This is a genomic window from Streptomyces sp. NPDC004667 (assembly GCF_040609475.1).
Taxonomy (GTDB): domain Bacteria; phylum Actinomycetota; class Actinomycetes; order Streptomycetales; family Streptomycetaceae; genus Streptomyces.
The window spans coordinates 1-114153 of record NZ_JBEXKC010000016.1 but is presented as its reverse complement, the minus strand read 5'-3'; the positions used below and the strand labels follow the sequence as shown (position 1 = coordinate 114153).

The window sequence follows — 114153 nt, the reverse complement described above, 5'->3', positions numbered from 1 at the left end:
GGGGAGTCGCTCGCCGGGGTAGCCGTCGACGGTGCCGAAGCGGTCGGAGGCGTTCTCCCATTCCTCCCGTGCCAGGGCGATGTCTTGGTGGCTGCGGCCGATGAAGTTCCACCACATGACGATGTCCTCTTCGAAGGGCGGGCCGCCGAGGAGGATGGTGCGGGCCGGGTGGTCGGAGTCGTTGGTGAGGGTGAGGGTGGTGCGGCCGGGGGCGGTGTAGCCGAGTTCCGCGGGGCGCAGGGGGGTTCCGTCGAGGCGGACGTCGCCCTCGTCGACGAGGAGGCCGTGCTCGAAGCCGGGGTCGACGTCGAGGGTGACGGTGGCGCCGGCGTCGATCAGGACCTCGGCGCCGAGGAGCGGGGTGAAGGTGTGGACGGGGGAGGTGTCGTCGGCGAGGGTGCCCAGGAAGACCCGCAGCTGTGCGCCGTCGATGCGCAGCGGTACGGGTGCGTGGTGCTGGAACTCGCGGGGGGCGTGGCGGTGTTCGTCGGGGAGGGCCACCCAGAGCTGGACGCCGTGCAGGACGGTGGTGGCGGGGGTGGAGACCTCGGTGTGGCTGATGCCGTGGCCGCCGGTCATGAGGTTGATCTCGCCGGGCCGTACGAAGGCGTGGGTGCCCAGGCTGTCCCGGTGCTCGATCTCCCCACTGAAGAGCCAGCTGACGGTCTGGAGCCCGGTGTGGGGGTGGGGTGCGACGTCCATGCCGCCGGAGTCGGCGACCCGGTCGGGGCCGTAGTGGTCGGCGAAGCACCAGGCCCCGATCAGGGTCCGGGACCGCTGCGGCAGGGTGCGCCGTACGGTCATCGCCCGCGGTCCGCCGAGCGGGACGTCCCGGGCGGTGAGGACCTCGACCTCGACCTCGATCCCGACCTCCGTGTGATCCATATCAAGGCCCCTCTCCGACAAAGTAGTTTCGCTTTCAACAATCTTGGGTGATCATAGTCCCGAAGGCAACCCACGACAACAGGCAAAGGAGCACAGGGTGAGCGAGACGGCACAGACCACGGCGGATCCCCGGACCGACGGCCGGATCTACCTCGACAAGCAGAGCCCCGCCGCGTACCAGGCACTGGTCAAGACCGCCGACGCCGTCCGCGCGGCGGCCGCCGAGGCCGGCCTGGACCGGATCCTCGTCGAACTGGTCAACCTCCGGGTCTCCCAGCTCAACGGCTGCGCCTTCTGTCTCGACGTCCACACCCGGGCCGCCCTGCGCGCCGGGGAGACCACCCGGCGCCTCGGCGTGCTCGCCGCCTGGCGGGACACCGAGCTCTTCACCGCCCGCGAACGCGCGGCCCTCGCCCTGGCCGAGGCCACCACCCACCCCGCCGACGCCCTCGCCCAGGAGCGGGCCTACGCGCAGGCGCGGGGAGTGCTGGACGACGACCAGCTCTCCGCCGTGGTCTGGGCGGCGATCACGATCAACGCCTTCAACCGCGTCTCGATCCTCAGCAAGCACCCGGTGCGGGAGACTCCCACCCGCTGAACCGCCACGGGCCGCCGCCCATCCGGCCGCAAGGCCGGATCTCCACGAAGCACCCGTGAGCTGCGCCCGGTTGAAGTCGCCCGGCGCCCCGCTTGACCTCAAGTGCGCTTGGGTTTCTACGTTCTTGGTCATCGGTAACAACCCCCCAAGGAGGCAGTTCCCATGACCGCGACCACTGTTCCCGAGGCCTACCGCAACGCTGTCGTCGCCCACATCATGGTCGATGGCGCGAAGAACGCGATCGACTTCTACACCCGCGCATTCGGTGCCGACGAGCTGTTCCGCCTCGACGGCCCGGACGGACGCATCGTGCACGCCGAGGTCGGGATCCAAGGCTCCACCATCATGCTGGGCGACCCCGAGGGACCGCACTTCGGCGCACCGACGGCTCTCGGCGGCACCTCCGTGGGCCTGCACGTCTTCGTGGATGACGTCGACGCGCTGGCGGAGCGGGCCACCGAGGCCGGCGCCGAGCTCCTTCAGCCACCGGCCGACCAGTTCCACGGTGATCGTACGGCCATCGTGAAGGACCCCTACGGCCATGTGTGGGTCTTCCTCACGCACCTGGAGGACCTCGCGCCGGACGAGGTGGCCCGCCGAGCCCGGGACCTCTTCCTCTGAACGACGATCCGCCGGACAGGCCCCGGGGAACGGGCAGCATGAGCAGCGCGGTGAGTGACGACGGCAACGTCGACGGGGGCGTCAAGCCGCTCGCGGCCGGGGACCCGAGCCGGATCGGGCCTCCGCCCGGTCTCCCGGATCCGGACATGTTGTGCCCGGGGCTCGGTGTCGTCCGAGCCCCGGGCCGTGGCCACTTCTGACCAGCGGTCTTTGCGGTCGGCCCCGAGGGCGCGGGCTCCGGGCCCGGCCGGACGCCGCCGCGGAGTGGCTCAGAGGCGTTGTATCCGGTCGGGTCCGGCTGGGCTAGCGTCGCCCTCCGAACACCGATGGGGAGGTCTCGTGCGCGCTCTCGTCTATCAGGGTCCAGGCTCCGCCGAACTGCAGGAGCGGCCCACCGCGCGGCTCGTGAACGGTGATGACGTCGTCGTGGAGGTCGTCGGTACGGGGGTGTGCGGAACGGACCGCAAGATCCTGCTGGGGCGTTTCCCGGCCCGGCCGGGGGTGGTGCTCGGGCACGAGTCGGTGGGTGTGGTGCGGGAGGCCGGGCCGCAGGTGCGCTCGGTCGTGGTGGGGGAGCGCGTGGTGGTCAACCCCACCCTGTACTGCGGCTGGTGTGTTCCGTGCCGCCGGGGCGCGACCAACTTCTGCCGCCACAAGGCCGGCACCGAGGTCGGCGTCGACCGTGACGGTACCTATGCGGAGGCCGTGACCCTGCCGGAACGATTCGTAGAGCGGGTTCCCGCCGGGCTGTCCTTCCGGGGCGCGGTCCTGATCGAGCCGCTCGCGTGCGTCCTGAGCAACGTCCGCGCCGCTTCCCTCACCTTCGACGACACCGTGGTGGTGCTCGGCGCGGGCCCGATCGGGATACTGACCGCACTGGTCGCCGCCCGCCGGGCGCGCCGTGTCACGGTCGCGGAACCGGACGGCTACCGGCTGGAGCGGGCCCGCGAGCAGTTCGCGCACGTGGTGGACGTTGCCGGAAGGGACGCGGCCGAAGCCGTGGTGAAGGCCTCGGGCGGTGAGCGTCCCTCCGTCGTCTTCGACACCACGGGCACCGGCCTGGAGGCGGCGCTGCGCCTGATCGACGACGGGGGCCGGGTGGTGGTGATGGGCTTCGACGACACCTACACCGTGCCGCTGCGCCCGCTCCGGCTCACCAACCGCGGCATCCGGCTGATCGGCGCCGGGGACTACCGTGCCGACGTCTTCCCGGTCGCCGTGGACCTGGCCGCCGAACTGGCCGGCCCACAGGGCCCCGGCTCCGAACCGGTCCTGGAGCGGCTGGTGACGCACGAGTTCCCGCTCGAACGGTACGAGGAGGCCTTCGCGGCGCTCGGCGGGCCCACCCACGGCGACGCCGCGGACGGCGGCACCGCAGGGGCGCCCCGCTACGACGCGCTCAAGGTCGTCATCCGCTCGCACTCGGGCCCGGTCGGCGCCGACGGCTGGCCGGTGGGCGCGTGAGCGCGCCGCGGCTCGGGTCCATCGAGTCCGGCGGGACCAAGTTCGTCTGCCTGGTCGGCTCGGCCCCGGACCGGATCGAGGCCGAGATCCGCTTCCCGACCGGAGAACCGGGCCCCACCCTGAAACGGGCCATCACCTTCTTCCAGGAGACCGCCGCCGAGACCGGACCCCTGGACGCGGTCGGCATCGCCTCCTTCGGGCCCCTCGAACTGCGCCCGGGCCACGCGAGGTTCGGCCACCTCGCGGCCACCCCCAAACCCGGCTGGTCCGGAGTGGACGTCGCGGGTCCGGTCGCCGCCGCGCTCGGTGTGCCGGTGGGCATCGACACCGACGTCAACGGCGCGGCCCTCGGCGAGGGCCGCTGGGGTGCGGCGCGCGGCCTGGACACCTACGTCTACCTCACCGTCGGCACCGGCATCGGCGCCGGCGCGGTGATCGGCGGCAAGGTGGTCAGCGGGCTGGTCCACACCGAGATGGGCCACCTGGCCGTGCCCCGGATCGCGGGCGACGCCTTCCCCGGCTCCTGCCCCTTCCACGGCGACTGCTGGGAGGGGCTCGCGGGCGGCGAGGCGATGGGCGCCCGTTGGGGGACACCGGCCGAGGAGCTGACCGGCGGCGCCCTGCGTGAGGCACTGCGGCTGGAGGCGGCCTATCTGGCCGCGGGACTGCGCAACATCGTGTACACGACCGCGCCCCAGCGGATCGTGATCGGCGGCGGCGTCGCGGAACTCCCCGGGCTGTTCCCGCTGCTGCGCTCCGAGCTGACCACGGCACTGGGCGGATACCCCGGGCTGCCCGAGCACGCGGCCGGGGACTTCGTGGTCCCGGCGCGGCTCGGCCGGCTCGCCGGGCCGGCGGGCGGCCTGGTCCTGGCAGCAGAAGCGGCAGAGGCGGCAGAGGCAGCAGGGGCGGCGGAAGCCGCCGCCACAGTGCAGGGGCCACCTCACCCCGGTGCTGGGCCATCGGGGGGAACGGACGCATGAGGACGGCCCCGGGCCGGGCAGGCCGGTCGGTGTGACGCACCCCGATCCGGTGGGCCTCCTGGACCCCGCCACCCACGCCTGGCTGACCGGGCACGCCCTGCCCGGGGCACTCGTGCACGGGGTGGACCCGTTGCCCGGCGGGTTCACCAACGACATGACCCTGCTCACCGCCCAGCCCCCCGGCGCACCGGCCGCGGAGCGCTACGTACTGCGCCGCTACCGGCCCAGCGGCAGCCGGGTCCCGCGCAACACCTGTGCCGTGGAGCTCGCGGTACTCGGCCGGGCGGCGGCCCGTACCGTACCGGTGACCACGGTGGTCGCGGCCGATCCGTACGGCCGGGCCACCGGCCGCCCCACCCTGCTCTACCGGTTCGTCCACGGGACCCCGCTCAGCCAGGTACTCGCGGACGGCCCGGCGAGCGGGGAGGCCCGCGACCTGGGCCGGGCCGTCGGCGCGGTGCTGGCGAGGATCGGCCGGGTCAGGCTGCCGCGACCGGGAGTCTTCGATGACTCCTCCCTGGTCCCGGCCCCGAACGGCGGGGCCCCGCTGGGGGACCTGCCCGGGTTCGTCGACCGCTGTCTGTCCACCGCGCCCGCGGACGGTCCGCTGAGCGGGACGGATGCGGCCGTACTGTCCGCCCTGGCGCGCAGCGGGCCCCCGGCGCTCGCCGCCGTGGCAGGTGAACGCAGCCTGGTGCACTGCGACTTCAACCCGAAGAACCTCCTGGTGGAGCGGCGGGCCGGGGACTGGGCGGTGGCCGCCGTGCTCGACTGGGAGCTCGCCTTCAGCGGCTCCCCGCTCTTCGACGTCGGGAACATGCTGCGCTTCGCCCACGAGTACCCGCCCGCCTTCACCGCCGGCTTCGTCAAGGGCTTCCGGGGCGGGAGCGGGCGACTGCCCGGGGACTGGCTGCGGCTCAGCCGGACGCTGGACCTCTTCGCGCTCGCGGACATCCTCACGGCACCGCCCGACCCGGCCTACTTCGCCCGCGCCCGCACCGTACTGCACCGGGCGGCCGCCGGCGGGTGCTGAGCCCGGCAGGTGCCGACGGCAACCGGAGCCGACGACAGCCGGCGCCGACCGCGGTCGACGGAAGCGCATCACCCCGTCACTCCTTTTCCCATCCGTCCCGTGCGCCGCCGCATTCCCAGGAGGCGACTTCTGTTCGAGCGGATCACGGAAACCCGACATTATTCGCCGATTAAATGGCGAGTAGGTGACGCCTGACCGTCTTCTCAGTGCCGAGAAGGCGGGTTAGTCTGCCTGGACCGAAGCGAAAGATCCTTGAGCAAGGGAGAATTCCGCAGTGGTGAACGAAAGTCCGGAGAACGTCCTGAACGCGCTCACGCCGACCGTTCGCTGCAACGGGACACCGCCGACGCCGGCCCTGCGCGAAGGTCCGTACTACAAGCCCGACACTCCTTTCAGGACCAGTTTCCGAGGCGATGTGGAAGGGGGCGTCCCGATGCTGCTGCACGGAGCCGTGCGCACCCCCGAGGGCAAGCCGATCGGAGGCACTCTGCTCGACTTCTGGCAGGTCGGGGATGCCGGAGTCTACGACGACGACGGTTTTCGGCTGCGTGGTCACCAGTTCGCGGACGCCGAGGGGCAGTGGCGGCTGGAGACGGTGTTGCCCGCCGTGTATCCCGGGCGGACACGTCACGTGCACGTGAAGGTACAACCGCCCGGCGGAGCCGTGCTGACCACGATGCTGTATTTTCCGGGCGAGCGTCGAAATCACCTCGACAAATACTTTCGGCCGGAATGCCTGATGGACGTACGTGAGACCCCCGAGGGCTGGGACGCCGCGTTCACCTTCATCCTGGACCTGTGACTCCCGCCCCGCATTCCCTGACGGAATCTTAGATTCCGAAATCCGGAGACATCGATATCCGCCGTCCGCAACATCCGCGGGACGGAAGTCGACAGGAGTCACATGGCCGACCTGATGCGCGCCCAGCGCGACGCCCGCGACGTCCGCGGCGATGCCCTGAGCTACGCACAGAACCACATCTACTACCCGGTCAGCGCGTACGAGATGGACCACGGGGAGGGCGTCCACCTCTACGACACCGACGGCAACGAGTACCTCGACTGCGCGTCCGGCACCTTCAACCTGAGCCTCGGCTATGGCCACCCCGAAGTCGTCAAGGCCATGCGCGACCAGGCCGAGCGGCTGGTGCACACCACCTCGACCTTCCAGACCGCCCCCGTCAACGAGCTGGTCCGGCGGCTGGTCGAGGTCACCCCGCCGAACCTGACGAAAGTGCACCTCAAGGTGTCGGGCGGTTCCACCGCCAACGAGGGTGCGGTCAAGATGGCGCAGGTGGCCACCGGCCGCCGCGACGTCATCACCCTGTTCCGCAGTCACCACGGCCAGACCATGATGACGACCACCATGTCGGGCGAGTCCTTCCGCAAAGCTCCCTTCCCGCACCTGATGCCCGGCGTGCTCCAGGTCCCCGACCCCTACTGCCTGCGCTGCTTCTACCGCCAGGCCGGCCCCGACAGCTGCGGCATGCTCTGCGTCGAACGCATCAACGACTTCCTCGACCACGCCAGTTCCGGCAGCGTCGCGTGCGTCGTCGTCGAACCGGTCTCCGGCAGCGGCGGCAACATCGTGCCCCCCGACGGCTACCTGCCCGCCCTGCGCGCCCTCTGCGACGAACGGGGCATCGTCCTCGTCTTCGACGAGATCCAGACCGGCATAGGCCGCGTCGGCCGGATGTTCGCCGCGGAGCACTACGGGGTCCGGCCCGACATCCTGACCACCGCCAAGGGCCTCGGCGGCTCCGGTGCCCAGATCGCCGCCATCGTCGCGGACGAGCGGATGGCCGGGCTCAGCAGCGACCACCACTCCTTCACCTACGGCGGCAACGTACTCGCCGCCGCCGCGGCGGCCACCACCCTCGACGTGATCGGCCGCCCGGGCTTCCTGGAGAACGTCCGGGAGGTCGGCGCCCACGTCATGGAACGGCTGCGCGCCCTGGCCGCCCGGCACCCCGCCGTCGTGGACGTACGGGGACTCGGCCTGATGATCGGGATCGAGATCGGCGACGACCGGGGCCGCCCGCACAGCGAACGGGCCCAGGCGCTGGCCCGGCGCGGCATGGACCACGGTCTGATCCTGCGCACCTCCCGCTACGGCCGGGGCAACGTGATCAAGATCCGCCCGCCGCTCATCCTCACCCGCACGGAGGCCGACCTGCTCTGCGACCGGCTCGAAGCCCTCTTCGCCGCCGAGGCCGCCGCATGACCGGCACCGAGCCCGGCACCGAGCCCGGCACCGAGCCCGACACGGACCCCAGCACCGAGCCGGGCCGCTCTCCCGACACCGAGCCCGGCCGCCCTCCCGGGCCCGCCGCCGTGCGCCGGTACGTGACCGGCCTCGCCGACGCCGTCCGCGAGGCCGTACTGGCCGCCCAGAACCAGGCCGGCAGCCGCCTGGTCCGGGGCCACTCCCCGGGCGGGGACGCCCAGTTCGGCCTCGACGAGGTCGCGGAAGCCGCCGTCTGGAAGTACGTCGTCGGCCACGACATGCCCGTCGCCGTCTACTCCGAGGACCGCGGCCTCCAGTACCACGGCACGGACCCCGCCCATCTGCTGGTCGTCGACCCCATCGACGGCACCCGGCCCGCCGTCGCCGGCCTGGAGTCGGCCACCGTCTCGGTCGCCGTCGCCCGCATGTCGCAGCGCCCGCGCATCGCCGACGTCGAGCACGCGCTGCTGATGGAACTGCGCACGGGCGCCTACCTCTACGGGGACCTCGCCACGCCCGGCATCGCCGCGCACGGCTACGACCACCCCGTCCCCGCCCTGACCGGCACCACCGACCTCACGCGGATGTTCTGGTCGCTGGAGTTCAACGGCCACCCGGCCCGCCTGATGACCGAGGCCCACGGCCACCTCATCGACCTCTCGGCCAACACCGGCGGGGTCTTCGTCTTCAACAGCGCCACCTGGTCGATCTCCCGTCTGCTCACCGGTCAGCTCGACGCCTACGTGGACATCGGGAACCGGCTGCTGCGCGACGACCCGGCGCTGCTGCCCGAGTTCGAACGCGTCGGCAACGGCCGGGTCCTGCACCTGTTCCCGTACGACATCGCGGCGGCCGTCTTCCTCGCCGAGCGCGCCGGGGCGGTCATCACCGACGGATACGGACAGCCGCTCGGCGACACCGTCCTGACCGACCTGAGCATCACCAACCAGCGGTCCTGCGTGGCCGCGGCCACCCCCGAACTCCACCGGGCCCTGCTGTCGGCCGTCCGGTGGAAGAAATGACGCCCATGCGCCCCCTGGACACCCCGCCCGCCGCAGCGGTCGGCGCCACCACCGACGACGACACCGAGTTCAGGGCCCTGCTCGACCGGCTCTCGGACAAGGCCACCGCGGACTACTACAACCCCTTCACCACCTTCGACTGGCCGTCCACGATCCCCACCGACGGACTCTGGATGTCCCCCGAACTCCTCTCCGTCCACGGCACCGAGCTGATGGACGAACTGAGCCCCACCCGGCTGCGGGCACTGAGCCGCTGGGAGAGCGTCAACTTCTACAGCCTCAACGTGCACGGCATCCGCGAACTGCTCATCGAGGTCACCCGGCGCATCCACATGCCCGGCTTCGAGCTGCCCTCCGAGTTCTTCCACCACTTCATCGGTGAGGAGAACGACCACATGTGGTTCTTCGCCACCTTCTGCCTCAAGTACGCGGACAAGATCTACCCCGACAAGTCGGTGAAGCTGCCCGAACCCCCGCGCGATCCGAACATCGAGAACTTCCTCGTCTTCGCCCGGATCCTGATCTTCGAGCAGGTGGTCGACCACTACAACGTCCACCTGGCCGCCGACCGCCGACTGCACCCGACCATCCGCCACATCAACCGCCTGCACCACCAGGACGAGTCCCGGCACATCGCCTTCGGCCGCCGCCTGGTGCAGTTGCTGTGGGAGCGCCTGCACCACAGCGGCCTCGACGAGGAGGCCCGGCACGAACTGGGCCACTACCTCCGCCGCTACCTCACCACCAGCATGGAGTCCTTCTACAACCCGGCCGTCTACCGCGACGCGGGCCTTCCGGACGGCTTCGCGCTGCGCCGGCGGCTGCTCGCCCACCCCGCCCGGCAGGCCGCCCACGCCAAGGTCCTGCACAAGACCACCGACTTCCTCCACCGGATCGGGGTCTTCGATGCCCCTCACTGACCCCACGGCCACCGGGACCGCCTGGGCGGTCCGGGACGGACTGGCCACCCTCGACGAACCCGCCGTACTGCTGCGGGGCGCCCTGGACGAGGTGTTCACCCGGTGGGGAACAGAGGCCGGAGCCCGGCAGCGGAGCTACCCACCGCTGCTGCGGGCCGAGGACCTGCGGACCCTCGACTACTTCCGCAACTTCCCGCACCTGGGCAGCGCGGTCACCCGGATCCGCCCCGACCGGCTGGAGGCCCTCGCCGCGGACCGGCCCGCGGGCGCCGCACTGCCCGCGCCCGATCTGGCCGACGCCACCCACCTGCTGCCCTCCGCGGCCTGCTACGGCTGTTTCCTGCACCTCACCGGAACCAGAGCGGACACCCCCGTCCTGATCACCACCGTCGCGCAGTGCTTCCGCAACGAGGACCACCACGACGGGCTGCGCAGGCTCTGGGGATTCACCATGCGGGAGATCGTGTGCGTCGGCGCGGCCGAAACCGTACGCGCCCACCTCGACCGGCACCAGGAGCGGATCACCGCCTTCGGCGCGGCCCTCGGCCTCACACTGGACCGGCAGCCCGCCACCGACCCCTTCTTCCAGAAGGACGGCGCCCGCACCGTCATGCAACTGCTCGCCCCCGTCAAGGACGAGTACCTGCACACCGACGGCACCGCCGTCGCCTCCACCAACAACCACCGCAACTTCTTCGGCGAGCGCCGCGCCATCCACCACGCCGGCCGCCCGGCCTTCACCGGCTGCGTGGCCTTCGGCCTGGAACGCTGGGTGCACGCCCTGGGAGACCTCTACGAAGGGGACCTGGTCGCCGCGCACCGCGCGGTACGGCGGGCGGGGGAGCGCTCGTGACCCGGCTCGCCGCCCTCCTCGGGCTCGAACTCCCCCTGCTGCAGGCCGGGATGGGCGCCGTCGCCGGCCCCGCTCTGTGCGCCGCGGTGTCCCGAGCCGGAGCGGGCGGCACCCTCGCCCTGTACAAGGAACCGCCCGACCGGGCAGCCCGGCTGGTGCGGGAGGCGGCGGTCGCCACCGACCGGCCGTTCGGGGTGAACGTGGTCCCCGAGGTCACCGGCCCGGCGCGCTGCCTGGACCAGCTCCGGGCGGCCCTGCCCGAACTGCCCCCGGGCGGCTTCGTCACCAGCTTCGGGCTGCCCGACGCCGACGCCGCCCGGGCCGTGCACACCGCCGGACACCCGCTGGTGGTCCAGGTCGGCACCCCCGCGGACGCCGACAGCGCCCTCGGCCGGGGCGCGGCCGTCCTGGTCCTCCAGGGCACCGAGGCCGGCGGCCACCTGCTCGGCCGGCGGCCGGTGGACCTCCTGCTGGCCGCCGTCCGGGCGCGCCACCCGCACGCGGTCCTGGCCGTCGCGGGCGGGATCGCGACCGGGAAGGACCTCGCCGGCGCGGTGGCGCGCGGCGCGGACGGAGCCATGGCCGGCACCCTGTTCGTACCGGCAGCGGAATCCACGGCGCATCCGGAGTTCAAACGACGGGTGGTCGAGGCCGCGGCCGACGAAACCGTCGTCACCTCCCTCTTCGACATCGGCTGGCCGCACCGCCCGCACCGCGTCCTGCGCAACTGCCTCACCACCACCCCGGACCGCGCGCCGGCCGTCTTCATCGCCACCACCCGAGTGGACGGCCGCAGGTATCCGGTACCGCGCTACAGCGCGGCGGCTCCGGGCGAAGGCACCACCGGACGCATCGAGGAGATGGCCATGTACTGCGGCCGGTCCTGTGCCCGCGTCACCACCCGGCACCCGGCAGCCGCGACCGTCGCGCGGCTCCGCCGGGAGTACGAGAGCGAGCGGCGCGCGGCGCAAGGCACCGCCGGCGCCGCCACAGCGGGGCGCACGAGCGGATGCGAAGAACCGCACCGGATCCAGGAGAGGTGACCATGGACGAGGCGATCAAGCCGGTCGTGGACTGGCTGCTCGAACACAACCCCACCGTCGAGGAGATCCCCGAGGACCTCGACCTGATCGAGAACCGGCTGATCGACTCCCTCGGCTTCATGGAGTTCATCCTGTTGCTGGAGGACCTGATCGGCCGGGAACTGCATCTCGACCAGATCGACGTGAACCAGTTCCGCACCCTTCGCTCCCTGTCGGACCACTTCCTGAAGGGGTGAACCGCCCATGGCCGCGGCCCCACCGCCGCCCGGACCCGGCCGGGTCCTCTCCCTGCACCTCGCCGCGGGACCGGGCGAGCCCACCTTCCGCGTCGAACGGGCCCGAGCGGTGACCGGCCGCGGTCTGGCGGGGGACCGCAACTACTGGGCGGGCGAGGGCCCCCGGCCCCGGCGTCGGGGCACGGGCCGGGCGTCCGGGGTCTGCGACGTCACCCTCATCGAGGCCGAGTCCCTGGAGGCCCTGGCCCGCGAGCACGGCATCGCGCTCACCCCCGCCGAATGCCGCCGCAACCTCGTCTGCCGTGACATCCGGCTCAACCCGCTGGTGGACCACGAGTTCCGGATCGGCGCGGTGATCCTGCGCGGTCTCAAACTCAGCGAACCCTGCGCCCGCCTCGAACAGCTCGTGCGCCCCGGGCTGATCCGCGGCCTGCTGCACCGCGGCGGACTGCGGGCCGAGGTCGTCAGCGGCGGGACGATCCGGGTGGGCGACCGGATCGGCCCCCTCCAGCACCACGCACGGCCGCGCCTGCCGCCCGTTCCCGCAGACCTTTCCTGAGGCCGGCCGGGCCCGGCCCGGCCACCCGCCCCGACGTACCCCGCCCGCCGCCCGGCCCCCTGCCCCCACCGGCAGACCCGCCGGACGGTGGAAAGCCCGTCGACCAGTGCGCACGTCGTCTGGAACGGCTCCCGAACGTCCACGTCCACGTCCACGTCCACGTCCACGTCCGCAGGCCCGGACGGTCCGCCCGCGCACCGCGCGGAGGGCGGCCGTCCGGCCCCGCGGCCCAGCAGGCAGGAAGACAGCATGGCGATCGAAGGCGCCGCCCCCGGGCGGGAGAACGGCACGGCACCGGACTTCGGCGCGGACACCCCGTCGGCCAAGGCCGTGGAACGCGCGGAACGGGCGGGCGAGGAACTCGCCGCGGTGGGGGCGGCCGTCGCCGTCCGCCCGCTGGAGTGGGGCTTCATCCTCCGCCTCGACCAACGGTCCGTCGACCTCCTCGCACCCCCGGACGGCAGCGGGCCCGTCACCGGTTTCCCCGGCCTCGTGGAGGACGTGCTCGCCGGGGCCCTGCCCGCGGCCGTCGCCGAAGCCGTCGGGGCGCGGCTGGCCGGACGGGCCGAACGGATCCGGGCCGCCGTCCGGGGCACCGGGTGCGAGCTGCGCTCGCCGTGGGCCGCGCCCACCCTCCTCGCCCCGGTGGCCCTCGACGCACCGGCGAGCGGGACCGGCCTGTGGTTCAGCGTGTTCGAAACGGGCACCGGCTGGGGAGCCGACACACCCTTCACCGCCCGCTACGCCTCGGAAACCCCGGCCCTGGCCGTCTTCCGCGGCGACCTGTACTGCGTCCACCAGGGCCGGGGCGAAGACCCCGACCTGTGGTGGACGGCGCACCGCGCGGACGGCGGCTGGTCCGATGACCGGCCCCTGCCCGCCCACCACACCCTGGGCAGCCCGGCCCTGGCCGTGTTCCAGGACCGGCTGTACTGCGCGCACCGGGGCGGCTCGGGCGACTGGGGGATGGCCCTGACCTCGTACGACGGCAAGACCTGGAGCCCGGACCGGCCGGTCCCGAGCGCGGAGAGCGTCTACGGCCCGGCGCTGGCCGTCTTCCGCGACGCCCTCCACCTCGCCTACGCCGACGCCGGCCAGCGGATCATGGTCACCACCAGTCGGGACGGCTGGACCTGGACCCCTCCCGAGCCGGTCCCCGGCTGCGCCACCACCAGGTCCCCGGCCCTCGCCGCGTACGACGGCGCCCTGCACCTGCTGCACGGCAACCCCGGCGACGGCGCGATCCACTGGAGCCGGCTGCGCGGCGCCGACTGGACTTCCGAGGGGGCCCTGCCCGGGCTCCGCACCCGGAGCAACATCGGCCTCGCCGTCTTCGACGGCAGGCTGATGTGCGTCCACCGTGACCCCGCCGGCCAGCAACTGTGGTGGTCCGCCTACGACGGCACGGGGTGGAGCGCGGACGCCGCGATGGCGGGCCACAACAGCAAGTACGGTGCGGCACTGGCGGTGTACCGGGACCGGGCCGCCGTCCGGGACCAACTCCTGTGCGTCCACCGGGGCCACGCACAGCGGTTCGTCACGGCGGCGGGGGACGTGCTGACCGAAGTGGACCCGGCAGGGCTGCACGAACTCGACGATCCGGACTCCGTCGCCGACTGAGTCCGCCGCCCGCCGACCACGTCCGACGAGACGGCCCTCAGCCCCGCTGCCCGAGGGCCGCCTTGACCTCCCGCACCACGCGGGCCGCGTCCTCGGGGTTGTGCACCACGTCCGTGTGGTTCATGTCGATGACGAGGACCTCGCTGGCCGAGTAGTGCTTGTGCACCCAGTCGTCGTAGCCGGACCACAGCGTCCGGTAGTACTCGACGAGGCTCTCGTCCTGTTCGAAATCGCGGCCCCGCAGCCCGATGCGGTGCAGCACCGTCTCGAAGTCGGCCTTGAGGTACACCATGAGATCGGGTGCCTTGCGGTACGGCAGTCCGTCGATCTCGCGCATCATCTCGTTGAGCAGCCCCTCGTACACCCGCATTTCGAGGGAGCTGATCCGGCCCAGGTCGTGGTTGACCTTGGCGAAGTACCAGTCCTCGTAGATGGACCGGTCGAGGACGTTGTCGCCCTGCTTGTACGCCTCCTTGATCGCGGCGAACCGCGTCTGGAGGAAGTAGAGCTGGAGCAGGAAGGGGTAGCGGTTCGCCTGGATCTCCTCGGGGCTCGCCGTGTAGAAGAGCGGGAGGATCGGATTGTCTTCGACGCTCTCGTAGAAGACTTCGCTGCCCAGCTCCTTGGCGAGCAGTTCGGCGACACTCGTCTTGCCGATTCCGATCATGCCTCCGACGCAAAGCACCGGCATACCTCACTTCTCCCTGGGGGTCTTCTGTTCGTCGGCGGGTGGGCTGGGCGCCGCACGCCACCGGGACGCACTCCGGCGGTCACGCGATGCCCGGGATCCTCGTGATCGGCGTCATGCGCTCCCCGTCCGGACCGGGGTCCTGACGCGGGTGGCTCTCCTCGGCCGGCGGGTCCGACCGCTCCGTGGCCGCCGCGCGGGTGACGGGCCACAGCCCTACGGCCGAAACTGAATCTTAAATGACGATTCACCCCCGCCGACCGGGGCGCCGGACGGGCCGCCCCGCGCTGCCCTCGCAGTGGTCGAGCCGGTTCGGAAGGGGGCCCCTCACACGGCTGCGCGCACGACCCCCGGCCGGGCGGGCAGCGGAGTCAGGGAGGCGTACTCCAGTGGTGCGGACGGGTCGATGGACACGTTCAGCGGCGCCGGCTCCGCCCCGGAGCGGACCAGCAGATCCCCGACGGCCGCGATCATGGCGCCGTTGTCCGTGCACAGGGTCATGGGAGGAACGCGCAGTTCGATGCCCGCGGAGGCGCACCGCCGTTCCGCCAGGGCCCTGACCCGGGAGTTCGCGGCCACGCCGCCGACCACGACCAGCGTCTTCACGTCGTACGCGCGGCAGGCCGCGAGGGCCTTGCGGGTCAGCACGTCCGCGACCGCCTCCTGCAGCGCGGCGGCTCCGTCGGCGACCGGAGGCTCCTCACCGCGCTGCCGGTGCTTCTCGGCCCAGCGGGCCGCGGCCGTCTTCAGGCCGGAGAAGGAGAAGGCGTACGGTTCGTCCCCGGGCCGGGTCAGCGGGCGCGGGAAGGTCACGGCCTTCGGGTCGCCGTCGCGGGCGGCCCGGTCGATGGCCGGGCCGCCCGGATACGGCAGGCCCAGGATCCGGGCGACCTTGTCGAAGCACTCGCCGGCCGCGTCGTCGAGGGTGTCCCCGAGGTGCAGGATCGGCTCGCGGACCAGGTCCCGGACCAGCAGGAGCGAGGTGTGGCCGCCGGAGACGATCAGCACCACGCAGGGGTCGGGCAGCGGCCCGTGCTCCAGGGTGTCGGCGGCGACGTGCCCGGCCAGGTGGTGGACGCCGTACAGCGGTACTCCGGCCGCGTACGCCAGTGTCTTCGCCCCGGCGAGACCCACCTGCAGCGCGCCCGACAGTCCGGGCCCGGTGGTGACGGCGACCGCGTCGATCTGGCCCAGCCGCAGCCCGGCCTGGTCGAGGGCCTGCCGGACGACCGGGTTGAAGGCGTGCAGGTGCGCGCGGGCGGCGATCTCGGGCACGACGCCACCGAAGCGGGCGTGCTCGTCCATGCTCGACGCCACCACGTGCGCGAGCAGCTTGCCGTCCCGCACGATTCCCGCGCCGGTCTCGTCGCACGACGACTCGATCCCGAGCACCACCGGAGAGCCCACCACAGAACCCCTTATCTTGCATCTGTTGAGTTGTTGCACATAGCTCGCAACAAGGATAGGGCATGGAATGTCGGCGGCGGCAGAGACGTTTCCGCTGGTCAAAGCCTGACCTCTGCTTTACTGCGAAGTGATTGCAAGTGCTCCGGACATGCAGAAGAGTGCTGGCGAGGCCTGACCGCACCAGGCTGTACGAGGAAGGTCGTCCGCCCGTGGTCACCACGTCCGCCCCCCGGGGCCGCATCCGTCGCATCCGCCACTCCATGAGCCGCAAGGAATGGACGAGCCTGGGCGGGATGGCCGCCTTCATCCTGGCGCTCCACGTCATCGGCTGGTTCACGCTCGTCGCGATCGTGACCCCGGAGCACTACAGCATCGGCGCCCAGACCTTCGGCATCGGGATCGGCGTGACCGCGTACACCCTCGGGATGCGCCACGCCTTCGACGCCGACCACATCGCGGCCATCGACAACACCACCCGCAAGCTGATGAACGACGGACAGCGCCCGCTCTCGGTGGGCTTCTGGTTCTCCCTCGGCCACTCCACGATCGTCTTCGGCCTGGCCGTCCTGCTCTCCCTCGGGATCAAAGCGCTGGCCGGGCCGGTCCGCGACGACAACTCCGAGCTCCACGACGTCACCGGGCTCATCGGAACCAGCGTCTCGGCGACGTTCCTCTACGTGATCGCCGCGATCAACCTCGTCATCCTGGCCGGCATCTGGCAGGTCTTCCGGAAGATGCGCTCGGGCCGGTACGACGAGGCGACCCTGGAGAAGCACCTGGACAACCGCGGCTTCATGAACCGGCTCCTCGGCCGCACCATGAAGTCGATCACCAAGCCGTGGCAGATGTACCCGCTCGGACTCCTCTTCGGCCTCGGCTTCGACACCGCCACCGAGATCGCCCTGCTCGTCCTCGCCGGTTCCGGCGCCGCATCCGGACTGCCCTGGTACGCGATCCTCTGCCTGCCGGTCCTCTTCGCCGCGGGGATGTCCCTGCTCGACACCATCGACGGCTCGTTCATGAACTTCGCCTACGGCTGGGCCTTCTCCAAGCCGGTCCGCAAGGTCTACTACAACCTCACCATCACCGGGCTGTCGGTCGCCGTCGCCCTGATCATCGGCACCGTCGAGATCCTCGGCCTCCTCGCCGAGAAGCTCGACCTGCACGGCCCGTTCTGGGACTGGGCCGGCGGTCTCGACCTGAACACCATCGGCTTCGTCATCGTCGGCCTGTTCTTCGTCACCTGGATCCTCGCCCTGGTGACGTGGAAGTACGGCCGCATCGAAGAGAAGTGGACCGCCCACCTCCTGCCCGCCGGCGAGGCGGCCGGGCCGGGGGAAGCCGAGTAGGCAGGGTCCGGGCTCGCCTTGTTCCTTGAGCGTGGGGGCAGGGCAGGGCCGGGGCGGACACCCGACGGGTGTCCGCCCCGGACCCACCGGATCAGGAGCCGTCGGTCGTGAGATTCGCTCGGACCTCACGCGCGGCCGCGACGAGGTTCTCCAGGGAGGCGCGGGTTTCGGGCCAGCCGCGGGTCTTCAGGCCGCAGTCGGGGTTGACCCAGAGCCGTTCGGCCGGGATGGCCGCGAGTCCCTTGCGGAGCAGCGCGGCCGCCTCCTCGGCGCCGGGAACGCGCGGGGAGTGGATGTCCCAGACGCCGGGACCGGCCTCGCGGGGGTAGCCGTGCGCGGCCAGCTCGTCGGCGACCTGCATGTGGGAACGGGCGGCCTCCAGGCTGATGACGTCGGCGTCGAGGTCGTCGATGGCCTGGACGATGTCGCCGAACTCCGCGTAGCACATGTGGGTGTGGATCTGGGTGTCCGGCCGGACACCGCTGGTGGTGAGCCGGAAGGACTCGGTGGCCCAGGCGAGGTACTCCGCGTGGTCGGCGGCCCGCAGCGGGAGGGTCTCGCGCAGGGCCGGCTCGTCGACCTGGATGACGGAGGTGCCGATGGCCTCCAGGTCGTTCACCTCGTCGCGCAGGGCGAGGGCCACCTGGCGGGCGGTGTCCCCGAGGGGCTGGTCGTCGCGTACGAAGGACCAGGCGAGCATGGTGACCGGGCCGGTCAGCATGCCCTTGACCGGCTTGGCCGTCCGCGACTGGGCGTACGAGGTCCAGCGCACGGTCATCGGCGCGGGGCGGGAGACGTCCCCGGCCAGGACCGGCGGGCGGACGTAGCGGGTGCCGTAGGACTGCACCCAGCCGTGCCGGGTGGCGACGTAGCCGGTGAGCTGCTCGGCGAAGTACTGCACCATGTCGTTTCGTTCGGGTTCGCCGTGCACCAGGACGTCGATCCCGGCCGCCTCCTGGAAGGAGAGGACCCGGCGGATCTCGTCCTTGATCCGCTCCTCGTAGCCGGCCGTGTCGATCCGGCCGGCCCGCAGGTCGGCGCGGGCGAGGCGCAGCTCGTCGGTCTGCGGGAACGAGCCGATGGTGGTCGTCGGCAGGAGCGGCAGGCCCAGGTGGGCGCGCTGGGCGGCGGTGCGCTGCGCGTAGGGCTGTGCCCGGCGCGCGTCGGCGTCGCCGATGGCGGCGGTCCGGGCCCGGACGGAGGGGTCGTGGGTGAGGGCGGAGGCCGCGCGGGAAGCCAGGTCGGCCCGGTTCGCGGCGAGTTCGGCGGCGATCGTGTCGGTGCCCTGGGCGAGGCCGCGGGCGAGGGTGGTGATCTCGGCGGTCTTCTGCCGGGCGAAGGCGAGCCAGCGCCGGATCTGTGGGTCGATGTCACGCTCGGCCGAGGCGTCCAGCGGGACGTGCAGCAGCGAGCAGGAGGCGGCGACGTCGACCCGGCCGGCGAGGCCCAGCAGGGTCCCGAGGGTGGCCAGGGACTTCCGGTAGTCGTTGATCCAGATGTTGCGGCCGTTGACCACCCCCGCCACGAGCCGCTTGCCGGGCAGTCCGCCGACGGCCGCGAGGTCGGCGAGGTTCGCGGCGCCGGCGTCGGTGAAGTCCAGCGCGAGGCCCTCGACGGGGGCGGCGGCGAGCACCTGGAGGGCGCCGCCGAGCCGGCCGAAGTACGAGGCGACCAGCAGCTTCGGGCGGTCGATGGCCGCCCCCAGCTCGCGGTAGGCGCGGGCGGCGGCGTTCAGGTCGGCCGGGGTGCGGTCCTGGACCAGGGCCGGTTCGTCCAGCTGGACCCACTCGGCGCCGGCGGCGCGCAGATCGGCGAGGACCCGGGCGTAGACGGGCAGCAGCCGGTCGAGCAGGGTGATCGGCCGGAAGTCGGCGGCCACGCCCGGGGCGGGCTTGGCCAGCAGGAGGTAGGTGACGGGGCCGACGAGGACGGGGCGGGCCGTGTGTCCGAGCGTGAGGGCCTCCTTCAGCTCGGCGACCTGCTTCGTGGAGTCGGCGGTGAAGTCGGTGTCGGGGCCGAGCTCGGGGACCAGGTAGTGGTAGTTCGTGTCGAACCACTTGGTCATTTCGAGCGGGGCGACGTCCCGGGTGCCGCGGGCCATCGCGAAGAGGCCGTCGAGGGCGTCGGCGGCGACCGCCGTCCGGTGCCGCCCGGGGACGGCGCCGACCATCACACTGGTGTCCAGGACGTGGTCGTAGTACGAGAAATCGCCGGTCGGCACCTCGTGGATGCCTGCCTCGGTCAGCTGCCGCCAGTTCGTGCGGCGGAGGTCGGCCGCGGTCTGCCGGAGGGCGTCGGCGGTGACGCGGCCCTTCCAGTAGCCCTCGACGGCCTTCTTCAGTTCGCGGTTCTGACCCTGACGGGGGTAGCCGTACACGGTGGCTCGTGCTGCCGCTGCCGCGTGCTTCGCTGTCACGGAACTCTCCTTCGCGAGATGTGTCCAGAACATCCCGGAGACGGGACGCGGACGCGAAGGGACGACAGAACGCGCGGTACGCGTTGCGGGAAGAGAACACCGCACGCGCCGCTCGCCGTGTACGCCGACCCGCCCACGAGGTCACCGGGACATCCGCCCGCGGAATACGTCCGCGTGCGGGCAACGGGCAGGTCTTCGGACTCGCGGGCACGCCTGCCGGTCTCCCGGCGGGCACCTACTGGCCGTCGCTTCCCAGGACCGTTGTCCGGTCCCAGTGCGTATGACGGCGGTCGTTCCCGCTCACCGCTGCGGGGCAGTCCCGGATTCCCACCGGGTTCCCTCTTACGACGCATCCCGCCTGGCGGACGGGGCGAACCAGCTGCACCGGCCACCCTAGGACGGAAGATCGCCCAGCGGCGAGTCCCGTCCATCATCCGGATGGTGAAACGAGACACGGCGGGGCGCGAGCACGCCGATCGCGTGCGACATGCCGCCTTCGGCGCAATACCCGGTGCCGCGCCGTCGGCGGGCCATCCTGTGGGCCGTTGCACGGTCGTGTCAGGAGTCCGTGGGTGTACCGATCGCTTGAGCGGCGTGATGACCGGATCCGGCGCGAGCACCGGGCGGGCACCGGGGACGCGGGAAGAGCACCGGCTCGCGCGCATGCCGCCGCGGTGGCGTCCGGCGCCCGGTGCGGTGGGCGGGAGCAGACGTCCGTGTCCCGGTCCACCGGGCGATCGTGATGGCGGGCGGCAGGGAGTGGGAGCGGGCCGGGCGACCGCCCAAATCCGACCCGTTGCTGCGTCTGGAAGCCGAGCTGGGCCGGATCGAAGAGCGGCTGCAGGCCCTGGCCGCGGCGCGGGCCCGGATCGAGGGCCTGCTGGGCGCGGTGGTGGCCATCACCCGGGAGGTGGAGCTGCCGGCGGTGCTGAACCGCATCGTGACCACCGCCATGGAGCTGGTCGGCGCCCGCTTCGGGGCACTGGGCGTACTGGACGAATCAGGCGAGCGGCTGGCGCGGTTCATCGCAGTCGGCCTCTCCGAGGAGGAACGGGCGGTCCTGGCCGACGTCGGGTTCCCCCGTGGCCTGGGCGTACTCGGATACCTGATCCGCCACCCCGAGCCGCTGCGGGTGGACGACATCTCCGCCCATCCGTCCTCGGTCGGGTTCCCGCCCGGCCACCCACGGATGAGCACGCTCCTCGGCGTCGCCATCAGCGTCCGCGGCGAGACCTACGGAGACCTCTACCTGTCCGAGCGCAGTGACGGGCGGGCCTTCGACGCCCACGACGAGAACATGGTCGTCGCCCTCGCCGGCGCCGCCGGCATCGCGATCGACAACGTCCGCCTCCTCGAACGGGTCCGGGCCTCTTCCGAACAGTTCCAGCGGCTCCTGCTGCCCACGCTGCCCGACCTGGGACCCTTCACCGCCGCCGCCATCTACCGGCCCGCCGCCGAGCCCAACCCCCTCGGCGGGGACTGGTACGACGCCATCCCCCTGCCCGACGGCGCCGTGGCGCTCGTCATCGGCGACGTGGTCGGCCACGATCTGCACGCGGCCGCGGTCATGGCCTCCACCCGCAACATGCTGCGCTCCCTGCTGTTCGAACTGGGCGGTCCGCCCAGCGCGGTCCTCACCCAGCTCGACCGGACCCTGCAGGCCATCACCGACAACCCGGTCACCACCACCGGCCTGGCGCGCATCGAACCCGCGGGGGGCGGCTGGAGGATGCTCTGGAGCACCGCGGGCCATGTCCCCCCGCTGCTGATCACTCCCGGAGCCCGGCCCCGCTACCTCTTCGGCGAACCCGGACTGCCACTGAACGTCGACAGCGAGCAGCGGCGCCCGGACCACACCCACCCGCTGCCCCCCGGCACCACGGTGGTCCTGTTCACCGACGGCCTCGTCGAACACCCCGGCCGCCCCATCGACGAGAGCCTGGACGCACTGGCCGAGCTCGCCGCCGCGCACGCCTCCCTGCCCCTGCAGGACTTCGTACGGGCGCTGGCCGACGGGCATCCCAGTGACGGGCACGACGACATGGCCGTACTCGCCCTGCGCATCCCGGGCTGAAGCCGCCGGCGGGCATCGGGGACGCGTGCGGGTGGCCGCGTGGCGGAGCCCGCAGGGGTGCAAGATGGACAGATCAGCGAGGGACGAGAGCAGGGACAGAACTCCCGATGACCGACGCGTGGCGCCACAGGCTTCGGAGCGCCGGCGCGACGGCCCTGCAGAGCGGAGCCGTCGCCGCGCTGTACTACGCCGGGGGCGAGCTCGGGCTGCTCCAGCAGCTCGTGCGCGGTCAGGTGTCACCGCTGTGGCCCCCCACCGGGATCGCCCTGGCCGGTCTGCTCCTGCTCGGCCCCCGGATCTGGCCGGGTATCGCGCTCGGAGCGTTCCTGGTCAACCTCTCACCCGGGCCGTCGCTCACCGTCATCCTGGCCATCACGGCGGGTAACACCCTCGGATCCCTGTCCTCCTACGCGCTCCTTCGCCTCGTCGGCTTCCGCACCCGGATGAACCGATTGCGGGACGCGCTCGCCCTGGTCTTCCTCGGCGCGTTCGCCGGCATGCTCATCAGCGCGACCGTGGGGATCGGTACCCTGCACCTGGCCGGCGCACTGCCCATGGGCGGGTTCTGGCCCTCGTGGTGGGTCTGGTGGACCGGCGACGCGATGGGCGTCCTGCTGGTCACGCCGGTCCTGCTCGTCCTCAGCTCCGCGCGCCGGCCGAAGGGCGTGGCGCCGTCGCGGTGGGCGGAAGCCCTGCTGCTCGTGGCCGCCACGATCGCCGTCGGCGTCCTCGAAGCCTCTCCCGCACCTCTGCTCTTCCTCGCCTTCCCCCTGCTGACCTGGGCGGCCTTCCGCTTCCAGCTGGCCGGAGCCGCACCGTGCGCGCTGGCCGCGTCCACCTTCGCGATCTACGCCGCCACGCACCGGACCGGCCCCTTCGCGGGCCAGACCCTCCTCACCTCCATGGTCTCGCTGCAGGCGTTCAACGGCGCCGCCGCGCTGACCGCGCTGCTGCTCTCGGCGGTCGTCACCGAGCGGAACCAGACCCTGGAAAGGGTCGAACGGGCTTGCGGCCGGCTGGCCGAGATGGTCGCGAGGACCGCGCCGGACACCGACAGCCTGCCGACGGTCGCTCGCGAGCGTGGGCACGAGTACGGGTACGAGAACGACGACGAGGGAGAGGGCGACGGCGACGGCGGACGACGGTGACGCCCGCCGCACGTACTGGACGTACCGCTCGACACCGCGGAGCCGCGAGACGCCGAGCCGGAAGACCCGGAGCCCTGCCGCCCCGGACTTCCGGGGCGGCAGGGCTCTGGGGGTGGGTGCGGTACGCCGGTCAGCCGAGGGCCGACGCCGACTGCGGCGCCGCCGCCGCACCGGCGGGATCCGTGCGGTGGGCCAGGAGTCGCTGGGCGAGGACGCCGAAGACGATCCCGAACACCACCCACATCACGACCTGGACGGTCACCGACGCGACCCGGAAGTCCCACAGCAGGGCCGCGGGGAACTCCGGCTTCACGGCGTCCGTGTTGTCGGGGAGGACCAGGAAGGCCAGCGCGGTGGCGACGACGAAGCCCGCCCCGGCGGTCAGGGTGGCGTTCCAGTTGCCCAGGCGCGGCGCCAGGCGCCGTCCCGCGATGATCGCGCCGACGCCGAGCAGGACGCTGAGCAGGATCATCAGGAAGAACAGCGTGGTGCGCTGTCCGATGGTGTCCGGGTTGCCGACGGCCGGCGGGCTGGCCGGGTACTTCAGGAACGGCACCAGGTAGACCAGTGCGAACGCGCCCGCCGCGGTGAGGGCGGCGGTGGCCCGGGGGCTGAACCCGCCGACGCGGCCCAGGACGAAGGAGAACGCGAGGGAGGCGATGCCGCCCAGCGCGACCCCGTAGACCAGGACGCCGGTGGCGAGGCCGAAGGTGGACTGGACGGGCCGGCTGACGAGCTCTTCCTCCTCCTCGGCGGCGGGGGCCGCCTCGGCTCCGCCGTGACCGGCGTGGCCGGCGGCGTGGCCGGCCGCCGGAGCGGCTTCCTTGGCGGCCGAGGCCTCTTCGACGGCGATGGACCCCCGGACGGAGGGCTCACCGACCACGTAGGCGACGGCGAAGGCGAACAGACCGGCGATCAGGCCCGCGAGCATGCCGCGGACCAGCAGACCTCTGACAGTGGAGGCATACATGGTGCGTGTGCCTCTCAGTGGCAGGGGAAGCCGAGCAGGTGTCGGCCGTCGTGCACCCACTCGTGCACGCCCGCGCCGGAGAACACGGCGGTGGCGCCCTGCTCCGCGCCGACGAAGTACAGGGCCACGAGCATCAGGAGACCGACGAAGAGCGCCCAGGGCAGGACCGCGCGCACGGGCAGCGGAGCAGAGGGCGAGAGAGCGGGGGTGGGCATGGCAGCGGAAGCGACGGCCTGGGCCATGGTGGAACCTCCTCGGGGAACTACGCGTCCCATGTGGTGGTGCGGAACGACGGTCCGAGGGTCTGACTTGCCGCGGCCGACACCCCCGGGGGAGCGCGGACGCAGCACACAGTGGCGCGACCATGCCGGATTCACACCGGACTTCCGTCTCGCCGTCGTCGCTATGTGCAGATGTCGGCGTGACGCTACCGCCTGCGGCCGGTCCGGCCAAGCGGATGAGTTCCTGATCACAGCGGAGCCCCGCGCGCGGGACGGCGCGGCGGCCCCATCCGCCGTCCGGGGGAGGGCCGTCGGGCCGTCCCCGGACGGCGGATCGCGCTCAGCCGTGGGTGAAGTGCGGCGGGCGCTTGTCCACGAAGGCGGACATGCCCTCCTTCTGGTCGGCGGTGGCGAACACCGCGTGGAAGAGGCGGCGTTCGAAGCGGACGCCTTCGGCGAGGGTGGTCTCGAAGGCGCGGTTCACGGCCTCCTTGGCCATCATCGCGACCGGCTTGGACATCTCGGCGACGGTCGTGGCCACGGCCAGGGCCTCGTCGAGCAGTTCCCCGGCGGGGACGACCCGGGAGACCAGCCCGGCGCGTTCGGCCTCTTCGGCGCCCATGGTGCGCCCGGTCAGGCACAGTTCCATCGCCTTGGCCTTGCCGACGGCCCGGGTGAGGCGCTGGGAGCCGCCGATTCCGGGGATGACGCCCAGCCTGATCTCGGGCTGCCCGAACTTCGCGGTGTCGGCGGCGAGGAGGATGTCGCAGAGCATGGCCAGTTCGCAGCCCCCGCCCAGGGCGTATCCGGCGACCGCGGCGAGGGTGGGGGTGCGGACCTCGCCGAGCCGGTCCCAGGCCGTGAACCAGTCCGTGAGGTACATCTCCACGTAGCTCCGCGGGCGCATCTCCTTGATGTCGGCGCCCGCGGCGAAGGCCTTGGCGGAGCCGGTGAGGACGATGCAGCCGATGTCCGGGTCCCGGTCCAGTTCCTCCACGGCGGCCACGACCTCCGTCATCACCTGGAGGTTGAGCGCGTTGAGGGCCTCGGGCCGGTCGAGGGTGAGGACGGCGACGCGGCCCTTGCGTTCCAACAGGATGGTCTCGTAGGTCATGCGGGGGTTCCGTTCTGGGGTCGCAGGGAGCGGACGATGGCCGAGAAGTCCAGGCTGGCCCCGTCGCCCTCGGCGAACGCGGCGTACATTTCGGCGGCCTTGAGGCCCAGCGGCGCGTCCACTCCGCCGGCCCGCAGGGCGTTCGCGGCGAGCCCGAGGTCCTTGGCCATGAGGGGTGCGGCGAAGCCGGGGCGGTAGTCGCGGTTGGCCGGGCTGGTGGGCACCGGGCCGGGGACGGGGCAGTTGACGGTGAGGGCCCAGCACTGGCCGGAGGCGGTGGAGGAGACGTCGTAGAGGGCCTGGTGGTCCAGGCCGAGGCTCTCCGCGAGGACGAAGGCCTCGCTGACCCCGATCATGGAGATCGCGAGGATCATGTTGTTGCAGATCTTCGCGGCCTGCCCGGCGCCGGGCCCGCCGCAGTGCACGGCCTTCTTGCCCATGGCGTCGAGCAGCGGCCCGGCGGCGGCGAACTCCCGTGCTCCACCGCCCGCCATGAAGGTGAGCGTGGCCGCCTCGGCACCCACGACCCCGCCGGACACCGGGGCGTCCAGCGCCCGGTGACCGGCCGCGACGACGGCCTCGTGCGCGGCGCGGGCGTCGGCGACGTCGATGGTGGAGCAGTCGACGAACAGGGTGCCGGGCCGGGCGGCGGCGAGCAGGCCCTGTTCCCGGTAGAGGGAGAGGACATGACGCCCGGCGGGGAGCATGGTGATCACCACGTCGGCCGCGGCGGCGGCCTCCGCGGCGGTGGGCGCCGGCTCGACGCCGGTGGCGGCAGCGGTGGCCAGCAGCTCCGGTACGAGGTCGAAGCCGAGGACGCGGTGGCCGGCCCCGACGAGGTTGGCGGCCATCGGGCCGCCCATGTGTCCGAGCCCGATGAATGCGACGGTACTGCTCACCAGACGACCTCCTGCGCAGAAGCGGTCGCGACGAGCCCGAGCCCGTTCGCGTCGAGCGGGGCGAAGTACCGGTCCACGTCCGCCGGGGTGACGTCCTCCAGCGTGGCCGGGGACCAGCGCGGGTTCCGGTCCTTGTCGATGACCTGAGCGCGGATCCCCTCCACCAGATCGGGCGAGGACAGGGCCGCGCAGGAGATGCGGTACTCCTGCTCCAGCACCCGCTCCAGCGGGCCGAGCCGGCGGGCCCCGCGCAGCGCGGCCAGAGTGACCTTGACCGCCGTCGGCGACTTGGACAGCAGGGTGTCCGCCGCGTCCTTCGCGGCGGACGGGCCCGAGGCCAGGAGCCGGGCCACGATCTCCTCGGCGGTGTCGGCGGCATAGCAGTGGTCGATCCACTCGCCGCGCGCGGGGACGAGGGTCCCGGCGGGAGGCTCTTGCACGTGCCGCTGCAGCACTTCGTGTACGGAGTCCACGGCCAGCTCCCGGGACAGCGCGGGCAGCGCCCGTGCCGGGACGAAGTGGTCGGCGAGCCCGCACAGCAGCGCGTCCGCGGCGCCGACCGGGGCTCCGGTGAGTGCCAGGTGGGTGCCGAGCTCTCCCGGAGCCAGCGCGAGGAGGTAGGTCCCGCCGACGTCGGGGACGAAACCGATGCCGGTCTCGGGCATGGCGATCTTGGAGCGTTCGGTGACGATCCGGACGCTGCCGTGGGCGGAGATGCCGACTCCGCCGCCCATGACGATGCCGTCCATGAGGGCGACGTAGGGCTTCGGGTAGCGGGCGATCAGCGCGTTGAGGCGGTACTCGTCCCGCCAGAAGTCCGCCGAGGCGGTGCCGCCGGCGCGGGCGTCCTCGTGGATCGCCCGGATGTCACCGCCCGCGCACAGGCCCCGGCCGCCTGCGCCGTCGATGACCACCACTTCGACGCCGGGGTCCTCGGCCCAGGCGGTGAGGGCCTGCTCGATGCGGAGCACCATGGGGTGGCTGAGGGCGTTGAGTGCCTTGGGGCGGTTGAGGGTGATGTACGCGGCGTGGCCCTCGGTGCGCAGGAGGACGTGGTCGCGGTCTTCAGGGGCTTCGTGGCTCATCGCAGGGTCTCCGTGAGTCCGCGCGCGACGATGACGCGCATGACCTCGTTCGTGCCTTCCAGGATCTGGTGGACCCGCAGGTCGCGGACGATCTTCTCGATGCCGTACTCGCTGAGGTACCCGTATCCGCCGTGCAGCTGGAGGGCCGCGTCGGCCACCGCGTACCCGGTGTCGGTGGCGAACCGCTTGGCCATCGCGCACAGGCGCGGGGCCAGAGGGTCGCCGCTGTCCAGGGACTCGGCGGCCTGCCGCACCAGCGCCCGGGCGGCGGCGAGTTCGGTGGCCATGTCGGCCAGCCGGAACTGGAGCGCCTGAGCGTCCAGGAGTCGGCTGCCGAAGGCCTCGCGGTCGGCCAGGTAGGACAGCGAGCGGTCGAGGGCGCTCTGCGCCCCGCCGAGGGAACAGGCGGCGATGCCGAGCCGGCCGCCGTTGAGGCCGTTCATGGCGATGCGGAAGCCATCGCCTTCCGCGCCGAGCCGCCGGTCGGCAGGAATGCGAACACCGTCGAGGACCACCTGACGGGTCGGCTGGGCGTTCCAGCCCATCTTGCGCTCGTTGGGACCGAAGGAGACTCCCGGGTCCTCGCGCTCGACGACGAAGGCGGAGATCCCGCCCGGTCCGGGTTCGCCGGTCCGGGCCATGACCACGTAGACGTCCGAGGCGCCGGCACCGGAGATGAACTGCTTGACCCCGGTGAGCACGTAGTGGTCGCCGTGGCGTTCGGCGCGGGTGCGCAGCGCGGCGGCGTCCGAGCCCGCGCCCGGTTCGGTCAGGCAGTAGCTGCCCAGGGTCGCCGCGGAGCAGAGGCCGGGCAGCCGGCGGGTGCGCTGGGCGTCGTCTCCGTAGCGGTCGATCATCCAGGCGACCATGTTGTGGATGGAGAGGTAGCCCGCGATGGACGGACAGCCGGTCGCGAGGGTCTCGAAGACGAGGACGCCGTCGCTGCGGGAGAGGCCGGAGCCGCCGTGTTGCTCGCTTACGTACACGCCGGCGAGGCCGAGTGCGGCCGCCCGGCGGATGACGTCGACGGGGAAGTGCTTGTCCTGGTCCCAGGCCACGGCATGGGGGGCCAGCTGCTCCTGCGCGAAGTCGAGGGTGACCTCGGTCAGCGCGAGCTGGTCCTCGGTGAGGGTGGTGGTCACGGCGGTCACCCCATCGTGGGGATGGTGAAGCTCGCGCCTTCCTTGACCCCGGAGGGCCAGCGCGAGGTGACGGTCTTGGTACGGGTGTGGAAGCGGATCGAGTCCGGGCCGTGCTGGTTGAGGTCGCCGAAGCCGGAGCGCTTCCAGCCGCCGAAGGTGTGGTAGGCCACGGGCACCGGGATGGGGACGTTGACGCCGACCATGCCGGTGTTGACCCGCCGGGTGAACTCGCGGGCGGTGTCCCCGTCCCGGGTGAAGATCGCCACGCCGTTGCCGTACGGGTGCTCGCTCGGCAGGCGCAGTGCCTCCTCGAAGTCGGCGGCGCGGACCACCGTCAGGACGGGGCCGAAGATCTCCTCGCGGTAGACGCGCATCTGCGGGGAGACGCGGTCGAAGAGGGTGGCTCCGGCGAAGAAGCCGTTCTCGTGGCCGGGGAGGGTGAAGTCACGCCCGTCGACGACCAGTTCGGCCCCTTCGTTGACGCCGATGTCGACGTAGCGGCGGACCCGGTCGAGGGCGTCCTGGCTGACCAGAGGACCGAAGTCCGCGTCCGGGTCGTCGGAGCGCCCGATCTTCAAGGTGGCGATGCGGTCCTTGAGTGCGGCCACCAGGCGGTCCGCCGTCTCCTCGCCCACGGGCACGGCCACGGAGATCGCCATGCAGCGCTCGCCCGCCGAGCCGTAGCCCGCGCCGATCAGGGCGTCCACGGCCTGGTCGAGGTCCGCGTCGGGCATCACGATCATGTGGTTCTTGGCCCCGCCGAAGCACTGGGCGCGCTTGCCGTGCGCGGCGGCCGTGGCGTAGATGTGCGCGGCGATCGGCGTGGAGCCGACGAAGCCGAGCGCCTGGACGCGGGGGTCTTCCAGGAGGGTGTCGACGGCCTCCTTACCGCCGTTGACGACGTTCAGCACGCCCGGCGGCAGCCCCGCCTCCAGGAACAGCTCCGCCAGGCGCAGCGGTACGGACGGATCGCGCTCGGAGGGCTTGAGGATGAACGCGTTTCCGCAGGCCAGGGCCGGTGCGGCCTGCCAGAGCGGAATCATGGCGGGGAAGTTGAACGGGGTGATGCCCGCGACGACGCCGAGGGGGCTGCGCAGGGAGTGCACGTCGATGCCGGTGCCGGCGTTGTCGGTGAACTCGCCCTTGAGGAGGTGGGGGATCCCGGCGGCGAACTCGACCACTTCCAGGCCGCGTTGGAGGTCGCCGTGGGCGTCGGCGACGGTCTTGCCGTGCTCGGCGGACAACAGCCGTGCCAGATCGTCCCGTTCGCCCTCGACCAGCTGGAGGAAGCGCAGCAGGACGCGGGCGCGCCGCTGGGGGTTCCACTGACCCCAGGCGGCCTGCGCCTGCTCGGCGTCGGCGACGGCGGCCTCGGTGTCGGCGCGCCCGGCCAGCGGGACCCGGGCCTGGACGGCGCCGGTGTTGGGGTCGTACACGTCGGCGAAGAGCCCGGAGGTGCCGGTGGTGTGCTTTCCGCCGATGAAATGGGTGAGTTCGCGGACCATGGGTGCCTGCTCTCGTCAGGTGAGATCCGAGGGATGGCAGGGCCGACTCGCGGGCGGGCCCGATGGGGCACGCCGCGGGGAGGGCCGTGGGACTACGAGCGCGCCAGATCGGTGTGCGCGCGCTCCGCCGGATCACCAGGGTCGTGGGTACAAACCGGTGCCATGCGTGTCTGCTCCATCCTCGTGGACAACACGGAACATCCGCGGCCGGTATCCTGACTCCCGGATCCCCGCGCGCCGCCCGCCTTCCCGACAGACCTCGTCAGTGGCGTGTGGATGGCAGCACACTCCCCGGTCACAGTGGCGGGACCGTGCCGGATTCACACCGGCTTCCCTGCACCGCGGACCTTGTGCCACGAACATATAGTTGGACGTCCTAGTAAGTCCAGACCCACCGCTCGGGCGGCCCTGGAGTCACGCGCGGTCGCGGGCCACGGGGTACGGGACGAAGGTGCTGCTGTTCTCGTCGACCGCGAGCGTGCGGCCCAGGGGCGGGACGGCGCGCTGCGGGCAGTCGAGACGTTCGCACAGCCTGCAGCCCATGCCGATGGGAGTGGCGGCCGAGGCGTTGTCCAGGTCGAGGCCGTCGGAGTACACGAGCCGCGACGCGTGGCGGATCTCGCAGCCGAGGCCGATGGCGAAGGTCTTGCCGGGTTCGCCCCAGCCGCCGCGGTGGCGGGTGACGGCGCGCGCGGTCCACAGGTGGCGCTGCCCGTCGGGCATGGCGGCGATCTGTACGTGGATGCGGCCGGGGGCGGCGAAGGCCTCGTAGACGTTCCACAGCGGGCAGGTGCCGCCGGCCCGGGAGAAGTGGAACCCGGTGGCGGACTGCCGCTTGGACATGTTTCCGGCCCGGTCCACGCGGACGAAGGAGAACGGCACCCCGCGCAACCTGGCGCGCTGCAGGGTGCTCAGGCGGTGGCAGACGGTCTCGTAACCGATGCCGAAGTGGTCGGTGAGGCGTTCGATGTCGTAGCGGAATTCCTCGGCGGCGGTGTGGAAGGCGCGGTACGGGAGGACCAGGGCGGCCGCGAAGTAGTTGGCGATGCCGATCCGGGCCAGGGCGTGGGCGGGGGAGCCGGGCTCGAAGTCCTCGGCGGCCAGCCGGTCCAGCTCGTCGCCGTACTCCAGCAGGGCGAGCTGCGTGGCCATCCGGAACGCCTGCTGGCCGGGCCGGAGCCGGCCGGACAGGTGCAGGACGCGCGTGCGGGCGTCGAAGCGGTGGAGTCGGTCCGCGTCGGGGGCGGGGCGGGCCCCGTGCCGGTCGGCGTCGGGGGCGGGGCGGATCCCGTGCCGGTCGGCGTCGGGGGCGGGGCGGATCCCGTGCCGGTCCGCGTCGGGGGCGAGGCGGATCCCGTGCCGGTCGCCGAGGCGGTTCGAAAGCGCCCGGACGACCTCGCCGGTGCGGATGCCGACCTCCCGGGCCAGGTCCTCGGCGGCGAGGTCGGTGTCGTGCAGGTAGTTCCGGCGCCGGTAGAAGAACTCGCGGATCTCCTCGTGGGGTGAGCGCGGAGCGGCCGGGTCGCCGCCGCGTCCGTCCGCGGTGTCCGCGAGCCGCTCGGTCAGCAGCTGGGCGCGTCGGCCGAGGTCCAGCAGGACGGAGGCGACGGCGGGCATCCGGGTGGCGAGTTCGGCCAGGTCGGAGGGGGAGACGCGGGCCTCGGCGACCTCGCCCGCCAGGGCCTCGCGCAGATCGGCGACGAGGCGGCCCGTGTCGCGTTCCGAGAAGAAGCCGGGGTCCACGCCGAAGGCCTCGGTGAGCCGCAGCAGGACGGGCACGGTGAGCGGCCGGGAGTCGTGCTCCATCTGGTTCAGATAGCTCGGCGAGATGGCCAGTACCCGCGCCAGGTCCGCCTGGCTCATCCGGCGCTCCTCGCGCAGCCGCCGCAACCGCGCTCCCGCGTACGTCTTGCCCACCCCTGACCCCCCTCGGCCTCGTTCCGGGTTCAGCGTACGCACGGATCCGCCGTTGCAGACCCTTCGCAACCTTGGCAAAACCGCCGCCGAAGATTCGCAGAAATTGGCAGCCGTCCCTGATTGATGGCACTGCGTGCCGCTGTCAGAGTCTGTCCTGCGGCCGCCGGACCCCGGCAGCCGAGGCGGACACTCCGGGCCCGACTCGCGCCCTGACGTCGGAAATCCCGGCCGTCCGGACTCGGTTGACCTGCGGCATTGCTCAGATCCGCCCTCCGGGTCCGGCGGCCACGACCTCAGATCACGGCACAGAGTGCCAACAACCTGTCGCGAAGGACGGGCGCGTTGGCAGGCGAAGCGACACAGGGAGACGGTGACGGTCATGGCAGACACGAACACGACGACGGCGGCCGAGCGGCTGGAGCAGCGGTGGGCCACGGACCCGCGGTGGGCGGGCATCGAGCGCACGTACTCGGCGCGGGACGTGGTCCGGTTGTCCGGGAGCGTCCGCGAGGAGCACACCCTGGCACGACGCGGCGCCGAACGGCTCTGGCGCCAGCTGCACGAACTCGACTACGTCCACGCGCTCGGCGCCCTGACCGGCGGCCAGGCGGTCCAGCAGGTGCGGGCCGGCCTGCAGGCGATCTACCTGTCCGGATGGCAGGTGGCGGCCGATGCCAACCAGGCCGGGCACACCTACCCCGACCAGTCCCTGTACCCGGTCAACTCCGTTCCCCAGGTGGTGCGCCGGATCAACAACGCGCTGCTGCGCGCCGACCAGATCGCCACGGCCGAGGACGCCGGCGACACCACCGACTGGCTGGCCCCGATCGTCGCCGACGCCGAGGCCGGATTCGGCGGCCCGCTCAACGCCTTCGAGCTGACCAAGGCGATGATCGCGGCGGGCGCGGCGGGCATCCACTACGAGGACCAGCTGGCCTCGGAGAAGAAGTGCGGCCACCTCGGCGGCAAGGTCCTCGTCCCGACCGCGCAGCACGTCCGCACCCTGAACGCGGCCCGCCTGGCGGCCGACATCGCCGACACCCCGACCCTGATCATCGCCCGTACGGACGCCCTGGCCGCGACCCTGCTGACCAGCGACGTCGACGAGCGGGACGCGGAGTTCTGCACGGGTGAGCGCACCGCCGAGGGCTTCTACCACGTCCGCAACGGCATGGCCCCGGTCATCGCCCGCGGTCTCGCCTACGCCCCGTACGCCGACCTCATCTGGGTCGAGACCGGCACCCCCGACCTCGCCCAGGCCCGCGAGTTCGCCGAGGCGATCCACGCCCGGTACCCGGACCGGATGCTGGCCTACAACTGCTCGCCCTCCTTCAACTGGAAGGCCGCCCTGGACGACGACCAGATCGCCAAGTTCCAGCGCGAACTCGGCGCCATGGGCTACAGGTTCCAGTTCATCACCCTCGCCGGCTTCCACTCCCTCAACCACGGGATGTTCGACCTCGCCCGCGGCTACGCCGAGCACGGCATGACGGCCTACGTCGACCTCCAGGAGCGCGAGTTCGCCGCCCAGGAGCACGGCTTCACCGCCGTCAGGCACCAGCGCGAGGTCGGCACCGGCTACTTCGACCTGGTCTCCACCGCGGTCAACCCCGCGTCCTCCACCACCGCACTCACCGGCTCCACCGAGGAGGAGCAGTTCCACTGAGCCCGTCGGGCCCGGCCTCGTACGCGTCCCGGCCGCACGGGGCCGGGCGGTTCCTCCCCGCCCCCGTCTCCTCTCACAGCCCAGGAGTACCCCGATGACCATCAGTGCCCCTGCCCGCGCCGTGCGCGTCCTCGCGGCCCCGGGCGACCGCCACGACGAGATCCTCACCCCCGAGGCCCTGGACTTCCTGGCCGCGCTCGCCGGGGCCTTCGGCGACCGCCGCCAGGAGCTGCTCAAGGAGCGCCGCCGCCAGGCCGTCCGGCTGGCCTCCGGATCCCCGCTCGACTTCCCCGTGGCCACCTCGGCCGTCCGCGCCGACCGGACCTGGCGGGTCGCCCCGCCCGCTCCCGGTCTGGAGGACCGCCGGGTGGAGATCACCGGGCCGCCCGAGCGGCGCATGGCCGTCAACGCCCTCAACTCCGGTGCACAGGTGTGGATGGCGGACTTCGAGGACGCCACCTCGCCCACCTGGGACAACATCATCGGCGGCCAGCTCAGCCTCCTCGACGCCTGTCTGGGCCGGATCGATTTCACCACCCCCGAGGGCCGGGAGTACCGTCTCGGCGAGCGCCTGCCCACCCTCGTGGTGCGGCCCCGCGGCTGGCACCTGACGGAAGAGCACCTGGAGTTCGACGGCCGGCCCGTGCCCGCCCCGCTGGTCGACTTCGGCCTGTACTTCTTCCACTGCGCGCAGCACCGGATCGACGCCGGACACGGCCCGTACTTCTACCTCCCCAAGCTGGAGAACCGCTACGAGGCGCGGCTCTGGAACGACATCTTCGACTTCGCCCAGGACCTGCTCGGCATCCCCCACGGCACCGTCCGGGCCACCGTCCTCATCGAGACGGTCACGGCCGCGTTCGAGATGGAGGAGATCCTCTACGAGCTCCGCGCCCACAGCGCCGGTCTGAACGCGGGCCGCTGGGACTACCTGTTCAGCCTGATCAAGACCTTCGGGCACCGCACCGACTTCCAACTCCCCGACCGCGCCCGGGTCACCATGACCGCACCCTTCATGCGGGCCTACACCGAACTGCTCGTCCGCACCTGTCACCGGCGCGGCGCCCACGCCATCGGCGGCATGGCCGCCCACGTGCCCGGCAAGGACCCCGGGGCCGAGGCATCGGCCCTCGCGAAGGTGCGCCTCGACAAGGAGCGCGAGGCCGAGGACGGCTTCGACGGCTCCTGGGTCGCGCACCCCGCCCTGGTGCCCGTCTGCCGCGAGGTCTTCGACGGGGTCCTGGGCGGGCGCCCGCACCAGCTCGACCGCACCCGCGAGGACGTACGGGTGGAGGCCGCGGACCTGCTCTCCGTCCGGCGGATCAGCGGCCCGCCCACCGAACGGGGCGTGCGCACCAACATCGCGGTCGCACTGCGGTACTTCGACGCGTGGCTGCGCGGCCAGGGCGCGGTGGCCCTCGACGGGCTGATGGAGGACGCGGCCACCGCCGAGATCGCCCGGGTCCAGATCTGGCAGTGGCTGCGCCACGGGGTCCTGGAGCGCGGCGCGGTGCTGCGGGTGCTCGACGAGGAGCTCGCCGACCTCGGCGCCGCACACCCCTGGGCCGCCCTCGACGAGGTACGGGAGCTGTTCGAGCGGACCGCGCTCGCCACCGAACTCCCGCTCTTCTTCACCCCCGACGCCTACACCCGTCACCTCGTGCGCATCCCGGAGGCACGGTCATGAGCGCCGCCCTCCGCAGGGTCGGGATCGTCGGCGGCGGCCGGATGGGCGCCGGGATCGCCGAGGTGTGCGCCCGCGCCGGTCTGGACACGGTCGTCGGCGAAGCCGACGCCACCGCCGCCCTTGCGGCCCGTGAACGGGTCGCCGTCTCCCTCGAACGCGCCGTCCAGCGGGGCAAGCTCGACCGGATCTCCGCCGAGGACGCCCTCACCCGCCTCGTGTTCACTGCCGGACTCGACGACCTGGCCGACCGGCAGCTGGTCATCGAGGCCGTCACCGAGAACACCGACGTCAAGACCGAGACCTTCGCGGCCCTCGACAAGATCCTCGTCGATCCCGGGGCGATCCTCGCCACCAACACCTCCTCCCTCCCGGTCATGCGCCTGGGGATGGCCACCGGCCGTGCCGACCGGATGGTGGGACTGCACTTCTTCAACCCGGTGCCCGTCCTGCCCCTGGTGGAGGTGGTCCCCTCGCTGCACACCTCCCGGGAGACGGTGGAGACGGTGGAGGGCTTCGCCCGGGACGTCCTGGGCAAGACGGTGATCCGCTCGCAGGACCGGGCAGGCTTCGTCGTCAACGCGCTCCTCGTCCCGTACCTGCTCTCCGCCGTCCGGATGGCCGAGTCCGGGTTCGCCACCGCGGCCGACATCGACGCCGGCATGGAGCTCGGCTGCGCCCACCCCATGGGCCCGCTGCGGCTGGCCGACCTCATCGGCCTCGACACGGTCGCCGCCATCGCAGGGTCGCTCTACGACGAGTTCAAGGAACCCCTCTACGCCCCGCCGCCGCTGCTGATGCGGATGGTGCAGGCAGGGCTGCTGGGCCGCAAGACGGGCCGGGGGTTCCACACGTACGACCGGGACCGATGAGGGAACCGGTGCTGCCGCCGGGCTGAGGGGCCCGGCAGCGGGTGGTGGAAGGGGGTGCGGTGGAGTGGTGTCCGCCGCACCCCCTTTCGCGTCGCCCGGGAGCCCCCGCGCGAACGCCCCGGCGATCAGACCAGCGATGCCAGGGCCACGGACGGGGCGGACGCCGCGGTGCCCCGGTCTTCGTACGGAGTGAGGCCGGCCGTGGTGGCCGCGGGCGGTTCGGCGTCCGTCAGCAGGGCGATGAGCATCGTGCGCGCGCGGGCCACGCGGGAGCGGACCGTACCGATGGGGCACCCGACGGCGAGCGCGGCCTCGGCGTACGGCAGGCCGAGCAGCTGGGTGAGGACGAAGGCCTCGCGGCGCTCGGCCGGGATCGCGCCCAGGAGCTCCGCGAGGGCGACGCCGACCTCGAAACCGGGAAGGCCGTGGGGCTGGCTCTGTTCGGCGGCGGTCTGCCAGTCGTCGCGGTCCGACAGCCGGGGCCGGGCGGCGGCGTGACGCACGCTGTCGACGACGGTGCGCCGGGCGATGGACAGCAGCCAGGTGCGGGCGGAGGAGCGGCCCTCGAACCGGGGGAGCGCGGCGAGCGCCCGCAGGAACACCTCCTGGGTGAGGTCTTCGGCCGCCTGGGGATCCGCGCTGAGGTACGCCACGTACCGCCATACATCACGGTGCAGGGCCCGGACGAACCGGTCGGCCTTCGCGGGGTCGCCGTCGCGCGCGGCCAGCGCCAGGCGGGTCACCGCCGCATCGGAGTCCGGCGTGTGCCGGGCCGGCCTTTCGCGGACGGGACGGGGCAGGGTGGGCAGGGCAGGAGTCATCGCCACAGGTCCTTAAGGGCAAGGTGTCCGGCGCCGCGCACGGCGGAGCCGGTGAAGGGGTACGGCCGGCCGGAGGGCACGGCCGATGCCCGAGGGGCGACGGACGGGAGAAGAGCCGTCAGCGCACGCTCGGGGAACCGGCTGTCACAGGACAGCGGTTCCCGTCGGCGGACCCCGTGAGGTGATGGCGTGGACGAGGAACAGCCGCGGGAGCGCGCGGCGGCGCCGTACCCGGCGCACGCGGACGCGCGGCCGGACCGGGGCCGGGGCGAGGCCGATGAGCAGGCGCAGCGGCGTCCGGAGCCGGCCCGCGACGGCGCGCAGGACGCGGAAGGCGCCCTTCTCCCCGTGGGCCAGCCACAGGCCGCAGAGCAGCGCGGCCAGCAGGTGGGCGGCGAGCATTCCGGCCGGTGACATGCCGGCCATGTCGTGACCACCCGCCGGCCCGAAGGCGCCGGTGGCCCCGGACACCACGCCGGCCATGCCCGCCATGTCGTGCATACCGGCCATGTCGTGCATACCGTGGGCGGCGGCGCCCCGGAGGACGCTGCCCGGTGGCGGCTGCGACACCAGAGAGCCGAGTCCCGCGTCGCTCACGACCTTGAAGGCGTCCCGGGCGGACAGGCCCGACGCCGCGCCTTCCCCGCACATCAGGTACGCGGCCCATTGGCGGGCGAACGAGGTGCCGGACGGCAGGGAAGGGTGCAGGACCGACTGGGCCAGGGAGAAGCCCGAGTGGAGCGTGGCCTGGACGGCCACCGTCGCCGCGATGACGGCGAGCGGCCCCCGTTCACGGCCCGCGAGGGACCAGGCCGCCGCCGCCGTGCCCACGAACGCGGCGGACATCGCCCACCAGGGCACGGCCATACCGGACATGAGCACGTGGCCGACGGTCGCGAGCAGCACGCAGACGGCTGCGAACATCGCAGCCCGTCCCGCTCGGAAACAGTGACCTGGCGTCATGGCGGGTTCATCCTCGCACCGGCCTTCCGGGCTCCGCAGGGGGGTGCGCACTTCCTGACAAGTTCTCGACCACACCTGTGCCGGGCCCCGAACTCCCCCCGCCCGGTGTGGCCCAGGGCACACGAGGGAGCGGGAACCGTGGTGCCGGTCCGTCCGACTGCCTTCCCGGTCGGTCATGAGGTTCAACATCCGGGACGGGGATTTCTGTGGCGGCAGAGGGGACGACGGCAGCCACTGCACGGGCGCCGGGCACACGGGACGGGCGGGCCCGTCGCCTGACCGCGCTGCTCACCTGCGCCATGGCGTTCTCGATGCTGCAACTGTTCCTGCTCGGTGCGCTGGGACCCCGCCTGGTCGATGAACTGGGCATCTCCCCGGCGGTGTTGGGGCTGACGACCACGGTCGGATTCGGGACGGCCGCCGCGTTGTCCCCGGCCGGCGGCCGGATGGTGGACCGGGTCGGGCCCCGGCGCTCGCTCGTGCTCCTGCTCTTCGTCTCCGCGGTGGCCCTCGCCCTGATCGGCGCCGCCCCCGGCGCGGGGCTGCTGCTGGGCGCGGTCGCGCTGGGCGCGATACCGCAGGCCCTGGCCAACCCCGCGACCAACAAGGCGATCCTGGCCGCCGTCCCGCCGGACCGACGGGGGGCGGTGACCGGCCTCAAGCAGTCCGGCGTACAGCTGGGCGCGTTCGCCGCCGGGCTGCCGCTCGCCGCCCTCGCGGGCGGACTCGGCTGGCGGGGCGCGGTGTGGACCGCCTCCGGGGCGGCACTCCTCGCCGGGGCGTGGGCCCTGCGCGCGCTGCCCGCCGACCCGCCCGTGCGATCGGCCCCGCCCGTTCGCACGTCGTACGCACCGAGGGGGACGGTGGCCTGGCTCGCGGGATTCTCGCTGTTCCTGGGTGCCGGGATCGCCTCCGTCAACACCTATCTCGCCCTGTACGGGGCGCGCGCCCTGGGGATGGGCCCCACCCTCGCCGGCGGTCTGGTCGCCGCCCTCGGCGTCGCGGGCGTCCTCGGCCGGATCGGGTGGTCGAAGGCCGCCCGCCCGGGCCGGGCCGAGTGGCTGCCGGGCCTGCTGGCCTGCGGGGCCGTCGGCGCCGCGGCGCTCCTGGCCGGCGCGTCGCTCGTACCTCCGCTGGTATGGGCCGGCGCCGTCGCCGTCGGAGTGTTCGCGGTCTCCGGCAACGCCGTCTCGATGGTGCTGGTCATGCAGCGCGCCGCCGCGGGCCGGGCAGGACAGGACTCGGCGCTCGTCGCGGCCGGTTTCTTCGCCGGATTCGCGGTGGGCCCGCCGCTGTTCGGCCTGCTCGCGCAGAGCGGGCGGTACGGGGCCGGCTGGCTGCTGGTCGCGGTGGAGTTCGCGGCGGCGGGAGCGGTCGCGTTCCTGTGGGTCGTACGGGACCGGCGCGCGCGGTCGGGGAGGACGGCATGATCCCCGGGGACCGGGCCGGACGGGCGCTCGCAGCCGTCATCGACCGGGTGACGGTGACAGAGGCCGAGGTCGGCGCCCGCTTTCCGCTGTACGCGGACCCGGTCGACGGGCGGTGGAGGACGACCGGCCGAGGCTCCTGGACGGGCGGCTTCTGGGCCGGACTGCTGTGGCTGCGGGCCCGGTACACCGGGGACGCGGCACACCGGCGGGCCGCAGCGGACTGCACCGCCCGACTCGCGCCGTGGGCGGAATCCGACACCGCCACCCGGGGACTGATCTTCTGGTACGCGACGGCACCGGCCTTCGACGCACCCGGAGCCGTCGCACTGCGGGCGAAGGCGGCCCGGGCCTGTCTGGACTCCTACGACCCCGAGGCGGGCATCGTGCCCTGGGGCGCGGCCCTCGGCGGCCCCCGCCTCCTGGCCCGCGCGGACGCCGTACCGGGGCTGGTGCCCCTCCTGGCCGCGGCCGGACCCGAGGGGGTCGTCGTGGCCGCGGCCCACCTCCACCGGCACCTCGATCTCGCCCTCGGCCCGCAGGGCGCGGGAAGCGGCGACCACCGGCCGCGGCCCGCCTGGGAGTTCGACCCGGCGACTGGGTGGTCCCCCTGCGCGGATCCGGCACCGGGATGGAGCCGCGGAGAGGCGTGGCTGCTCCTGGCCGTGGCCGACGCACTCCTGCACCCGGACCCCGCCGGCCGGCGGACGGAGCGGCTCGCCCTCGCCGCCGAACAGCTGCTGGTGCGGACGCGGGCGCTGACCGGGCGGCTCGTCCCGCCCAACGAGGCGTCCCGGCCGCGGGGGCCCGTCGACACCTCGGCCGCGGCGATCACCGCCGTCGCGCTGCTCAAACTGTCGCGCGCGAGGGCCCCCCGGGCCCGGGCGTGTGAGCGCCGGGCCGTGGCGATCCTGGACAGACTGGCCGGGGCCCACCTCAGCGAACCGGGTTCGGGCCGTCCCCCGGGGATGTTGCTGGACGGCTGCTACGACGCCGCCAAGGGGCTGGCGGTGCGCCACGAAGTCATCTGGGGAGACTTCTTCCTGGCCCTCGGACTGGCCGCCCTGGCAGACCTCGTCGACATCACCCGCGTGTAGCTGCGCCCCGGCCGTAGCCGCGCAGCACGCGGCGGGCCACCGAGGTGATGTGCAGCTCGTCCGGGCCGTCGAGGATGCGGGCCGCGCGACCGCCGCGGAACAGGGACGGCAACGCCGTGTCCGGGCCGAGCCCGGCGGCGCCGTGGACCTGGATGGCGCTGTCGGTGACCTGCTGGAGCATCCGGGCGGCGGCGACCTTGGCCAGACCCACCTCGATGCGGGCGTCCTGCCCGGCCGCGATCAGCGCCACCGCCTCGTGGACCAGGGGCCGGGTGGTGCGCAGCGCGAGGAGGGCGTCGAAGACGTGCTGCTGGACCAGCTGGTGGTCGGCGAGCGGCCCGCGCGATCCGTGGCGGGTGGCGGCGCGTTCGGCCATGAGGTCGAAGGCGCGCCGGGCCTGGCCGAGCCAGCGCAGGCAGCGCAGCGTGCGGCCGAGTGCGAGCCGTTCGCCCGCGATGGCCAGGGCGTCGCCACCCGCGCCGAGGAGGTGGTCGGCGGGTACGCGGACCCGGTCGAGCTCGATCTCGTACTGGCCCGCCGCCCCCAGTACGGGCAGTTCGCGCACGACGCGGAAGCCGGGTGAGCCGGTCGGCACGAGCAGCAGGGAGAGGCCCTCCCGGTCGCCGGCCGCCCCGCCCGTGCGCGCCATGACGGTGACGAGATCGGCGCCGGCCGCGCCGGAGGTGAACCACTTGCGGCCGCTGATGCTCCAACTGCCGTCCGCCCGGGCCTCGGCACGCGTCCCGGTGCGGAGCGGGTCGGTGCCCGGTACGTCCGGTTCGGTCATGGCGTAGCAGGTACGCAGCCCGCCCGCGACCAGCCGTTCCAGATACTCCTCGCGCACCCGGGCGCCGCCGTGACGGTTCAGCATGGTGACGTCGAGCAGCGGGGCGGAGCCCAGTGCGGCGGGACCGTGATCGCTCGCGCCCTCGACCTCGGCCAGCGCCGCGTACCGGCGGAACGTCAGGCCGCCGCCGCCCAGTTCCGCCGGGAGAGGCAGGGCCCACAGCCCGGCGGCACGCGCCTCGGCCCGCAACTGCGCCAGGGCGACGGCCGCTTCCTCTCCGCCCGCGTCCAGCACCGGCTCGGACGGGATCACCCGCGTACGGACGAACCGGTCGACCCTGTCCCTCAACTCGGCCACCTCCGGGTCGAGTTGCACCGGTCCGTCACAGGCCGCGCCCGAATCCGTCATCGCATTCCTCCTCGTTCCCGGGAACCCGTGGGAACTGCTGTCCGACTCCCTGTCCGAGGAACTGGTCGGGTGCGCACCCTCCGGAGTTCCCGCGATCCGTTCGACCTGGGCGACGGCCACCGCCGCGCCGGGAGAGGAGAGGCATGGCGTCCCCCGCAACCACGCAGACGGTCCGGCCGCTCGACACACTGGGCTTCGGCACCTCGGGGCCCCCGCAGATCACCGACGTCGTCGCCGAACACCTGCGGCTGCTCGGAGCGCGATCCGACGGGCCCGCCGACGACGGCCCGCCCGGCCGCGTCACGCTCTCCGGCGCGGGCTTCGACCCCGCTCGCGCGACCGTCACCTGGGCGAAGCCCGGCAGCGGGCTCGTCGACGAGGCGACCGTGCAGGCCGCGACCGGCATGATGGCGGTCCACGGACGGCGCGACGGCAGCCCCCGCGGCCTGGCCGCCGACTACGCGGCGACGGCCACCGCCGTCCTCACCGTCCAAGGACTGCTCGCCGGCCTGGTCGGCCAGGCCCGTGGGGCCGGCCCCTCCCACATCACCACCGGTGCCGACCGGGCCGGGCTGCTCGCCGTGTCCCAGTACCTCGCCGCCGCCGGGGCCGATGAGGGAGAGGCCGCCGAACTCGCCCCGGGAGGACCGCCCTTCACCTCGGTCGAGGGCGTGCTGTTCGAGCTGGAGACCCTCGACCCGGGTGCCTGGGCCGCGTTCTGGCGCGCCCTGGGCGCCCCGGCCGACGCGATGCGGGCGGGGTGGCGGCCGTTCCAGTTCCGCTACGCCACCGCCTGCGCCCCCTTCCCCCCGGCCCTGCACAGCGTGACCCGCTCGCACCCGCTCCCGCGGATCCGGCAGGCCGCCGTGCTCTCCGGCGCAGAGGTGTGCGTACTGCGCACCCTGGCCGAACGCGCCCTGGAGACCGACGGCGCCGCGCCCTGGTCGCTGCGGCCACTGGCCGGTGGCCCCGACGCGTCGCGCCCCCGTACGACGGTTTCCCCTTCCGCCGCCCGGCCGCTGGCCGGGCTGACGGTGCTGGAGGCGGGCCGTCGCATCCAGGCACCCCTCGCCGCGCACCTGCTCGGCCTGCTGGGGGCCGAGGTCATCCGGATCGAGCCGCCGGGCGGGGACCCGCTGCGCGGCATGCCGCCCGCCTGCTCCGGGATCTCGGCCCGCTGGCTCGCCCTCAACCGGGGCAAGAAGGCCGTCGAGGTGGACATCAAGGCCGGGGCGGACCGCCGCCGCCTCCGGGAGATGGCCGCGGAGGCCGACGTCTTCCTGCACAACTGGGCGCCGGGCAAGGCGGCCGAGCTCGGCCTGGACGCCGACGACCTCGCCCGGGTCAACCCGGCCCTGGTCCACGCGTACACGAGCGGCTGGGCCGAACGGCTCCAGGACGCCCCCATGGGCACCGACTTCATGGTGCAGGCCCGCACGGCGGTGGGCGAGGCGGTGCGTCCCGAAGGAGAGCCCCCCGCGCCCTCGCTGATGACCCTGCTCGACGTCCTGGGGGGCCTGCACGGCGCCGAAGCCGTTCTCGCGGGACTGCTGCTGAGGGAACGCACCGGTCACGGCGTACGGGTGGACTCCTCGCTCCTCGGCGCGGCCGACACGCTGACCGCCCCGGCCCTGCGGCGGGTGGCGCGCGGGGAGCCCGCCAGACGGCCGGCGGGGTTCCGGTACCCGCTGGCGACGGCCGACGGCTGGCTCGCCCCTGCCGACGAGTGCGCCGGGGCCGCGGCCGCGTACGACCTGCGCGACCTCTCCACGGGTGACGCGGTGGCCCTGCTGAGTTCCCACGGCCTCGCCGCCACCGCCGTCACCACAGACCTTTCCGCCCTGCACCACGACGCGCGCTTCGCCGGCTCGATCGGCCGTGACGCGCACGGTGCCCCTGCCGTTCCCGCCCCCTGGAGCCTCGTATGACCGCCGCCCGGCCCGTACTGCGCGACCTGCTGCCCGCCGATCTGCGTCGCTCCTGGGTGGTCGACGGCACCTGCCCCGACCTCGACCTCTACAGCCTCTTCCGGGCCCGCCAGATCGCCGACCTGCACCGCACGGCCGTCCTGGACGCCAAGGGGGCACTCTGTTACACCGCCCTGGACCGCAAGGTGCGATGTCTGGCCACCGGCCTCAGAGACCTCGGCATACGCGAGGGCGACGTGGTCGCGGTGCAACTGCCCGACAACCGCAACGCGGTCATCGCCGACCTGGCCCTGGCCGCGCTCGGCGCCGTCGCCCTGCCCTTTCCCGTCGGTCGCGGGACCCTGGAGGCCGAGTGCCTGCTCCGCCGGGCCGGGGCCGTCGCCGTCATCGCCGCGGTCGAGCACCGCGGTGTCCACCACGCGGCCGGCCTGCACGCGCTCTCGCGCGCACTGCCCGCCCTCCGCCACGTCATCGCGGTGGGCCCCGGCAGCGCACCCGGGGGAACGGTCTCGTGGTCGGACCTCGTGCGCCGCGACCCCGGCGGATTCGTACCGGCCCGCCCGGATCCCGACAGCGCCGCCCGGATCCTGGTCTCCTCGGGATCCGAAGCCGAGCCGAAGATGATCGCCTACTCGCACAACGCGCTGGCCGGCGGCCGCGGGAACTTCCTCGCCTCCCTCATCCCCGACGGGACCCCGCCGCGCTGTCTCTTCCTCGTACCGCTGGCCTCCGCCTTCGGGTCCAACGGAACCGCCGTCACCCTCGCCCGGCACGGCGGCACCCTGGTCCTGCTCGACCGCTTCTCGCCCGAGGCCGCCATCGAGGCCGTGCGCGAGCACGAGCCGACCCACGTCCTCGGAGTGCCCACCATGGTCCGCATGATGCTCGAACGCCTCGACGCGACGGGCGAGCGGCTCCCGGCCCCCACCGCCCTCGTCCTGGGCGGAGCCCCGCTCGACGAGAGCACCGCGGCCGCCGCCGCCCGGGCCTTCGGCTGCCCGGTGGTCAACCTCTACGGCTCCGCCGACGGCGTCAACTGCCACACGGGGCTCGCCGACACCGTGCCCCCGACCGACGCCGCGGGCGTCGTGGCGGGCCACCCCGACCCCAGGGTCGCCGAGATCCGCATCGCCGACCCCGAGACCCACGATCCGCTCCCCGACGGCGAGATCGGGGAGATCATCTCCCGGGGCCCCATGACACCGCTGTGCTACGTGGGCGCGCCCGATCTGGACGCCCGCTACCGCACCCCCGACGGCTGGGTCCGTACCGGCGACCTCGGCTACCTCGACGCCGACGGCGTGCTGCACGTCGTCGGACGCCTGAAGGACATCGTGATCCGCGGCGGCGCCAACATCAGCCCGGCCGAGGTCGAGCGCGAACTCCGTTCGCACCCGCGGATCCGGGACGTGGTGTGCGTGGGCGTCCCCGATCGGCTGATGGGGGAGCGGCTGGCGGCCTGCGTGGTGGCGCGGGGCCCGCAGGCTCCGACGCTGGACGCCCTCGGCGTCCACCTGGGCGCGCGGGGGCTGGAACGGCGCAAACACCCCGAGCTCCTGCTCCTGGTGGAGGAGGTGCCCCTGACGGCGGCGGGCAAGCCGGACCGGTCCGCTCTGCGGGAACTCCTCACCGGGAGCCTGCCGCCCGCCCGGAACGGTCTTCCCGGGGCGCCGCCCCTGGCCCAGGCCGGATGACCGAGGAGCCCGGCAGCCGAGGGCTGCCGGGCTCACGCGGCGGACGGCGGACGGCCCGGCGGTTCCGGGCCGCCGGGCCGACCGCCGCCCGGATCAGGAGCCGCCCGCGGCCTTCTTCAGCTCGGCCGCCGCGTTGCGGTAGACGGGCAGCAGATCGAGGTCCTCGCCCGGATAGTTGACGATCTCGACCTGCTTGGCGCCCGAGTCGGGCAACACGGTCCCGGTCGACATGTGGGCGTTGTCCAGCACCAGGGACGGCTTCTTCGCGGAGAGCCCGGCCAACTGCCCCGGGGTCACCGCCTCCGGCCCGTAGGTACCCACGGTGGTGGCGCCCGCGAGCTTCGCGGCCCAGCCCGTGAAGACCTGGGTGACGACGGAGGGGCCCTTGCCACCGGGCCACGCGGCCTGGAGGTCCTTGTTGAGCCTGCCGTACTCGGCGTCGAACCCGGACTTCCACTTCGTGGCCGCGTCCTGCGTGCCGAAGAGCGCGCCCAGCCTGTCGACCTCGGCCCTGACCTTGTCGGGATCGTTGTCGAGGTTGACCTCGACCAGCTTCGCCCCGGAGCCGGCGGCCTCCTTGATCTTCGCGGCGTACGGCTCGAAGGGCGCGTAGAGCACGAAGTCCGCCTTGGCGACGGCGGCGAGGTCGGAGGGCTTGGGGTCGTAGTCGGGGGCGTGGTGGACGGACTGCGGCACGATGACCTTGACGTCCTGGGCCCCGGCGGCCTTGGCGAACGCGCCCTCCCAGGTGGTGGTCACGACCACCACGGGCCGGTCCTTCCCGGGAGCCGGAGCGCCGCCCCGGGCGCGGGCGTCGGCGACGGCCCCGGAGCCGTCACCGCAGCCGGCGACGAGGGAGAGGGCCGCGCTCAGTGCGAGGAGGGAAGAGGTACGGACGCGGGTGCGCGCCATGAGCTGATTCTCCGTTCGGGAATGAAGTGGACGGCGAGGACGAGCACCCCCGCCGTCAGGACGAGTACGGGGCCGGGCGGCCAGTCCAGCCACAGGGCCAGCACGAACCCGGTCGCGTTGACGCCCACGCCGATGCCGATGGCCCAGAGGGTGATCGACCTCAGGGAGCTCCCCAGGCGCCGCGCGGCGAGTGCGGGCAGCAGGGTCAGGGCGTCGACGAGCAGCGCGCCGGTGAGCTTGATGGCTCCGGCGACGGCGATCGCGACGAGCACCAGGAGCACCGCGGTCAGGGCGCGTACCGGCACTCCGGAGCACTGGGCGAGCTCGCGGTCGTGGAGGAGGAGGCCGATGTCGCGCCGCCGCCACCCAAACAGGCCGGGCAGGACCGCTGCCAGGACGCCGAGCACGACGAGGTCGGGCGTGCCGACGGAGAGGATCGACCCCCACAGCAGGGCGAAGGCCCCGGACGCGTTGACCCCCGACACGGCGAGGATCAGCAGCGCGGCGGCGATGGCGAGGCTCATCAGCAGACCCATGGCGCCGGACAGGCCGTCCGGGGTGCGGGCGAGCGGGGCGACGCCCGCTCCGGCCAGGGCGCAGGCGACGAGCGCGCACAGCATGGGGTCGAGACCGGTGAGCAGACCGACCGCGATGCCCAGCAGCGCGACGTGCATCATCGCGAAGCGGACCGGCATGATGTCGAGCCCGACGATGACCACCCCGATGACGGGCAGGCCGATCGCCGCGAGCAGCAGCGCCAGCGCGGCCCGCTGGACCGGAAGCAGTTGCAGGAGCGCGCCGAGGTCGGCGGTGGCGAGGGACACCGGGGTCACCGGACCTCCCGCAGCCGGCCCGCGGCCATCTCCAGCACCCGGTCGCAGCGGTCCGCCAGAGCCCGGTCGTGCGTCACCACGATCAGGGTGACCGGCAGCGCGGTGAGGACGTCCGCGGCCTCCGCCTGCCCGTCGAAGTCGAGGGCGGCGGTGGGCTCGTCGGCCAGCAGCACCTGTGCGCCCGCGCCGATGCAGCCGATCGCGCGGGCCAGGTACATCCGCTGCAACTGGCCCCCGGACAGGGTGTGCAGGGGGCGGTCGACCAGCGCGGCGACGCCCAGCCGGGCGGCGGCTTCGGCGGCGTCGTCCGGCACGGTGCCGGCGGCGAGCAACTCGGCCCCGAGCAGGGGGAACCGTCCGGCGGCCGGCTTCTGGGGGATCCACGCGCAGGCCCGCCGGCGCCACGCCCACTCGGCGGGGGAACCGGTGGTCCGGCCGCCGACCCGGATCGAGCCCGTCACCTGTCGGTGCAGCCCCAGGACCGCACGCAGCAGGGTGGTCTTGCCCGAACCGTTGGTCCCGGTCAGGGCCACGCGCTCACCCGCGGCGATCTCCAGATTCACCTCGGAGACCGCCTCCACCCGGCCGTGCCGGCAGGCGACCGCCCTCATGTGCACATCGAGCTCGCCCATCCCACGCCTTTCCGTCGGTCCGTGCCGTGCGGGGCACCGGGTGTCCGCCGCCCACGTTCCAGTAGTCGGACGTCGAGGGGCCGCAGTTCCCGGCGGGCCGGACATCGTCGCGGGCGCTGTCCCCGTCGGCGTACGGGAGGAGGGCGCGGCCGTCGTCGAACGCGCTGCGGGGCGGGGTTCCGGCAGCCCCCGAGCCGACCCAGACCGTCAGTCCGCACAGGACGATCAGGCACGCGATCACCGGAGCGGCCGCGGCCAGGTACGCCTCGCGCAGACGCCGGGGCGTGACCCACCGGCCGCGCGTCGCTCCTCGTCCAGGAGATCCGGTCATCGTCCACTTCCCGTCCGGGCGGTGCGGACCCGCGCACCGGCGGGCCGGCCGGCGGGGTCCCGGCCGCGGAGCCGCAGGCTGTTCCCCACGACGAGCAGCGAGCTGGCCGACATGGCCGCCGCGGCGACCATCGGGTTGAGCAGACCGACGGCGGCCGGCGGGATGGTGACGAGGTTGTAGCCGAACGCCCAGACCAGGTTGACCCGGATGGTCGCGAGGGTACGGCGGGCCAGCCGGACCGCGTCGGCCACCGCCTCGACGTCACCGCGCACGAGGGTCACGTCCGCCGCGCCGATGGCGACGTCGGTCCCGCCGCCCATGGCGATCCCGAGGTCCGCGCGGGCCAGTGCGACGGCGTCGTTGACGCCGTCCCCGACGACGGCGACGCACCGGCCCTCGTCCCTCAACCGCCCGACGAGAGCGGCCTTGTCCTCCGGGGTGCAGCGGGCGTGGAGGCGGGCGATCCCGAGCGACGAGGCGACGGCCGAGGCCGGGGCCTCACGGTCGCCGGTGGCGAGGATCGGCTCGACTCCCAGCCGCCGCAGGCGTTCGACGGCCCGGTGGCTTCCCGGCCGCGGGACGTCCCCGAGCGCTACGAGCGCCTGGCCGACACCGTCGACCCGTACCAGGACGGGCGTGAGCGCGGCGGCCTCGGCATCGGCCAGCGCCCCGGCCAGCGGCTCGGGGAGATCGTCGCCGGGCGCGCACACCTCGACGAGGCAGCCCTCGACCACACCGCTGACGCCCGCACCGGGGACGGCCCCGAAACCGGTCACCGACGGCAACGCCCCCTCGGGGAGGTTCCGTTGGGCATGAGCGGCCAGGGCCTTCCCGAGCGGATGCTCCGAGCCCCGCTCGACCGCGCCGGCCAGCCGGAGCACCTCCTCCCGGCCCAGGCCTTCGGGGACCGTCGTGAGCCGCGCGACGGTCATGTGCCCGGTCGTGAGGGTGCCGGTCTTGTCGAGCACGACCGTGTCGACCTGCCGAAGGGTCTCCAGGGCCCGCGGTCCGCTGATCAGGATGCCCAGTCGGGCGCCGCGGCCCGTGGCGGCGAGCAGGGCGGTGGGCGTGGCGAGACCGAGGGCGCAGGGGCAGGCGACGACGAGGACGGCTACGGCCGCGGTGACCGTCGGCTGCGCGTCCGCGCCGGCGCCGAGCCAGAAACCGAGCACGGTGACGGCCGACGTCAGGACGACGGGGACGAAGACGCCCGCCACGCGATCGGCCAGACGCTGCGCCGCCGCCTTCCCGGCCTGCGCATCGGTGACCATGCGGGTGATGCGGGCGAGCCGGGTGTCCGCGCCCACCGCGGTGGCCCGTACGACGAGCAGCCCGCCCGCGTTCACCGCCGCGCCCGTCACCGCCCGGTCCGGCCCGACCTCGACGGGATCGCTCTCACCGGTCAGCAGGGACAGGTCCAGGGCGGAGGTGCCGCAGACCACGATGCCGTCGGTGGCGACGCGTTCACCGGGCCGGACGACGAATTCCTGCCCGACGGCCAGCTGTTCGACCGGGATCCGACGCTCCTCACCGTTCTCGCGCACGGTCACGTCCTTGACCGTCAGCGCGGACAGCGAGCGCAGCGCCGCGCCCGTACCGCGCCGTGCCCGCGCTTCCAGGAACCGCCCGGTCAGGACGAACAGCGGTACGCCGACCACCGCCTCCAGATAGACGTGCGCGACCTCGCCCCCGGCCGAGGGGAGGAGGGTGAAGGGCATCCGCATTCCCGGCCGGCCGGCGCCGCCGAGGAACAACGCGTACAGGGACCAGAGGAAGGAGGCGGCGACACCGAGCGAGACCAGCGTGTCCATGGTGGCCGCCGAGTGCCGCAGGCCCCGCAGCGCGCGGACGTGGAAGGGCCAGGCGCTCCAGACGGCCACGGGTGCGGCGAGCGCGAGGCACAGCCACTGCCAGTTGCGGAACTGCAGGGCCGGGACCATCGACAGGGCCATGACCGGCACGCACAGCAGAACGGTGATCAACAGCCGGTCGCGCTCGCCGCGGTCCTCCTCCGGTACGGCATCCGCCGCCTCCCCTGCCGCCCGGCTCCGGGGCTCCGCGGGCGAGTCGAGTCCGGCCGCGTACCCGGCGCGCTCGACCGCGGCCAGCAGCTCGGCCGCCGTGACGCCGGGCGGATGGAACACCCTCGCCCGGCCGGTGGCCAGGTTGACGGTGGCGTTGACCCCCTCGATCCTGCCGAGCCGCTTCTCGACGCGGTTGACGCAGGCCGCGCAGGTCATGCCGCCGATGGTGAGGTCCGTGGTGGTGCGGACGGCCGCCGGCCCCGGTGTCATCGGCCACCGCCGGGCCGCGTGCCATCCGTACCATCCGGACCCCCTGTGCCACCCGTACCGCCTGTGCCGCCCGTGCCGCCGTGACCGTGCCCCGGGCCGCCGCCGGTACCGCCCACCGGGGCGGTGTCGCCCCCGCCGCCCCCGCCGGAGTGCATGCCGGGTGCGACCGGGCCCGCCGCGGAACCGACCGCGTACGAGAGGCAGAACACCACCGCCAGTAGGACCAGGAACCCGCTGAGTGCCGGTGGTGGCACCCACCGCCGCGGCGGGGGGCCCTCGTCACCGGGGGATCGCTGATGTTCCGCCATCACGACTCCATGTCCTTGTGTCCTTCGAGGCCCTTGCCCTCTAGTGGTCGGTCCGTCGCGGCCGCGAGTTCCCGGATACGGAAAATTGACTGAATCTTCAGTCAGCGAGAGGATGCGGACAGACCGCCGGTCACCCCTTCCCGCCCCGCACCGCCGAAAGAGGCACCGCATGCCCGCCGAACGCCCCGGCGCGCGGTCCGCCGACCCCTGTCGGCGACTGCCGCCCGCCCTGGTCCGCCTGCTGGGCGATCTGCTGCTGCTCGCCGCCGTGACCGCGACGGTCCTGGTCCTCTTCGAGTGGACAGACAGCTGGGGCGTCAGCGGGCTGATCGGGACCGGGGCCTATTTCGCGGCCGCCGGCTGCGCGGCGGTGGCGGTGCTGGTCCGGCGGCGGTGGCCCTCGGTCGCGCTGGCGACCGCCGCGGCGCTGATCGCGGTCGAGCCGCTGACCGGCGGGGCGTTGGTGGCGGTGGCCTATACGGCGGGCTCCCGCTGGTCGGAGCTGCGCCGCCGGCCGGCGCTGCTGACGGTGAGCGTGGCGGCGCCGCTGGCGCTCACCGCGGCGATCACGGCGGGTGAGGCCGTGCCGGTCCGCGAGTACGAGGCCATGATCGTCCTCGTCACCGGGATCGTGTGCGGCGCGCTGCCGGGTCTGGTGGGTGCGCTCGCCGGACAGCGCGAGCGGCTGCTGAGCGCACTGTGGGAGCGCAACGCCGTCCTGGAGCGGGCGCAGCGCTCGGCGGAGGAACAGGCCAGGGCGGCCGAGCGGGCCCGGATCGCCGGTGAGATGCACGATCTCCTCGGGCATCGGCTGAGCCTGGCGGCACTGCACTCCGGCGGGCTGGAGCTGGGTGCGGGCCGGGCGGGTGATCCGGAGATCCGGCGGACCGCCGTGCTGGTGCACAGCACCGTGCGCGAGGCGATGGACGAACTGCGGGGGGTGCTGGGCGTGCTCCGGGCCGGCGACGCCGCGACGGGGGCCCCGGATCCGCTGACCGCCGCGACGGGCACCCACGCGGATGTCGCGGCCCTCGTCGGCGAGTCCCACGCCGCCGGCATCCCGGTGGACCTGAGGTGGACCGGCCGGGACCTGGTGGATGCCGCTCCGACCGCCCGGCGCGCCGTCCACCGGGTGGTCCGTGAGGCCCTCACCAACGTGCACAAGCACGCCGCCGGGGCGGCGGTGGAGGTGACCGTCCACTGCGAGGCCGGCGAGGTACGGGTCGACGTTCGCAACGGGCCCGGGCCCGCGCCCGCCGGCCGGCCCGCGCGGCCTTCGCGCGGCAGCGGGCTCGGGCTGGCCGGCCTCCACGAGCGGGTCCGTCTGCTCGGCGGCTCGCTGCGGGCGGCCCGCACGGGCGAGGGCGGGTTCCGCGTCGACGCCCGCATCCCGTTGCGCGCCGGCCCGGTCGTCCCGCGTACGGCGTCCGACCCGGCGGCGGGCCTCGGCGTACTGGCCGGCGCGCAGACGTGGCTGAGCCGGAGCGTGGCGGCCGCGGTCATGGTGCTGGGCGTGGTGGGCGCGGTGGCCCTGCAGTTCGTCACGCTCTCCTTCGTGCCCTACCCGGCGGATGACGGCCCGCCGGACTCCGGGCCGCCGGGGGTCTCCGTCGAGGACGACGCCCGGCACGGCCCCGTCTCCCCCTTCGCCCCGATCTCCTTCCACACACCGTGAGGCCCGCCGTGATCCGAGTTCTCCTTGCCGACGACCAGGACCTGGTGCGTGCCGGGATCCGGCTGGTGCTGGGGCACGCCGAGGACATCGAGGTGGTGGCTGAGGCCGCCTCCGGCCGTGAGGCGGCCTCGCTCGCCGTCCGGCACCGGGTGGACGTCGCCATGCTCGACATCCAGATGCCGGGCTCCGACGGGCTCGACGCCGCCGAACTGATCGCCGCCCGGGCCCCGTCCGTCCGGGTGGTCATGCTGACCACCTTCGGGGAGCAGGAGTACGTGGCCCGGGCGCTGCGGGCGGGCGTGATGGGGTTCATGCTGAAGGACAGCACCCCGCAGGAGCTCATCCAGGCGGTCCGTACGGTCGCGGGCGGCACTCCCATGGTGTCTCCGCGGATCACCCGGCACCTCATCGACCGGTACCTCGCGTCGGACGAGGAGCCGGTGGACCCGAGGCTCGACCGGATCGCGGCGCTCACCGGCCGGGAGCGGGAGGTGCTCGCCATGGTCGGTACGGGTGCCTCCAACGCGGAGATCGGAAGACGGCTGCACCTGGGGGAGGGCACGATCAAGGCGTACGTGAGCCGGATGCTGACCAAGCTGAGCTGTGCCAACCGGGTCCAGGCCGCGCTCCTCGCCCGGGACGCCCGGCTCCGCCCCGACCGGTGACCGGCCGCCGGTGACCGGCGGCCGGTCCACGTCGGCCGTGCCCGTCAGGGCCGCCCGGAGGCGCCGGGAGACGGCGACGGGGGCACGGACGGTCGGGCGGACGGGGCGGACGGTCGGGCGGACGGGGCGGACGGCGTGGACGGGGCGGACGGCGTGGACGGGGCCGACGGCGTGCCGACCGGCGCTTCCCGGAAGGCGTCGTGGTCGGAGGCGGGCCGGGCCGGCTCCGCCCGGACGGCGCTCACCGCGAGGAACGCCCCGGCGAGTCCGGCGACGACGATCTTGGAAGCCAGGGCGAGCCCTCGCATCAGTGCCTCCTGTGCTGGGCGGACGTGGTCGCCAGACCGCGTCCGGTGACGTTCTGGATCTGGAGCCCGGGGCGGGCGTTCACTTCGAGGATCAACGGGCCGCGCTCGGCGTCCACGACGATGTCGGCGCCCAGGTAGCGCAGGCCGGTCGCCGCCGCGCAGCGGCGGGCCGCGTCGAGCACCTCGGGCCAGTGCGGGACGCCCGCGCCGATCAGGGGTTCTCCGGTGTCGGGGTGGTGGCGGGTGGGCTCCTTGCCGACCAGGGCGTGGGTGATGCGGCCGGTGGCCAGGTCGACGGCGGCGCCGATGGCCTTCTGGTGGAGGTTGGCCCGGCCGCCGCTGAACCGGGTGGGCAGCCGCAGCATCGCCAGCTGCGGCCGGTCGCCCCGGCAGATCACCCTGATGTCCGGCAGGCCCTGGTGCGAGAGCCGCTCCAGTTCCGGGTGGGCCCGGATCAGCGGCTCGAACATCGCCCAGTCGTTCGGCCGGGGGGAGAACTCCCCGTCCAGGATGCGGCGCAGGTGATCGGTGACGTCCTCCCGCGTGATCCGCTTGCCGGAGGAGGAGTACCAGGTGTTGCGGCGTCTGCCGAACGACAGCAGGATCCCGTTGCCGCCGAGGCTCTGGTTCGGTTTCAGCGCCCAGCAGTCGGGCAGGCCGGTCCAGTCGAGGGAGGAGATCTCCGGGCGGGACCGCAGCAGGGCGACGGTCGGGGAGGTCGGCGCGCCGACGGCGGTCAGTGCCTGCTTGGTGGCGTACTTGTCGTTGACCAGGCGGATCGCCGCCGACGGGTTCTGTTCGGCGATCCGGGCGTTGCGCATGTTCATGCCCAGGACCGGGTCCCAGCCGCGGAGCCGGATCACGCGGCACCGCCCTGCGCCCTGGCGGCGGGGGAGAACCTGAACAGCTCGTTCAGCCGCAGCCCGCGGTAGGTACCGACCAGCACCGCCCACACCGCGCAGACGGCCGCCAGTTGCAGCGGCACGGCCTCCGCGAGGTGGCGTACGTACGGGGTGAGGAGCAGCAGCGCCACCAGGACGGCCGTGCCCATCGTCAGTGCGGCTCCGACGGCGGCCGACCGGGGGCCGTCGAGGTCCCACTGCTCCCACAGCCGTTCGGTGATGATCGAGGTGACGACGACGGGCAGGGTCATGCCCCAGGAGTCGGACAGACCGATGCCGCCGAGGGAGAGCTGGGCCGCGATCAGGCCCGCGGTGACCACGCCGATCAGTACTCCGAGGCGGGCGACGCGTGGCAGGTGCAGTCGGCGCAGCAGCGGCTGGATGACGAATCCGAGCGCGAACAGCACCAGCGTCAGGGGTACTCCGAGGAGCAGCCCCGACTGCGCGTAGGCCAGCGCCAGCAGGACGGGGCTGAAGGTGCCCAGGGTGTTCAGGCCGACGACCACCCGCAACAGGACGATCACCAGGGCGGCCAGGGGCAGCAGGGCCATCATGGACACCGGGTCGATCGCCGGCGCCTTGGCGAACAGGATGCGCAGGGCGGACGGGGCCTTGGGGGCGTCGGGCTGGGTCAGCAGCCGCTTCCCGACGGCCACCTGGAGCCCCTTCACGTCCTGTCGGCCGAGCAGGACCGGTGTCTCGCGCCGGGAGCGGTTGTTGACGGTCGTCTTGGCGACGAACGACCGGCCGGCGAGGCGCACGGTCGAGTCGACGACGGGCCGCTGTTCGCGGCCCAGCGCGGAGGCGACGGTGACCTTGGGGGCCGCCGAGAGGTCGAAGCCGAGGTCCTTTGCCAGCCGGGTGTCCATCGAGGAGGCCGACGCACCGGTGTCGACCATGGCGAGTACTTCGAGCGTCTTGCCGTTCGGTCCGCTGATCCGCACCATCTCCCGCTCGCCGATCACCTCGGGCGAGTGCCCGAGGGACCGGTCGGGCGAGCCGAGGACGCCGAGCAGCAGTACGCCCAGCGCGGCCACGGCGGCCAGTACTTTGAGGAGCACCGGTGTCTTCCCCCGGCCGCCCCGGTGTTCGCCGCGCGACGTACGGTCCGCGGCGGCCGGCCCTGATGTGTTCGTTTGAAGGTCTTCCACAGGACCAGCTTTGGCGAGCGGGCACGGCGCGCAGTAGTGGCGATCGGCTCGGGAGGGGCAACGAAAGTGCACAGGGCGAACCGCCCGGCGCACCCCCGACGAGCAGAAAACCGGCCGCGGCCCGGTCCCACGTCGAGTGACGTGGGACCGGACCGCGGCCGGTGGGCCTGCGGCCCCGCCGGTCAGCCGCCCATCGCGGGCAGGTCGTGGGTGGCGCAGTGGATGCCGCCGCCGCCGGAGGCGATCGCGTCGATCTTCACGGGGATGATCTCGCGGTCGGGGAAGTGGTCCTTCATGACCTGCCGGGCGTGGTCGTCGGCCCGGGCGTCGCCGAACCGGGGCAGGTAGACGCCCTTGGAGCCGATGTAGAAGTTCATGTACGAGGAGACGAAGGCGTCGCCGCGGCCGGTGATCCGGTCGGGGTCGGGCTGGGACAGTTCGATCACCTCGATCTTCTTGCCGCGCGCGTCCGTGGCGTCCTTGAGGACGGACTTGGCCTGGTCGGCCGAGCGCGACCACACGTCGGCGGGGGTGCCCGGGAAGGCCTTGTCCAGCAGGACGACGCCGGGCGCGACGAAGCGCATCAGGCAGTCGACGTGCGCGTCGGTGATGTCCTTGCCCTTCACGCCGGCCAGCCAGATCACCTTGGTCACGCCGAGGGCCTTCTTCAGCTCCTCCTCGACCCGGTCGCGGCTCATGCCCGGGTTGCGGTTGGAGTTGACCACGGAGCTCTCGGTGAGCACCAGGGTGCCGAGGCCGTCGGTCTCGAAGGAGCCGCCCTCGGCGACGATCGGCGTCTCGATCCGGTCGATGCCGTACTTCGTCAGCAGCGTCCGGGCGACCTTGGCGTCGTTGCCGTGCTCCTGCTTCTTGCCCCAGCCGCTGAAGTTGAAGTCGACGCCCTTGACCTTGCCGCCCTCCTCGACGAAGACCGGCACGGTGTCCCGGGCCCACAGGTCGTCGACCGAGACGGGGATGACCTCCACGTCGTTGCCGCAGGCCTGCTGGGCCGCCTCCTCCTGGTCGGGCCGGGCCAGCAGCACCACCGGCTCGCGCGCCCCGATGGCGGCGGCGAGTCCGGCGATGTCCTTGCGCACGTCGTCCAGCTGGTCGCCCCAGACGTTCTCGGACGCGGGCCACGCCATGAACGTACGGGTGTGCTTCTCCCACTCGGCGCCGAGCCGACGCCCGTTCGCCGCGCCGGAGCCCGGAGCCGGGGCGCCGTCCTGGTCCGGGTCGTCGAGTTCGGAACAGGCGGTCAGGCCGAGGGCGAGCGCGCCTGCGCCCGCGAGGGAGCGCATGACGGAGCGGCGTGACAGGTCGGGAATCGGCACGGGGTCCTCCGGTGGGGGAAGGGGGAGCGGGGAGCGACCGGGCCGTACGCCCGGTCGCCGGGCCGGCGGGGCGCACCGCCGGCGGTGTCCATGCGGACGGGAGGTCAGGGCATCGGCTCGTGCATGGTCGAGCAGTGGATGCCACCGCCACCGCCCATCAGGCGGTCGACGTCCAGCTGGACGACCTCACGGCCGGGGAAGGCCGCCGCCAGGGCCTGCCGGGCGGCCTCGTCCTTGGCCCGGTCGCCGAACTGGGCGGTGATCACGCCGCCGTTGACGAGGACGAAGTTCAGATAGGAGTCGACGAAGGTCGAGCTCTTCGAGCGGACGGTGTCGGGGCCGTCCACCCGGATCACCCGCAGCCGCCGGCCGCGGGCGTCGGTCGCCGCGGAGAGGATCGCGAACTGCTCGCGGGCGTCGCGCGCCCACTCGTCGTTGCGGTCCTGGGGCGGCAGCTGGACCATCACCACGCCGGGGCGGACGAACCGCGAGGTGACGTCGACGTGGTCGTCGGTGATGTCCTTGCCCTTGATCCCGGGCAGCCAGATCATCTTGTCCGCGCCGTACGCCTCCAGGAGGGCGTCCTCGATCTCGGCGCGGCTCATGCCCCGGTTGCGGTTCTTGTTGACGAGGCTGCTCTCGGTCGCCATCAGCGTGCCGTCGCCGTCGCACTCCACCGCCCCGCCCTCGCCGACCAGGTCGGCGTAGGTGAGCCGCAGGCCCCGCCGACGGGCGACGAGCTCGGCGACCCGGGCGTCGTAGGTGTGCACCTGCTTGTTGCCCCACCCGTTGAAGTTGAGGGAGATCGCGTCCACGCCGCCGTTCCCGTCGTGGCGGAAGACCGGGGCGATGTCGCGCATCCACAGGTCGTCGGTGGCGATCGCGGTGATCACCTCGACCTGCGGTCCGCACAGGGGCCGCGCCTCGCGGGCGCTGTAGTCGTCGGGGGCGCACATCACGACCGGCTCGAACTCGGCGATGGTGCGGGCGATCAGCGCGATGTCCTCCTGTACGCCGGACAGCTGCCGCCCCCAGACCGACTTCCGCGACGGCCAGGACATCCAGGTCCTGGCGTGCGGGACGTCATCGGCTGGCACCCGGGGGCGTACCCCGCCCGGCCGCGGTGCGGGCGAGGCGGAGGCCGACGTGAGCGCCGCGCCGCCGAGGGCGACGCCGGCCGCGCCGAGGCCGACCGCCCCGAGCACGCCCCGACGGGAGGGCAGGAGCCCGAGCAGGTGGTCGGCGAGCGAGCGCTCGCCACGGTGTTCGGTCATGGCATCTCCAGATCAAGTAGACCTTCGCCGGACCGGCGCCGCCATCGCGGACAGGGGGGATCGCCGGTCGGGCAGGGTTCCAGCCCCGACCTCAGCCTCGCACTGACTGAAAATTCAGTCAAACTCGTCGACGGTTCGTGGCGGAGCCGACCCGCCCGGAGCAGAAACGCTTCCTCTCCACGGCCAGAACCGGCCAACGTCGCGGGTGACGCATGAGGCCGTTTCCCGCGGGGCACCGTTGACCCCGTGGCCACGAGCGATGACACGAGTGACTTCACGGCACTGTCGGCCCGGCTGACCGGCTTCGACGAGGAGGAGCTGCGCGCCACCGGCCTCTGCGACGCGTACCGCCGGGTGGCCTCGGAGCAGCTGGGCACCGGCCGGTTCGAGCGGCTGCTGCGCGGGGCGGCGCGGCCGGGCGGGGGCACGGACGGCGGCCTTCCCGACGCCGCGCGCGCCGTCACGCTCCTCTGGTACACCGGCAGCTGGCCGGGGCCGCCGCCGTTCGTGGTGTCGCCGCTCGCCTACGCCCAGGGCCTGGCGTGGAAGGCGGCCGGGCTCATGGCCCCCGCCACCGAGCCCGCCGGGTACGGCAGTTGGGCCCTGCCCCCGGCGGAGGTGGACGGCCCGTGAACCGCTACGACGTGATCGTCGTCGGCGCCGGGGTCGCCGGGTCGCTCGTCGCGCACCGGCTCGGCGGGCGCGGCCGCCGGGTCCTGGTCCTGGAGGCCGGGGCGGCGGGCACCGGGACGGGGCGGGGGGACGACCCCCTCACCACCTTCCTGACCGCATCGGCCAAGGTGCCCGGTTCCGCCCACCGGCCGCATCCGGCGGCGCCCTGGCCCGAGGTGACCGACCTCACCGGTACTCGGGCGTCCCCCGGCTTCCGGGCCGCGGGCCACCTGCACCAGAACGGCCCCCTGCCGTACTCCAGCGGCTACGTCCGCGTCAACGGCGGTACCGGCAACGTCTGGACCGGGCTCGTCCCGCGCATGCTGCCCGAGGACTTCGACACCGAGTCCCTCGGCTACGGGCGGCGCTGGCCCCTCACCTACGACGACCTGGAGCCGTACTACCGGGAGGCCGAGGCGGAGCTGGGGGTGGCCGCCGACGCCGCCGAGCAGCGCGAACACGTCGGGCTGCCGTTCCACGACGACTACGTCTTCCCCATGCGGCCGATCCCGGCCAGCCACCTGGACCGGATCCTCGCGGCGGGCCTGGACGGGCGCCGGGTCAAGGACCCCGTCGCCCTGCACGAGGTCGAGCTGCGCGTGGTCGGCACCCCGCACGCCCGCAACGGCGTCCCCGACCCCCGGTACGGCGGCGGCCGCGGCTACGTCCCGCGCGGGGAGCGGGGGCGTCCCGATCCGGACAACAGGTGCGTGGGCAACGCGAGTTGCATCCCGCACTGCCCTTCGTACGCGAAGTACACCCCGCTCAAGACCCAGGGGCGCTGGAGCACGTCCGTCACACTGAAGGACCGGTCCGTCGTCACCCGGGTCCTGGTCGACGGCAGCGGCCGCGCCACCGGTGTGGAGTACCGGTCGTACGACGGAACGGCGGCCGTCGCACGCGCCGATGTCGTCGTACTCGCCGCGCACGCGGTGGAGAACGCCAGGCTGCTGCTCCTGTCCGGCCTGGCCGACCGCAGCGGCCAGGTCGGCCGCAACCTGATGGACCACCCGGTCCTGCTCACCTGGGGCCTGCTGCCGAGGCCCACCGGCCCGTACCGCGGTCCCGGCTCCACCTCGGGCCTCGAAGGCTTCCGGGGCGGCCCGGCACGCGCGCTGCGGGCGCCGTTCCGCATCGAGATCGGCAACTGGGGCTGGGTCTGGGCCAAGGGTCCCGTCGACGCGGACGTCGCGGAACTCGTCGTGCGCCAGGGGCTGTCCGGGGCCGGACTGCGTCGGGCGGTCGGCGACCGGATCCGCCGGCAGTTCGCCCTGCAGTTCGAGATGGAGCAGGCCGCCGACCCCGCCAACCGGGTCACCCTCCACCCGACCGAGCGCGACGCCCTCGGACTGCCCAGGCCCCTGGTCACCTACGACCTCGACGACCACGTCAAGGCCGGCATGGCCGCCGCCCGGGCGGTCTCCGACCAGATCTTCGCGCTGCTCGGCGCCGAGGACCACACCGACTACGCGCCCGCCACCGCCTGGCCCGGCCGGTTCGAGCACGGCGGCCGTACCTACGGATACCGCGGGGCGGGCCACGCCGCCGGCACCCACATCATGGGCGACTCCCCGGCCAGCTCGGTGGTCGACGCCCGGCAGCGCTGCTGGGACCACCCCGGCCTGTACGCCGTCGGCTGCGGCAGCATGCCCTCGGTCGCCACCGCCAACCCCACCCTGACCATGGCTGCCCTCGCCCTGCGCAGCGCCGACGCCATCGAGTCCGACCTGATCGCCCGCGACCGGCCCGTCCCCGTCGGTCCGACCACGCCAGGAGCCCCCTCGTGACCACGCCCTCCCTGCCCCCCGTACCCGAACCCTTCCGCCTCCCCTTCCACTACGGGGCGCTGCACCAGCTCGGCGTGGACTGGCCGGTGGACCCGGGACCGGTCCGCGATCTGCTCGCGAAGCACCACCCGGACCTGTCCGCGGCCGAGTTCGAGGGCCGGGCCCTGGTCTCGCTCAACTACCAGCTGTACTACGCGCAGTACCCGTTCGGCGGAGGCGTCACCCAGGAGATCGAGTACAACGTCATCGCGTACCCGACGGCCGACCGCGACCGCCTCCCGCGGCTGACCTACGCCCAGTACGCGCAGGGCTGGGACCAGACGAAACTGCTCGGCATCGCCCGCATCCACGTCGTCTGCGACAACCCTTTCGCCATCCGGGCCGGGCGCGAGCTGTACGCGGAGCCGAAGCACCCGGGCTGGTTCGAGGTCGGCCTGCCGTCCCTCAACGGCCCGGCGGGCGAGACCTGGACCGTACGCTGCAACGCGGCCGGGATCGGGCCGGACGACACGCTCGACAGGGGCCGGGCCCCACTGCTCGACATCACCGCGGTACTGGACGGCCTCGACCCGGTCCCCGCCAACATGGCCCCCGTCACGGGGTACGGCACCGACCCGGACGGTCGTCTGCTGGCCGGGCCCATGAACGTCTACCAGCCCTACCGCTGGTACGACCTCACCGCACCCGGGCACGCCGACCGCATCCGGCTGACCGTCCACCCCGGGGAGGAGGACCCGGGCCGGGACGTCGGCGCCCTCATCGGCGACGCCCCGGCCGCCGGGGCCTGGACCCACCGGTCGGCCCCGGTCGCGGCCCACAACCGCCCCTACTACCTGCCGTCGCGCCAGGCCGTCGGCCACGAGCCGGCCTGAGGTCCTTCGAGCGGGTCGCCGCCCTCCTCACTGCTCCTGCGGTGGTTTGCCGTCCGCCGCGGAGACCTCGACGAACTCCACGTGCCCCTTGCCGTCGAGGCGCAGGACGGGGACGGCCTTGTTGCGCGGATTGCCGTTGTTCTGGAAGGAGATGAACCCGCTGGCCCCGGCCACCTGCTGGGTGCCGTCCATCTGGTGGAACATCCGGGCCACCGCGTCGCCGACGACCTGCCCCTGCCAGCGGGCCGCCATCTGGATGCCGTGCGCCGCGGCGAGCACCGCGTCGTGGCCCATCAGGGCCCCGCCGTCGTCCCGGGTGTCGCGCGGGAACCACTGGTCCAGCAGCCCGCCCGGCTGGAAGTTCTTCGCGGACGGCGCGGACACCGCCTGGGGCGCCGAGCGGTACATGTCGGGATGGGAGAGGCCGGTGTAGAGCACCTCGATGTGCGTGTCGGCGGCGTGGGCGAGCTGTTCGGCGCTCAGGTTGGTCGTGTCGTCCCCGGTGAACACCGTGAACTGCTGGTCGGTGCAGCTGCGGTTGGCGAGCGCGTCGAGGAAGTGCGTCAGGTGCTGGCCGCGGCCCGCGAAGTACACCAGCTGGGGGCGCTGCTGGCACAACTGGCCCGGCATGTAGCGCAGTTCGTTCTGCCAGGCGCTGCTGACGGAGGAGTCGTAGGTCATGCGCTCGGCGACGAGCCGGTGCTTGTCGCCGTCCTGGAAGGCCTTGGTGAAGGCCGTGCCGAGGGTGGAGGCGTAGAGGTTCCCCTCCGCCACGTCCTGGATCACGACGGCGGTGGCGACACCTCGCCGTTTGAGGTAGCCGGCTGCCGCGTACGCCTCGTCCTCGTTGGTGGGCGCGATCCGGACGAAGCCGTTGATCCCCTGGATGTTCGTCGCGGTCAGGGTGGCGCCGACCATGGCGATGCCGTGTTCGGACAGACGCCTTATGGCCGCGAGGTTCTCGTTGTTGCTGGGGCCGAGGCCGGCCACTGCGACGAGCCGGTCCGGGGAGTCCTTGCGGGCGATCAGCTCGTCGACCGTGTGCTTCCACTGGGTGGACCTGCTGCCCGGATTGGCGATCAGCAGACGGATCTTGGGGGTGGCCGCGAGGTCGCCCTGGTTGTGGCGGAACTGGGCGAGGTAGGCGCCCTGGAGCTCGTGGCGGACGCCCTCGGCCGAGTTGCTGTCGTCGGCGGTGCTGGTGAAGGAGGTGAAGTACGCGACGCTGACGTACGGTTCCTTGTCCGCGTTGGCGAGGACCCGGCGGTTCTCCTCCTCGATCTTTCGGGTGACCGCGTCGAGGTGCGGGGCGAACACGTAGGCGCCGTCGGTCACTCCGACGCATTCGTCGTCCGGGCCCTGTTCGACGACCCCGTCGGCGCATCTGGCCTGGCGCTCCTGGAGCCAGCCGACCCCCAGCCACAACGCCGCGACCAGCGCGACCGCGGCGGCGGTGGCGAGGGCGACGCGGCGCACGACGTGCAGGGGCCATTCGAGTCTGGGCACGCGCTCAGCCCTCCCAGCCCGCGGTCTGGGGATCGCGCCAGTGACGGTATCGCTCCGCCTCGTCGTAGAGGGCCACGATGTCGTTCCTCCGCAGTTGGGACAGCTGCGCGCAGCCGTCGGCGATCAGGTCGTTGAGGCGCATGGCCGGGTCGGCGAGCGGATCGCTCCACACCCAGCGGGTGGTCACCAGGGTGTGGATCACCGACTCGGTGTCCATCACCCGCCCGGGCCGGCGCGGGACGAGCCCGGCGAGGAGCTCCACGGGTCCGCTGTCGGTGGGCAGCCGGTTCGGCGCGGCGGTGATCGCGTCGAACTCGGAGATCCACTGCGCGGCCGGTACGGCGGTGAAGCGCCGCGTCAGGTGCGCGGCGACCTCCTCGGTCCGCCCGCGGGCCAGCTGGTGGTACATCTGCTGCACCGGCTTCCCCTCGCCCCGGTAGTACTCGGCGAGGAGTTCGTGCGCCGCGTCCCACCCGTCGGGGCGGGCGGCCAGCCGCCACAGGAGCAGCCGGCGCAGCCACGGGTGCAGTACGGGGACGACGGCGACGGGCCCGGTCAGCAGCCAGCGGGAGCGGATCTCCCCGAAGAGGGAGTCGTCGGGGCTGAGCAGCCGGGTGGCGACGGAGAAGTCCCGGGCGGCGGCGCATTCGGCGAGGGCGGCGCGCTGGGTGTCGTCGAAGTCGCGCAGGAGGTGGCCGAGGGCCGTGTCGGCGAGGGAGGCGGACTCCTCCCCGGAGCGCAGCGGCCGGTCGGGCAGGGTCCGCAGCCAGCGGTCCTGCCGGGGGCCCGAGTCGGGGGGCGGCCCGGCCTGGCGCAGTACGTCCAGCACCTGGTGGACGGCGCGCGGCAGCCCTCCGGTCAGCCGGTGGACGAAGGAGGTCAGGCGGGTCAGCGGCGCCAGGTCGCCGTTCCCGCCGAGCTGGAGCTCTATCCGGATCCGCACCTCGTCCAGGTTGAGGTCGCGCAGCCGCAGCGGGTACCACCAGGTGTCCTCGCTGTCGCGGGTCGGCCGGTGGGCGCTCCAGTCGGACAGGGAGGCCCGGTCGGGGCCGCGTAACTGCCAGGGCCAGGAGTCGCCGGTGGCCGGGCCCCAGCGGGGCAGCCAGCGGTTGGAGCTCGCGACGACGGTCAGCGGGTCGCTGGCATGGCCGGCCACGACCGTCTCGTCGTGCCGCGAGCGCAGCAGCAGGTCGAGGAAGCGGCGGCCGTACCCGGTGTGGGAGTTGTCGAGGAGCAGCAGGTAGGAGCGGGGCATGAAACTGCGGGCCGAGTTGCGTCTGAGGTCCTCCAGGAACGCGGAGAACAGGACGAGGTCGAGCCGCTCCTGCTCGTTCTCGTCGCCCTCGTGACGCCAGAGGTTGAGCTCCACGAGGGCTTCCATGGGGTCCGCGCTGCGGGTCATGGGGTGGCGTCCGTACCAGTGGGCCCCGGAGGTCAGCCGGCTGCCCAGCCTGCCGCCGAACAGGCCGGGCACGGTGCGGCGGCCCCGCCGCAGGGCGTCTTGGAAGAGGGCCAGAGCCGCGGTCGAGGCACCTTCGGGCATTCCGACCGCGCCCATCCCCACCTCGAAGAAGGCGGCCAGGTAGTCGCCGTACCGGGCCTCGTTCTCCTCCTGGAACCGGTCGAGCTGGCGCTGCACCGCGCGCCGGCCCTCGGCGAGGCTGCGCATGCGCAGCTCCTGGTCGGAGGCGAGCAGGCCCAGGCTGAGCAGCGGGAAGTGGAAGCGCCCGTAGCGGGGCAGCTTGCGTTCGAGCTGGCGGGCCAGGAGCCCGAGGGCGTAGCGCGGCAGCAGGGACTGCGCCCCGCCGAAATTGACGAAGGCGAAGGGGTAGTCGGGCCCGAAGTGCTCCATGAGCGCGCTGTGCGCCTCGCTGGCCCCGCTGCCCGCCGGCCCGAGGAGCATGGTCAGGGGCCGTTCGGCCGCCGGGTCCTCCTTCAGGCACGCGTCGACGAGCGACAGGATGCCGCTCCGGCCCCGCAGGCCCATGCCCGTGCCCGGCTCCATCACGTGTGATCCCCCCCAGGACGACGTTTCCGAGGAGTAGAGACTGCCATCCCGAGCGGGAGTCAGACAGGGTTTTCCCCTCCTTGATGCGGTCCGGCCGCATCCGCGCGGCCGCCGCGGGGTTCCGGGCCCGGGGGAGGGGCCGGCGGCGGGCCCGTGCCGGTGGCCCGACATGCGGGGCGGGGGCCGCTGACCGAGATTGGAAGTGTCCGTTCCACCCGCCCGAGGAGACACCCCATGTCCGCGCAGACCCCGGGGGCCTTCGGCCCGACAGGTGAGCAGTGGGAGCTGCGCCACGGCGGCCAGCGCGCCGTCGTGGTCGAACTCGGAGGCGCCCTGCGCCACTACGAGGCGGACGGCCGGCCCCTGCTGGACGGGTTCGCCGCCGACGCCCCCGTCACCGGCGGGCGCGGGCAGCTGCTGGTGCCCTGGCCCAACCGGGTCGGCGGCGGCCGCTACCGTTTCGACGGCGCGGACCACCAACTCCCGCTCAGCGAACCGGAGCACCACAACGCGATCCACGGACTGCTGCGCTGGACCCCCTGGCGCCTGCTCGACCGCTCCGGCGACGCCCTGCGGGCCGGCACCACGCTCCACCCCCAGCCCGGGTACCCCTTCCTGCTGGAGGTGACCGCCGACTACCGGCTTGACGACACCGGGCTGGAGGTCATCGTCCGCGCCACCAACACCGGCACCACGAGGGCGCCGTACGGCGTGGGGCAACACCCCTACCTGACGGTCGGCACCGGGCGGGTCGACGAGGCGCTGCTCACCGTGCCCGCCCGCCTGCGGCTGCGCACCGACGACGCGGGCCTGCCGATCGGCGAGGAGCCCGTCGAGGGCACGGAGTACGACTTCCGCACCCCCCGCCCCATCGGCGCGGTGCACCTGGACACCGCCTTCACCGGACTCGACCGCGACGGGGACGGCCGGGCCGTGGTCCGGCTGGCACACCCCTCGGGGCGGCACGGCACCGACGTGTGGCTCGGCGAGGGCACCCGCTGCGTGCAGGTGTACACCGGTGACACCCTGGCGGAGCCCGAGCGGCGCCGCGGTGTCGCCGTGGAGGCCATGTCCTGCCCGGCGGACGCCTTCCGCACCGGCACGGACCTGGCCGTCCTGGAACCGGGGGCCCGGCACGTGCTCCGCTGGGGCCTGAGTCCCTGGGGGAGCGCCGGCTGAGCGGGACCGGACGCAGACCAGGCCGGGCGGCACCGGCACACCCCACCGTCGGCGGGAAGGCGGCGATCCGATGGCCCGGCACCACGAAACCCCGGCCGGCCCGCGCATGAGCGCGCGGGAATTCCGGGCACTGTACGAGCGGCTGCGCGCGGCGGACCGGTCCGGCCCGGATCCGCACGGCCGGATCGGGGCGCTGCGCCACCTGACCCCCGAACGCGTCGCGGCGGCCGCCGCCGAGGTCCGACTCGGTCACACGGTGTCCCTCGCCGCGCCGATCGAGACCGGGCCGGGTCCGGACGACCCCGAGCCCGCCGAGTACCGGGTGACCGGGCCCGCCCCCGGGGAGGCCACCGCGGAAGGTCTGCACTTCGCCCTCGACCACTTCGCCATGAACGTCCACGGGGACGCCGACAGCCACCTCGACGCGCTCAACCACGTGATCTTCGACGGCGGACTGTACGGCGGGGCCCCGGCCGGGGACGCGGGCGCCACGGGCCCGCGCCCGCTCTCCCTCGACGCGGTCCGCGACGGCATCGTGGGGCGGGGCGTGCTGCTGGACGTCCCCCGGTCGCGGGGCGTGCCCTGGCTGGAGCCGGGGGACCACGTGACGGCCGGGGACCTGACGGCCGCCGAGGCCGCCCAGGGCGTCCGGGTCGGCCCCGGGGACCTGCTGCTCGTCCGGGTGGGGCACCGGCGCCGCCGCGCGGAACTCGGGGCGTGGGAGGCGGCCTCGGCGCGGGCGGGCCTGCACCCGGACGCCCTGTCGTTCGCGGCGGAGCGGCAGGTCGCCGTCCTGGGAAGCGACGGCAACAACGACACCGCCCCCTGCGCGGTGGCGGACGTAGCCTTCCCCGTGCACGTCCTGGCCGTGCACGCGATGGGCATGCACCTGATGGACTACCTGGACTTCGAGGAGCTGGTCACGGCCTGTGAACGGGCCGGCCGCTGGAGCTTCCTGTGCGTGGTCGCCCCGCTGCGGCTGCCGGGCGCCACCGGGTCCCCCGTGAACCCGATCGCCGTGCTGTGACGGCGGTCCGCGCCGGTGCCCGCCCCGCCGGGTCGCCGTCCGGGAGAAGGGCGGCTACGTTCGAATGGGCGGAAACGCCCCGATGCACGCACCGCGGAGCGACAGGTCCTGGCGCGATGGCAGGGCCGCGACCCCAAGGACGGTGGTCGACGTGGGCGACTTCCCCCACTACGACGTCATCATCATCGGGACCGGCGCGGGCGGCGGTACCCTCGCCCACCGGCTGGCGCCGTCCGGCAAACGCGTCCTCCTCCTCGAACGCGGCGGCTACCTGCCGCGGGAGCGGGACAACTGGGACTCCACCGCGGTGTTCGTCAAGGGCAAGTACCGGGCCCCGGAGTTCTGGTTCGACAAGCACGGGGAAGCGTTCCCGCCCGAGGTCAACTACTACGTCGGCGGGAACACGAAGTTCTACGGAGCCGCCCTCTTCCGGCTGCGGCCCGAGGACTTCGGCGAGCTCCGCCACCACGGCGGCATCTCGCCCGCCTGGCCCCTGGGGTACGAGGACCTGGAGCCGTACTACACGCAGGCCGAGCACCTCTACCGCGTGCACGGGAGGCACGGGGAGGATCCCGGAGAGGGGCCGGTGAGCGCGCAGTACGCGTACCCGCCCGTCGAACACGAGCCGCGCATCCAGCGGTTGAGCGACGACCTGGAGAGGAAGGGGCTGCACCCCTTCCACCTGCCCATCGGCGTAGACCTCGTCCAGGACGCCGACGGGCGGGCCGTTCCCTCCAGCGTCTGCATCCGCTGCAACCGGGTGGACGGCTTCCCCTGCCTGGTGCGCGGCAAGTCCGACGCCCAGGTGATCTGCGTGGAGCCCGCCCTGGAGCACCCCAACGTCGAACTGCTCACCCAGGCCCACGTGGTCCGGCTGGAGACCGACGCGACCGGCCGCAGCGTCACCGCCGTCGTCGTCAGGGGCGCCGACGGCTCCGAGACCCGGTTCTCCGCGGACATCGTGGTCGTCTCCTGCGGGGCGGTCAACTCCGCGGCCCTGCTCCTGGCCTCGGCCAACGACCGCCACCCGCGCGGACTGGCCAACAGCTCCGACGTCGTGGGCCGCCACTACATGCGGCACAACAACCTGGCCCTGATGGCGGTGTCGAAGGAACCCAACGACACGCAGTTCCAGAAGACCCTCGCGCTGCACGACTGGTACCTGGGCGCCGACGACTGGGACCACCCGCTGGGCGGCATCCAGATGCTGGGCAAGTCGGACGCCGAGCAGATCCACGGCGAAGCCCCGCGCTGGGCCGGCGCGGTCACCCCCGACATGCCGTTCGAGGTGCTGGCGCACCACGCCGTCGACTTCTGGCTGTGCGGCGAGGACCTCCCGATGCCGGACAACCGGGTCACCCTGGACCGCGACGGCGCCATCCACCTCGCACTCGACGAGAAAAACAACACGGAGGGTCTGGAGCGGCTGCGGCACAAGCTCCAGGGCATGCTCGGACACCTGGGCATGCACGAGCACCACCTGCTGCCGCACAGCATCTACCTCCACAAGGGCATGCCGATCGGGGCCACCGCGCACCAGGCGGGCACCGTCCGGTTCGGCACGGACCCGGCCGCCTCCGCCCTGGACACCGACTGCAAGGCCCACGACCTCGACAACCTCTACGTGGTCGACACGAGCTTCTTCCCGAGCATCGGCGCGGTCAACCCGTCCCTGACCGCCATCGCCAACGCCCTGCGGGTCGGCGACCACCTCCTGGCCCGGCTGAACTGACCGCCCCGGCCCCTGCGCCGACCGGAGGAAGATCCTCGGCCGATCGGCCCAACCGGAGCCCGCCCGGCGGGCGGGCGGCGGCCGCCGCTGCTTGTGTGGGCCGTCGGTCGGTCCGGTCGCCCGGGGCCGCGCATCGAGGAGGCAGCACGACGTGGATTCCACCGTGGGCGCACCGCAGGGTGTGATTCCGGCCCATCTGCTCAAGGGACAGAAGGCGCTGGTCACCGGCGCCAACTCCGGTATCGGCAAGGCGACGGCCATCGGCCTCGGCAAGGCCGGTGCCGACGTGGTCGTGAACTACGTCGCCGACCGCGAATCCGCGGAGGAGGTCGTCCGCGAGATCGCCTCGTACGGCGTGCGCGCGGCCGCCTACGAGGCGGACGTGTCCCAGGAGGACCAGGTCGTCGCCATGGTGGACCGGATGGTGGCGGAGTTCGGCACGATCGACATCATGGTCGCCAACGCCGGCCTGCAACGGGACGCCCCGTTCACCGAGATGACCCTCGCCCAGTGGCAGAAGGTGCTGGACGTCAACCTCACCGGCCAGTTCCTGTGCGCCCGCGAGGCGACGAAGGAGTTCATGCGCCGCGGAGTGGTCCCCGAGGTGTCCTGCGCGGCCGGGAAGATCATCTGCATGAGTTCGGTGCACCAGATCATCCCGTGGGCCGGACACGTCAACTACGCCTCCTCCAAGGGCGGCGTGCAGATGATGATGGAGACCCTGGCCCAGGAGCTCGCACCGCACCGGATCCGGGTGAACGCGGTCGCCCCCGGGGCCATCAAGACCCCCATCAACCGCGACGCCTGGGAGACCCCGCAGGCGCGCGAGGACCTGCTGAAGCTGATCCCGTACAAGCGCATCGGCGATCCCGACGACATCGCGCACGCCGTCGTCGGCCTCTCGTCCGACCTCATGGACTACGTCGTCGGCGCCACCCTCTACGTCGACGGCGGAATGACCCTGTTCCCCGGATTCGCCACCGGCGGCTGACCCCCCTCGCCCGCGCGCCGGTCACGGCACTAGCAGCGAAGGCACGCATGCACACCACGGTCCACCTGCTCGCCGACGCCCCCGCCCAGCTGCTCCCCGCCAGGGAGCTGATGGCCTTCACCCTCGCCTCCCACATCATCCTCGTGCCCATGGGCGTGGCCCTGCCGCTCATCACCCTGGTGATGCACCACCGCGGCCTGCGCCACAACGACCCCACCGCCCTGCTGCTGGCCCGGCGCTGGTCGGCCGTGATGGCGGTGCAGTTCGCCGTCGGCATCGTCACCGGCACCGTCCTCTCCTTCGAGTTCGGCCTGCTCTGGCCCGGCCTGATGGGCAGGTGGGGCGACGTGTTCGGGATCGGGTTCGGTGTCGAGGCGTGGGCGTTCTTCCTCGAAGCGGTGCTCATCGCCATCTACCTCTACGGCTGGCGCCGGCTCAAGCCCCGTACGCACTTCCTGCTCGGGCTCCCGCTCCCCGCCGTCGCGCTGATGGGAGCGTTCGGCATCCTGGCCGCCAACTCCTGGATGAACACGCCGCAGGGCTTCTCCCTCGACCCCGAGGGCAACCCGGTCGACGTGAACATCTGGAAGGCCGTCTTCACCCCGATGTTCGGGCCGCAGTACTGGCACTTCGTCGTGGGCATGCTGCTGACCGCCGGGTACGTGGTGGCCGGGGTCTACGCCGTCGGCTGGCTGCGCGGCCGCCGGGACCACTACCACCGGCTCGGCTTCGCCGTCCCCTTCACCCTCGCGGCCGTGGCCACTCCGGTCCAGTTCATGCTGGGCGACTCCATCGCCCGGTCGGTGTTCCACAAACAGCCGATCAAGTTCGCCGCACTGGAGATCGTCTGGGACACCGGCACCCATGTGCCCGAGTACATGTTCGGCCGTCTGCACCCGGACGGATCGGTCTCCGGCGGCATCAAAATCCCCCAGCTCGACTCCATCCTGGCCGGCTTCAGCCCGGACACCAAGGTGATCGGACTGAGCTCCGTCCCCGAGACCGACCGGCCCACGGCCACCCAGGCGACCATCGCCCACTGGGCCTTCGACCTCATGGTCGTGATCGGATCCGTGCTGGTGCTGCTCGCCCTCTGGTACGCGCTGGTCTGGTTCAGGCACCACCGCCTGCCGGGCTCCCGCTGGTTCTACCGCGGCGCCGCCTGCGCGGGCGTCGCCTCGGTCGTGGCCGTGGAATGCGGCTGGGTCGCCACGGAGGTGGGGCGCCAGCCCTGGATCGTGTACCAGAACATGCGGGTCGCCGAGGCGGTGACCGCGACCCGCTCGACCAGTTTGTGGATCATGTTCGGCCTGGTGGTCACGGTGTACGTGTTCGTCTTCGGCTCCTTCCTCGCCGTCCTCCTGAAGATGCGCACCCGATGGCGGCTCGCCGACGCGCGGCAGGCGGCCGGGGGCACGGCCGGGGAGCCCGAGACGGACACCCCGTACGGGCCCCGTCCCTCCGTCCCGGCGGGCGGCCCGCCCGGCGCCGGCGGCGGATCCGCCCCGTCCGAGGACGGCCGGCCGTGACCGCCGGGCTCATCGCCCTCGTCCTGCTGCTCGCCGTGGCGGCGTACGCGTGCGCGGGCGGCACCGACTACGGGGCCGGCTTCTGGGACCTGGTCGCCGGAGGGGCCGAACGCGGCAAACGGCCGCGGTGGCTCATCGACCACGCGATGTCCCCGGTATGGGAGGTCAACAACGTCTGGCTGATCTTCGTCCTCGTCATCATGTGGACGGGATTCCCGACGTTCTTCCAGACCGTCTTCTCGGCGATGTGGCTCCCGCTCGCCCTGGCCGCCGTCGGCATGGTCCTGCGCGGCGCCTCCTTCGCCTTCCGCAAGGCCGCACGGCGGCTCGCCCGACAGCGGCTGCTCGGCGCCCTGTTCGCCCTCTCCTCGCTGGTCACGCCCTTCTTCCTCGGCGCGGCGGCCGGCGGGATCGCCTCCGGGCGGGCGGCGCCCGGCACGGAACCCGAGGCGCACATCTGGGTCAACCCCACCTCCCTCCTGTTCGGACTGCTGGCCGTCACCGCCACGGCCTTCCTCGGCGCGGTGTTCCTCGCCGGTGACGCGCGCCGCTTCGACGCGCCCGATCTGGTCGGCTACTTCCGGGCGCGGGCGCTGGCGGCGCTCGGAGCGGTCGCCGTGCTGGCCGTGATCACGCTGTTCGTCACCCGTACGGACGCCCCGTACGTGTGGCACGGCCTCACCCACGGCGTGGGGCTCGTGTTCACCCTCGTGGCCGGGGTCGCCACCTGCGCCACCGCGTGGCTGCTGACGCGCACCCCGGGCCTCCCGGTCCGGGCCGGTGCGGTGGCGGTCGTCGCGGGGGCCGTCCTCGCCTGGGGCCTGGCCCAGCGCCCGTACCTCATCCCCACCTCGCTGACCGTCGCCGACGCGGCGGGGGCCCCCTCCACCCTGACGTGGCTGGTGTTCGTGACGCTGGTGGCCCTGGTGCTCGTCGGCCCCGCCGTCTTCCTCCTGTACTGGCTGGACACCCACGGCGAGCTGGAGGAACTCACCGATGCCGACCTCGGGCGCGGCGGCCCCGAACCGGGCGGCACGACCGGCGGCGGCTGACGGCCCGGCCACGCGGACGGCGGCGCCGCCCGGCGCCGCCGTGGTCCGGCCGTCCGTCAGACGAGGACGTTGACGGCCCGGGCGATGACGAGACCCAGGATGGCCAGGGAGATGACGGACTGGACGGTCATGGCGATCTTGGCCCAGGCGGCGAGCGGCATCACGTCGGTGGGGCTGAACGCGGTCGAATTGGTGAACCCGAGGTAGAGGTAGTCGACGTAGCGGGGGCGCCAGTGGGTCGCACTGAGCTCGGGGCTGAGGTGCTGGGGGAAGGCGAGCGCCGGGGTGCGCGGCATGTGGTGCGCCCGTGCGGCCGGTCCGCCGCTGTCCAGCTCGAAGTACAGCAGGGAGAACACGAGGACCGTGGAGGTCCAGACGCTGCCGCCGGCCAACAGGAGGGCGGACGCCGACCCGGTCTCCTTCCCACCGTGGATGAGGTCGTCGATCAGCCGCACGGTCGACCAGAACGCGCCGACCGCCATCACGCAGACCAGGGTGATCGCCACCCCGCGCAACCTGGCCGAGCGGCGGCTGATCCGGACCGGGTCGGCCGAGACCAGCGCCACCAGGAGCAGTCCCTCCACCAGGGGGAGCGCCCATCGCGGTCCCAGCCGCAGGTCGTCGGGCAGGAGCAGGGTCAACACCGCGGAGGTGATGACGGCCGCGGCCATCGGCCAGCGGCGCTCGGGGTTCGCGGCTGGTCGCGACAGATGCATGGGCTCGCGCGGATCGCTCATACGGTTCGCATCCGAGGGGGTGGGTCCGGTCAGGGCCGACTGCTGCGAGGGGGCGGGGCGGCGGGGGCGGAACGCTCCGGCCACCGCGGTCACCCGACACGGGGGCCGGGATCGCGGGTCCCACCGTAGACCGGGGTGAAGGTGCGCGGAGGTGACCGACACGCTCGCCGCCCACATCCCCGCCGGGGCGTTCCGGCCGCCGCGGCACGTCACAATGGCCCGCCATGACGACGAATCAGATCCTGCTCGGCACCGGACTGGTCGTGGCCCTCGCCGTGGGCTGCCAGGTGATCGCGAGCCTGCTGCGCGTCCCGGCGCTCCTCCTGCTGCTGCCGGCCGGATTCCTCGCGGGCACGCTGACCGACGACGTCAACCCCGAGAAGCTGCTCGGTCCCGCGTTCTCCCCGCTCGTCTCCCTGGCCGTCGCCGTCATCCTCTACGACTCCGGCCTCGGACTCGACCTCCGCCACCTCAAGGGCCACACCCGCACGGTCGTGGTCCGGCTGGTGTGCCTCGGCGCGCTCGTCACCTGGCCGGCCGCGGCCCTGATCGCCGTCCCCGTCCTCGGCATGTCATCGAGCGCCGCCGTGATGCTGGGCGCGATCCTCGTGGTCAGCGGCCCGACCGTCGTCGGGCCGCTGCTGGCGTTCGTCCGTCCGACGGAGCGCCTGCAACGCGTCCTCCTCTGGGAGGGCTCCCTGATCGACCCGCTCGGGGGCATCCTGGGAGCCCTGGTCTTCCACGGGGTCCTGGCCAACGGACAGCAGAGCATCACCGCCAAGGCCGCCATGTTCTGCGGCAGCGCCGCGGTCGGCCTCGCGGGCGGCGCCGTCGGCACGGCCCTCCTCTGGCTGCTCCTGCGCCACGTCGCCCTCGACGAGGTGCTCGCCACGACGGCGCAGCTCGCCGCCGTGGTCTCGGTGGCGGCGGCCTGCGACGCCTTCCGCGAGGACACCGGCCTGATCGCCGCCGTGGTCATGGGGATCGCCCTGGCCAACCTGCCCGGCCTGGACATGCCCGCCCGCCGGTCCTTCTTCGAGACCCTGGTCTCGCTCGTCATCGGCCTGCTGTTCATCTCCATCTCGGCCACCGTCACCCCGCAGTCCCTGCGCCACGTGGCACTGCCCGCCCTGGGACTGGTCGCCGCGCTCGTCCTCGTCGTCCGGCCGCTGGTGGCGCAGCTCTGCACCGCCCGCACCGACGTCCCCCACCGGGAGCGCTGGTTCATCGGGTGGATGGCCCCCCGCGGCATCGTCGCCGCGGCCACGGCCTCCACCTTCTCCGTCTCCCTCGTCGCGGCCGGCGTCGGCGGCGCACAGAAGATCCTTCCCGCGACCTTCGTGGTGATCGTCGCCACCGTCACGGTGTACGGCCTGACGGCGGTACCCGCGGCCCGTCGGCTCGGCGTCCGCCGCTCGGCCCGGTCCCGGCCGCTCCTGGTCGGTGGCGACCCCTGGGTGATCGAGCTCGGGCGCGCCCTGCGCTCCGCGGGCCTGGACGTCCTCATGTGGGCCGGGCTCGACGGCCAACGGCGCCGCATCACCGACGCCGGACTCGACCTGGCCCCGGGCGAACTCCTCGCCGCCGCCACCGGAGCCGGCGCCGAACTCGAAGGCATCACCGACGTCCTGCTGCTCACCGACGAGGACGACTTCAACGCCCTCGCGTTCATGACCCTCAAGGAGACCGTGGAGGGTCCCGTCCACCGACTGGCACCACCCACCCGTGGCCACGGCGTCGTCGCCCCGTACACGGGCAGCGAGGCACTGTTCGGGCCCGGCCTCAACCGGCCGGAACTGGCCCACCGGTACGCGGACGGCGCCCGCATCGTCGTCGTACCGGCCGACGAGGGCGTCCCGGCGGGACACGACACGCTGTTCCTGGTGCGGCCGGACGGGCGGCTGGCCGCCGCCACGGAGGCCGGACCGCCGACGCCGGGCGCCGGCGACACCGCCATCCTCCTGACCCCCGCGGCCCCTTACCCGCCGAGGTCCCGGGCGTAGTGCCCCGCCGTGGACTCAGCCGTGGACTCAGTCGCGCCGGCGGTCCAGCGCCTCGTCGAGGGTGCACGCGGCCATGATGAGCGACAGGTGGGTGAACGCCTGCGGGAAGTTGCCCAGTTGCTCACCGCTGGGGCCCACCTCCTCGGCGAAGAGACCGACGTGGTTGGCGTAGGTGTGCATCTTCTCGAACGTGTACCGGGCGGGCCGCAGGCGCCCGGCCCGGGCGAGCGCGTCCACGTACAGGAAGGTGCAGAGGCTGAAGGTGCCCTCGGAGCCGCGCAGGCCGTCCGGGGAAGCGGCCGGGTCGTAGCGGTAGACGAGGCTGTCGGAGACCAGGGTGCGGTCCATGGCGTCCAGGGTGGAGAGCCAGGACGGGTCCTTGGGCGCCACGAAACCGACCCGGGGCATGAGCAGGAGGGAGGCGTCCAGGACGGCGTCGCTGCCGTAGTGCTGGACGTAGGCCCGGCCGGACTCGCTCCAGCCGCGCTCCATGACCTGGTACAGGATGTCGTCGCGGGTCCGCGTCCAGCGCGCGGTGTCGGCGGGCCGGCGGAACTCCTCCGCCAGCCGCAGGCCCCGGTCGAAGGCGGCCCAGCACATGATCCGGCTGTACGTGAAGTCCTGGCGGCCGCCGCGCGTCTCCCATATCCCCTCGTCGGGGCGGTCCCAGGAGCCGGCCAGCCAGTCCAGCGTCCGGGAGAGCACCTTCCAGCCCTGGTAGCCGGCCTGCACGGCGATCTGGTGTCCCTCGGACAGGGCGTAGAGCGCCTCTCCGTAGATGTCCAGCTGCAACTGGTCGGCGGCCGCGTTGCCCAGCCGGACCGGCGCCGAGCCCCGGTATCCCTCCAGGTGACCGAGGATCTCCTCGGACAGCAGCGGTTCGCCGTCGACCCGGTACATGATCTGGAGCGGTTCGCCGTTCCTGCCCGCGGACTCGCGCAGCCGGTCACCGAGCCAGTGCGTGAAGTCGGTGGCCTCCTCGACGAACCCGAGGTCGAGCAGGGCGCGTACGGACAGCGAGCCGTCGCGGACCCAGGTGTAGCGGTAGTCCCAGTTGCGTTCGCCGCCGATCTGTTCGGGCAGGCCCATGGTGGCGGCGGCGACCGGGGCTCCGCTGGGCGCGTACGTGAGGAGCTTGAGGGTGATGGCGGAGCGGTTGACCATGTCGGGCCACCGGCCCCGGTAGTTGGAGCCCCGGACCCAGCTCTGCCAGAAGTCGGCGGCCTCCCAGAGCTGGTGGGTGATCCCGTCGACGGAGAGCGGCGGCGGGGTCTGCGCGTCGGCTCCGCGGACGGTGAGGACGACCGCCGCCGCTTCGCCCACCTTCAGCGTGAAGGAGCCCCGTACGTCGTCGCCGTCACGCTCCACCGGAAAGGTGCTCTGCAGGTGCGCGCAGGCTCCCGGCGCCCGGAACACGGCGGCCTCGGGGCTCAGCTCCAGCCGGTGGGAGGCCCGGCCGTAGTCGAACCGGGGGCGGCATTCCATGTCGAAGCGGACGGTGCCGCGCACGGTGCGGACGGTGCGGATCAGGGTGTGCCGGACCGCGGGGGCGCGGCCGGTGTGCGGCGGCATCCAGTCGAGTACCTCGCCCACTCCGTCGGGGGACATGAAGCGGGTCACCAGGACGGCGGTGTCCGGGTAGTACAGCTGTTTGCAGCGGGCCTGCGGGTCCGCCGACGCGATCCGGAAGTAGCCGCCGCGGTCGTGGTCCAGCAGGGCGGCGAAGATGCTGGGGGAGTCGAAGCGGGGCGCCGCGAACCAGTCGACGACGCCGTTCGAGGTCACGAGCGCGGCGGTCTGCAGATCACCTATGAGACCGTGCTCGGCGATGGGCGGATAGCGGTCCATGAGCATCCCCGGGTCAGGGTGGTCCTTTGGGTTCACTATCGGTCAGCGCCACCCGAAGCGCCCGGTGAGCCGGGGAGCGCCGGGCGTCGGCCCTGGTCCGCGCGGGTGCGAGCAGCCCCGGACACCCGGCGCGCGCGGGGCCGGAGCGTGCCGTCGGAATGACGTTCGGTGACGCGCCGGGACGTCGCGGACCGTACGCGCCCGACATGACCCGGCGCCGTGATACGACCACCGTGAGGCCTGTCGCCCGACGTGTCCGGGTGGATCCCTGAGCTGAGGAGACGATGCGCATGTCGGCCGTACCCGCCGGGCCGCCCACCGCGACACCGCCGGACGCGTTCGCCCTGGTCCGCACCCGCGGGTACGTGGTGCTGCTGGTCATGACGGCGCTGCTCGGCATCCCGGTCTCCGCGGTGGCCTTCGGGTTCCTCGCGCTCGTGTCCGAGCTGCAGTCGCTGACCTACACCGACCTGCCGAGGGGGCTGGGCTTCGACGGAACGCCCTCGTGGTGGCCGGTCCCGCTGCTCGCCGTGGGCGGCCTGCTGGTGGCCCTGACCATCCGGTTCCTGCCGGGGGAGGGCGGCCACCGGCCGGCCGAGGGCCTGGTCACGAAGGGACCGCCGACGGCGGCGGAGCTGCCCGGCATCGCGCTCGCGGCGGTCCTGTCGCTGGGCGCGGGCGTGGTCCTGGGGCCGGAGGCGCCGCTCATCGCCCTCGGTGGCGGCCTGGCGGTGCTCGCGGTCCGCGCCGTGAAGCGCGGCCTCGACGCCGGCACCACCGGCGTCCTGGGGGCCGCGGGGAGTTTCGCGGCCGTCAGCACGCTGCTCGGCTCACCCCTGCTCGGGGCGTTCCTCCTGATGGAGGTGACCGGCATCGGCGGCGCGATGCTGGGGATCGTCCTGGTACCGGGCCTGCTCGCGGCCGGGGTGGGCGCACTGATCTTCACCGGCCTGGGGTCGTGGACCGGCCTCGGCACGTTCTCGCTGGTCCTCGGCCACGTACCGCAGGCCGCCCGGCCCGACCTCGCGGGCTTCGGCTGGGCACTGGCCATCGGAGTGGCCGCCGCCCTGCTCGGCGCGGCGCTCCACCGGACGTCCCTGCTCCTGGAGGCCCGGGTCGAGCGCCGGCGGCTGCCGCTCACCGTGCTGGCCGGTGCGCTCATGGGCGTGGCCGCCCTGGTGTACGCCGAGACCACCGGCCGGGAGGCCTCCGAGGTGCTCTACTCGGGGCAGAGCGCCCTCGGCCCGCTGCTGGCGGGCCAGGCCGGATACACGGCGGGGACCCTGGTGGTCCTGCTGGTGTGCAAGTCCGTCGCCTACGGCCTCGCGCTCGGCGCCTTCCGCGGCGGCCCGGTCTTCCCGTCGATGTTCGTGGGAGCGGCGGTCGGTCTGGCCCTGGCCCACCTCCCCGGGCTGGACGTGACGTCCGGCTTCGCGATGGGCGTCGGGGCGATGTGCGTGGCGATGCTGAAACTGCCGATGACCTCCGTGCTGCTGGCCACCATCCTGATGGGAACCGAGGGGATCACCGTGATGCCGCTCGTGATCGTCGCGGTGGTGGTCTCCTACGTCCTCTCGCTCAGGCTCACCCCCGCCCCGCCGCCCGCCCTGCCGCCGGTCCCGGCGCCCGCCCCGGCGCCCCCGCCGTCCCCGTGAACGGCGGTCCGGGACCAGGGCTCCGCTCAGCCCGGATAGCGGGCGGAGGCCGCGACGAAGGGTGCCGCGTCGCGGGACACCGAGGCGACGAGGGCGACCCAGGAGCCGTCCGTGAACTCGATGTCCATGCGTCCCTTCTGGAGCACGCCCGTCGGTTTGGCGCGCAGGGCGGAGACGGCCGACCGGGGGGTTTCCCAGTACTGCTTCATCACCGGCGTCATCTGCCACAGCTGTGAGACGTCGCTCAGGGCGTACCAGCGCCGGTCCGTGACGGCCAGCAGGCCGGTGACCGAGCCGCGCGCGCCGGCCCGGGAGATGACGAAGCGTCCGGCCGCGCTCTGCCAGCCGCCCTCCATGCTCGTCCCGTGCATCAACCGGTTGCCGAAGTCGTCCACCGCGTCCGGCATCCGGTCGATGGCGTCCGCCGCCGCGGCCGGCCTCGACCGGCGGGGGTCGAGCACACGCGCCTTGGCCAGCTGCTTCAGGGGCCCGGGCAGTCTTCCCTCGATCCGCCGCTGGAGCTCGGTGGGCTCGGGCGGCGGGAGCAGCGACCAGGGAGGGGTCGGCACGCCCGGCCCCAGTCCGTAGGAGCACCAGGCGACGAGCCGCTCCCCGGGTCGCAGGAACGCCTCGGCTTGTTCACGCCCGCCCTCGTTCAACGGACCCGCTCCTGTTCGTCGTTCGGCCGGCCTGTCCGGCGCTCCGGATTCTGCCTCACCCGCCGCCGTCGATGATCACCGGGGCGGCGGTGGCCCCGGCGGTCCCGCCGGTTCGCGCGATCGCCTAGGGTCTGCTGGAACGTGACGAGGCGTCACGTGACGAGGGGGGATTCCGCGATGTTCGCAGTGGTCTACCGGTGGCGGCTCCACGAGGGCAAGGAGCGGCAGTTCATGGACGGTTGGCGGCGGGTGACGGCCGCGATCCACGCCCGCTGCGGCAGTTACGGCTCGCGCCTGCACCGGGCGGACGACGGTACGTGGGTGGCGTACGCGCGATGGCCGGACGCGGAGAGCCGCGCACGGTGCGAGGTGCCCGATCCGGAGGGCGTGGCCATGATGAGCGGGGCGATCGCGGAGCGCTTCCCGGAGACCCGCCTGCGGATCGTCGACGACATGCTCGCGGAGCCGGCCGGTCCCCCGGTGATCGGGTCCGAGGGGCCGGCGGTCACGGGCGACCGGTCGGCGACCGAACGGTCGTGGGTCGAGGGGTGGGCCGTGGTCCGACGGGCATCCCGTCCTGTGGACGTGCCCTGGGGGCTGCGGATCGAGATCGGCGGGCCGACCCGGACGGTCCGTCACGTCCTGCTCGACGCCGACGCAGCAACCGCCCGCGGGCTCATCGGCACGGTCACCGAGCCCGGCACGTGCGTCAAGGCGTTCCTCCCGCCGGACGACATGGAACCCTGGTTCCCGTCCGCGTGGGAGCCCACCGAGCACTGCTTCCTGATGGCCGTCGACCTGCGCCCGTCGCCCGTGCGCCTGCCGGACGGGTACTCCGTCACCGTCGAGACCGCCGACGGCGTCACCCTGGTGCGCGTCCTGAGCGCCGACGGGGAACTCGCCGCGAGCGGCCGGAGCGGTCTGGCCGGCAGCGCCTGCGTCTTCGACCAGATCGTCACCGAACCGGCCCATCAGCGCCTCGGCCTCGGGACGGTGGTCATGGCCACCCTCACCGACGCGGCCGTCGAGAGCGGAGCGACCGAGGGCATCCTGGGCGCGACCGTCCAGGGCCGGGCACTCTACGAAGCGCTCGGCTGGAAGGTCCTCGCACCCCTGTCCGGATTCGTCTACCGACCCGGGGCCTAGTGCTGTGGCCGGCCCGGTCCGGCGGAGGCCCCCCTGGGCGGAGGCGCCCCGTCCGCCCGGTGCGTCCCCTACCGCACGTCGCCCCGGGCGGCCGCCGACTCCGTGGACTCCAGGGCCCGGGCGAACACCGCGACGGCCTCGCACGGCATCGCGTAGCCCCGGATGCGCCGGTCGCCGTCGGGGTGGGTGGTGGGGGTCAGGGGGACGCGGATGCCGGCGGGCCACAGCCCGCGGCGGGCGCCGCGGGCGACCGCGCTCGCGAGCGTGGTGTTGAAGCCCTTCCAGAGGCCGTCGCCGTTCGCGCCGCGCAGCGTGTCGACGTCGGCCCAGCCCGAGCCCTCGACGACGTGCCGCACGACCCCGATCGCCCGCAGGGGCAGGTCGCGCAGCAGGTGGGCGGCGCGTTCGGGGGTCCAGTCGCACTGCACGAGGACGCTGATGCCGTCGCCGCCGTACGCGAGGGGGGTGTGGCGGGCGACGAGCTCGACGATGCCGAGGGCGATCTCTGCGCCGAGGTGGTCCGGGACGTCCTCTATGACGATCCGCATCGCCGCTCCTTCCGTGGGGGTGGGTGTCACACGCTTTCGTCGGCGCGGCCCGCGCGGCGGGAGCGCCGCAGTTCCAGGGCGACGGGGACGAGGGAGACGGCGACGATGAGCGCGATGATCGGCAGGAGGTAGCGGTCCACGTCGGGTACGGAGGAGCCGAGCGCGTACCCGGCCAGGACGAGGCCGGTGGTCCACAGCAGACCTCCCAGGACCTGCCAGAGGGCGAAGGTGCGCGCCGGTACGTTCAGGATCCCGGCCAGCGGGTTCAGCACGGTCCGCACGATGGGCAGGAACCGGGCCAGGACGATGGCCTTCGCGTACCCGTAGCGCTGGAGGATCTCCGCCGCCCGGGCGGCGCCCTCGCCGATCTTGCGGGACCCGGTCCGGGTCAGGAAGGCGGGGCCCGCCTTCCGGCCGAGCAGGTAGCCGGTCTGTGCGCCCGCGAGGGCGCCGGCGGCCGAGGCGAGCAGGACCCAGGGCAGCGAGAGGTGCCCGGTGGTGGTGGCCGAGCCGGCGCAGAGCAGGCCGGCCGTGAAGAGCAGCGAGTCGCCGGGCAGGAAGAACCCGATCAGCAGGCCGGTCTCGGCGAACAGGACGACCGCGATGCCGAGCGTCCCGAACGCGGCGAGCAGGGACTGGGCGTCGAGGAGGTTCACGGCGAGGTGTACCGGCGCGGGTGCGGCGAGCAGGGCGAGGGGCATCGGCACGGTCCCATCGATAATGGTGGTCGGGGTGGGGCTCACAGCCGTGGGCGAAAGGTTTCCGGACCGCCGCGGGTGCGGCCCGCCCATCTCGGCGTCTACAGAACAGTAGTCGTTCTACCCTGTCGTGGACGACTCCGTGGAGAGGAAACATCCGTGGTGGACAGCGCGAGCGAACGCCGACCGGCCGGCGAGCTGGAGTCCAGCGTTCTCGCTGCCCTGTGGGCCGCGGGACAACCGCAGTCGGCGGCGCAGGTCAGAGCGTCGATACCGCAGCCGCTGGCCCGGACCACGGTGGCGACGCTGCTCGCCCGGCTGTACGAGAAGGGCGTCATCGACCGGAGTCCGGGCGGGCGGGGCTTCCTGTACTTCCCCCTGGAGGACGCGCACGGCATGACGGCTCGCCGGATGCACCGCGAGCTCGACCAGGACGGCGACCGCAGCGTCGTCCTGGCCCGGTTCGTCGAAGGACTCAGCTCCGACGACGAGGCGGAGCTCAGGCGGCTGCTGGAGGGAGGCGGACAGTGATCGTCCTCCTTCTCGTCCCCCTCGTACTGCCCTGGATCCTGCCGCCGCTCGCCCGGCGGGCGGCGGCCCGGGTGAGGCCCGAGGCGGCGCTCTGGACGATCACGTCGGCCACCGCCGCGCTCGCCGTCGCGGTCGTGGCCTGCCTGGGCGTCCTGCTGCTGCCCCTCGCCCTGTCGGTCGCGCCCCTGGCCGCCCTCCTGCACCTGATCCGGCCGCTCCAGGCCGGTCCGGCGCCCGTGGCCCTCGGCATTTCGGCGCTGTCCGGCGGGATCGTGGCGGTCACCGCTGTGACCGTGGTCCGGCGCGGGCTGTCCGAGGCGAAGCGCCTGCGCGGCGCCCACGGGGACGTCGCGCACCTCCCGCAGGTCGGAGGGCTGTGCGTCCTGGAGGACTCCCGCCCGGACGCCTACGCCCTGCCGGGCCTGACGGGGCCGGGCCGGATCGTGGTCACCAGCGGCATGCTGCGCTCCCTGGACCCGCGCGAGCGCGAGGCGCTCCTGGCCCACGAACGCGCCCACCTCGCCGCGCGCCACCACCTCTTCCTCGCCGTCGCCCAGCTCGCCGGATGGTGCCACCCGGCCCTGGCCGCCGTCGTGCCCCAAGTGCGCTTCGCGGCGGAACGCGCCGCGGACGAGTCCGCGGCCCGGGTCACCGGCAGCCGGACCCTCACGGCGCGCGCGGTGGGGCGCGCGGCCCTGGCCGCCACCCGTGGCGGCCGGCGCCCCGGGGGACCCGCACTCGCCGCGGGGGCGGTCACCGGGCCGGTCCCCGCCCGGGTGAAGGCCCTGCTCGGCCAGGCCCCCGTCCGGTGGGTCGCCCCGGTGCTCCTGGCCGTGGCCCTGCTGTGCACGACGGCGGGGACGTCCGCCCTGTCCGGTGCCGTCTGGCTGCACCGGGGCGTGGAGACCGCCCAGGGGGAGTAGGCCACCGGGACGGCCGGTGGCCTGCTCCGTCTCCGTCAGGCGGCCAGGACGCCGGTGCCGAGGAGGCCGAAGAGCAGGACGCCGATGACGATCCGGTAGACGACGAAGGCGTTGAAGGAGTGCTTGGCGACGAACTTGAGCAGCCAGGCGATCGAGGCGTAGGCGACGGCGAAGGACACCACGGTCCCGACGGCCAGCGGGAGCATGTCGACGCCGGAGCCGACGGCGTCCTTGAGCTCGTACAGGCCCGCGCCGGTCAGGGCGGGGATGCCGAGGAAGAAGGAGAGGCGGGTCGCGGCGACGCGTTCGAGGTCGAGGATGAGGCCGGTCGACATGGTGGCGCCGGAGCGGGAGAAGCCGGGGAAGAGCAGGGCGAGGATCTGGGAGCAGCCCACCAGCATGGCGTCCTTGAAGCCGGTGTCGTCCTCGCCGCGCTTGTGCCGGCCCATCTGGTCGGCCGCCCACATCAGGCCGCTGCCCACGATCAGGGACCCGGCGACCACCCACAGGGAGGCCAGGGTGCTCTCGATGAGCGGTTTGGCGGCCAGGCCCACGACCACGATCGGGATGGTGGCGAAGATGACCCACCAGGCGAACTTGTAGTCGTGGTGGTAGCGCTCCTCCCGGTTGGTCAGGCCGCGCCCCCACGCGCTCACGATCCGCACGATGTCCTTGAAGAAGTACACCAGCACCGCGGCGATGGCTCCGACCTGGATGACGGCGGTGAACGCGACGACGGCCTTGTCGTCCACCGGAATGCCCATCAGGCCCTCGGTGATCTTCAGATGCCCGGTGGAGGAGACCGGCAGGAACTCGGTCACCCCCTCGACGATGCCGAGGATGGCTGCCTGGCCGATGCCGATGGTGCTCAATTGGTCCGTCCCTGGGATTGGTTGGATGGAGCGGCGGGGGCTGCGGAGGGCCGGTTCCGGGCGCCGGGGGCGGACCGCGCGGCCTGCGCGGGTCGCCGGGGGCGTCCTGGTGGTGGGTGCACGGGATTCCTGTCGTCACGCCGCAGGGGACGGCGGGGGTCATGGGTGAAGAGAGCTCGTGGCACACTCGGGGAAGACCCTCGTCTTCTACACGCGTGTAGAAGACGAGGGTGACTGTAGAGGATGACCGAGGAGGCGGCCAACATTGGACGGGCACGAACACGCCGGTACCGCGCACGAAGGCGACCGTCGCCTGGCCAACGGCAAACGCGAGGCCGAGGTTCTGGCCGTACTCCGGTCGGCCCCCGGTCCGCTCACGCCCCGTCAGGTACTGGAGGGCATGGGCGGTGACCTGGCGTACAGCACGGTGGTGACGATCCTGACCCGCCTGTACGACAAGCACGTGCTCACCCGGCGGCCGCACGGCCGTGCCTTCGCCTACGCCCCCGCCACGGACGAACCGGGATTCGCCGCCCGGAAGATGCACCAGGCCATGGAAGAGGCGCCCGACCGCGAGCGGGTGCTCACGCGCTTCGTCGACGACCTCTCCAGCGGGGACGAGGCCTTGCTGCGCCGCCTGCTGGGCGGCGACCTCGACGCGGACCGGTAGGCGCGGGGCCCGCCGTGCACCTCGCCGTCTACCTCCCCCTGCTCTTCCCGCTGCTCGCCGCCCCCGGCGCCCGGTGGCTGGACGACCGGCTGCACCCGCGTCCGGCCACGATGCTCCTGACGGGGGGCGCGCTGGTGCTCGCCGCGGGCAGCACCACAGTGCTCGGGCTGCTGGCCCTGGCGGGCCTGGTCCGGATCCCGGTCGTCGCCCGACTGGCCGAGCTGTCACCGGCCGTGCTCCAGCGCGACGATCCCGCCTCGGTCTCCGTCGCCGTCGTCGCCGCGCTGCTCCTGCCGGTCGTCGTGGTGGCCGGTTCCCGCTTCGTGTACCGGCGGGTGCGGGCGGTGTGCGCGGCCGTCCTGGAAGCGGCCTGCTTCCCCGGGCAGGATCCGCTCGTCGTCCTGGAGGAGCCCGCCGCGGACGCGTTCGCGATGCCGGGGCTGCCCGGCCGGATCGTGGTGTCCACGGGCATGCTGGCCTCCCTCGACGCCGCCGAGCGCGAGGTCCTCCTCGCCCACGAGCGCGCCCATCTGCGCGGTCACCACTACCTGTACACCGCGGCCGTCCAACTGGCCGTCACCCTGAACCCGTTGCTGCGGCCGCTGGCGGAGCAGGTCGCCTACACGCTGGAACGCTGGGCCGACGAGGCCGCCGCCGAGGCGACCGGGGACCGGCGCCGGGTCGCCGTCACCGTCGGGAAGGCCGCGCTGGCGGCCGGGAAGTCGGGAGGCCGGCGCCGGCTGCCCGCGGCGGCCCTGGGGCTGCTCGGCCGCTCCCCGCGGCCCGAGACGCCCGGGCCCGTCCCCCGGCGCGTGGCAGCGCTGCTCGCACCCCCGCCGAAGGGCGGCGGATGGCGCGGGGCCGCCGCGGCAGCCTGCGTCGCGGCCGCGGCTGTCTGCACCGCCGATGCCGTACAGGACCTCCACGAGGTGGTGAGGAGGGCCGCGGGGGGATGATCGGGTAGCCGGCCCCCCCCGAACCGTCAGGTCCGGCCCCCGCCGAACCGCACCTCGGTGACGCGGTCCCGCAGCCCGCGGTCGAACAGGACCAGGGAACCGATGCCCGACGCCGCCGGCAGGCCGTCGCGCTCGACGCGGGCCAGCAGCCTCGAAAGTCCCCGCCGATGGACCGCGAAGACCCTCCGCGAGGTCACGCGCCGACGGGCGTGCTGACCCAGCAGCGCCTCCCGGGGCCCGACGTCGAGCACCACCATGTGCAGGGGACGCCCGGCCCGCAGGGCCGTACGGGCCAGCCAGCGACGCATCCAGGGCCTGCTGCCGCAGTCGTGGACGAGCAGGGGCCCGCCGCCCCGTATCTCCGAACGCAGACGGCGCAGGTGACCCAGCCGCGCCACCGGCCGGTACACCGCGTACGGGAGCCAGCCGGGCAGCCGCGCCTCGTAGGAGGCACGGGTGGCACGGGGATCGACGACGAGGGCGGCCGGGGACCAGGCGCGCAGCAGCGTGCTCTTCCCGCTGCCGGGGAGACCGGCGACGACGACCGCCGCATCGGACGGGTAGGACAGCGTGACGTCCCGGCCGTTGCGGCCCCGCAGGTCGACGACCCCCCGCGGAACCAGGTACCCGGCGGGCTTCCGGGCCGGGCCGTCGTCCACCCCCGCCCGACCTCCACCGCCGCGGCCCGGGGGCCGTACCGTCGCGTGTTCGGTGCCGGGGGAGGTGCTCACAGGTGACGGGCCGTTCGAGTGGGGAGCCGTGGAAGCCCCCGACACTACGCGAGCCGTCGCGCCGACACCCGCCGGGGCCCCGGCGCGGTCGCCACGGTGGGACACCCTTGACCGGATCATGGCTCGGCGGGCCTCCGACAGCCCTCATACTCGTTGATCGCTGCCGAACCGCGAACGCAGCGACGGTCGGGCCCGGAACGCCGGGCGGGAAAGGTTGTTGGGGGACATGAAGGACACGGACGAACTGCTCATACCGGAAGTGGTGGACAGTCCGGCACTCCGGCCGCAGGCCGGCGGCGGCCTGGAACGGTGGATGCTCCGCCACCGGGTGCAGCCCGTCGGGTCGACGTCAGGCGAAGGGCACGGCGAATCGCACGCCTGGTGGAAGGTGATGTGCCTCACGGGCGTCGACTACTTCTCCAGCCTGGCCTACGTGCCGGCCATCGCCGCGCTCGCGGCGGGCGCCGTCTCGCCCCTCGCGACCCTCCTGATCGTGGGTCTCACGCTGCTCGGCATGCTGCCCATGTACCGGCGGGTGACCGGTGAGAGCCCCCACGGCGCCGGATCGGTGGCGATGCTGGAGGACCTCCTGCCGTTCTGGCGCGGCAAGGTGTTCGTCCTGGTCCTGCTCGGCTTCGTGGCCACCTCCTGGATCATCACGATCACCCTGTCCGCGGCGGACGCCTCCGTGCACGTCGTGGAGAACCCCTTCTTCCCGCAAGCCCTGCACGGCCACGAGGTCGCCATCACCGTGGGCCTGCTCCTGTTGCTCGGCGGGGTCTTCCTGCTCGGCTTCAGCGAGGCCGTGAGCGTGGCGATCCCCCTCGTGGCGGTCTTCCTGCTGCTCAACGCCGTGGTCATCGGGGTCGGTTCGGTCGAGGTGTTCACCACCCCCGGCGCCTGGTCCGCGTGGACGGACGCGCTCGTCGAGGGCGGAGGCGGCCTCGGTGACGTCGTGGGCCCGGCTCTGCTGGCCTTCCCCCTGCTCGTCCTCGGCCTCTCGGGCTTCGAGACCGGGGTGAGCATGATGCCCCTCGTCGAGGCGGAGGGCGCCGACCCCGAGGAACGGCTGCGGTCGCGCATCCGCAACACCCGCAAGCTCCTGACCACCGCCGCGCTCATCATGAGCGTCTACCTGCTGGCGGCCAGCTTCGTCACCACCGTCCTCATCCCGCACAAGGAGTTCGAACCCGGCGGCGGCGCCAACGGCCGCGCGCTGGCCTGGCTGGCCCACGAACACGTCGGTGAGGCCTTCGGCACCGTCTACGACATCAGCACGATCCTCATCCTCTGGTTCGCCGGAGCCTCCGCGATGGCCGGGCTGATCAACATCGTGCCCCGCTACCTGCCGGACTACGGGATGGCCCCGGAATGGGGACGCGCGGTACGCCCGGTCGTGCTCGTCTACACGGTCCTCTGCGTCGTCATCACCATCGCCTTCGACGCCGACGTCAACGCCCAGGCCGGCGCCTACGCCACCGGGATCCTCGCCATGATGGTCTCCGGTGCCTTCGCCGTGACCGTCTCCGCCCTGCGCCGCCGCCGGCGCGCGGCGACGGCCGGCTTCACCCTGCTCACCGCCGTACTGCTCTACGCACTGGTGGCCAACGTGGTCGACAAGCCCGACGGCCTCGCCATCTCGGGCATGTTCATCGCGGGCATCATCGTCGTGTCCCTGGTCTCCCGCGTCTCCCGGACCACGGAACTGCGGGCCGACAGCATCGTCTTCGACCCGGCGGCCCGCCGGTTCGTCACCGACACCATCGCCTTCGACAACTCCGTCAACATCATCGCCAACCGCCGGGAGACCGGGGACGGCGCCGAGTACGCCGGCAAGGAGCGGGAGCAGCGCCGGTCCAACCCCGTCCCCGGCCCCGCCGACGTCATGTTCCTGGAGATCGACGTGGTCGACCCCTCCGACTTCAGCGAGACCCTCACCGTGCACGGCATCGAGGTCGACGGCTACCGGATCCTGCGCGCCGAGGCCCCGGCCGCGCCGAACGCCATCGCCGCGATCCTGCTCGCGCTGCGCGACACGACCGGCGTCAGGCCGCACTGCTACTTCGCCTGGGCCGAGGGCAGCCCGCTGCGGCACATGTTCCGCTACTTCCTGCTCGGCCGCGGCGACACGGCCCCGGTCACCCGGGAGATCATCCGCAGGCACGAGCCCGACCCGGACCGCCGCCCCGGCATCCACGTCGGCGACTGACGGCCGGGGCGCGTACGGCCGGGCCCGTACCGACGCGCAGGAGCCGAAGGAGGAGGGGCACATGCCGGTGATCGCGAAGGCGGGACCGTGCACGACCGGTCGGGGAGTCGACGTCACCAGGGTCGGCGGCCGGTGGCGGGTGACGCGGCCGTGGCCCGCCGCGCTGCGCCCCTTCGTGCACAGCTACGCCGGCTACTGGGAGGCGACGGCATCCCCCTACCGGGTGCGGCTGGTGCCCACGGGCCGGGCCGTCGTGGTCCTCAGCCTCGCCGAGCCGTTCACCCGCATCCGGCGGCTGGGGGACACGGGCCCGCCCGGCCCGGTGACCGGCTCGCTCGTCGCCGGGCTGGAGGACGGGCCCCGCGTGTGCGACCACCCCGGCGGCCAGGAGGCGATCCGGCTGGAACTGACCCCGCTGGGCGCCTTCCGGCTGTTCGCCGTGCCGATGGGCGAGCTGACCAACCGGGTGGTCGAACTGTCCGACGTCCTCGGCCCCGGGGCCACCCTCCTGGTGGAGCGGCTGGCGGCCACCCGGGACTGGGGATCCCGCTTCGACCTGCTGGACGCCGCGCTGACGGCCCGGCTCGACCGCGGGCCGCACCCCGCGCCCGAGGTCGTCCACGCCTGGCGGCTGCTGACCCGCGCCGGCGGGGCGACCCCCGTCGGCCGGATCGCGGCCGAAGTGGGCTGGAGCCAGGGCCACCTGGTGCGCCGGTTCACCGAACAGGTCGGCCTGACCCCCAAGACCTCCGCCCGGGTGCTGCGCTTCCACCGGGCCGTGCGGCTGCTGACCCGCGACGGCGTGAACCCCACGGACGTGACCGCCGCCTGCGGCTTCTACGACCAGGCGCACCTCAACCGCGAGTTCCGCGCGCTGGCCGGGACCACCCCCGGCCGGATGGCGGCGGCCCGGGTGACGGAGGGGGCGCTCGCACTGTGAGGGGCGAGGTCAAATTCGTCCAAGCCAGGCCGCCGGTACGCCGCTAGTGTCCCCGTTCGGAGCACGGATCAGGCACCGGCCCAGGGGCCGGTGGACCTGACGGAGAGGGGAGTACCCGATGGAGAACCTGCTGCGCGTCCTCGTGTCCGGAGCGCTCACGGGGGGCTTGATCGCCCTGGCGGGGACGCTCGGCCGGCGCAACCGCAGGCGCCGCGACGGCGGGGACGCGAACGGGAGCTGACCTCCGGCTTCTCGTGCACGGGGGCGCGGCCCGTACGGGGGCGGGCCGCGCTCGCCATGCGACATGTCCGGTTCTCGCATAATTTGGCAGGCGTTGGACCGACCCACATGTCAAGGAGTTCGCATGGCCGACAAGGGCAAGATGGACCAGGCCAAGGGCAAGGCCAAGGAAACGGCCGGGAAGATCACCGGCAACGAGCGGATGCAGGGCGAAGGCAAGATGGACCAGGCCAAGGGGAAGGCGAAGGAGGCCATGTCCAAGACGGAGGAACGGGCCCGCGGCGCCGCCGACAGCCTCCGGGGCAAGAAGGACTAGCAGGCCCCGCGCCCGACCCGGCCGGGCCCGCCCCAGTACGCGGGGCCGGGCCCGGCCGGTCCGCTCCCGGGTCGCCGCCCGCACGGTAGGCGGTCCCGGGCGCGCGGCGACCGGCCGCGGGCCGCGGCAACGGGGCGTCCCGGCGCGCCCACCTGCGGTGACGGCCCACCGCAGGGCGGATCGCCGTCACGGAGTTAGGCTCGGATCATGCCGCGGAAGGGGATGGTGCGCATGTGCCGCTGGCTCGCCTACTCGGGTTCGCCCATGGTGCTCGATGCCGTGCTCTACCGGCCGGAGCACTCCCTGATCAACCAGAGCCTGTACGCCCGCATGGGCGCCGAAGCGACCAACGGGGACGGCTTCGGCATCGGCTGGTACAGCGCGGACCGGGCCGGAGACGGCACGCCGGCCATCTTCCGGGACGTCGCGCCGGCCTGGAACAACCGCAACCTGCGTGAGCTGGCCGCCCACGTCCGATCGCCGCTGTTCTTCGCGCACGTACGGGCCTCCACGGGCTCGGCCGTACAGCAGACCAACTGCCACCCGTTCCGGCACGGCCGCTGGATGTGGATGCACAACGGGGCCATCGCGGACTTCCAGCGGCTGCAGAGGGACCTCTGCATGGCGGTCGACCCGGCGCTCTTCCCGTGCATCGAGGGGTCCACCGACTCCGAGGTGATGTTCTACCTCGCGGTCACCTTCGGCCTCGACCAGGACCCCCCGGGCGCGGTGGCCAGGATGGCCGGGCTGGTGGAACGCCTCGGCAAGGAGCACGGCGTGCCCGAACCGCTCCAGATGACGGTGGCGGTCAGTGACGGCGAGCGGGTCTGGGCCTTCCGGTACTCCAGCCAGGGCGCCTCCCGGACGCTGTTCTACAGCAGCCGCGCCGATACGGTCCGCCACCTCCACCCGGAGATCGAGTACCTCAGCGAGATCTCCGACGCGACCCGCATCGTGGTCTCCGAGCCCTTGGGGGACCTGCACGGCGTGTGGAACGAGCTCCCCGAGGCCAGCTACGTGGTGGTCCCCTCCACCCTGGAGACGGACTACCTCCCCTTCGTCCCCGAACTCCCCTGACGTCCCCCGGCGCCGTGCTTACCCCGAGCGCGGGAGGGTAGGCGCCCGGCACAGGGGCCGGTACCAGCAGCGGGAGGTCCGATGACCCGTCGAGTGCACGAGGTGATGACCGGGAATCCGGTGACCGTGGACCGGCAGACGTCACTGGCGGAGGCCGCGCGGGTGATGCGGGACGCCTCCATCGGGGACGTGCTGGTCCTCGACGGGGGCCGGCTCCGCGGCATCGTCACGGACCGTGACATCGTCGTCCGGGCGCTCGCGGAGGCACGGAACCCCGTCGAGACGACGGTCGGCGCGATCTGCAGCACCGAACCGGTCACGATCGGGCGCGACGAACTCGTCGACCGGGCCGTCGAGGTCATGCGGCGACACGCCCTGCGCCGGCTGCCGGTGGTGGGCGAGGACGGCGGCCTCGTCGGCATCGTCACCCTGGGCGACCTCGAAGTCGAGCGGGATCCGGGTTCGCCCCTCTCCTTCATCTCCGCGGCGGAACCGGAGGCCTGACCCCGGAGCCACCGGACCAGGCGCCGGTCCGCAGGCACTCCGGGCCGTCACCGGGCCGTCGCGGTCCGCTCCAGCGCGGGGTAGTCGTTGTAGCCCTCGGCCCCGTGCACGTGCATCAGGAACTCGGGACGCAGTTCGTTGAGCGGGGCGCCCGTGCGCAGGCGCTCCGCGAAATCGGGGTTGGCGATGAAGCCCCGTCCCAGCGAGACCAGGTCCGCACCCTCCGCGAGCAGGCGTTCGGCCCGCCGCAGGCCCCCGTCGGCCGCGACCTCCTCGCGCGTGAGCGCGGGGTTGGCGACCAGTGTGCCCGCCCAGGTCCGGCGGATCTCCGCGAAGAGGGGCTCGTCCGGGTCCGCGGAGATCTGGTGCAGGTAGACGGGATCGAGGTCCGCCAGGGCCTTGAGCAGGGCGGGGTAGAGCTCCTGGGTGTCGCCCTCCTGCGCACCGTTGACGGTCGCCCCGGGCGAGACGCGGACGCCGACCCGCTCCGGGCCGACGGCCTCGACGACGGCCCGCACCACCTCCACGGTGAACCGGATCCGCCCTTCGACGGAACCGCCCCACCCGTCGGTGCGGAGGTTGGTGTTCTGCGAGAGGAACTGGTGGAGCAGGTGGCCGTTGGCGGAGTGCACCTCCACCCCCGCGAAGCCGGCCGAGACGGCGTTGCGGGCGGCCGTCGCGAAGTCCGCGATCGTGGACCCGATGTCCCGCTCCGTCATCGCGCGGGGCACGACGGCGTCCTGGAAGCCGCTCGGGGTGTGCAGCGGCTCCGGCAGCGGCACCGGGGACGGGGCGAGCGGGACGTGTCCGCTGGTGTCGGGGTGGCCGACCCGGCCGCCGTGCTGGAGCTGGAGGAACAGGCGCCCGCCGGCCGCGTGCACGGCGTCGGTGACCCGCCGCCAGCCGGCGATCTGTGCCGGGGTGTGGATGCCGGGGATGTGCGGGTAGGACTGGCCGACCGCGTTCGGCGTCGTGGCCTCGGCGATGATCAGACCGGCCGAGGCGCGCTGCGCGTAGTGGGTGGCCATGAGCTCGCCCGGGACCCCGTCGGCCCCGGCGCGGGTGCGGGTGAGCGGCGCCATCACCAGTCGGCTGGGGAGCTCCAGGCCGCCGAGCCGGGCGGGGGCGAAGAGCGGGGATGCGGAGGGGATCTGCTGCGTCTGGTCCATGCGGGCACCGTAGAACCTCACATAGGTGTCAGGTTCAAGGCCCGGGGCGAGACGCGGGCCCGCCGCGACGGCCCCGGAGCGGGCCGTCGGCGACGGGGCCGGGTGGAGCAGGCCCGGCTGCGTTCCGGCGGCCGGGCTGGTCGCATCGAGGGCATGAAGGATCCTTTCGGCTGTGACGACCCGTCCCTCCTGGCCCCGGGCGGTGCCGGAGACGACCGCGCGGCCGCCCGCCGCACGGTCGCCGCCCACGCCACCGACCCCGCCGAACTCCTCCTGCTCCTGGACATGCTCGGCCTGCACCCCGACGACGACCCGCCCGGAGCCGCCCGATGACCACCTGACGAGGGCGCCGCCCCGGGCCCGTCCCCCCGTTGTGCCGGGCTCGGCAGCTCGCCCCGGCGCGCGCGGGCCTCACCCGTCCGGGTGGCAACGGTGCTGCTCCGGGCGGTGTCTGACGGTGTGCGATCCGGTGTATTGTTGGCACTGTTCCTGCGGCCGAGAACCTCGGTCGTGAGACCGGCGTTGGTGGTCCAAGGAAAGACACCCCACTTCCCGTGGGGGAATGCAGGTGCAAGGCCTGCCCAGCGCTCGATCAAGGCCCCGGCCTCCTCATGGAGACCGGGGCCTTTCGCTGTGGCACGATCACCCATCATCAGTGTCCGTGGGAGGGGTGCGGGGTGGACGAGAAGGCGACCGTGCGGATCGAGCGGGACGGGCCGGTGTTCACGGTGGTCATCGCCAGGCCGGAGGCGCGCAATGCCGTCGACGGCCCGACGGCTGCCCGACTGGCCGATGCCTTCCGGGAGTTCGAGGCCGACGAGGACGCGGCCGTCGCCGTGCTGTGGGGCGAGGGCGGCACGTTCTGCGCGGGCGCCGATCTCAAGGCCGTCGGCACCGGGCGCGGCAACCGGGTCCTCCCGGACGGCGACGGCCCGATGGGCCCCACGCGGATGCGGCTGGGCAAGCCGGTCATCGCGGCCGTCGCGGGCCATGCGGTCGCCGGTGGCCTGGAGCTGGCCCTGTGGTGCGACCTTCGGGTCGTGGAGGAGGACGCGGTCTTCGGGGTGTTCTGCCGGCGCTGGGGCGTACCGCTCGTCGACGGCGGCACGGTGCGGCTGCCGAGGCTCATCGGGGAGAGCCGGGCGATGGACCTCATCCTCACCGGCCGGCCGGTCGGCGCGGCCGAGGCCCTCGGCATGGGGCTGGCCAACCGGATCGTCCCGCCGGGCCGCTCCCGCCCGGAGGCGGAGGAACTGGCCCGCCGGATCGCGGGCTTTCCCCAGCTGTGCCTGCGCCACGACCGCCTCTCGGTCCTCGACCAGCACGGTCTGGGCGAGAGGGACGCACTCGCCGCCGAGTACCGGCACGGGATCGTCCCGCTCCGGGCCGGAGAGACCCGGTCCGGCGCCGACCGGTTCGCGGCCGGCGCGGGGCGGCACGGCTCGTTCGAGGAGTGAGCGCAGGGTCCGCCGGCCCGGGTGCCCCCGCCCGGCAGCGGTCCGGCTCCTTCGGCGCCCTGCCGGTCCGGCGCGGCGCCGCAGGGACGTGGTCCAGGGACGGCCCCCCACCGGCTCCTTCGCCGGGATGATCGCCGGACCTGTTCACGGCATCCGCAGTGGTCCCGGTCCGTTGATCGGGGCCGGTCCCCGCGTCAGCCCTTCTTCGCCCTCTCCGCCGTGGCGGCCACTCTGCGGCACCAGCGGATCACGAGCAGCAGCAGGCCGACCAGGGTGACCACCCAGAGGGCGGAGAAGGCCCAGATCTGGGCGGGGGAGGAGGTGGCCACGGCGCGGACGAAGAACACCGCGCAGACCAGGCCGAAAACGGCGGTGCACGCGCCGAGCCAATGCTGCCGGGGCCAGTCCCGGGCCGAGGACCAGGGACGCAGCCCGCGGTGCAGGGTGCGCAACCGGCGGTCCAGGAGCTGCTCGGTGCGCAGCTCCTGCTCGATGCCGTTGAGAATCTCCAGCTCCCGCCGGGAAAGCTCAGGGCCGTCCATGGCACCGCCCCCGTCCTCCAGAGGTGTGCCCATTGTCCCTCGCCCGGCGACTCCGCGCGTCCCCGGCCGCCTCGGCGGGCGGTCAGAGGCGGTCAGAGGCGGTCAGCGGCCGTCAGGGGCGCCGGGCCGGGCCCCGGGGCGGCGTGATGCGTATGGGCTCCCCGGCCGGAGCGTTCTCGATGTCGTCGAGCTGTGCGATCACGGTGCGGCGCAGGTCCTCGTAGTCCGCGAAGGAGTGGTCGTTGAAGAGGGTGTGGCCGGTCCACATCAGGTTGGCGCACACCCCGGCCGGGACCCGGCCGGTCCGGGCACCCATGCCGACGAGAGCCACCGACCGGATGCTGCCGGGCGCCAGCTCGTTCTGCCGGTGGACCGCCTGGAACGCGGCGGCACAGGCCAGGGCCACATTGAGGGTCTCGCTCACGTCCTGCGAGGACGTCTCCATCGTCGGCGTCGAGATCAGGAACCTCGGATTGACCGCCCCGGAGGGCACGCACACCGCGCTGCCCACCGGCAGGCTGCCCCCGAACCCGTCGCGGATGGCCCGCTGCACGCGCAACTGGATGCCCGCCCCCAGGTGCCGCTTGACGGCCGCGTCGACCCCGCCGTCCATCTGGCCCCGGGAATTGGTCGGACTGACCCACGCGTCGACCACCTCGTCGAGGATCGAGCCCGAGCGGATCTCGACGCCCGGTGTGCCGGCGAAGGCCGCGCGCCACGCCTCCACCACTTCGGCGTTGAGGTCGGTCAACACCACCCTGAGCGACGACTGCGCTCGGTCCACGGTCATGGTCCACTCCCATCGGGATACGGTTTCTCCACTGCTCACGACGTTAGCGCCCCCCACTGACAACGCCCGCTGCGGAAGCGCGCAGTGACGTACCGTCACGGTCGGAACCCCTGTGAGGGGCCACTGTCAGGGGCCGTTGTTAGCCTGCCGCCACCCCTCCCCAGCAGGCTTCTCTCATCCGGAGTGACTTCACCATGCGCGACGACAACGCCCCGGCCGCACCCGACACCGACGACCCGCTGGCCCTCGCCGAACTGTTCGAAGGCGGTGGCGAACCGTGGCTCCCGCTCCTGAAGCCGGTCATCGAGGCGCAGCCCGACGCGGCCGGCTTCATCGGACCGGGCCGCGACCCGCAGGTCGTTCCCGTCCGCGAACTCACCTTCCAGGCGCTCAAGCCCCACCCGCCGCACAAGTGGAAGGTGGTGGTCTTCGGCCAGAACCCGTACCCGCGGCCGGAGAGCGCCACCGGCATAGCCATGTTCGACAACACCTTCCACGACTGGAAGGACAGCCGCTTCGGCCGGGTCGTCAGCATGCGCTGCATCATCAAGGCGGCGGCGATGTGGAAGTACGGCATCCCGAAGAAGACCCCCATCGCCGACGTCCGCGCACTCCTCCGGGAACGGGACACCGTCCAGCCGCCGGAGTGGTTCCAGGCCATGCTCACGCAGGGCGTGCTGCTGCTGAACGCCGCGCTCACCGCCGACGCCGACGGGGCGACGGGAACCGACCGCCACACCGCCTTCTGGCGCCCGGTCGCCGAGGGGATCGTCGAGGAGATCCTCCGGGCCAAACAGAACGCCGACGAGGAGGACCGCGGAGTCGTCTTCGCGTGGTGGGGCGCCCACGCCCGCAGCCTGAAGAAGGCCGTCCTGCGCCTCCAGGAGAAGTACCCGGAGGTCGAGGTCCGTCACATCGACCACTCCAACCCCGCGGCCCAGGGCGACGTCTTCTGCGAGGGCGACCACTTCGCCGTGGTGAACGAGGCGCTCGCGTCGGTCGGTGCCGTCCCGGTCGACTGGCTGCCGAGCGAGGGGTGGAACGAGGCCGCGGCCACGTCCGGCGGGACCGATGGCGAGGGCGGCGTCGCCGCGCGCATGGGCGCCTTCATCACGTCCACGATGGAGCTGCACCAGCTCTACCTGGACCGGCTCGCGGGGGTCAAGGACGAGGGACTCGTCCTCCCCGCCCTCACCGGTGTCTTCGACACCCCGCTCATGGGCTTCCACGAGGCACTCGCCCCGGTCGCCGAGCTGCTGCCCTCCCTCGACCGGCACCTCCGGCTGTCCCACGAGTTCGCCGGGCGACGGGCGCAAGCGTCGCCCGGCGGTCTGTCCGCCGACGCGATCGCCGCCCTCCACCTCTACACCTGCGAGTCGGCCTTCTACCGGGAGATCAACGCCGTCCTGCGCACCCCGGACCGGTCCAGGGTCGTCCCGTACCTCCCCTACCTGCGCCTTTTGTTCTCGGCCGTGTCGCGGCTTCCCGTCCGCACGGAGCCGCTGTGGCGCGGGGTGTCGCTCGACCTGCGCGCGCAGTACCCGCTCGGCCGCACGGTGACCTGGTGGGGGGTGTCCTCCTGCACGCCCGAGCTCGGTGTGGCCAAGGCCTTCCTCGGGGGCCGCGGCAAGCGGACGCTCTTCGAGGTGGTCCCCCTGCGGGCGGTGGGCATCCGCGAGTTTTCCGCGTTCACGGCCGAGGAGGAGTTCATCCTCTCGCCGGGCACGCAGCTCAAGGTGACGGACGTCCGGACCGAACGCGGTGGCCTGTGCACCGTACGGCTGACCGAGCTGGCCGAGCAGACCCTCGTGTCCTGAGCGGGCGGGGGCGGCGGGCAGGGGCTGGTCCGGAGGGTGACGGACGAGGGCGCCGGGGCCGCTCCGCCGGCGCGCATCATGGCATGGCCCGGGGCGGAACCGGAGGGGGAACGGTCGGTACCGGCCATGTCCGCGGACCCGGGGGCGATCCCCGCCCGCGCGGGTGGGCGGGGCCCGGCGGATCCCCCCGGCGGGGCCCCGCGGTGCGGTCGGGGGCTGTGGGTTGGCTGTGAAGCGACGTCGTTGACGGACATGGGTGCGGGAGCTGTGCCGACAAGTTCTATATTCGTACGAACCATCCATGCGCGGCCCTGCTGCGGTGATCAGGGGGGATACGACAGCGATGGCCGAGACCGACCTCGCTCCGCAGACGGGTGCGGAGTCCCGCAGTGCCCGTAAGGAGCGCAAGGAGCGCCGCAAGGCGCAGAACCGCAAGCGCCTGGGGATCGGCGCCGCCGTGGTCGCCCTGGGCGGCGCGGCCGCGTACGCCTTCACCCTGAGCGGCTCGGCGGGCTCCACCGGCCGCGACGCGAACTTCGCGGCCCCGGCCCCCTCGAACGGGGTGAAGGGGCCGGAGGAGCCCTGGGACGGCAAGGTGAAGGTCCTGGGGGACGGCTCCACCTCGAACACGGGGCCGCAGCCGGGCCAGCTCAAGCCCGAGAAGCTGAAGCCGGGCGAGAAGCCGCCGCAGTTCGTGGTCTTCTCCTGGGACGGCGCGCTGGAGGGCGACGACCACCTCTTCTCGCACTTCCGTCAGGTGGCCAAGGACAGCAACGCCCACATGACCTTCTTCCTCACGGGCATCTACCTGCTGCCGGACGCCAAGAAGATGCTCTACCGGCCGCCGCAGCACGCCCAGGGCGCCTCCGCGATCTCGTACCCGACCGTCCCGCACGTGAGGACCACGCTGGAGCAGCTGCGCGGTGCCTGGGCCGACGGCGACGAGATCGGCTCGCACTTCAACGGGCACTTCTGCGGTCCCAAGGGCGGCGGGGACTGGAGCGTCGACGAGTGGAAGAGCGAGATCGACCAGCAGTACTCCTTCATGAAGAACTGGAAGACCAACACCGGGTTCACCAAGGAGGCGCCCCTGCCCTTCGACCCGGACCGGGAGATGGTCGGCGGCCGGGCCCCCTGCCTGGAGGGCCAGAAGAACCTGCTGACCGCGATCAAGCCGTACGGCTGGCGCTACGACGCGAGCTCCTCCGGGGACTTCCAGATGTGGCCGTCCAAGCTGCAGGGCATATGGAACTTTCCCCTCCAGCTCGTGCCGCTGCAGGGCAAGGAGGCGCAGGTCCTCTCCATGGACTTCAACTTCCTCTACAACCAGTCCGGTGACGCCACCCAGGGAGACCCGACGAAGTTCGCGGCCTGGCAGACGCAGACCCGGATGTCGTACCTCAACGGCTTCAACCGGGTCTACAACGGCAGCCGGGCGCCCATGTTCATCGGCAACCACTTCGAGGACTGGAACGGCGGCATCTACATGAAGGCCGTCGAGGACGTCATGAGGGACGTCTGCCCGCGCCAGGAGGTCCGCTGCGTGTCGTTCCGCGAGCTGTCGGACTGGCTCGACGTCCAGGACCCGAAGGTCCTGGCCCAGCTGCGGATGCTCGACCCGGCGCAGGCGCCGGACTGGAAGAAGCTGATCAAGTAGCGAGGCACGTCGCGGGGCGGGTCACGGGCGGGCGGCGCGTGGTGCGCCGCCCGCCCGGCTACTTCACTGCCTTGACGTAGTCGGCCCAGAGCCGCACCGCGCGCTCGCTGCCGGGAGTGCCGGGCGCGTCACCGCCCAGCCCGGTCAGCGGAAGCGGAATCAGGTCGGTCAGCGACATCCGGTAGACCACGACCGCCGTGGACTCCTGCCCGGTGTTGGCCACGAACCAGCCCGCCGTGTTCGCGGCCGTCGTGCCCGTCTTGCCGGCGGCGCCGGGGCGGGTCTTGCCCGCCGTCTTCGCGGACCCCTCCGTGACGGCGTCCCGCAGGGCCTCCGTCACCGTGCGCGCCGTCTTGGCGGACATCGCCCGGACCGGCTTCGGGGGGTCGATCGGCACGGCGGCGCCGTTGCGGCTGACCGAGCGCACCGAGTACGGGTCGGTGTGCATGCCGTCCGCGGCGAAGGTCTCGTAGGCGCCGGCCATGCGGATCGCGCTGGGCGTCGAGTTCTCCCCGAGGGCGAAGGTGGGGATCCGCGGGCCCAGGCTCGACGCGAGCAGCCCCGAGCGCTCGGCGAACGCCTCCGCCCGGTCGAGGCCGACGTCGAGGCCGAGCTGCAGCATGGGGGTGTTGACCGAGTCGGCGACGGCCTGGCGCAGGGTCACCTGGCCCCAGTTGCGCCCCCCGTCGTTGCGCCCCTTGACCACCTTGCCGCTGCGGTCCCAGTAGGGGCCCTCGGGCGTCTGCACGGTGACCTGGTCGTTGCCGTCGTAGGTGGCGGTGGGGGAGAGGGGCGTACGGGCCTTGCCGCGCGTGCGCAGCACCCCCTCTTCGAGCCCGGCGGCGTACACGAGGGGGGTGAAGGCCGAGCCGGCCGGGATCGTCGTCGCGTTCGACTCGTTGAAGCCCTGCTTGAGGTAGTCGGGGCCTCCGTACACGGCGAGCAGGCGCCCGTCGGGGGCGACGCTCGCCGCGCCGATCTTCGCGTGCTTGTCGGTGTCGGGGCGCTTCTCCGCGTCGAAGCCCTTCTGGGCGTTCTGCACGGCGGCGGTCAGTGCCGTCATCCGGGACTGGTCGAAGGTGGTGTAGACCTGGTAGCCGCCGAGGTCGAAGTCGGAGTCCTTGATGTGGCCGGACTTGACCGCGTACTGCTTGGCCAGCTCCACCAGGTAGCCGGTCTGCGCGCCGGGGGTGCCGGAGAGGGAGGTGCCCGAGGGCTCGGGGAAGGTCTTGTACGTGGCGCGCTCGGCGGCCGATATCTGCCCGGTCGCGACCATCCGGTCCAGGATCCAGCTCCACCGTTCGACGGCCCGCTCGCGGTTCTCCTTGCCGAGGGCCGGGTCGAACAGGCCGGCTCCCTTGAGGAGCGAGGCGAGGAAGGCGCCCTCGCTGGCGTTGAGCTGGGAGACGTCCTTGCCGTAGTAGGCCTGGGAGGCGCGCTGGATGCCGTAGGTGCCGCGGCCGAACCAGCTGGTGTTGAGGTAGTCCTGGAGGATCTGCTTCTTGGGCTTCTGGTTGTCCAGCTTCACCGCGAGCAGGAGCTCGGTGAACTTCCGCGAGAGGGTGCGTTCCTGGCTCAGGTAGGCGTTCTTCACGTACTGCTGGGTGATGGTCGACCCGCCCTGGGTCTCGCCCCCCGTCACGGCGGCGCGTACGGCGCGCAGGACGCCGGAGGGGGAGACTCCGGGGTCCGAGTAGAAGCTGGCGTTCTCGGCCGCGAGGACGGCTCCCTGGACCTTCGGGGGCACCTTGTCGAGCGGCATCTCCTGCCGGCTGACCCAGCCCGTCCTGGCCATCGTGGAGCCGTCGGCCCAGTAGTAGATGTTGTCCTGCTGCTTGGCGAAGGAGTTGAGGTCGTCGGGTATGTCCGTCGTGGCGTACGCGATCGCGACGAAGCCGACCATGCCTGTGAAGGCGTAGAGGCACGCGCCCAGCCACTGGCGCCACGAGGGGGCCCAGCGCCGCCAGCCGGTGCGGCCGGGCCTCGGGTAGGCGGGGCGCAGGCGCCGCAGCCACGGGCGCGCCGCGGCCACGGCCCTGGTGGCGGCGGAGGTGGCGGCGGCGACGAGCGCCGGGGGGAGGGTGATGCGCCGACGGGCCGTCGCGCGGGGCTTGCGACGGGAACCGGAACTTCCGCGACGGCCCGAGGGGGCGCCACCGCCGTTGTCCGGAACCACCCTTCTGTCCCGCGATCGGCCGCTTCCGGCCTTTTCCTGCCTGCCCACTGCGCATGCCCTTTCTGCTGCTCTTGCCCCACACCCTAGAGGCACTTGCTGTGGGGTCGCCCAGCGACCGAACGTGTCCGTTTCCGTACGGGTGAGTAGGGAAACGTGCCGTGGGTCCGGCCGCACAAACGGAATGGAACGAAGGGGTCGTCAAGTTGTGCGAAAATTCCGTCCCTCGGTTCGAGTGGACCGGGTGACAAGGGGAAAAATAGTGATACCAAAGAGGTTCAGGCTCGCCGCCGGCGCGGCCCTGACCGTGGGCGTGGTGACCGCAGGTCTGCTCGCTTCCTCCGCGAGCGCGGAATCCGGCCCCAAAGCAGCCGACCGCAAGACGGTCGACACCTTCGGGCGCCTTGCGAGCGACGTGCTGTCGCAGCGCTCCGATGCCCTGGTCGAGGACCAGGGAGGGCATCGCAATTCGGGGCGTAACGCCGCGAAGAGCCGCATGTCGGCCCAGCTGGCGAAGGACGAGGACTCCGCACTCTCGTCGCTGAAGTCCCGCCGGACCCGGCTCGCGGACCTCGGTGAGGCCTACACGAAGGCCGACACCAAGGTGACCGTGGAGAAGGCCACGGTCACCGGCGGGAAGGCCACCGTCGAGGTCACCGAGCAGACCGTGCTCACGTACAAGAAGCTGCGCGGGGACGAGCCGGCGACGACCGACTTCCGGACCCGGTACGAGCTCAAGCTCACCAGCAAGAAGGGCGGTGCCTGGGAGCTGAACTCGATCAAGTCCCAGGAGAACGGCCCGGTCGCGGTGAACGAGCCCGTGGCGGCCAAGGCGAACGTGGTCAAGGACGACGGCAACCAGTACCCGGACGGCACGCCCGCGTCCACCAAGTACCCGGCGCCGGCGAAGCCCAAGGCCAAGACCGGCGGAGCCTACGACTACGCCGCCATGGCGAAGTACGCCGAGAAGTACTGGAGCAACTACAACCCGGCGTACCGGAAGTTCTCCGGCGCGGGTGGTGACTGCACCAACTTCATCAGCCAGGCGCTGAAGGCGGGTGGCTGGAAGGCCGTTCCGGGCTCCACCTCGGACTACCGCAACTGGTGGTACGACGGAGCCAAGCAGTCCGACTCCTGGGTCGGCGCGAACGAGTGGGCCTGGTTCACGCTGTCCAACCAGCGGGCGGCCAACCTGGCCAACGTCTACCAGACGGACGTCGGTGACATCGTGCAGGTGGACTTCAACAAGGACGGGTCCAAGGACCACTCCATGATGGTGACGTACCGCAGCAGCGCGGGCATGCCCTACGTCACGTACCACTCCACGAACACCTACCGGAAGTCGCTCGCGAGCCTCATCGCGTCCTACCCGGACGCGGTGTACTACGCGTACCGCACCTGACCGGTGCTCCCCGGCCCCTGCCGTCGCGGAACCCCGCGACGGCAGGGGCCGGTTCACGGCGCCCCCGGCCGGCGGACCCCGCCGGGCACGGGGCTAGATGTAGCCCTCGCGCAGCGCGTAGGCCACGGCGTGGGCGCGGTTGCGCAGTTGGAAGCGGGTCGTCACGGTGTGCAGGATGTTCTTGACCGTGCGCTCCGAGTACGCGAGCTCGACCGCTATCTCCGCGGTGTCCATGCCGTCGGCCACCAGCCGCAGGACGTCGACCTCCCGCGGCACCATGCCCAGGGCGACGGAGGCGGTGCCCTGCCCGCCGGCCTTGCCGTCCTGGAGCCGCCCCATGTGGCCGATCAGCTGGGCCAGCAGATCGGGCGGCAGCTCGCAGCCGCCCCGTTCGGCCGCGAGGACGGCCTGGTGCAGCCGTGGCCCCGTGGCCTCGCGGCGCCACAGGATCGTGGTCACCCCGCACGCGACGACGTCCAGCAGTTCGGCCTCCCGGATCCGGTCCAGGACCAGCACCACCCCGACCTTCTCGGCCCGCACCAGCCGGGACAGCCTCGACAGGACCGTCTCGTCGAAGGCGTCGGCGATGAGCACGGCGACGTCGGCGCCGTCCTGCCGGGGGTCGTCCACGAGCGCGATCTCCGGGTACTGGCGAAGGTGGCTCATCGCTCCGGCCCGGGTGATCGGGTCCGGGGCGTGAAGGGCGACCGCCACCCGGCGGGAGGTACGGACGTCGTCGACGAACTGCAGCACGGTGAAGAACTCCTTTTCCCACGACCGGCTCCCACCCTTTCCCATCGGGCGGGGCGCGGCCATCGTGGTCGACCACGAGATCGGGACCACGACCACGGGGAAGGCGCTGCGACCGCCGTGCGGACACGTCCGGATCGCAGGCTATCCGCGGCCCGCGCCCGCGCGCCCCGACGACGAGGGCAGAGCCGGCGCCCTCGCGGGCAACGAAAGGGCGCGGTGGTTTCCCTCCGGTCTGCCCTTCCCGTACTGCCCCCCGCGCCCGCCCGCTCCTACGCTCGTGGGTGTCGTGGGGTTTCCCCCTGATCACCACGACGCCGGTTCGGCCGGTCCGGCCGTCAGCCGGTCCGGCCGGTCCAGCCGGACGAGTGGGCCCGGTCGGCTCAGCCGGTCGTGCCGAGGGCGACGGCCAGGTCCCCGCGGCGGATGCCGAGCTTGCGGTAGCAGTGCGTCAGATGGGTCTCCACCGTCCGCACGGCCAGGTGCAGCAACTCGGCGATCTCGACGTTGCTGTGGCCGGCCGCGGCCAGTTGCGCGATCCGGCGCTCACTGGAGGTGAGCGCGGCGGTTCCGGTGTGCCGCGTCCGCCGGGGGCGGGCCCCGCAGTCGCGCAGGGCCGCCCGCGCGACGAGGTTCATCCGTACGGCTCCCGTCCGTTCGGCCCGCTCGACGGCCTCGCGGAAGACCGCGCGGGCCCGCCGGCTCTGACCCGAGTCCTGCAGGGACCGCCCGAGCGCCACCAGGGCGGGCAGCAGCTCGGGCAGCGGCTCCGCCGTGCCGCGCAGCAGCTCCACCGCCTCCTCGACCAGTTCCAGCCCGTGCCGGCCACCGAGCGCCACGCCCAGGGCGCGCAGCGCCCGGCCCACCGCGCGGGGCGTTCCCCAGGCGCGGGCCAGCCGGAGCTCGTCCCGGGCCAGCACGGCGGCCCGCTCCGGAGACCCGAGCGCCACGTGGCAGTCGGCGGCGGCGGAGCGCCACGGGGTGACGATCGGGCTCTCCACCTCCCTGGCGGACTGGCGCCTGCCGCACTCCAGGAGGTCCGCGAGGGCGCGGTCGGGTTCGTCCGACGCCATGTGCAGCAGACCCCGCGCGTACAGGAACTCGTTCCACTCCCACGAGCCGTGCGCGCCCCCGGCCGTCACGGCGTAGGCGAGGCGGCGGGCTTCGGCGAGCCGCCCGGTCTCGGTCAGGGCGATGATCGCCTGGGCGCGCAGATGGGCGTTCTCCGTGCCGGGCGCGGCCAGGTCGCCCGGCAGGACGTCCCACAGCGCGGTGTCGGCCAGCAGCGCGGCGTACCGGCCGCGCATCACCTCGGCCTCCGCGGCGACGCTCAGCAGGCTCTGGTGGCCGGGGTGCAGCAGGTTCGGCGTCCGGCAGGCGACGAGCCCCCGGGCCACCAGCCGGTCCGCCTCGGCCAGTTCGTCCGCCCACTGGGCCAGCGTGGCGGCCGACGCGTAGAGGTACGGTTCGAGCAGCGGGTCCAGTGAGGTCCGCGTCAGCGACCGGACCCGCTCCATGACCTCGGCCGCCGACAACCGGCCGGCCGTCGCGCCGTGTTCGGTGAGCAGGGCCCTGGCGGTGGGGGCGATCCCGTCGGGAGCCTGCTCCTCGATGCGGCGCAGTCCGGCCACCACCCGCAGCCAACTGTCCCCGTCGTGCGAGGAGATCAGGGCGGTCGCCGCCTGCACCGCGTGTGCGAGGTCGGTCGAGTCGGCGAAACCCTCCGCGAGTTCGGCCAGCACGTCCAGGGCGGTGTGGACCTCGCCGCGGGCCACCAGGGCCGTACCGAGCGCGGTGGCGGCGCGGACCCGCCCCGAGGCGGAGCGTTGCAGACGCAGGGCCTCCGCCAGGTGGCGCACTCCGCAGGCGCGTTCGTCCCGTACCTCCAGACAGCCCAGCTGGATGAGGGCCTCGCTGCGGCGGACGACGGACAGCGGTTCGCGCAGCGCCCGGCGCAGGCAGACGATCGCCTCGTCGGCCCGCCCGTCGCGGACGGCCTTCGCCGCGGCGCCGGCCAGCGCGTCGGCGGCCCAGGGAGCGCCCACGGCGGGTATCGGCAGCAGGTGGCGCACCACCGCCTCCTCCGGATCGCCCCGGTGGTGCAGCAGTTCGGCCGCGCGTCGGCGCACGTCCGCGCGGCGGTGCCGTTCCCACGTGCCGCGTACGGCCTCGTGCAGCAGCGGGTGGGCGAAGACCGGCCGGCCGCCGCGCGGGTCGACGCGCAGCAGCCCCTGACGGGTGAGTTCGCCGGTCCAGCCGCGCACCCGGGACGGGTCGATATCGGTCACGGCGACCAGCAGCGCCAGCGCGTCGTCCTCGTCCTGGATCTCGGCGAAGGCCCGGACGGCGTCCGCGGTCTCGGCGCCCGCGTCGTGCAGCCAGCGGAGCACCGCGCAGGTGAACGCGCCGGGACGCAGGTCGGCGCAACTCCCGGGCAGACGGGCCGGGAGGGGGCCCCCGGCGGCCGTCTCCCGCAGGTCCGTGAGGAGCGCGTGCAGCAGCATCGGGTTGCCGCCGACGGCGCCGACGCACTCCTCGGTCAGGGTGTGCGGCGCGTCGTCGCCGAGGACGGAGTGCACGAGGGTCCGGGCGGCCGCCGCACCGAGCGGGGCCAGCAGGCAGATCTCGTCGGCCGGAACGCGGCAGGCGTCGGTGAACGAGGGCCGCGGCAGCACCAGGTCGTACTGCCACCGTTCGGTCACCGCCAGCACGACCGGCAACCGGTCCAGACGCCGCGTCACCTGGGCGAGCCAGCGGCGTGACACCGCGTCCGCCAGGTGGACGTCGTCCACGGCGAGCAGCACCGGCCCGGACGCGGCCCGTGACCGCAGCAGGCTCCACAGTCGGGACGGCAGGTCGGCGCCGTGCAACGACCCGCCCCAGTCGTCGACGTCCTGCGGGCCTTCGCAGGGACCGAGACCGTCGAACAGCTGCAGCACCACGCCGAAGTCGACCCCGGCCTCCTGGAGGGAACACCGGGCCCTGAGGACCGTCGTCCCGTGACGCTCCGTGTCCCGGGCGAGGGCCCGCAGCGCGGAGCTGCGTCCGCTGCCGCTGGCCCCCCGGATCACCACCGTGCCCCCGGCTCCCGCCCCGGCCCGTCTCACCAGCGCCCGAGCCCTCGCCGGCGGCTCCGCACGCTCCCGCAGCACGGTGGAGGAGGTGTGGGCACGGTCCCGGAGGGCGGGGCTCGGCATGGGAACTCCTGGACGTTCAAGGCACGCTGCGTAACGGGAGTGACAATTCTGTCTGCCGCTGCAGGACGTGCGAAATCCCGGAGCCGCTCCGCACCCCCCTGTGAACTGCGTCTCATGCCCGCCCAGGCCCCGGACGGACGCCCGTCAGCCCGTGGTGGGCCGCTCCTCGCCTCCCATGTCGAGGCGGAAGGGCGGGTACCGGTCCGTCATGAGGGTGGCGTAGGCGGTGACGCGGAGCACCCAGCGGTTGAGCCCGATCACCAGGTCGAACAGGTCGCGCGGGTACTTCTCGGTGAAGGCCAGGGTGACGACCGCGATGAGCGCGAGGAGCCCGATGAGGCCGCCGGGGCACCAGCCGCCGTGCAGGGCGCCGGTGAAGATGCCCGCCACGAGGTACTGCGGGATGGCGAGCAGCCACCACTTCACCAGCACCAGCCCGCGGGACAGGTGCTGCGGGTAGGCGATGTCGAGCCGTGCCGGGTAGTCCGGTTCGGGGCCCAGGCTGAAGGGCGGGTACCGGTCGGTGCCGAGGGCCCCGTACGCGTAGTAGGAGACCCGCCAGGACCAGCGGAGCACCCCGAGGTTGAAGTCGAACAGGGCCCTCGGATAGCGCTCGGTGAAGAGGATCGCGAAGAAGGCGACCACGCTCACCCCGAAGAAGGCGATCCACAGGAAGGCGAGCACGATGCAGTGGGGGATCGCGAGGAGCCACTTCACCAGCCACATCCAGCGGGACAGGGGTGCGTCCAGTTCGGCCGTCACCGTCACCGGCCGGTGGGCTTCGGCGGCTGCAGTCATGGGGATCACGCTTTCGGTCGTCCGCGGGCCCGGCGGGCGCGCCCCGGCTCCGGTCCGGGGCCGGGCGCGTTCCCACGGGGCCGGGTGTTCGGGTCAGCCCTTGCCCGGTGCGTCGTCCGGCCAGCCGTAGCCGGTGCGCGGCCGTTCGGGCACCGCGCCCATCGCGGCCAGGTCCCGGTCGGCGGCGCGCATCAGCTGGCCGGCCAGGTCGCGCATCGCCCGGCTCGCCGCCAGCTCGTCACCGATCGCGGCGACCTCCACGTCCTGCGGGTTGCAGCGCGCCTTGCCGCGGCCCGTCATGATGGACGTCCCGTTGTCGAGCACCGCGCGCGCCGTGGTCGTGCCGCTCTCCTCGTCCAGGTAGACGCCCACCTGCCACTGTTCGGCGTGTGTCATGACGTGCCTCCTCACGCCCCGGGTCCCTCTCCCCTCCAGCATCCCTCCGCGCGGGTCCGGGCGCGCCCCGGGCCGTCAGGCGGCGGGAAGGGGGCCGGGGCCGCCCTCCAGGGACACGTGCAGTCCGTCGGCCCGGACCTCGGCGGCGGTGGCCCTGAGCCCGAGGGGGTAGGCGGCGCGCGCGTCCGGACCCGGCCCGAGGCCGTCCAGGCCGAGCCGGCCGGCGGGGACGGTGCGGCCGAAGACGGTGAGCCCGTCTACGGCGAGGGTGACCTTGCCGTCCGCGAGGGCGGGACGCAGCGTCAGCCGTCCCGCGCCGCCGGGGCCGACGGCGGCGAGCACCGTGCCGGCCGCCGGATCGGCCGTCACCGAGGCCACGGTCACCGCGGGCGCGGCGGCCCGGATCGCGTCGGCGATCGCCCCCGGGGAGACGGTCACCTCGGCCCGTGTGCCGCCGACGGTGGCCCGCCCGCCGAAGCGGACGTCGTCGAGCCGGGCCCGTACGCGGACCCCGGACAGGCGGCCCACGCGGGCGTCGTCACTGCCGACGTCGAGCCGGGGGATGCTCCCGTGCGCCAGGTCCCACAGGGCCCAGTCGCCACCGACGCCGACCGTGAGGGCGTCACCGAGTCCCGGGGCCGCCTTCGCGACACGGTGGCGGATCACGGCGCCGGCCGCGGACTCGGCCGCACCGGTCGCGGCGACGGCCACCGCGGCCACGGCGCACGTGACGGTGAGGAGCAGGTGGCGGCGCAGGGCCGCCCGGGTCCCGGCGAGGGGGACGCGCTTCATCGTCGGTCTCCGGGAAGGGGTGCGGGAGCGGCTGCGGGGACGGCTTCCAAGGTGGTCTCGGGGGCGGGCGCCGGGGCGGGGCCCTCCGGGTCGAGCCGGGGCAGGAGCCGGTCCAGCCGGTCGGGGAGCCACCAGTTGGCGCGCCCGAAGAGGTACATGGACGCCGGCACCAGGAGCAGGCGGACCACGGTGGCGTCGAGGACGACGCTCACCCCCAGGCCCAGGGCCAGCATCTTGACGGCGACGTTCGTGGAGAGCAGGAACGCCAGGAAGACACTGGTCATGATCAGCGCCGCGCAGGTGATGACCCGGGCCGTGGCGGCGAGACCGGTGGCCACGGCCAGGTGGTTGTCGCGCCGGTGCAGCCAGACCTCGCGGATCCGGGCGAGCAGGAAGACCTCGTAGTCCATCGACAGCCCGAAGACGATCGCGAACATCATCACCGGCACGTACGACTCGACGGGCACCGGCTCGGCCACCCCGAACAGCGCCCCGCCCCAGCCCCACTGGAACACCGCGACCACCACCCCGTAGGCGGCCGCGATCGAGAACAGGTTGAGCACGGCCGCCTTGAGGGCGATCAGCGGGCTGCGGAAGACGGTGAGCAGCAGGAGGAACGCGGCCACGGCCACCACGCCGACGATCCGGGGCAGCGCGCCCGCCAGGGTGTCGGTGAAGGTCTGGGTGGCGGCGGCGGTGCCGGTGACGTAGCCGGTGGCACCGGTGCCCGTCAGGGCCCGCGGGACGGTCTCGTCCCGCAGGGTGTGGATCAGCCGGGCGGTCGCCGGGTCCCGCGGTCCGGTGGCGGGGGTGACCGTGGACAGCAGCAGGGCCCCGTCGGGGCCGGCGACCGGGGCCGTCACGGAGGCCACGCCCGGTACGGCCGCCAGCCGCCGCCCGAGCGAGGCCGCCAGGTCCTCGCGGCGGGCCGGGTCGGCGACCCGGCCGCTGTCGAGCTGGACGACGATCGTGAGCGGGCCGTTGGCGCCGGCACCGAAACCCTCGGTGATCAGGTCGTACGCCCGGCGGTCCGTTCTGGCGGTGGACTGCGCCCCGGCGTCGACGTGCCCCGGCCGCATGGACGCCGCCGGGAGGGCGAGGACGCCGAGCAGGAGCAGACCGGCGGCCAGGAAGACCCGGGGGCGCCGGGCGACCCGGAGGGCCCAGCGGTGCCAGACGTCGGACTCCCCGGCGGGCTCGGCGACCGGTGTGCGCACGTGGAGCCGGTCGACGCGGCGGCCGAGCAGACCCAGCAGCGCGGGCGTCAGCGTCACCGACGCGGCGGCGGCCACGACCACGCCGATCCCCGCGGCGACGCCGAGGGTCCCGATGAAGCCCACGCCGGACACGCACAGCCCGCCCAGCGCCATGGCCACCGTGGCCGCCGCGACCAGGACGGCACGGCCGCTGGTGGCGACCGTACGCCCGACCGCGTCGGCCGGTTCCGCCCCGGCGTGCAGCAGGGCCCGGTAGCGGGTGGTCAGGAAGAGGGCGTAGTCGACGCCCACGCCGAGGCCCATCATCGCGGCCAGCGTCGGGGACGCCCGGGCGAAGTCGAACGGCCCGGCGAGCAGGCCGAGGGCGCCGAGACCCACGGCCAGGCCCAGTACGGCCGTCAGCAGCGGCAGCCCGGCCGCGGCCACGCTGCCGAAGCCGACCAGCAGCACCACTACGGCGACGGCCAGCCCGATGCCCTCCGAGACGCGGTCGGCGGATCCGGCCGCGGCCAGTTGCCCGAGGGGCTCCCCGTACTCGACGGTGACGCCGTCCGCGCGCAGCGGCTCCACGGCCGCGTCGACCCGGGCCAGGTAGGAGGGGTCGAAGCCCGCCGGGTTGCCGTCGAAGCGGACCGTCACCCGGGCGGTGTCGCCGCGCGGGGAGACCGCCCCGGGCGTGCTCAGCGGGTCGGCCACCGACAGGACGTCCGGGAGCCGGTCCAGGCCGGCCACGGCCGCCGCGACCGCCTCCCGGTGGGCGGCGACCGTACCGCTCGCGGTGTGGAGCACGAGGGGGGCCGCCGTGCCCCCGGCGCCGGTGGTGTGCGCCTCGATCAGGTCGGCGCCGGTCTGGGCGCCGGTGCCGGGCAGGGAGAAGCCGTCCGCGAAGGTGCCGCCCCAGGCGTGGTCGGCGGACGCGAGGCCGGCCAGGAGCAGGACCCACAGGGCGACGATCCGCCAGGCGTGCCGGGCGCACCAGCGCCCGCTGCGGTGCAGGAGTCCGGGCCCGCCGGACGGTGCGGTGTTCATGGGTCCCACGGTGCGGGGCCCGGGTAAGGGGATCATTGGCGCATTGTTCGGGGAACGTACGGGCCCGCGCGCGCCGCCGGGACCAAGGACGGCGCGCACGGGCGCCGACGCACCGCCGCGGCGGGCCTCAGGCCGGTCCGGGCCTCAGGCCGGGCCGGGCGTTCGCGGGAGGGCGACCGTGAAGCAGGCGCCGCCCTCCGGGCCGTGACCGTCGGCCCGGAGGGTGCCCCCGAGACGGCCGGTCAGCCGGTGGGCGAGGGCCAGCCCCAGGCCGCTGCCGACCGGGCGGGTGTCCCGGTAGCGCGCATGGAGGGCCCCGCTGTCGAAGGCGACGCGTACGTCGTCCTCGGTCAGGCCGGGGCCGCCGTCGCGGACCTGCACCTCGGCCCCGCCGCCCGGGGCCGCCCGCACGGCGAGGACCACGGGCGCGCCCCCGGGCGTCACCCGCAGGGCGTTCTGCACGAGCCCGTCGACCAGCTGCCGGACCCGGAAGGCGTCCGTCTCCACGACGACGGGCGGCTCCGGCCGCTCCACCCGCAGCTCGACCCCGGCGCGCGCGCCGGGCCCGGCCCAGAAGGTGGCGGCCTCGGCGACGACCGCGCCCAGGTCGGCCGGGGCCACCTCCAGGCGGAACCCGTCCGCCTCCAGCCGGGCAAGGTCCAGCAGGTCCGCCAGGAACCGGTCCAGCCGGCGCGTCTCGCCGGCCAGGACGCCCCCGACCTCGGGCAGCCGCTCCGGCTCGATCAGGCCGTCGGCCAGCGCCTCGGCGTACCCCTGGAGCGCGGTCAGCGGGGTCCGCAGGTCGTGGGAGACCGACAGCAGGAACTCCCGCTGCCGGTTCTCGCTGCGCGCCAGAGCCGCGTCCAGGACGTTGAGGGCGCGCCCGATGTCCTGCGTCTCCCGCGGCCCGTCGACCGGGGCCGGTACGCCCCGCTCGCCGTCGGCCAGCCGGTGCGCGACCCGCGCGGCCTTCACGAGCGGACGGGCGATGCGGCGCGCCATGAGGGCTCCGGCCAGAGCCGCGCCGAGCATGCCGACGACCAGCGGCACGATCACGCTGCGCCGGATCTCGTTCGTGTTCCGCGTGACGACCGCGTACGGCTCGGTGAGGACGACCGCGCCGCCGCCCACGCCCGGCCGCCCCACCAGCAGCACGTCCTGACCGCCGAGGACGGCGGTGGTGGAGACGGGTTCGCCGGCGAGCAGGGCCGCCTTCACGGCCAGGCCCACGGCCGGGGTGGCGCCGCCGCCGACCCTCCCGTCGGCGGAGACCACCGCGAGCTCCACCCCGTTCGGCCCGCCCAGCGCCTGGGCTCCGTTGAACAGGGCCTCCGACAGGACGGGCAGCCGGCCGAGCACCGTGGCCTGCCGCGCCAGCTGGTCGCGCTCGCGCCGCTCGGAAGCGTGCGCGGCGCTCTGCCAGGCGACCAGCCCCGTCAGCGCCACCGCGAGCGCGGCCACCGCGGTGGTCAGCACCACGATGTTGCGGGCCAGCGAGCCGCGGCGGGGCCGGGTCACGTCCGGGGGTCCGTCGCGCTGTAGCCGACGCCGCGGACCGTGCGGATCGGGCTCGCGTCCCCCAGCTTGGCGCGCAACTGGGACACGAACACGTCGACCATCCGGGTGTCGCGGTAGCCGGGGTACCCCCACACCCGCGCCAGCAGCTGTTCCCGGGTGAAGACCTGCCCCGGGTGCCGGAACAGGTGCGCCAGCAGGTTGAACTCGGTGGTGGTGAGGTCGACGGGTTCGCCGTCGCGGAGGACGGTGCGGCTGACCGGATCCAGGCTGAGCCGGCCCACGGTCCCGGCCGGCCGGCCCGGCGGCCCGGCCGCCCTGCGCAGGACCGTCTTGACCCGGGCGACCAGCTCGCGCGGCGAGAACGGCTTCGTCAGGTAGTCGTCGGCGCCCAGTTCGAGGCCGAGGATCCGGTCGGCCTCCTCGCCGCGCGCGGTGACCAGCAGGACCGGCGTCCAGTCGCCGGCGTCCCGCAGGGCCTTGCAGAAGGCGATGCCGTCCAGCCCCGGCAGGCCGATGTCCAGCACGATCGCCACCGGGTGCATCCGCCGCGCGGCGGCGAGCCCGGCGGTCCCGTCGGCCTCGACGTGCACGCCGAAGCCCTCCCGCGCCAGGTAGAGCCGTTGCACGTCGGCGATGTGCCGCTCGTCCTCGACGACCAGCACGAGGCCCCTGGACTCCGTCATCACTTCCCCTCACGCGCGGCGAACCCCGCCGATGCTAACCGCGGAGCCCCGGCCGCCCGGCGGGCGCGCCGCCATCCGTACGTTCCCCGAACATTGCGGCCTTGCGCCCCCCGCGCGGGCGCGGGCGGACGGGGAGGGGCCCCGGTCACGAACCGGAAGGGGCCCAGATCCGCCGGTACGCCTCGCGGTAGCCGGCCGGGTCCCAGGACGTGAGGCCACGGCTGTTGGCGGCGGTGGCGATGTGGACGGGGGCGACGTACCCGCTGGCGGGCCGGCCGGCGAAGGCGCGGTTGAACTCGTCGACGATCTGCCAGCCCTGCTGGGACAGCGGCTCGGGGACGGTGGCCGCCTGGAACTGCCCGCTGTTGATCCGCTGGAACGCGGAGGGGTCGCCGTCGCCCGCGCCGATGTTGAAGGGCGGCCCCGAACCCGGTGCGCCGGCCGCGCGCAGTGCCGGGGCGGCGTCCGAGAAGTAGAGGTCGTTGATGGCGACGGAATCCGTCCACCGGTCCCCGAAGCGGGCCAGGAGGGAGGAGACCTCCTGGGGGGTGCGGCTTCCGGCGTCGGGGATGGGGATGTTCTCGTACGCCAGGAGCCGTACGCCGGGACAGCCGGCGAGCTGCTTCTTGATCAGTTCGGCCTTGTTCCGGGCGAAGGGGATCGAGTCGTCGGTGAAGACGACGACCCCGCCGTTGCCGCGGGAGCGGGCGATGATCCAGTCGGCGCTGATCCGGGCCACGTCCTCCACCTTCGTGGTGACGTTGGTGAAGAGGCCGGCGCTCTCGTTCGGGCCGGGGGAGCCCACCGCGTGCCAGCCGACGAGCGGAATGTGCGCGGCCCGCGCCTGCGCCACCTGCTGGGAGGTCAGTGCGGGGTCGAAGCCGCCGATGACGATGCCCGAGGGCTTGAGGGTGACGGCCTGGCTGAAGGCCGCCTGGATCCCTGCGGGAGTGCCTCCGCCGTCGATCACCCGGACCTTCCAGCCGATGGCGTCCGCGGCTTCCCCGATGCCCTTCGCGACGCCCGCGACCCCGGGGTTGGTCATGGTCTGGGCGACGTAGACGAGGGTCTTGCCGGGTACCGCCGCGGGCCCGGTGGTGGGGCCGGTCCAGGTCGCGTCGGTGTTCTCGGCCCGCCGGACGGCGGCCCCGGCCCGCGCGAGGGCGGCGGGGCAGCCCGTGGC

At 73.4% G+C, this 114153-nt stretch carries 100 protein-coding genes and 2 riboswitches (1 of these 102 only partly in view); of the genes, 53 read left to right on the top strand and 47 right to left on the bottom strand.

The window, feature by feature from the left end; all coding sequences use genetic code 11:
- Nucleotides 1-885 carry the 5' portion of a pirin family protein gene (locus ABZW32_RS12265; RefSeq protein ID WP_356214549.1) on the bottom strand. It extends 57 nt beyond the left edge of the window, so 885 of the gene's 942 nt are visible here — the first part of the coding sequence; the start codon lies at nt 883-885; its stop codon lies beyond the left edge, outside the window.
- Between the two features lie 97 nt (nt 886-982).
- Between ABZW32_RS12265 and ABZW32_RS12260 the strand changes: the two genes are divergently transcribed.
- The 14 genes from ABZW32_RS12260 (at nt 983) to ABZW32_RS12195 (ending at nt 14064) form a co-directional block, all read left to right on the top strand.
- A complete protein-coding gene (locus ABZW32_RS12260) occupies nt 983-1483 on the top strand; it encodes a carboxymuconolactone decarboxylase family protein (protein WP_356214547.1) in 501 nt (166 codons plus the stop codon).
- A gap of 162 nt (nt 1484-1645) precedes the next feature.
- A complete protein-coding gene (locus ABZW32_RS12255; RefSeq protein WP_356214545.1) occupies nt 1646-2104 on the top strand; it encodes a VOC family protein in 459 nt (152 codons plus the stop codon).
- A gap of 339 nt (nt 2105-2443) precedes the next feature.
- Entirely contained in the window at nt 2444-3568 is a 1125-nt protein-coding gene (locus ABZW32_RS12250) for an alcohol dehydrogenase catalytic domain-containing protein (RefSeq protein WP_356214543.1), read from the top strand.
- Nucleotides 3565-4551 carry an ROK family protein gene (locus ABZW32_RS12245; RefSeq protein ID WP_356214542.1) on the top strand — a complete coding sequence of 329 codons (987 nt, stop codon included), beginning with the start codon at nt 3565-3567 and terminating at the stop codon, nt 4549-4551. Before ABZW32_RS12250 ends, ABZW32_RS12245 begins: the two co-directional genes overlap by 4 nt.
- 31 nt (nt 4552-4582) lie before the next feature.
- On the top strand, nt 4583-5584 hold the full coding sequence (locus ABZW32_RS12240) for a phosphotransferase (RefSeq protein ID WP_356214540.1): 1002 nt from the start codon (nt 4583-4585) through the stop codon (nt 5582-5584).
- Nucleotides 5585-5858: 274 nt separating this feature from the next.
- Entirely contained in the window at nt 5859-6386 is a 528-nt protein-coding gene (locus ABZW32_RS12235) for a hypothetical protein (protein WP_356214538.1), read from the top strand.
- 102 nt (nt 6387-6488) lie between these two features.
- Nucleotides 6489-7808: an aspartate aminotransferase family protein gene (locus tag ABZW32_RS12230; RefSeq protein ID WP_356214536.1), complete on the top strand. Its 1320-nt coding sequence runs from the start codon at nt 6489-6491 to the stop codon at nt 7806-7808.
- Complete coding sequence (locus ABZW32_RS12225) at nt 7805-8833, top strand: inositol monophosphatase family protein (protein WP_356214534.1); 1029 nt, start codon at nt 7805-7807, stop codon at nt 8831-8833. Before ABZW32_RS12230 ends, ABZW32_RS12225 begins: the two co-directional genes overlap by 4 nt.
- A gap of 5 nt (nt 8834-8838) precedes the next feature.
- The gene (locus tag ABZW32_RS12220; protein ID WP_356214532.1) at nt 8839-9753 is read left to right on the top strand and encodes a diiron oxygenase; all 915 of its coding nucleotides are present in this window, start codon (nt 8839-8841) and stop codon (nt 9751-9753) included.
- Nucleotides 9740-10606, top strand: coding sequence for a hypothetical protein (locus ABZW32_RS12215; RefSeq protein WP_356214531.1), 867 nt, complete (start codon nt 9740-9742; stop codon nt 10604-10606). Before ABZW32_RS12220 ends, ABZW32_RS12215 begins: the two co-directional genes overlap by 14 nt.
- On the top strand, nt 10603-11649 hold the full coding sequence (locus ABZW32_RS12210) for a nitronate monooxygenase (RefSeq protein WP_356214529.1): 1047 nt from the start codon (nt 10603-10605) through the stop codon (nt 11647-11649). Before ABZW32_RS12215 ends, ABZW32_RS12210 begins: the two co-directional genes overlap by 4 nt.
- 2 nt (nt 11650-11651) lie before the next feature.
- Complete coding sequence (locus ABZW32_RS12205) at nt 11652-11885, top strand: acyl carrier protein (RefSeq protein ID WP_356214527.1); 234 nt, start codon at nt 11652-11654, stop codon at nt 11883-11885.
- 7 nt (nt 11886-11892) lie between these two features.
- Nucleotides 11893-12444: an MOSC domain-containing protein gene (locus ABZW32_RS12200; protein WP_356214525.1), complete on the top strand. Its 552-nt coding sequence runs from the start codon at nt 11893-11895 to the stop codon at nt 12442-12444.
- A 249-nt stretch (nt 12445-12693) separates the two neighbouring features.
- Nucleotides 12694-14064: a hypothetical protein gene (locus ABZW32_RS12195; RefSeq protein WP_356214523.1), complete on the top strand. Its 1371-nt coding sequence runs from the start codon at nt 12694-12696 to the stop codon at nt 14062-14064.
- 37 nt (nt 14065-14101) lie between these two features.
- Here the strand turns inward: ABZW32_RS12195 and ABZW32_RS12190 are convergent, their stop codons facing one another.
- Nucleotides 14102-14755, bottom strand: coding sequence for a deoxynucleoside kinase (locus ABZW32_RS12190; RefSeq protein WP_356214521.1), 654 nt, complete (start codon nt 14753-14755; stop codon nt 14102-14104).
- 324 nt (nt 14756-15079) lie between these two features.
- Nucleotides 15080-16147, bottom strand: a complete 1068-nt coding sequence (gene tsaD / locus ABZW32_RS12185) for a tRNA (adenosine(37)-N6)-threonylcarbamoyltransferase complex transferase subunit TsaD (RefSeq protein ID WP_356214595.1) — start codon at nt 16145-16147, stop codon at nt 15080-15082.
- A gap of 272 nt (nt 16148-16419) precedes the next feature.
- On the opposite strand from tsaD, the gene ABZW32_RS12180 reads away from it, so the two are divergent.
- A complete protein-coding gene (locus tag ABZW32_RS12180) occupies nt 16420-17508 on the top strand; it encodes a HoxN/HupN/NixA family nickel/cobalt transporter (protein ID WP_356214593.1) in 1089 nt (362 codons plus the stop codon).
- A gap of 91 nt (nt 17509-17599) precedes the next feature.
- Here ABZW32_RS12180 and metE read toward each other — a convergent pair whose 3' ends face one another.
- A complete protein-coding gene (gene metE, locus ABZW32_RS12175; RefSeq protein WP_356214519.1) occupies nt 17600-19924 on the bottom strand; it encodes a 5-methyltetrahydropteroyltriglutamate--homocysteine S-methyltransferase in 2325 nt (774 codons plus the stop codon).
- A 189-nt stretch (nt 19925-20113) separates the two neighbouring features.
- A riboswitch (cobalamin riboswitch) is annotated at nt 20114-20269 on the bottom strand.
- A 451-nt stretch (nt 20270-20720) separates the two neighbouring features.
- Between metE and ABZW32_RS12170 the strand changes: the two genes are divergently transcribed.
- Nucleotides 20721-21998 carry a GAF domain-containing SpoIIE family protein phosphatase gene (locus ABZW32_RS12170; RefSeq protein WP_356214517.1) on the top strand — a complete coding sequence of 426 codons (1278 nt, stop codon included), beginning with the start codon at nt 20721-20723 and terminating at the stop codon, nt 21996-21998.
- A 107-nt stretch (nt 21999-22105) separates the two neighbouring features.
- The gene (locus ABZW32_RS12165) at nt 22106-23146 is read left to right on the top strand and encodes an MASE1 domain-containing protein (protein WP_356214515.1); all 1041 of its coding nucleotides are present in this window, start codon (nt 22106-22108) and stop codon (nt 23144-23146) included.
- A gap of 130 nt (nt 23147-23276) precedes the next feature.
- Here the strand turns inward: ABZW32_RS12165 and ABZW32_RS12160 are convergent, their stop codons facing one another.
- The 8 genes from ABZW32_RS12160 to ABZW32_RS12125 form a co-directional block, all read right to left on the bottom strand.
- Entirely contained in the window at nt 23277-24116 is an 840-nt protein-coding gene (locus ABZW32_RS12160) for a CbtA family protein (protein ID WP_356214513.1), read from the bottom strand.
- 14 nt (nt 24117-24130) lie between these two features.
- Nucleotides 24131-24358, bottom strand: a complete 228-nt coding sequence (locus ABZW32_RS12155; RefSeq protein ID WP_356214511.1) for a CbtB-domain containing protein — start codon at nt 24356-24358, stop codon at nt 24131-24133.
- A 319-nt stretch (nt 24359-24677) separates the two neighbouring features.
- Entirely contained in the window at nt 24678-25451 is a 774-nt protein-coding gene (locus ABZW32_RS12150) for an enoyl-CoA hydratase (protein ID WP_356214509.1), read from the bottom strand.
- Nucleotides 25448-26350 carry a 3-hydroxyisobutyrate dehydrogenase gene (gene mmsB / locus ABZW32_RS12145; protein WP_356214507.1) on the bottom strand — a complete coding sequence of 301 codons (903 nt, stop codon included), beginning with the start codon at nt 26348-26350 and terminating at the stop codon, nt 25448-25450. Before mmsB ends, ABZW32_RS12150 begins: the two co-directional genes overlap by 4 nt.
- On the bottom strand, nt 26347-27435 hold the full coding sequence (locus tag ABZW32_RS12140) for an enoyl-CoA hydratase/isomerase family protein (protein WP_356214505.1): 1089 nt from the start codon (nt 27433-27435) through the stop codon (nt 26347-26349). Before ABZW32_RS12140 ends, mmsB begins: the two co-directional genes overlap by 4 nt.
- Nucleotides 27432-28586 (bottom strand): acyl-CoA dehydrogenase family protein, encoded by a 1155-nt coding sequence (locus tag ABZW32_RS12135; protein WP_356214503.1) that lies wholly within the window; start codon nt 28584-28586, stop codon nt 27432-27434. The genes ABZW32_RS12140 and ABZW32_RS12135 overlap by 4 nt, the downstream gene beginning before the upstream one ends.
- Nucleotides 28583-30082 (bottom strand): CoA-acylating methylmalonate-semialdehyde dehydrogenase, encoded by a 1500-nt coding sequence (locus tag ABZW32_RS12130; RefSeq protein ID WP_356214502.1) that lies wholly within the window; start codon nt 30080-30082, stop codon nt 28583-28585. The genes ABZW32_RS12135 and ABZW32_RS12130 overlap by 4 nt, the downstream gene beginning before the upstream one ends.
- A 187-nt stretch (nt 30083-30269) precedes the next feature.
- A riboswitch (cobalamin riboswitch) is annotated at nt 30270-30455 on the bottom strand.
- A gap of 41 nt (nt 30456-30496) precedes the next feature.
- Complete coding sequence (locus ABZW32_RS12125) at nt 30497-31999, bottom strand: short-chain fatty acyl-CoA regulator family protein (RefSeq protein WP_356214500.1); 1503 nt, start codon at nt 31997-31999, stop codon at nt 30497-30499.
- Nucleotides 32000-32378: 379 nt separating this feature from the next.
- On the opposite strand from ABZW32_RS12125, the gene aceA reads away from it, so the two are divergent.
- The 3 genes from aceA (at nt 32379) to ABZW32_RS12110 (ending at nt 36221) form a co-directional block, all read left to right on the top strand.
- Nucleotides 32379-33665, top strand: a complete 1287-nt coding sequence (gene aceA, locus ABZW32_RS12120) for an isocitrate lyase (RefSeq protein WP_356214498.1) — start codon at nt 32379-32381, stop codon at nt 33663-33665.
- Between the two features lie 94 nt (nt 33666-33759).
- Nucleotides 33760-35352, top strand: a complete 1593-nt coding sequence (gene aceB / locus ABZW32_RS12115; RefSeq protein WP_356214496.1) for a malate synthase A — start codon at nt 33760-33762, stop codon at nt 35350-35352.
- On the top strand, nt 35349-36221 hold the full coding sequence (locus ABZW32_RS12110) for a 3-hydroxybutyryl-CoA dehydrogenase (protein ID WP_356214494.1): 873 nt from the start codon (nt 35349-35351) through the stop codon (nt 36219-36221). The genes aceB and ABZW32_RS12110 overlap by 4 nt, the downstream gene beginning before the upstream one ends.
- Nucleotides 36222-36346: 125 nt before the next feature.
- Here the strand turns inward: ABZW32_RS12110 and ABZW32_RS12105 are convergent, their stop codons facing one another.
- Together ABZW32_RS12105 and ABZW32_RS12100 are read right to left on the bottom strand one after the other, a co-directional pair.
- Nucleotides 36347-37042, bottom strand: coding sequence for a sigma-70 family RNA polymerase sigma factor (locus ABZW32_RS12105; protein ID WP_356214492.1), 696 nt, complete (start codon nt 37040-37042; stop codon nt 36347-36349).
- Nucleotides 37043-37186: 144 nt separating this feature from the next.
- Entirely contained in the window at nt 37187-37966 is a 780-nt protein-coding gene (locus ABZW32_RS12100) for a hypothetical protein (protein ID WP_356214490.1), read from the bottom strand.
- Between the two features lie 338 nt (nt 37967-38304).
- Between ABZW32_RS12100 and ABZW32_RS12095 the strand changes: the two genes are divergently transcribed.
- A complete protein-coding gene (locus ABZW32_RS12095) occupies nt 38305-39435 on the top strand; it encodes an MFS transporter (protein ID WP_356214591.1) in 1131 nt (376 codons plus the stop codon).
- Nucleotides 39432-40529 carry a sugar ABC transporter permease gene (locus ABZW32_RS12090; RefSeq protein ID WP_356214488.1) on the top strand — a complete coding sequence of 366 codons (1098 nt, stop codon included), beginning with the start codon at nt 39432-39434 and terminating at the stop codon, nt 40527-40529. The genes ABZW32_RS12095 and ABZW32_RS12090 overlap by 4 nt, the downstream gene beginning before the upstream one ends.
- On the opposite strand, the gene ABZW32_RS12085 is transcribed toward ABZW32_RS12090, so the two are convergent.
- Nucleotides 40516-41724, bottom strand: coding sequence for an acyl-CoA dehydrogenase family protein (locus ABZW32_RS12085; protein ID WP_356214486.1), 1209 nt, complete (start codon nt 41722-41724; stop codon nt 40516-40518). The two genes, ABZW32_RS12090 and ABZW32_RS12085, sit on opposite strands and share 14 nt — an antisense overlap.
- A 143-nt stretch (nt 41725-41867) precedes the next feature.
- On the opposite strand from ABZW32_RS12085, the gene ABZW32_RS12080 reads away from it, so the two are divergent.
- Nucleotides 41868-43652: a CoA transferase gene (locus tag ABZW32_RS12080; RefSeq protein WP_356214484.1), complete on the top strand. Its 1785-nt coding sequence runs from the start codon at nt 41868-41870 to the stop codon at nt 43650-43652.
- Entirely contained in the window at nt 43649-45346 is a 1698-nt protein-coding gene (locus tag ABZW32_RS12075) for a class I adenylate-forming enzyme family protein (RefSeq protein WP_356214482.1), read from the top strand. The genes ABZW32_RS12080 and ABZW32_RS12075 overlap by 4 nt, the downstream gene beginning before the upstream one ends.
- 93 nt (nt 45347-45439) lie before the next feature.
- On the opposite strand, the gene ABZW32_RS12070 is transcribed toward ABZW32_RS12075, so the two are convergent.
- From ABZW32_RS12070 to ABZW32_RS12050, 5 genes are all read right to left on the bottom strand, one after another.
- Nucleotides 45440-46258, bottom strand: coding sequence for a zinc ABC transporter substrate-binding protein (locus ABZW32_RS12070; protein WP_356214480.1), 819 nt, complete (start codon nt 46256-46258; stop codon nt 45440-45442).
- Nucleotides 46216-47091, bottom strand: coding sequence for a metal ABC transporter permease (locus ABZW32_RS12065; protein WP_356214478.1), 876 nt, complete (start codon nt 47089-47091; stop codon nt 46216-46218). Before ABZW32_RS12065 ends, ABZW32_RS12070 begins: the two co-directional genes overlap by 43 nt.
- Nucleotides 47088-47723 carry an ATP-binding cassette domain-containing protein gene (locus ABZW32_RS12060; protein WP_356214476.1) on the bottom strand — a complete coding sequence of 212 codons (636 nt, stop codon included), beginning with the start codon at nt 47721-47723 and terminating at the stop codon, nt 47088-47090. Before ABZW32_RS12060 ends, ABZW32_RS12065 begins: the two co-directional genes overlap by 4 nt.
- A 327-nt stretch (nt 47724-48050) precedes the next feature.
- Complete coding sequence (locus ABZW32_RS12055; RefSeq protein ID WP_356214474.1) at nt 48051-50348, bottom strand: heavy metal translocating P-type ATPase; 2298 nt, start codon at nt 50346-50348, stop codon at nt 48051-48053.
- Nucleotides 50345-50656, bottom strand: coding sequence for a hypothetical protein (locus ABZW32_RS12050; protein ID WP_356214472.1), 312 nt, complete (start codon nt 50654-50656; stop codon nt 50345-50347). Before ABZW32_RS12050 ends, ABZW32_RS12055 begins: the two co-directional genes overlap by 4 nt.
- A 169-nt stretch (nt 50657-50825) precedes the next feature.
- Between ABZW32_RS12050 and ABZW32_RS12045 the strand changes: the two genes are divergently transcribed.
- Both ABZW32_RS12045 and ABZW32_RS12040 read left to right on the top strand, forming a co-directional pair.
- A complete protein-coding gene (locus ABZW32_RS12045; protein WP_356214470.1) occupies nt 50826-52331 on the top strand; it encodes a histidine kinase in 1506 nt (501 codons plus the stop codon).
- 8 nt (nt 52332-52339) lie between these two features.
- The gene (locus ABZW32_RS12040; RefSeq protein WP_356214468.1) at nt 52340-52996 is read left to right on the top strand and encodes a response regulator transcription factor; all 657 of its coding nucleotides are present in this window, start codon (nt 52340-52342) and stop codon (nt 52994-52996) included.
- 44 nt (nt 52997-53040) lie between these two features.
- On the opposite strand, the gene ABZW32_RS12035 is transcribed toward ABZW32_RS12040, so the two are convergent.
- From ABZW32_RS12035 to ABZW32_RS12015, 5 genes are all read right to left on the bottom strand, one after another.
- On the bottom strand, nt 53041-53304 hold the full coding sequence (locus ABZW32_RS12035; RefSeq protein WP_356214466.1) for a hypothetical protein: 264 nt from the start codon (nt 53302-53304) through the stop codon (nt 53041-53043).
- Nucleotides 53304-54167 (bottom strand): sugar-transfer associated ATP-grasp domain-containing protein, encoded by an 864-nt coding sequence (locus ABZW32_RS12030; protein WP_356214464.1) that lies wholly within the window; start codon nt 54165-54167, stop codon nt 53304-53306. The genes ABZW32_RS12035 and ABZW32_RS12030 overlap by 1 nt, the downstream gene beginning before the upstream one ends.
- Nucleotides 54164-55267: a 7TM domain-containing protein gene (locus ABZW32_RS12025; RefSeq protein ID WP_356214462.1), complete on the bottom strand. Its 1104-nt coding sequence runs from the start codon at nt 55265-55267 to the stop codon at nt 54164-54166. Before ABZW32_RS12025 ends, ABZW32_RS12030 begins: the two co-directional genes overlap by 4 nt.
- A 272-nt stretch (nt 55268-55539) precedes the next feature.
- Nucleotides 55540-56658 (bottom strand): agmatine deiminase family protein, encoded by a 1119-nt coding sequence (locus ABZW32_RS12020; protein ID WP_356214589.1) that lies wholly within the window; start codon nt 56656-56658, stop codon nt 55540-55542.
- A gap of 137 nt (nt 56659-56795) precedes the next feature.
- Nucleotides 56796-57965, bottom strand: a complete 1170-nt coding sequence (locus ABZW32_RS12015) for an agmatine deiminase family protein (RefSeq protein WP_356214460.1) — start codon at nt 57963-57965, stop codon at nt 56796-56798.
- 246 nt (nt 57966-58211) lie between these two features.
- Between ABZW32_RS12015 and ABZW32_RS12010 the strand changes: the two genes are divergently transcribed.
- The 3 genes from ABZW32_RS12010 to ABZW32_RS12000 are packed head-to-tail and all read left to right on the top strand — an operon-like array spanning nt 58212 to nt 61296.
- A complete protein-coding gene (locus ABZW32_RS12010) occupies nt 58212-58598 on the top strand; it encodes a hypothetical protein (protein WP_356214458.1) in 387 nt (128 codons plus the stop codon).
- Entirely contained in the window at nt 58595-60424 is a 1830-nt protein-coding gene (locus ABZW32_RS12005; RefSeq protein ID WP_356214456.1) for a GMC family oxidoreductase, read from the top strand. Before ABZW32_RS12010 ends, ABZW32_RS12005 begins: the two co-directional genes overlap by 4 nt.
- Entirely contained in the window at nt 60421-61296 is an 876-nt protein-coding gene (locus ABZW32_RS12000; RefSeq protein ID WP_356214454.1) for a hypothetical protein, read from the top strand. Before ABZW32_RS12005 ends, ABZW32_RS12000 begins: the two co-directional genes overlap by 4 nt.
- A gap of 27 nt (nt 61297-61323) precedes the next feature.
- Here the strand turns inward: ABZW32_RS12000 and ABZW32_RS11995 are convergent, their stop codons facing one another.
- On the bottom strand, nt 61324-62802 hold the full coding sequence (locus tag ABZW32_RS11995) for a branched-chain amino acid ABC transporter substrate-binding protein (protein ID WP_356214452.1): 1479 nt from the start codon (nt 62800-62802) through the stop codon (nt 61324-61326).
- 4 nt (nt 62803-62806) lie between these two features.
- Complete coding sequence (locus tag ABZW32_RS11990) at nt 62807-64807, bottom strand: hypothetical protein (RefSeq protein ID WP_356214450.1); 2001 nt, start codon at nt 64805-64807, stop codon at nt 62807-62809.
- A gap of 237 nt (nt 64808-65044) precedes the next feature.
- Here ABZW32_RS11990 and ABZW32_RS11985 point away from each other — a divergent pair, with 237 nt between their 5' ends.
- From ABZW32_RS11985 to ABZW32_RS11960, 6 genes are all read left to right on the top strand, one after another.
- On the top strand, nt 65045-65989 hold the full coding sequence (locus ABZW32_RS11985) for an aldose 1-epimerase family protein (RefSeq protein ID WP_356214448.1): 945 nt from the start codon (nt 65045-65047) through the stop codon (nt 65987-65989).
- A 106-nt stretch (nt 65990-66095) separates the two neighbouring features.
- Nucleotides 66096-67016, top strand: a complete 921-nt coding sequence (locus ABZW32_RS11980; RefSeq protein WP_356214588.1) for a cyclase family protein — start codon at nt 66096-66098, stop codon at nt 67014-67016.
- A gap of 151 nt (nt 67017-67167) precedes the next feature.
- Entirely contained in the window at nt 67168-68748 is a 1581-nt protein-coding gene (locus ABZW32_RS11975; protein WP_356214446.1) for a GMC family oxidoreductase, read from the top strand.
- A gap of 196 nt (nt 68749-68944) precedes the next feature.
- A complete protein-coding gene (locus ABZW32_RS11970) occupies nt 68945-69739 on the top strand; it encodes an SDR family oxidoreductase (protein ID WP_356214586.1) in 795 nt (264 codons plus the stop codon).
- A gap of 47 nt (nt 69740-69786) precedes the next feature.
- Nucleotides 69787-71268 (top strand): cytochrome ubiquinol oxidase subunit I, encoded by a 1482-nt coding sequence (locus ABZW32_RS11965; RefSeq protein ID WP_356214444.1) that lies wholly within the window; start codon nt 69787-69789, stop codon nt 71266-71268.
- Nucleotides 71265-72320 (top strand): cytochrome d ubiquinol oxidase subunit II, encoded by a 1056-nt coding sequence (locus tag ABZW32_RS11960; RefSeq protein ID WP_356214442.1) that lies wholly within the window; start codon nt 71265-71267, stop codon nt 72318-72320. Before ABZW32_RS11965 ends, ABZW32_RS11960 begins: the two co-directional genes overlap by 4 nt.
- 56 nt (nt 72321-72376) lie before the next feature.
- Here ABZW32_RS11960 and ABZW32_RS11955 read toward each other — a convergent pair whose 3' ends face one another.
- Nucleotides 72377-73057 carry a hypothetical protein gene (locus ABZW32_RS11955; protein ID WP_356214440.1) on the bottom strand — a complete coding sequence of 227 codons (681 nt, stop codon included), beginning with the start codon at nt 73055-73057 and terminating at the stop codon, nt 72377-72379.
- 224 nt (nt 73058-73281) lie between these two features.
- Here ABZW32_RS11955 and ABZW32_RS11950 point away from each other — a divergent pair, with 224 nt between their 5' ends.
- Complete coding sequence (locus tag ABZW32_RS11950; RefSeq protein WP_356214438.1) at nt 73282-75060, top strand: cation:proton antiporter; 1779 nt, start codon at nt 73282-73284, stop codon at nt 75058-75060.
- Between the two features lie 27 nt (nt 75061-75087).
- On the opposite strand, the gene ABZW32_RS11945 is transcribed toward ABZW32_RS11950, so the two are convergent.
- Nucleotides 75088-76908, bottom strand: coding sequence for a glycoside hydrolase family 15 protein (locus tag ABZW32_RS11945; RefSeq protein ID WP_356214436.1), 1821 nt, complete (start codon nt 76906-76908; stop codon nt 75088-75090).
- A gap of 290 nt (nt 76909-77198) precedes the next feature.
- Here ABZW32_RS11945 and ABZW32_RS11940 point away from each other — a divergent pair, with 290 nt between their 5' ends.
- Complete coding sequence (locus ABZW32_RS11940) at nt 77199-78563, top strand: chloride channel protein (protein ID WP_356214434.1); 1365 nt, start codon at nt 77199-77201, stop codon at nt 78561-78563.
- A gap of 26 nt (nt 78564-78589) precedes the next feature.
- Here the strand turns inward: ABZW32_RS11940 and ABZW32_RS11935 are convergent, their stop codons facing one another.
- Nucleotides 78590-79222 carry a hypothetical protein gene (locus ABZW32_RS11935; protein ID WP_356214432.1) on the bottom strand — a complete coding sequence of 211 codons (633 nt, stop codon included), beginning with the start codon at nt 79220-79222 and terminating at the stop codon, nt 78590-78592.
- A gap of 177 nt (nt 79223-79399) precedes the next feature.
- Between ABZW32_RS11935 and ABZW32_RS11930 the strand changes: the two genes are divergently transcribed.
- Nucleotides 79400-80368: a GNAT family N-acetyltransferase gene (locus ABZW32_RS11930; RefSeq protein WP_356214430.1), complete on the top strand. Its 969-nt coding sequence runs from the start codon at nt 79400-79402 to the stop codon at nt 80366-80368.
- Between the two features lie 68 nt (nt 80369-80436).
- On the opposite strand, the gene ABZW32_RS11925 is transcribed toward ABZW32_RS11930, so the two are convergent.
- Together ABZW32_RS11925 and ABZW32_RS11920 are read right to left on the bottom strand one after the other, a co-directional pair.
- Nucleotides 80437-80916, bottom strand: coding sequence for a hypothetical protein (locus ABZW32_RS11925; RefSeq protein WP_356214428.1), 480 nt, complete (start codon nt 80914-80916; stop codon nt 80437-80439).
- Between the two features lie 26 nt (nt 80917-80942).
- Nucleotides 80943-81617, bottom strand: coding sequence for a DedA family protein (locus tag ABZW32_RS11920; protein WP_356214584.1), 675 nt, complete (start codon nt 81615-81617; stop codon nt 80943-80945).
- Between the two features lie 156 nt (nt 81618-81773).
- Between ABZW32_RS11920 and ABZW32_RS11915 the strand changes: the two genes are divergently transcribed.
- Complete coding sequence (locus tag ABZW32_RS11915; protein ID WP_356214426.1) at nt 81774-82145, top strand: BlaI/MecI/CopY family transcriptional regulator; 372 nt, start codon at nt 81774-81776, stop codon at nt 82143-82145.
- Complete coding sequence (locus ABZW32_RS11910) at nt 82142-83068, top strand: M56 family metallopeptidase (protein ID WP_356214424.1); 927 nt, start codon at nt 82142-82144, stop codon at nt 83066-83068. Before ABZW32_RS11915 ends, ABZW32_RS11910 begins: the two co-directional genes overlap by 4 nt.
- A gap of 35 nt (nt 83069-83103) precedes the next feature.
- Here ABZW32_RS11910 and ABZW32_RS11905 read toward each other — a convergent pair whose 3' ends face one another.
- Nucleotides 83104-83940: an undecaprenyl-diphosphate phosphatase gene (locus tag ABZW32_RS11905; protein WP_356214422.1), complete on the bottom strand. Its 837-nt coding sequence runs from the start codon at nt 83938-83940 to the stop codon at nt 83104-83106.
- 265 nt (nt 83941-84205) lie between these two features.
- Here ABZW32_RS11905 and ABZW32_RS11900 point away from each other — a divergent pair, with 265 nt between their 5' ends.
- Together ABZW32_RS11900 and ABZW32_RS11895 are read left to right on the top strand one after the other, a co-directional pair.
- A complete protein-coding gene (locus ABZW32_RS11900) occupies nt 84206-84610 on the top strand; it encodes a BlaI/MecI/CopY family transcriptional regulator (protein WP_356214420.1) in 405 nt (134 codons plus the stop codon).
- A 14-nt stretch (nt 84611-84624) separates the two neighbouring features.
- On the top strand, nt 84625-85566 hold the full coding sequence (locus ABZW32_RS11895; RefSeq protein WP_356214418.1) for a M56 family metallopeptidase: 942 nt from the start codon (nt 84625-84627) through the stop codon (nt 85564-85566).
- A gap of 26 nt (nt 85567-85592) precedes the next feature.
- Here the strand turns inward: ABZW32_RS11895 and ABZW32_RS11890 are convergent, their stop codons facing one another.
- Nucleotides 85593-86225 (bottom strand): AAA family ATPase, encoded by a 633-nt coding sequence (locus tag ABZW32_RS11890; RefSeq protein WP_356214417.1) that lies wholly within the window; start codon nt 86223-86225, stop codon nt 85593-85595.
- A 298-nt stretch (nt 86226-86523) separates the two neighbouring features.
- Here ABZW32_RS11890 and ABZW32_RS11885 point away from each other — a divergent pair, with 298 nt between their 5' ends.
- The 6 genes from ABZW32_RS11885 (at nt 86524) to ABZW32_RS11860 (ending at nt 91583) form a co-directional block, all read left to right on the top strand.
- Nucleotides 86524-88506, top strand: a complete 1983-nt coding sequence (locus ABZW32_RS11885; RefSeq protein WP_356214415.1) for an amino acid transporter — start codon at nt 86524-86526, stop codon at nt 88504-88506.
- A gap of 61 nt (nt 88507-88567) precedes the next feature.
- Nucleotides 88568-89446, top strand: a complete 879-nt coding sequence (locus ABZW32_RS11880) for an AraC family transcriptional regulator (RefSeq protein WP_356214413.1) — start codon at nt 88568-88570, stop codon at nt 89444-89446.
- Between the two features lie 118 nt (nt 89447-89564).
- Nucleotides 89565-89687 (top strand): hypothetical protein, encoded by a 123-nt coding sequence (locus tag ABZW32_RS11875; RefSeq protein WP_356214411.1) that lies wholly within the window; start codon nt 89565-89567, stop codon nt 89685-89687.
- Nucleotides 89688-89810: 123 nt separating this feature from the next.
- The gene (locus ABZW32_RS11870) at nt 89811-90002 is read left to right on the top strand and encodes a CsbD family protein (protein WP_356214409.1); all 192 of its coding nucleotides are present in this window, start codon (nt 89811-89813) and stop codon (nt 90000-90002) included.
- 231 nt (nt 90003-90233) lie between these two features.
- Nucleotides 90234-91079: a class II glutamine amidotransferase gene (locus ABZW32_RS11865; RefSeq protein WP_356214582.1), complete on the top strand. Its 846-nt coding sequence runs from the start codon at nt 90234-90236 to the stop codon at nt 91077-91079.
- Between the two features lie 81 nt (nt 91080-91160).
- Nucleotides 91161-91583, top strand: a complete 423-nt coding sequence (locus tag ABZW32_RS11860; RefSeq protein ID WP_356214407.1) for a CBS domain-containing protein — start codon at nt 91161-91163, stop codon at nt 91581-91583.
- A gap of 47 nt (nt 91584-91630) precedes the next feature.
- Here ABZW32_RS11860 and ABZW32_RS11855 read toward each other — a convergent pair whose 3' ends face one another.
- Complete coding sequence (locus tag ABZW32_RS11855) at nt 91631-92752, bottom strand: alkene reductase (protein WP_356214405.1); 1122 nt, start codon at nt 92750-92752, stop codon at nt 91631-91633.
- A 153-nt stretch (nt 92753-92905) separates the two neighbouring features.
- Between ABZW32_RS11855 and ABZW32_RS11850 the strand changes: the two genes are divergently transcribed.
- A complete protein-coding gene (locus ABZW32_RS11850) occupies nt 92906-93085 on the top strand; it encodes a hypothetical protein (protein WP_266845971.1) in 180 nt (59 codons plus the stop codon).
- Between the two features lie 344 nt (nt 93086-93429).
- The gene (locus tag ABZW32_RS11845; RefSeq protein ID WP_356214403.1) at nt 93430-94209 is read left to right on the top strand and encodes a crotonase/enoyl-CoA hydratase family protein; all 780 of its coding nucleotides are present in this window, start codon (nt 93430-93432) and stop codon (nt 94207-94209) included.
- Between the two features lie 194 nt (nt 94210-94403).
- On the opposite strand, the gene ABZW32_RS11840 is transcribed toward ABZW32_RS11845, so the two are convergent.
- Nucleotides 94404-94751, bottom strand: coding sequence for a hypothetical protein (locus ABZW32_RS11840; RefSeq protein WP_356214401.1), 348 nt, complete (start codon nt 94749-94751; stop codon nt 94404-94406).
- Nucleotides 94752-94863: 112 nt separating this feature from the next.
- The gene (locus ABZW32_RS11835; protein WP_356214399.1) at nt 94864-95541 is read right to left on the bottom strand and encodes a macro domain-containing protein; all 678 of its coding nucleotides are present in this window, start codon (nt 95539-95541) and stop codon (nt 94864-94866) included.
- Nucleotides 95542-95735: 194 nt separating this feature from the next.
- Between ABZW32_RS11835 and ABZW32_RS11830 the strand changes: the two genes are divergently transcribed.
- Together ABZW32_RS11830 and ABZW32_RS11825 are read left to right on the top strand one after the other, a co-directional pair.
- Complete coding sequence (locus ABZW32_RS11830; RefSeq protein WP_356214397.1) at nt 95736-97358, top strand: ADP-ribosyltransferase domain-containing protein; 1623 nt, start codon at nt 95736-95738, stop codon at nt 97356-97358.
- Nucleotides 97359-97701: 343 nt separating this feature from the next.
- On the top strand, nt 97702-99015 hold the full coding sequence (locus ABZW32_RS11825) for a hypothetical protein (RefSeq protein ID WP_356214395.1): 1314 nt from the start codon (nt 97702-97704) through the stop codon (nt 99013-99015).
- Nucleotides 99016-99073: 58 nt separating this feature from the next.
- Here ABZW32_RS11825 and ABZW32_RS11820 read toward each other — a convergent pair whose 3' ends face one another.
- Nucleotides 99074-101191, bottom strand: coding sequence for a transglycosylase domain-containing protein (locus tag ABZW32_RS11820; protein ID WP_356214393.1), 2118 nt, complete (start codon nt 101189-101191; stop codon nt 99074-99076).
- A gap of 259 nt (nt 101192-101450) precedes the next feature.
- On the opposite strand from ABZW32_RS11820, the gene ABZW32_RS11815 reads away from it, so the two are divergent.
- Nucleotides 101451-102590: an amidase domain-containing protein gene (locus ABZW32_RS11815; protein ID WP_356214391.1), complete on the top strand. Its 1140-nt coding sequence runs from the start codon at nt 101451-101453 to the stop codon at nt 102588-102590.
- 93 nt (nt 102591-102683) lie between these two features.
- Here ABZW32_RS11815 and ABZW32_RS11810 read toward each other — a convergent pair whose 3' ends face one another.
- The 9 genes from ABZW32_RS11810 to ABZW32_RS11770 all read right to left on the bottom strand — a co-directional run.
- The gene (locus ABZW32_RS11810; RefSeq protein ID WP_356214389.1) at nt 102684-103343 is read right to left on the bottom strand and encodes a LuxR C-terminal-related transcriptional regulator; all 660 of its coding nucleotides are present in this window, start codon (nt 103341-103343) and stop codon (nt 102684-102686) included.
- A gap of 380 nt (nt 103344-103723) precedes the next feature.
- The gene (locus tag ABZW32_RS11805; RefSeq protein ID WP_356214387.1) at nt 103724-106537 is read right to left on the bottom strand and encodes an AAA family ATPase; all 2814 of its coding nucleotides are present in this window, start codon (nt 106535-106537) and stop codon (nt 103724-103726) included.
- Nucleotides 106538-106681: 144 nt separating this feature from the next.
- Nucleotides 106682-107335 carry a DUF4389 domain-containing protein gene (locus ABZW32_RS11800; RefSeq protein WP_356214385.1) on the bottom strand — a complete coding sequence of 218 codons (654 nt, stop codon included), beginning with the start codon at nt 107333-107335 and terminating at the stop codon, nt 106682-106684.
- A 93-nt stretch (nt 107336-107428) separates the two neighbouring features.
- Nucleotides 107429-107731, bottom strand: coding sequence for a DUF1876 domain-containing protein (locus tag ABZW32_RS11795; RefSeq protein WP_356214383.1), 303 nt, complete (start codon nt 107729-107731; stop codon nt 107429-107431).
- A 75-nt stretch (nt 107732-107806) separates the two neighbouring features.
- Nucleotides 107807-108523, bottom strand: coding sequence for an LmeA family phospholipid-binding protein (locus ABZW32_RS11790; RefSeq protein ID WP_356214381.1), 717 nt, complete (start codon nt 108521-108523; stop codon nt 107807-107809).
- The gene (locus tag ABZW32_RS11785; RefSeq protein WP_356214379.1) at nt 108520-110769 is read right to left on the bottom strand and encodes an MMPL family transporter; all 2250 of its coding nucleotides are present in this window, start codon (nt 110767-110769) and stop codon (nt 108520-108522) included. Before ABZW32_RS11785 ends, ABZW32_RS11790 begins: the two co-directional genes overlap by 4 nt.
- A gap of 144 nt (nt 110770-110913) precedes the next feature.
- Complete coding sequence (locus tag ABZW32_RS11780) at nt 110914-112287, bottom strand: HAMP domain-containing sensor histidine kinase (protein ID WP_356214377.1); 1374 nt, start codon at nt 112285-112287, stop codon at nt 110914-110916.
- The gene (locus tag ABZW32_RS11775; protein WP_356214375.1) at nt 112284-112970 is read right to left on the bottom strand and encodes a response regulator transcription factor; all 687 of its coding nucleotides are present in this window, start codon (nt 112968-112970) and stop codon (nt 112284-112286) included. The genes ABZW32_RS11780 and ABZW32_RS11775 overlap by 4 nt, the downstream gene beginning before the upstream one ends.
- A gap of 145 nt (nt 112971-113115) precedes the next feature.
- Nucleotides 113116-114153: substrate-binding domain-containing protein (locus ABZW32_RS11770; RefSeq protein ID WP_356214373.1), on the bottom strand; the 1038-nt coding region annotated here is incomplete at its 5' end.

What these genes read in the sequence shown, in the direction of transcription:
- ABZW32_RS12255 (WP_356214545.1), top strand. Translation starts at nt 1,646, where the DNA reads ATGACCGCGACCACTGTTCCCGAGGCCTACCGCAACGCTGTCGTCGCC.
- ABZW32_RS12230 (WP_356214536.1), top strand. Translation starts at nt 6,489, where the DNA reads ATGGCCGACCTGATGCGCGCCCAGCGCGACGCCCGCGACGTCCGCGGC.
- ABZW32_RS12225 (WP_356214534.1), top strand. Translation starts at nt 7,805, where the DNA reads ATGACCGGCACCGAGCCCGGCACCGAGCCCGGCACCGAGCCCGACACG.
- ABZW32_RS12220 (WP_356214532.1), top strand. Translation starts at nt 8,839, where the DNA reads ATGCGCCCCCTGGACACCCCGCCCGCCGCAGCGGTCGGCGCCACCACC.
- ABZW32_RS12215 (WP_356214531.1), top strand. Translation starts at nt 9,740, where the DNA reads ATGCCCCTCACTGACCCCACGGCCACCGGGACCGCCTGGGCGGTCCGG.
- ABZW32_RS12205 (WP_356214527.1), top strand. Translation starts at nt 11,652, where the DNA reads ATGGACGAGGCGATCAAGCCGGTCGTGGACTGGCTGCTCGAACACAAC.
- ABZW32_RS12200 (WP_356214525.1), top strand. Translation starts at nt 11,893, where the DNA reads ATGGCCGCGGCCCCACCGCCGCCCGGACCCGGCCGGGTCCTCTCCCTG.
- ABZW32_RS12195 (WP_356214523.1), top strand. Translation starts at nt 12,694, where the DNA reads ATGGCGATCGAAGGCGCCGCCCCCGGGCGGGAGAACGGCACGGCACCG.
- ABZW32_RS12190 (WP_356214521.1), bottom strand. Translation starts at nt 14,755, where the DNA reads ATGCCGGTGCTTTGCGTCGGAGGCATGATCGGAATCGGCAAGACGAGT.
- ABZW32_RS12180 (WP_356214593.1), top strand. Translation starts at nt 16,420, where the DNA reads ATGAGCCGCAAGGAATGGACGAGCCTGGGCGGGATGGCCGCCTTCATC.
- ABZW32_RS12165 (WP_356214515.1), top strand. Translation starts at nt 22,106, where the DNA reads ATGACCGACGCGTGGCGCCACAGGCTTCGGAGCGCCGGCGCGACGGCC.
- ABZW32_RS12160 (WP_356214513.1), bottom strand. Translation starts at nt 24,116, where the DNA reads ATGTATGCCTCCACTGTCAGAGGTCTGCTGGTCCGCGGCATGCTCGCG.
- ABZW32_RS12155 (WP_356214511.1), bottom strand. Translation starts at nt 24,358, where the DNA reads ATGGCCCAGGCCGTCGCTTCCGCTGCCATGCCCACCCCCGCTCTCTCG.
- ABZW32_RS12150 (WP_356214509.1), bottom strand. Translation starts at nt 25,451, where the DNA reads ATGACCTACGAGACCATCCTGTTGGAACGCAAGGGCCGCGTCGCCGTC.
- ABZW32_RS12140 (WP_356214505.1), bottom strand. Translation starts at nt 27,435, where the DNA reads ATGAGCCACGAAGCCCCTGAAGACCGCGACCACGTCCTCCTGCGCACC.
- ABZW32_RS12130 (WP_356214502.1), bottom strand. Translation starts at nt 30,082, where the DNA reads ATGGTCCGCGAACTCACCCATTTCATCGGCGGAAAGCACACCACCGGC.
- aceA (WP_356214498.1), top strand. Translation starts at nt 32,379, where the DNA reads ATGGCAGACACGAACACGACGACGGCGGCCGAGCGGCTGGAGCAGCGG.
- aceB (WP_356214496.1), top strand. Translation starts at nt 33,760, where the DNA reads ATGACCATCAGTGCCCCTGCCCGCGCCGTGCGCGTCCTCGCGGCCCCG.
- ABZW32_RS12110 (WP_356214494.1), top strand. Translation starts at nt 35,349, where the DNA reads ATGAGCGCCGCCCTCCGCAGGGTCGGGATCGTCGGCGGCGGCCGGATG.
- ABZW32_RS12105 (WP_356214492.1), bottom strand. Translation starts at nt 37,042, where the DNA reads ATGACTCCTGCCCTGCCCACCCTGCCCCGTCCCGTCCGCGAAAGGCCG.
- ABZW32_RS12100 (WP_356214490.1), bottom strand. Translation starts at nt 37,966, where the DNA reads ATGTTCGCAGCCGTCTGCGTGCTGCTCGCGACCGTCGGCCACGTGCTC.
- ABZW32_RS12095 (WP_356214591.1), top strand. Translation starts at nt 38,305, where the DNA reads ATGGCGTTCTCGATGCTGCAACTGTTCCTGCTCGGTGCGCTGGGACCC.
- ABZW32_RS12090 (WP_356214488.1), top strand. Translation starts at nt 39,432, where the DNA reads ATGATCCCCGGGGACCGGGCCGGACGGGCGCTCGCAGCCGTCATCGAC.
- ABZW32_RS12085 (WP_356214486.1), bottom strand. Translation starts at nt 41,724, where the DNA reads ATGACGGATTCGGGCGCGGCCTGTGACGGACCGGTGCAACTCGACCCG.
- ABZW32_RS12080 (WP_356214484.1), top strand. Translation starts at nt 41,868, where the DNA reads ATGGCGTCCCCCGCAACCACGCAGACGGTCCGGCCGCTCGACACACTG.
- ABZW32_RS12075 (WP_356214482.1), top strand. Translation starts at nt 43,649, where the DNA reads ATGACCGCCGCCCGGCCCGTACTGCGCGACCTGCTGCCCGCCGATCTG.
- ABZW32_RS12070 (WP_356214480.1), bottom strand. Translation starts at nt 46,258, where the DNA reads ATGGCGCGCACCCGCGTCCGTACCTCTTCCCTCCTCGCACTGAGCGCG.
- ABZW32_RS12060 (WP_356214476.1), bottom strand. Translation starts at nt 47,723, where the DNA reads ATGGGCGAGCTCGATGTGCACATGAGGGCGGTCGCCTGCCGGCACGGC.
- ABZW32_RS12055 (WP_356214474.1), bottom strand. Translation starts at nt 50,348, where the DNA reads ATGACACCGGGGCCGGCGGCCGTCCGCACCACCACGGACCTCACCATC.
- ABZW32_RS12050 (WP_356214472.1), bottom strand. Translation starts at nt 50,656, where the DNA reads ATGGCGGAACATCAGCGATCCCCCGGTGACGAGGGCCCCCCGCCGCGG.
- ABZW32_RS12045 (WP_356214470.1), top strand. Translation starts at nt 50,826, where the DNA reads ATGCCCGCCGAACGCCCCGGCGCGCGGTCCGCCGACCCCTGTCGGCGA.
- ABZW32_RS12035 (WP_356214466.1), bottom strand. Translation starts at nt 53,304, where the DNA reads ATGCGAGGGCTCGCCCTGGCTTCCAAGATCGTCGTCGCCGGACTCGCC.
- ABZW32_RS12020 (WP_356214589.1), bottom strand. Translation starts at nt 56,658, where the DNA reads ATGCGCTCCCTCGCGGGCGCAGGCGCGCTCGCCCTCGGCCTGACCGCC.
- ABZW32_RS12015 (WP_356214460.1), bottom strand. Translation starts at nt 57,965, where the DNA reads ATGACCGAACACCGTGGCGAGCGCTCGCTCGCCGACCACCTGCTCGGG.
- ABZW32_RS11990 (WP_356214450.1), bottom strand. Translation starts at nt 64,807, where the DNA reads ATGGAGCCGGGCACGGGCATGGGCCTGCGGGGCCGGAGCGGCATCCTG.
- ABZW32_RS11985 (WP_356214448.1), top strand. Translation starts at nt 65,045, where the DNA reads ATGTCCGCGCAGACCCCGGGGGCCTTCGGCCCGACAGGTGAGCAGTGG.
- ABZW32_RS11980 (WP_356214588.1), top strand. Translation starts at nt 66,096, where the DNA reads ATGAGCGCGCGGGAATTCCGGGCACTGTACGAGCGGCTGCGCGCGGCG.
- ABZW32_RS11965 (WP_356214444.1), top strand. Translation starts at nt 69,787, where the DNA reads ATGCACACCACGGTCCACCTGCTCGCCGACGCCCCCGCCCAGCTGCTC.
- ABZW32_RS11955 (WP_356214440.1), bottom strand. Translation starts at nt 73,057, where the DNA reads ATGAGCGATCCGCGCGAGCCCATGCATCTGTCGCGACCAGCCGCGAAC.
- ABZW32_RS11950 (WP_356214438.1), top strand. Translation starts at nt 73,282, where the DNA reads ATGACGACGAATCAGATCCTGCTCGGCACCGGACTGGTCGTGGCCCTC.
- ABZW32_RS11945 (WP_356214436.1), bottom strand. Translation starts at nt 76,908, where the DNA reads ATGGACCGCTATCCGCCCATCGCCGAGCACGGTCTCATAGGTGATCTG.
- ABZW32_RS11940 (WP_356214434.1), top strand. Translation starts at nt 77,199, where the DNA reads ATGTCGGCCGTACCCGCCGGGCCGCCCACCGCGACACCGCCGGACGCG.
- ABZW32_RS11930 (WP_356214430.1), top strand. Translation starts at nt 79,400, where the DNA reads ATGTTCGCAGTGGTCTACCGGTGGCGGCTCCACGAGGGCAAGGAGCGG.
- ABZW32_RS11925 (WP_356214428.1), bottom strand. Translation starts at nt 80,916, where the DNA reads ATGCGGATCGTCATAGAGGACGTCCCGGACCACCTCGGCGCAGAGATC.
- ABZW32_RS11920 (WP_356214584.1), bottom strand. Translation starts at nt 81,617, where the DNA reads ATGCCCCTCGCCCTGCTCGCCGCACCCGCGCCGGTACACCTCGCCGTG.
- ABZW32_RS11885 (WP_356214415.1), top strand. Translation starts at nt 86,524, where the DNA reads ATGAAGGACACGGACGAACTGCTCATACCGGAAGTGGTGGACAGTCCG.
- ABZW32_RS11880 (WP_356214413.1), top strand. Translation starts at nt 88,568, where the DNA reads ATGCCGGTGATCGCGAAGGCGGGACCGTGCACGACCGGTCGGGGAGTC.
- ABZW32_RS11875 (WP_356214411.1), top strand. Translation starts at nt 89,565, where the DNA reads ATGGAGAACCTGCTGCGCGTCCTCGTGTCCGGAGCGCTCACGGGGGGC.
- ABZW32_RS11870 (WP_356214409.1), top strand. Translation starts at nt 89,811, where the DNA reads ATGGCCGACAAGGGCAAGATGGACCAGGCCAAGGGCAAGGCCAAGGAA.
- ABZW32_RS11865 (WP_356214582.1), top strand. Translation starts at nt 90,234, where the DNA reads ATGTGCCGCTGGCTCGCCTACTCGGGTTCGCCCATGGTGCTCGATGCC.
- ABZW32_RS11860 (WP_356214407.1), top strand. Translation starts at nt 91,161, where the DNA reads ATGACCCGTCGAGTGCACGAGGTGATGACCGGGAATCCGGTGACCGTG.
- ABZW32_RS11855 (WP_356214405.1), bottom strand. Translation starts at nt 92,752, where the DNA reads ATGGACCAGACGCAGCAGATCCCCTCCGCATCCCCGCTCTTCGCCCCC.
- ABZW32_RS11850 (WP_266845971.1), top strand. Translation starts at nt 92,906, where the DNA reads ATGAAGGATCCTTTCGGCTGTGACGACCCGTCCCTCCTGGCCCCGGGC.
- ABZW32_RS11840 (WP_356214401.1), bottom strand. Translation starts at nt 94,751, where the DNA reads ATGGACGGCCCTGAGCTTTCCCGGCGGGAGCTGGAGATTCTCAACGGC.
- ABZW32_RS11835 (WP_356214399.1), bottom strand. Translation starts at nt 95,541, where the DNA reads ATGACCGTGGACCGAGCGCAGTCGTCGCTCAGGGTGGTGTTGACCGAC.
- ABZW32_RS11830 (WP_356214397.1), top strand. Translation starts at nt 95,736, where the DNA reads ATGCGCGACGACAACGCCCCGGCCGCACCCGACACCGACGACCCGCTG.
- ABZW32_RS11825 (WP_356214395.1), top strand. Translation starts at nt 97,702, where the DNA reads ATGGCCGAGACCGACCTCGCTCCGCAGACGGGTGCGGAGTCCCGCAGT.
- ABZW32_RS11805 (WP_356214387.1), bottom strand. Translation starts at nt 106,537, where the DNA reads ATGCCGAGCCCCGCCCTCCGGGACCGTGCCCACACCTCCTCCACCGTG.
- ABZW32_RS11800 (WP_356214385.1), bottom strand. Translation starts at nt 107,335, where the DNA reads ATGACTGCAGCCGCCGAAGCCCACCGGCCGGTGACGGTGACGGCCGAA.
- ABZW32_RS11795 (WP_356214383.1), bottom strand. Translation starts at nt 107,731, where the DNA reads ATGACACACGCCGAACAGTGGCAGGTGGGCGTCTACCTGGACGAGGAG.
- ABZW32_RS11790 (WP_356214381.1), bottom strand. Translation starts at nt 108,523, where the DNA reads ATGAAGCGCGTCCCCCTCGCCGGGACCCGGGCGGCCCTGCGCCGCCAC.
- ABZW32_RS11785 (WP_356214379.1), bottom strand. Translation starts at nt 110,769, where the DNA reads ATGAACACCGCACCGTCCGGCGGGCCCGGACTCCTGCACCGCAGCGGG.
- ABZW32_RS11775 (WP_356214375.1), bottom strand. Translation starts at nt 112,970, where the DNA reads ATGACGGAGTCCAGGGGCCTCGTGCTGGTCGTCGAGGACGAGCGGCAC.